The sequence below is a fragment of the Pseudoalteromonas prydzensis genome, from assembly GCF_011050055.1.
In the GTDB taxonomy this organism is placed as follows: domain Bacteria; phylum Pseudomonadota; class Gammaproteobacteria; order Enterobacterales; family Alteromonadaceae; genus Pseudoalteromonas; species Pseudoalteromonas prydzensis_A.
This window is the reverse complement of record NZ_DRGM01000049.1, coordinates 1-94,857: the sequence shown is the minus strand read 5'-3', so window position 1 is coordinate 94,857 and position 94,857 is coordinate 1. Positions and strand designations below refer to the sequence as shown.

94 protein-coding genes, 1 tRNA gene and 1 pseudogene are annotated in these 94,857 nt (G+C 39.0%); 50 read left to right on the top strand and 46 right to left on the bottom strand.

Annotated features, from left to right (window positions below; genetic code table 11):
• Nucleotides 1–342 precede the first annotated feature (342 nt).
• Complete coding sequence (pyrE, locus tag ENH88_RS04785) at nt 343–987, bottom strand: orotate phosphoribosyltransferase (RefSeq protein WP_304180258.1); 645 nt, start codon at nt 985–987, stop codon at nt 343–345.
• A gap of 20 nt (nt 988–1,007) precedes the next feature.
• Nucleotides 1,008–1,721 (bottom strand): ribonuclease PH, encoded by a 714-nt coding sequence (gene rph, locus ENH88_RS04780; protein ID WP_304180256.1) that lies wholly within the window; start codon nt 1,719–1,721, stop codon nt 1,008–1,010.
• A gap of 178 nt (nt 1,722–1,899) precedes the next feature.
• On the opposite strand from rph, the gene ENH88_RS04775 reads away from it, so the two are divergent.
• The 3 genes from ENH88_RS04775 (at nt 1,900) to ENH88_RS23180 (ending at nt 5,642) form a co-directional block, all read left to right on the top strand.
• Entirely contained in the window at nt 1,900–2,760 is an 861-nt protein-coding gene (locus ENH88_RS04775) for a YicC/YloC family endoribonuclease (protein ID WP_304180254.1), read from the top strand.
• A 197-nt stretch (nt 2,761–2,957) separates the two neighbouring features.
• Nucleotides 2,958–4,163, top strand: a complete 1,206-nt coding sequence (locus tag ENH88_RS04770; RefSeq protein ID WP_304180252.1) for a tyrosine-type recombinase/integrase — start codon at nt 2,958–2,960, stop codon at nt 4,161–4,163.
• Between the two features lie 1,290 nt (nt 4,164–5,453).
• Nucleotides 5,454–5,642 carry a TraM recognition domain-containing protein gene (locus ENH88_RS23180; protein ID WP_414704804.1) on the top strand — a complete coding sequence of 63 codons (189 nt, stop codon included), beginning with the start codon at nt 5,454–5,456 and terminating at the stop codon, nt 5,640–5,642.
• 1,123 nt (nt 5,643–6,765) lie between these two features.
• Here ENH88_RS23180 and ENH88_RS04765 read toward each other — a convergent pair.
• Entirely contained in the window at nt 6,766–7,011 is a 246-nt protein-coding gene (locus ENH88_RS04765) for a helix-turn-helix domain-containing protein (protein ID WP_304180249.1), read from the bottom strand.
• A 99-nt stretch (nt 7,012–7,110) separates the two neighbouring features.
• Between ENH88_RS04765 and ENH88_RS04760 the strand changes: the two genes are divergently transcribed.
• The 5 genes from ENH88_RS04760 to ENH88_RS04740 all read left to right on the top strand — a co-directional run bounded on the left by ENH88_RS04760 (nt 7,111) and on the right by ENH88_RS04740 (nt 12,738).
• Nucleotides 7,111–7,578: a hypothetical protein gene (locus ENH88_RS04760; protein ID WP_304180246.1), complete on the top strand. Its 468-nt coding sequence runs from the start codon at nt 7,111–7,113 to the stop codon at nt 7,576–7,578.
• A 452-nt stretch (nt 7,579–8,030) separates the two neighbouring features.
• The gene (locus ENH88_RS04755; protein ID WP_304180243.1) at nt 8,031–8,159 is read left to right on the top strand and encodes a hypothetical protein; all 129 of its coding nucleotides are present in this window, start codon (nt 8,031–8,033) and stop codon (nt 8,157–8,159) included.
• A gap of 471 nt (nt 8,160–8,630) precedes the next feature.
• Entirely contained in the window at nt 8,631–8,831 is a 201-nt protein-coding gene (locus tag ENH88_RS04750) for a hypothetical protein (RefSeq protein ID WP_304180240.1), read from the top strand.
• A 581-nt stretch (nt 8,832–9,412) separates the two neighbouring features.
• Nucleotides 9,413–12,403: a DEAD/DEAH box helicase gene (locus ENH88_RS04745; RefSeq protein WP_304180238.1), complete on the top strand. Its 2,991-nt coding sequence runs from the start codon at nt 9,413–9,415 to the stop codon at nt 12,401–12,403.
• A gap of 164 nt (nt 12,404–12,567) precedes the next feature.
• Nucleotides 12,568–12,738, top strand: coding sequence for a hypothetical protein (locus ENH88_RS04740; protein WP_304180236.1), 171 nt, complete (start codon nt 12,568–12,570; stop codon nt 12,736–12,738).
• 269 nt (nt 12,739–13,007) lie between these two features.
• On the opposite strand, the gene ENH88_RS04735 is transcribed toward ENH88_RS04740, so the two are convergent.
• The gene (locus tag ENH88_RS04735; protein ID WP_304180233.1) at nt 13,008–13,886 is read right to left on the bottom strand and encodes a DUF4145 domain-containing protein; all 879 of its coding nucleotides are present in this window, start codon (nt 13,884–13,886) and stop codon (nt 13,008–13,010) included.
• A gap of 125 nt (nt 13,887–14,011) precedes the next feature.
• On the opposite strand from ENH88_RS04735, the gene ENH88_RS04730 reads away from it, so the two are divergent.
• The 3 genes from ENH88_RS04730 to ENH88_RS04725 all read left to right on the top strand — a co-directional run bounded on the left by ENH88_RS04730 (nt 14,012) and on the right by ENH88_RS04725 (nt 16,705).
• On the top strand, nt 14,012–14,410 hold the full coding sequence (locus tag ENH88_RS04730; protein ID WP_304180231.1) for a phage integrase N-terminal SAM-like domain-containing protein: 399 nt from the start codon (nt 14,012–14,014) through the stop codon (nt 14,408–14,410).
• A 96-nt stretch (nt 14,411–14,506) separates the two neighbouring features.
• On the top strand, nt 14,507–14,767 hold the full coding sequence (locus ENH88_RS23175; RefSeq protein ID WP_414704803.1) for a tyrosine-type recombinase/integrase: 261 nt from the start codon (nt 14,507–14,509) through the stop codon (nt 14,765–14,767).
• Nucleotides 14,768–16,246: 1,479 nt separating this feature from the next.
• Nucleotides 16,247–16,705, top strand: coding sequence for a hypothetical protein (locus ENH88_RS04725; protein ID WP_304180227.1), 459 nt, complete (start codon nt 16,247–16,249; stop codon nt 16,703–16,705).
• A gap of 54 nt (nt 16,706–16,759) precedes the next feature.
• Here the strand turns inward: ENH88_RS04725 and ENH88_RS04720 are convergent, their stop codons facing one another.
• Together ENH88_RS04720 and ENH88_RS04715 are read right to left on the bottom strand one after the other, a co-directional pair.
• The gene (locus ENH88_RS04720; protein ID WP_304180225.1) at nt 16,760–17,332 is read right to left on the bottom strand and encodes a hypothetical protein; all 573 of its coding nucleotides are present in this window, start codon (nt 17,330–17,332) and stop codon (nt 16,760–16,762) included.
• A 639-nt stretch (nt 17,333–17,971) separates the two neighbouring features.
• On the bottom strand, nt 17,972–18,520 hold the full coding sequence (locus ENH88_RS04715; RefSeq protein ID WP_304180222.1) for a hypothetical protein: 549 nt from the start codon (nt 18,518–18,520) through the stop codon (nt 17,972–17,974).
• Nucleotides 18,521–18,937: 417 nt separating this feature from the next.
• Between ENH88_RS04715 and mobC the strand changes: the two genes are divergently transcribed.
• The 5 genes from mobC (at nt 18,938) to ENH88_RS04690 (ending at nt 23,061) form a co-directional block, all read left to right on the top strand.
• Nucleotides 18,938–19,309 (top strand): plasmid mobilization relaxosome protein MobC, encoded by a 372-nt coding sequence (gene mobC / locus ENH88_RS04710; protein ID WP_304180221.1) that lies wholly within the window; start codon nt 18,938–18,940, stop codon nt 19,307–19,309.
• Nucleotides 19,306–20,259 (top strand): hypothetical protein, encoded by a 954-nt coding sequence (locus ENH88_RS04705; RefSeq protein WP_304180219.1) that lies wholly within the window; start codon nt 19,306–19,308, stop codon nt 20,257–20,259. The genes mobC and ENH88_RS04705 overlap by 4 nt, the downstream gene beginning before the upstream one ends.
• An 18-nt stretch (nt 20,260–20,277) precedes the next feature.
• A complete protein-coding gene (locus ENH88_RS04700) occupies nt 20,278–20,613 on the top strand; it encodes a hypothetical protein (protein ID WP_304180216.1) in 336 nt (111 codons plus the stop codon).
• A 2-nt stretch (nt 20,614–20,615) separates the two neighbouring features.
• Complete coding sequence (locus tag ENH88_RS04695; RefSeq protein WP_304180214.1) at nt 20,616–22,076, top strand: type IV secretory system conjugative DNA transfer family protein; 1,461 nt, start codon at nt 20,616–20,618, stop codon at nt 22,074–22,076.
• Between the two features lie 229 nt (nt 22,077–22,305).
• Nucleotides 22,306–23,061: a hypothetical protein gene (locus tag ENH88_RS04690; RefSeq protein ID WP_304180211.1), complete on the top strand. Its 756-nt coding sequence runs from the start codon at nt 22,306–22,308 to the stop codon at nt 23,059–23,061.
• A 51-nt stretch (nt 23,062–23,112) separates the two neighbouring features.
• Here the strand turns inward: ENH88_RS04690 and ENH88_RS04685 are convergent, their stop codons facing one another.
• Nucleotides 23,113–23,943: a hypothetical protein gene (locus ENH88_RS04685; protein WP_304180208.1), complete on the bottom strand. Its 831-nt coding sequence runs from the start codon at nt 23,941–23,943 to the stop codon at nt 23,113–23,115.
• 237 nt (nt 23,944–24,180) lie between these two features.
• On the opposite strand from ENH88_RS04685, the gene ENH88_RS04680 reads away from it, so the two are divergent.
• The 3 genes from ENH88_RS04680 to ENH88_RS04670 are packed head-to-tail and all read left to right on the top strand — an operon-like array spanning nt 24,181 to nt 29,823.
• Nucleotides 24,181–27,957 carry a putative toxin gene (locus tag ENH88_RS04680; RefSeq protein WP_304180205.1) on the top strand — a complete coding sequence of 1,259 codons (3,777 nt, stop codon included), beginning with the start codon at nt 24,181–24,183 and terminating at the stop codon, nt 27,955–27,957.
• A 20-nt stretch (nt 27,958–27,977) separates the two neighbouring features.
• Nucleotides 27,978–28,625, top strand: coding sequence for a hypothetical protein (locus ENH88_RS04675; protein ID WP_304180202.1), 648 nt, complete (start codon nt 27,978–27,980; stop codon nt 28,623–28,625).
• Between the two features lie 52 nt (nt 28,626–28,677).
• A complete protein-coding gene (locus ENH88_RS04670) occupies nt 28,678–29,823 on the top strand; it encodes a carboxypeptidase-like regulatory domain-containing protein (protein ID WP_304180199.1) in 1,146 nt (381 codons plus the stop codon).
• Nucleotides 29,824–29,940: 117 nt separating this feature from the next.
• On the opposite strand, the gene ENH88_RS04665 is transcribed toward ENH88_RS04670, so the two are convergent.
• Nucleotides 29,941–30,345 (bottom strand): hypothetical protein, encoded by a 405-nt coding sequence (locus tag ENH88_RS04665; protein WP_304180198.1) that lies wholly within the window; start codon nt 30,343–30,345, stop codon nt 29,941–29,943.
• Between the two features lie 158 nt (nt 30,346–30,503).
• Between ENH88_RS04665 and ENH88_RS04660 the strand changes: the two genes are divergently transcribed.
• The 6 genes from ENH88_RS04660 to ENH88_RS04635 all read left to right on the top strand — a co-directional run bounded on the left by ENH88_RS04660 (nt 30,504) and on the right by ENH88_RS04635 (nt 36,651).
• On the top strand, nt 30,504–30,926 hold the full coding sequence (locus ENH88_RS04660) for a helix-turn-helix transcriptional regulator (RefSeq protein ID WP_304180197.1): 423 nt from the start codon (nt 30,504–30,506) through the stop codon (nt 30,924–30,926).
• A 279-nt stretch (nt 30,927–31,205) separates the two neighbouring features.
• Nucleotides 31,206–31,826 carry a guanylate kinase gene (gmk, locus tag ENH88_RS04655; RefSeq protein ID WP_304180193.1) on the top strand — a complete coding sequence of 207 codons (621 nt, stop codon included), beginning with the start codon at nt 31,206–31,208 and terminating at the stop codon, nt 31,824–31,826.
• Between the two features lie 118 nt (nt 31,827–31,944).
• Nucleotides 31,945–32,220, top strand: coding sequence for a DNA-directed RNA polymerase subunit omega (rpoZ, locus tag ENH88_RS04650; protein WP_304180191.1), 276 nt, complete (start codon nt 31,945–31,947; stop codon nt 32,218–32,220).
• Nucleotides 32,221–32,348: 128 nt separating this feature from the next.
• On the top strand, nt 32,349–34,454 hold the full coding sequence (spoT, locus tag ENH88_RS04645; protein ID WP_304180189.1) for a bifunctional GTP diphosphokinase/guanosine-3',5'-bis pyrophosphate 3'-pyrophosphohydrolase: 2,106 nt from the start codon (nt 32,349–32,351) through the stop codon (nt 34,452–34,454).
• Nucleotides 34,455–34,466: 12 nt separating this feature from the next.
• Nucleotides 34,467–34,859, top strand: a complete 393-nt coding sequence (locus tag ENH88_RS04640; RefSeq protein WP_304180187.1) for a RidA family protein — start codon at nt 34,467–34,469, stop codon at nt 34,857–34,859.
• Nucleotides 34,860–35,046: 187 nt separating this feature from the next.
• On the top strand, nt 35,047–36,651 hold the full coding sequence (locus ENH88_RS04635; protein WP_304180185.1) for a DUF342 domain-containing protein: 1,605 nt from the start codon (nt 35,047–35,049) through the stop codon (nt 36,649–36,651).
• 50 nt (nt 36,652–36,701) lie between these two features.
• Here ENH88_RS04635 and asnA read toward each other — a convergent pair whose 3' ends face one another.
• Nucleotides 36,702–37,697 carry an aspartate--ammonia ligase gene (gene asnA / locus ENH88_RS04630; RefSeq protein ID WP_304180183.1) on the bottom strand — a complete coding sequence of 332 codons (996 nt, stop codon included), beginning with the start codon at nt 37,695–37,697 and terminating at the stop codon, nt 36,702–36,704.
• A gap of 198 nt (nt 37,698–37,895) precedes the next feature.
• Here asnA and asnC point away from each other — a divergent pair, with 198 nt between their 5' ends.
• The 3 genes from asnC to recG are packed head-to-tail and all read left to right on the top strand — an operon-like array spanning nt 37,896 to nt 41,237.
• Nucleotides 37,896–38,354, top strand: a complete 459-nt coding sequence (asnC, locus tag ENH88_RS04625) for a transcriptional regulator AsnC (protein ID WP_304180180.1) — start codon at nt 37,896–37,898, stop codon at nt 38,352–38,354.
• 54 nt (nt 38,355–38,408) lie between these two features.
• Nucleotides 38,409–39,095: a tRNA (guanosine(18)-2'-O)-methyltransferase TrmH gene (trmH, locus tag ENH88_RS04620; protein WP_304180178.1), complete on the top strand. Its 687-nt coding sequence runs from the start codon at nt 38,409–38,411 to the stop codon at nt 39,093–39,095.
• Between the two features lie 60 nt (nt 39,096–39,155).
• Complete coding sequence (gene recG, locus ENH88_RS04615; RefSeq protein WP_304180175.1) at nt 39,156–41,237, top strand: ATP-dependent DNA helicase RecG; 2,082 nt, start codon at nt 39,156–39,158, stop codon at nt 41,235–41,237.
• Nucleotides 41,238–41,287: 50 nt separating this feature from the next.
• Here the strand turns inward: recG and ENH88_RS04610 are convergent, their stop codons facing one another.
• Nucleotides 41,288–42,205, bottom strand: a complete 918-nt coding sequence (locus ENH88_RS04610; RefSeq protein WP_304180172.1) for a porin — start codon at nt 42,203–42,205, stop codon at nt 41,288–41,290.
• Nucleotides 42,206–42,364: 159 nt separating this feature from the next.
• The gene (locus tag ENH88_RS04605) at nt 42,365–43,240 is read right to left on the bottom strand and encodes a LysR family transcriptional regulator (RefSeq protein ID WP_283710057.1); all 876 of its coding nucleotides are present in this window, start codon (nt 43,238–43,240) and stop codon (nt 42,365–42,367) included.
• Between the two features lie 91 nt (nt 43,241–43,331).
• Here ENH88_RS04605 and ENH88_RS04600 point away from each other — a divergent pair, with 91 nt between their 5' ends.
• A complete protein-coding gene (locus ENH88_RS04600; RefSeq protein ID WP_304180167.1) occupies nt 43,332–43,706 on the top strand; it encodes a DUF413 domain-containing protein in 375 nt (124 codons plus the stop codon).
• 90 nt (nt 43,707–43,796) lie between these two features.
• Nucleotides 43,797–45,032, top strand: a complete 1,236-nt coding sequence (locus tag ENH88_RS04595) for a response regulator (RefSeq protein ID WP_304180164.1) — start codon at nt 43,797–43,799, stop codon at nt 45,030–45,032.
• On the opposite strand, the gene rarD is transcribed toward ENH88_RS04595, so the two are convergent.
• On the bottom strand, nt 45,029–45,952 hold the full coding sequence (gene rarD / locus ENH88_RS04590) for an EamA family transporter RarD (RefSeq protein WP_304180162.1): 924 nt from the start codon (nt 45,950–45,952) through the stop codon (nt 45,029–45,031). The two genes, ENH88_RS04595 and rarD, sit on opposite strands and share 4 nt — an antisense overlap.
• Nucleotides 45,953–46,004: 52 nt before the next feature.
• Entirely contained in the window at nt 46,005–46,460 is a 456-nt protein-coding gene (locus ENH88_RS04585) for a thioesterase family protein (protein ID WP_304180160.1), read from the bottom strand.
• A 111-nt stretch (nt 46,461–46,571) separates the two neighbouring features.
• Here ENH88_RS04585 and recQ point away from each other — a divergent pair, with 111 nt between their 5' ends.
• From recQ to ENH88_RS04565, 4 genes are all read left to right on the top strand, one after another.
• Entirely contained in the window at nt 46,572–48,395 is a 1,824-nt protein-coding gene (gene recQ, locus ENH88_RS04580; protein ID WP_304180156.1) for a DNA helicase RecQ, read from the top strand.
• A 15-nt stretch (nt 48,396–48,410) separates the two neighbouring features.
• Nucleotides 48,411–48,710, top strand: a complete 300-nt coding sequence (locus ENH88_RS04575; protein WP_304180153.1) for a DUF3630 family protein — start codon at nt 48,411–48,413, stop codon at nt 48,708–48,710.
• Nucleotides 48,711–48,774: 64 nt separating this feature from the next.
• Entirely contained in the window at nt 48,775–50,484 is a 1,710-nt protein-coding gene (locus ENH88_RS04570; RefSeq protein WP_304180150.1) for a BamA/TamA family outer membrane protein, read from the top strand.
• A 77-nt stretch (nt 50,485–50,561) separates the two neighbouring features.
• Complete coding sequence (locus tag ENH88_RS04565) at nt 50,562–51,104, top strand: mechanosensitive ion channel domain-containing protein (protein WP_304180270.1); 543 nt, start codon at nt 50,562–50,564, stop codon at nt 51,102–51,104.
• Nucleotides 51,105–51,183: 79 nt separating this feature from the next.
• Here ENH88_RS04565 and ENH88_RS04560 read toward each other — a convergent pair whose 3' ends face one another.
• The 3 genes from ENH88_RS04560 to ENH88_RS04550 are packed head-to-tail and all read right to left on the bottom strand — an operon-like array spanning nt 51,184 to nt 53,573.
• The gene (locus tag ENH88_RS04560; RefSeq protein ID WP_192541110.1) at nt 51,184–52,242 is read right to left on the bottom strand and encodes a succinylglutamate desuccinylase/aspartoacylase family protein; all 1,059 of its coding nucleotides are present in this window, start codon (nt 52,240–52,242) and stop codon (nt 51,184–51,186) included.
• A complete protein-coding gene (gene rimK, locus ENH88_RS04555) occupies nt 52,229–53,134 on the bottom strand; it encodes a 30S ribosomal protein S6--L-glutamate ligase (RefSeq protein ID WP_192541111.1) in 906 nt (301 codons plus the stop codon). Before rimK ends, ENH88_RS04560 begins: the two co-directional genes overlap by 14 nt.
• 10 nt (nt 53,135–53,144) lie before the next feature.
• Nucleotides 53,145–53,573 (bottom strand): ATP-dependent zinc protease, encoded by a 429-nt coding sequence (locus ENH88_RS04550; protein WP_304180143.1) that lies wholly within the window; start codon nt 53,571–53,573, stop codon nt 53,145–53,147.
• A gap of 150 nt (nt 53,574–53,723) precedes the next feature.
• Here ENH88_RS04550 and ENH88_RS04545 point away from each other — a divergent pair, with 150 nt between their 5' ends.
• On the top strand, nt 53,724–54,695 hold the full coding sequence (locus ENH88_RS04545; RefSeq protein WP_304180139.1) for a zinc transporter ZntB: 972 nt from the start codon (nt 53,724–53,726) through the stop codon (nt 54,693–54,695).
• Here ENH88_RS04545 and ENH88_RS04540 read toward each other — a convergent pair whose 3' ends face one another.
• Both ENH88_RS04540 and ENH88_RS04535 read right to left on the bottom strand, forming a co-directional pair.
• Nucleotides 54,696–56,801 (bottom strand): sensor histidine kinase, encoded by a 2,106-nt coding sequence (locus ENH88_RS04540; RefSeq protein WP_304180136.1) that lies wholly within the window; start codon nt 56,799–56,801, stop codon nt 54,696–54,698.
• Between the two features lie 827 nt (nt 56,802–57,628).
• Nucleotides 57,629–57,703: transfer RNA gene (locus ENH88_RS04535), tRNA-Arg, on the bottom strand.
• Between the two features lie 255 nt (nt 57,704–57,958).
• Between ENH88_RS04535 and ENH88_RS04530 the strand changes: the two genes are divergently transcribed.
• Nucleotides 57,959–58,141 (top strand): helix-turn-helix domain-containing protein, encoded by a 183-nt coding sequence (locus ENH88_RS04530; RefSeq protein ID WP_304180132.1) that lies wholly within the window; start codon nt 57,959–57,961, stop codon nt 58,139–58,141.
• On the opposite strand, the gene ENH88_RS04525 is transcribed toward ENH88_RS04530, so the two are convergent.
• Genes ENH88_RS04525 through ENH88_RS04515 form a run of 3 tightly spaced genes read right to left on the bottom strand, consistent with a single transcriptional unit; the run spans nt 58,138 to nt 59,853 of the window.
• The gene (locus tag ENH88_RS04525; protein WP_304180129.1) at nt 58,138–58,944 is read right to left on the bottom strand and encodes a phosphotransferase; all 807 of its coding nucleotides are present in this window, start codon (nt 58,942–58,944) and stop codon (nt 58,138–58,140) included. The two genes, ENH88_RS04530 and ENH88_RS04525, sit on opposite strands and share 4 nt — an antisense overlap.
• A gap of 8 nt (nt 58,945–58,952) precedes the next feature.
• Nucleotides 58,953–59,576: a nicotinamide riboside transporter PnuC gene (gene pnuC / locus ENH88_RS04520; RefSeq protein WP_304180127.1), complete on the bottom strand. Its 624-nt coding sequence runs from the start codon at nt 59,574–59,576 to the stop codon at nt 58,953–58,955.
• A 25-nt stretch (nt 59,577–59,601) separates the two neighbouring features.
• A complete protein-coding gene (locus ENH88_RS04515) occupies nt 59,602–59,853 on the bottom strand; it encodes a hypothetical protein (protein ID WP_304180125.1) in 252 nt (83 codons plus the stop codon).
• A gap of 132 nt (nt 59,854–59,985) precedes the next feature.
• Between ENH88_RS04515 and ENH88_RS04510 the strand changes: the two genes are divergently transcribed.
• The gene (locus tag ENH88_RS04510) at nt 59,986–60,225 is read left to right on the top strand and encodes a DUF2960 domain-containing protein (RefSeq protein ID WP_304180122.1); all 240 of its coding nucleotides are present in this window, start codon (nt 59,986–59,988) and stop codon (nt 60,223–60,225) included.
• Nucleotides 60,226–60,234: 9 nt separating this feature from the next.
• Here ENH88_RS04510 and alr read toward each other — a convergent pair whose 3' ends face one another.
• The 18 genes from alr to ENH88_RS04420 all read right to left on the bottom strand — a co-directional run bounded on the left by alr (nt 60,235) and on the right by ENH88_RS04420 (nt 75,493).
• Nucleotides 60,235–61,314: an alanine racemase gene (gene alr, locus ENH88_RS04505; protein WP_304180119.1), complete on the bottom strand. Its 1,080-nt coding sequence runs from the start codon at nt 61,312–61,314 to the stop codon at nt 60,235–60,237.
• Nucleotides 61,314–62,693, bottom strand: coding sequence for a replicative DNA helicase (dnaB, locus tag ENH88_RS04500; protein ID WP_304180116.1), 1,380 nt, complete (start codon nt 62,691–62,693; stop codon nt 61,314–61,316). Before dnaB ends, alr begins: the two co-directional genes overlap by 1 nt.
• A 100-nt stretch (nt 62,694–62,793) precedes the next feature.
• Nucleotides 62,794–63,735, bottom strand: coding sequence for a DUF4097 family beta strand repeat-containing protein (locus ENH88_RS04495; RefSeq protein ID WP_304180113.1), 942 nt, complete (start codon nt 63,733–63,735; stop codon nt 62,794–62,796).
• An 11-nt stretch (nt 63,736–63,746) separates the two neighbouring features.
• Nucleotides 63,747–64,229, bottom strand: a complete 483-nt coding sequence (locus ENH88_RS04490; RefSeq protein WP_304180110.1) for a hypothetical protein — start codon at nt 64,227–64,229, stop codon at nt 63,747–63,749.
• Nucleotides 64,216–64,767, bottom strand: a complete 552-nt coding sequence (locus ENH88_RS04485) for an RNA polymerase sigma factor (protein WP_304180107.1) — start codon at nt 64,765–64,767, stop codon at nt 64,216–64,218. The genes ENH88_RS04490 and ENH88_RS04485 overlap by 14 nt, the downstream gene beginning before the upstream one ends.
• A 139-nt stretch (nt 64,768–64,906) precedes the next feature.
• Nucleotides 64,907–66,742, bottom strand: a complete 1,836-nt coding sequence (locus tag ENH88_RS04480; protein WP_304180104.1) for a pilus assembly PilX family protein — start codon at nt 66,740–66,742, stop codon at nt 64,907–64,909.
• Nucleotides 66,742–67,266 carry a PilW family protein gene (locus tag ENH88_RS04475; RefSeq protein WP_304180101.1) on the bottom strand — a complete coding sequence of 175 codons (525 nt, stop codon included), beginning with the start codon at nt 67,264–67,266 and terminating at the stop codon, nt 66,742–66,744. Before ENH88_RS04475 ends, ENH88_RS04480 begins: the two co-directional genes overlap by 1 nt.
• Nucleotides 67,266–67,679 (bottom strand): type IV pilus modification PilV family protein, encoded by a 414-nt coding sequence (locus ENH88_RS04470; protein ID WP_304180098.1) that lies wholly within the window; start codon nt 67,677–67,679, stop codon nt 67,266–67,268. Before ENH88_RS04470 ends, ENH88_RS04475 begins: the two co-directional genes overlap by 1 nt.
• Entirely contained in the window at nt 67,679–68,128 is a 450-nt protein-coding gene (locus tag ENH88_RS04465; RefSeq protein WP_304180095.1) for a GspH/FimT family pseudopilin, read from the bottom strand. Before ENH88_RS04465 ends, ENH88_RS04470 begins: the two co-directional genes overlap by 1 nt.
• Before the next feature lie 2 nt (nt 68,129–68,130).
• Nucleotides 68,131–68,568 carry a type IV pilin protein gene (locus ENH88_RS04460; RefSeq protein ID WP_349768643.1) on the bottom strand — a complete coding sequence of 146 codons (438 nt, stop codon included), beginning with the start codon at nt 68,566–68,568 and terminating at the stop codon, nt 68,131–68,133.
• A gap of 273 nt (nt 68,569–68,841) precedes the next feature.
• Complete coding sequence (rplI, locus tag ENH88_RS04455) at nt 68,842–69,294, bottom strand: 50S ribosomal protein L9 (protein WP_011329089.1); 453 nt, start codon at nt 69,292–69,294, stop codon at nt 68,842–68,844.
• Nucleotides 69,295–69,330: 36 nt separating this feature from the next.
• Nucleotides 69,331–69,558 (bottom strand): 30S ribosomal protein S18, encoded by a 228-nt coding sequence (rpsR, locus tag ENH88_RS04450; RefSeq protein ID WP_002962753.1) that lies wholly within the window; start codon nt 69,556–69,558, stop codon nt 69,331–69,333.
• 12 nt (nt 69,559–69,570) lie between these two features.
• A complete protein-coding gene (priB, locus tag ENH88_RS04445) occupies nt 69,571–69,888 on the bottom strand; it encodes a primosomal replication protein N (protein ID WP_145236977.1) in 318 nt (105 codons plus the stop codon).
• 54 nt (nt 69,889–69,942) lie between these two features.
• A complete protein-coding gene (gene rpsF / locus ENH88_RS04440) occupies nt 69,943–70,284 on the bottom strand; it encodes a 30S ribosomal protein S6 (RefSeq protein WP_145236974.1) in 342 nt (113 codons plus the stop codon).
• 136 nt (nt 70,285–70,420) lie between these two features.
• Nucleotides 70,421–71,167, bottom strand: coding sequence for a 23S rRNA (guanosine(2251)-2'-O)-methyltransferase RlmB (rlmB, locus tag ENH88_RS04435; protein ID WP_304179947.1), 747 nt, complete (start codon nt 71,165–71,167; stop codon nt 70,421–70,423).
• Entirely contained in the window at nt 71,164–73,659 is a 2,496-nt protein-coding gene (rnr, locus tag ENH88_RS04430) for a ribonuclease R (protein WP_304179944.1), read from the bottom strand. The genes rlmB and rnr overlap by 4 nt, the downstream gene beginning before the upstream one ends.
• A 119-nt stretch (nt 73,660–73,778) precedes the next feature.
• Nucleotides 73,779–74,393: a response regulator transcription factor gene (locus ENH88_RS04425; protein WP_304179941.1), complete on the bottom strand. Its 615-nt coding sequence runs from the start codon at nt 74,391–74,393 to the stop codon at nt 73,779–73,781.
• A complete protein-coding gene (locus ENH88_RS04420) occupies nt 74,390–75,493 on the bottom strand; it encodes a sensor histidine kinase (protein WP_304179939.1) in 1,104 nt (367 codons plus the stop codon). The genes ENH88_RS04425 and ENH88_RS04420 overlap by 4 nt, the downstream gene beginning before the upstream one ends.
• A gap of 316 nt (nt 75,494–75,809) precedes the next feature.
• Between ENH88_RS04420 and ENH88_RS04415 the strand changes: the two genes are divergently transcribed.
• From ENH88_RS04415 to queG, 4 genes are all read left to right on the top strand, one after another.
• Nucleotides 75,810–76,676, top strand: a complete 867-nt coding sequence (locus tag ENH88_RS04415; RefSeq protein ID WP_304179937.1) for a DMT family transporter — start codon at nt 75,810–75,812, stop codon at nt 76,674–76,676.
• Nucleotides 76,676–77,371 carry a glycerophosphodiester phosphodiesterase gene (locus ENH88_RS04410; protein WP_304180266.1) on the top strand — a complete coding sequence of 232 codons (696 nt, stop codon included), beginning with the start codon at nt 76,676–76,678 and terminating at the stop codon, nt 77,369–77,371. The genes ENH88_RS04415 and ENH88_RS04410 overlap by 1 nt, the downstream gene beginning before the upstream one ends.
• Nucleotides 77,372–77,471: 100 nt before the next feature.
• The gene (locus ENH88_RS04405) at nt 77,472–78,689 is read left to right on the top strand and encodes a methyl-accepting chemotaxis protein (protein WP_304180263.1); all 1,218 of its coding nucleotides are present in this window, start codon (nt 77,472–77,474) and stop codon (nt 78,687–78,689) included.
• Between the two features lie 71 nt (nt 78,690–78,760).
• Nucleotides 78,761–79,894 (top strand): tRNA epoxyqueuosine(34) reductase QueG, encoded by a 1,134-nt coding sequence (gene queG, locus ENH88_RS04400; RefSeq protein ID WP_304179934.1) that lies wholly within the window; start codon nt 78,761–78,763, stop codon nt 79,892–79,894.
• A gap of 38 nt (nt 79,895–79,932) precedes the next feature.
• Here queG and ENH88_RS04395 read toward each other — a convergent pair whose 3' ends face one another.
• The 3 genes from ENH88_RS04395 to ENH88_RS04385 form a co-directional block, all read right to left on the bottom strand.
• Nucleotides 79,933–81,063, bottom strand: coding sequence for a response regulator (locus ENH88_RS04395; RefSeq protein ID WP_304179931.1), 1,131 nt, complete (start codon nt 81,061–81,063; stop codon nt 79,933–79,935).
• 83 nt (nt 81,064–81,146) lie between these two features.
• Entirely contained in the window at nt 81,147–83,105 is a 1,959-nt protein-coding gene (locus ENH88_RS04390; RefSeq protein ID WP_304180260.1) for a hybrid sensor histidine kinase/response regulator, read from the bottom strand.
• Between the two features lie 92 nt (nt 83,106–83,197).
• Nucleotides 83,198–83,686 carry a GNAT family N-acetyltransferase gene (locus ENH88_RS04385; protein WP_304179927.1) on the bottom strand — a complete coding sequence of 163 codons (489 nt, stop codon included), beginning with the start codon at nt 83,684–83,686 and terminating at the stop codon, nt 83,198–83,200.
• Nucleotides 83,687–83,763: 77 nt separating this feature from the next.
• Here ENH88_RS04385 and ENH88_RS04380 point away from each other — a divergent pair, with 77 nt between their 5' ends.
• The 6 genes from ENH88_RS04380 to ENH88_RS04355 all read left to right on the top strand — a co-directional run bounded on the left by ENH88_RS04380 (nt 83,764) and on the right by ENH88_RS04355 (nt 89,383).
• Entirely contained in the window at nt 83,764–84,336 is a 573-nt protein-coding gene (locus tag ENH88_RS04380) for a glutathione peroxidase (protein WP_304179924.1), read from the top strand.
• Between the two features lie 84 nt (nt 84,337–84,420).
• Nucleotides 84,421–84,702 (top strand): peptidylprolyl isomerase, encoded by a 282-nt coding sequence (locus ENH88_RS04375; RefSeq protein WP_304179922.1) that lies wholly within the window; start codon nt 84,421–84,423, stop codon nt 84,700–84,702.
• A 67-nt stretch (nt 84,703–84,769) separates the two neighbouring features.
• On the top strand, nt 84,770–85,348 hold the full coding sequence (locus ENH88_RS04370; protein WP_304179920.1) for a glutathione S-transferase family protein: 579 nt from the start codon (nt 84,770–84,772) through the stop codon (nt 85,346–85,348).
• Nucleotides 85,349–85,365: 17 nt separating this feature from the next.
• On the top strand, nt 85,366–85,716 hold the full coding sequence (locus ENH88_RS04365; RefSeq protein WP_064667874.1) for a DUF2750 domain-containing protein: 351 nt from the start codon (nt 85,366–85,368) through the stop codon (nt 85,714–85,716).
• A gap of 77 nt (nt 85,717–85,793) precedes the next feature.
• Nucleotides 85,794–86,474: a hypothetical protein gene (locus tag ENH88_RS04360; protein ID WP_304179916.1), complete on the top strand. Its 681-nt coding sequence runs from the start codon at nt 85,794–85,796 to the stop codon at nt 86,472–86,474.
• Nucleotides 86,475–86,812: 338 nt separating this feature from the next.
• On the top strand, nt 86,813–89,383 hold the full coding sequence (locus tag ENH88_RS04355) for a M1 family metallopeptidase (protein ID WP_304179914.1): 2,571 nt from the start codon (nt 86,813–86,815) through the stop codon (nt 89,381–89,383).
• 320 nt (nt 89,384–89,703) lie between these two features.
• Here ENH88_RS04355 and ENH88_RS04350 read toward each other — a convergent pair whose 3' ends face one another.
• Both ENH88_RS04350 and ENH88_RS04345 read right to left on the bottom strand, forming a co-directional pair.
• Nucleotides 89,704–90,069 carry a hypothetical protein gene (locus tag ENH88_RS04350; RefSeq protein WP_304179911.1) on the bottom strand — a complete coding sequence of 122 codons (366 nt, stop codon included), beginning with the start codon at nt 90,067–90,069 and terminating at the stop codon, nt 89,704–89,706.
• Between the two features lie 71 nt (nt 90,070–90,140).
• The gene (locus ENH88_RS04345) at nt 90,141–91,010 is read right to left on the bottom strand and encodes a hypothetical protein (RefSeq protein WP_304179908.1); all 870 of its coding nucleotides are present in this window, start codon (nt 91,008–91,010) and stop codon (nt 90,141–90,143) included.
• Between the two features lie 150 nt (nt 91,011–91,160).
• On the opposite strand from ENH88_RS04345, the gene ENH88_RS04340 reads away from it, so the two are divergent.
• From ENH88_RS04340 to yjjG, 3 genes are all read left to right on the top strand, one after another.
• Nucleotides 91,161–92,060, top strand: coding sequence for a phosphoribulokinase (locus ENH88_RS04340; RefSeq protein WP_304179905.1), 900 nt, complete (start codon nt 91,161–91,163; stop codon nt 92,058–92,060).
• 67 nt (nt 92,061–92,127) lie between these two features.
• Nucleotides 92,128–92,673, top strand: coding sequence for an inosine/xanthosine triphosphatase (yjjX, locus tag ENH88_RS04335; protein WP_304179902.1), 546 nt, complete (start codon nt 92,128–92,130; stop codon nt 92,671–92,673).
• Nucleotides 92,673–93,347, top strand: a complete 675-nt coding sequence (yjjG, locus tag ENH88_RS04330; protein WP_304179899.1) for a pyrimidine 5'-nucleotidase — start codon at nt 92,673–92,675, stop codon at nt 93,345–93,347. Before yjjX ends, yjjG begins: the two co-directional genes overlap by 1 nt.
• A 94-nt stretch (nt 93,348–93,441) precedes the next feature.
• Here the strand turns inward: yjjG and lpxC are convergent, their stop codons facing one another.
• Together lpxC and ENH88_RS04320 are read right to left on the bottom strand one after the other, a co-directional pair.
• Nucleotides 93,442–94,353 carry a UDP-3-O-acyl-N-acetylglucosamine deacetylase gene (gene lpxC / locus ENH88_RS04325; protein ID WP_016709470.1) on the bottom strand — a complete coding sequence of 304 codons (912 nt, stop codon included), beginning with the start codon at nt 94,351–94,353 and terminating at the stop codon, nt 93,442–93,444.
• A 104-nt stretch (nt 94,354–94,457) separates the two neighbouring features.
• Nucleotides 94,458–94,857, bottom strand: a pseudogene (locus ENH88_RS04320) (cell division protein FtsZ); the annotation flags it as partial.

The window sequence follows — 94,857 nt, the reverse complement described above, 5'->3', positions numbered from 1 at the left end:
CTAGGGCTGCGCATATTACGCTTTCCTATTTTTTTGTCAACACTTAAATTTAAACTTTCTAAAAAATCTAAACTCAAGTTTTACTCGACTTACTAAGTAGCTGATGCCCCGCTATGCGTTGCGCTCTGCCGTCTCAGTGGGGTCGAATTATAGGGAGTAGAGATTTTTACGCAAGCGTTTTTTAAAGAAAACTTCAAATAAAGTGCTGTTCGTTCAAAATTCAAACCAAACACTACAAAAGAGATACTTTTTTAACTTCACAATAACTTTATGCAGTTATAAAACGCAAAAGCCCGATGAAAATCATCGGGCTTTTGTTGAATAACTTTACGTATACTTAGATTAAGCTATACCATATTGCTCACGATAGGCTTTTACAGATGCAAGATGCTCGTTCATAGACCCTTTCGTTTCAAGGTAGCTAATTAGATCTGCCAGTTTGACTATTGAAACAACTTTAGTGGCAAAGTCACGTTCAACTTCTTGAATAGCCGATAGCTCTGCTTTGCCTCTTTCCTGACGGTCTAAAGCTATTAGTACACCACTTAAATCTGCACCATTTTCAGCAATGATTTCCATAGACTCACGAATTGCTGTTCCAGCAGTGATCACGTCATCTACTAACATGATTTTGCCTTTTAGCTCAGCACCAACTAATGTACCGCCTTCACCATGTGCTTTTTTCTCTTTGCGGTTAAAGCAATAAGGCACATCTTTATTATGATGATCTGCAAGTGCTACTGCGGTAGTTGTTGCAATTGGAATACCTTTATAAGCAGGGCCAAATAAAACATCATATTCAATACCTGCATCTTCAAGGGCTGCCGCATAAAAGCGACCTAAACGAGCAAGGTCACGACCTGTATTAAACAACCCCGCATTAAAGAAGTAAGGGCTAGTACGGCCAGATTTTAAGGTAAACTCACCAAACTTTAGCACCTGTTTTTCTAAGGCGAATTCAATAAACTCGATTTGATAATCTTTCATTACTATAAACCTATTACTTATTAAGCTAATGCTTGTTTTTGCACGTCAATGATTTCACGGATTGAATGCTTGGCAAGCGTGAGTAACTCATCTAGTTCATCAAACGAGAACGGTTCGCCTTCTGCGGTGCCTTGAATTTCGATGATTTTACCGGTTTCAGTTAGAATGACATTCATATCTGTTTCAGCGTCAGAGTCTTCTAAATATTCTAAATCTGTAATTGCTTGGCCTTTATAAACGCCAACAGAAATCGCCGCAATCATAAACTTAAGTGGGTTTGAATTGATCATACCTTTACTGCGCATATGAGTAAGTGCATCGACTAATGCCACACATGCGCCACTGATTGATGCTGTACGGGTACCGCCATCGGCTTGGATAACATCACAATCGATAGTGATGGTATTTTCACCTAACGCTTTTAAGTCAACCGCAGCACGAAGAGCACGTGCGATTAAACGTTGAATTTCCATTGTACGACCGCCTTGCTTGCCACGCGCCGCTTCACGGCCATTTCGAGTATGGGTTGAGCGCGGTAACATACCGTACTCAGCTGTGATCCATCCTTTACCTTGGCCTTTCATAAAACGCGGTACACCTGATTCAACAGTGGCTGTACAAAGTACTTTAGTGTTACCAAACTCAACCAGCACTGAGCCTTCAGCATGCAAAGTGTAGTTACGGGTAAATGTAACCGGTCTAATTTGGTTAGGTGTTCTTTCGCTTGGACGCATTAACGATCCCCTTAATTCATAATTTTACGTATTATAAGTCGATGTGTACTCAGATGCCATGCTGATTTAAACAAAAGCCAATTGTAAAATTCTCAGCAACAAAAATTTCCGCTAGAGCTTAGACAGTGTTACGGTATAATCACGTTAAAATTGTTTAAATAAAACTAGGAAACCATCCATGATCCACAGTATGACTGCTTACGCGCGTCGCGAAATTAAAGGCGATTGGGGCACCGGCACGTGGGAAGTTCGTTCAGTTAACCAACGTTACCTTGAAACCTTTATTCGCGCACCTGAGCAATTTCGTGGCATGGAGCCGGTAATTCGAGAGCGCCTGCGTAAACATTTACAGCGCGGCAAAGTCGAAGTATTTTTAAAATTTGTGGCGAATCCAGCACACGTTGGTGAGCTTTCTATTAATGAAGCATTAGCAGCACAGCTAATTAATAGTGCTAAGTGGGTGCAGCAGCAAAGTAATGGTGACATTAACCCTGTTGATATTTTACGCTGGCCTGGTGTTATGGAAGCTGAAGAACTCGATATGGATAGCGTAAACACGGCGCTTATTGCAGGTTTTGACCAAGTAATTGAAGATTTTAAAGCAGCCCGCGGTGATGAGGGTGCAAACCTTGAAGAAATGATCGCCACTCGCCTTGATACAATTTTAGAGCAAGTAGCCGTTGTAGAAACCCACATGCCAGAAATAACGAAATGGCAGCGTGAAAAGCTCAACCAAAAGTTAGAAGATTTAAAAACCGACATTGATGAATCTCGCCTAGAGCAAGAGCTTATCTACCTTGCACAAAAACAAGATGTGGCAGAGGAGCTCGACCGCTTAAAGTCACACGTAAAAGAAACTAAAAAAATCCTTAAAAAAGGTGGTGCTTGTGGCCGTCGTTTAGATTTCATGATGCAAGAGTTTAACCGCGAAGCGAACACCCTCGCCTCTAAATCAATCAACAGTGATATTACCAATGCAGCGGTTGAGCTTAAAGTATTGATTGAGCAAATGAGAGAGCAGATCCAAAACATCGAATGATGTTTCAGGCTGTTTCAGAATGTTAAAATAACCAATAAAATCTATAGCTTATGGAACTTCATCGTTTCAACTTGTTACCACAATTTGCTCTTAGTTACGTAAATGTGGTGACAGAAATGGTGACAGATTCTTGAAAAATCTGAAAGCTATCCTAAAATAGTAGGAACCTGTCACCACTTCACGGATAAGAGGTTGAAATGACAGCAATAATTACAGTTCAAAAAATTAAGAGCCTTATCAAAGATAAGGCCGTAGGAAAATACGCTATCTCAAATGGCTTATACATTCGTATAAGCGATGAGGGAAGCGCTTTTTTTACGATTCGATACAGTATTTATAAAAAACGCAAAGAAATGACTCTTGGAAAATTCCCTGAGCTCTCCCTTGCTGAGGCTAAATTACAAGCGGCTCAAATTAAAGTTGATATTAAGAATGGAAATATTGACCCTTTAGCTGAAAGAAAACGGCTTGATAAAGAAGTAATCAACACAGTGAATGACCTTGCAGAAGATTGGTTAAAAGACTGTGAAAAACGTTTAAAGCACCCTAATATCCCTAGACGTGTATATACAAAAGATATTGCCCCGTTTGTAGGTGAGCTATCCATACAGCAAGTTACACCACGAGATATTAGAGCCATTATTCAACATATAGCTGAAAGTAGCCGACCCACTATAGCCAATGATGCTTTAATGTATTGCAAGCAACTTTTCCGTCATTCCATTAAACTCGATTTACGTACAACGAATCCAGCCGAAGCTTTTACATTATCTGACGCAGGTGGAGTCGAACAAAGTCGAAGTCGTGCTTTATCACTTGAAGAAATCAAACAAATCTTTTTATGTTTTCGAGAAAACCATAATCAGTTTACACGGGATAATTACCTTGCTACTGCTCTGCTTATTGCACTGGCTGTACGAAAAGGTGAACTTATAGCAGCTAAATGGGAGGAATTTGATTTTCAAGCAGAGCTTTGGCATATCCCCCAAGAAAGAAGTAAAACAGGCCGAGGAATCTCTGTACCATTAAATTCAGTAACAATTGACTGGTTACAAGAATTAAAACTACGAGCATATGGTTCGCAGTACGTTTTCCCTAATAGACGCTTAAGTAAACGCTTTGGGCATATAAGTCCTGACACTTTAAATGCTGCTATTCAAAAACTATTTCGTGAAGAAAAAATGCCTGTAGCCCATTTTACTGTACATGACTTACGAAGAACGTGTCGAAGCTTATTAGCTAAAAATGGAATCGCTGGTCATGTTGCTGAACGTTGTTTAAATCATAAACTCAAAGGTGTGGAAGGGATTTATGATCGTTATGATTATCTTGATGAACGCAAATCAGCACTGACTCAAATAGCCGATATGATAGAGCCACTTATTAATGTAAATATGAGATAAAAATATAGAGCAACTTTCAAATAAACGTATAAATATGGGTAAAACAACTAAAAATTTTAAAATGAACATTTTTTTAGGTAAATTTTACCCCTTTGTATTGCGCATTTTTTATATTTTAGAAAAAAAGTCTAATAATTTAATGTTGAATTAATATCTGCTGAGTATAATTGCTGAGCCTAAGACGTCTGGCAATTATATATTTCTAACTTTTTTTAATGGAAAAAGAAACATTTCTTACGTCTATTTCTATCGACGTATACCAACCAAGTAATGGTCAAAAAACTTGAGAACGTTCGAAAGTTTTTTATGACTTATTGAATTTAAATACGAAACAGATCCAATGAATCATCAAGATGGTTCGCTTGTATGCGAAAGATGGAGGGTCTTTACTTATGTTATAAGTAAAGTTGAAAACATTTTTCTTAAGTAACTCTCATTGTATTGCTGTAAAAATTGTACATAAGCTGCTGAGTTAAAGCGCATTTAAATTTTAATAAAAACGATATGATTCGATTTATTTGAATGATGAATAACTGGTTTTTCCAACGTAAATTATGCAAGAAAATAAGCACTTCTCACAAACAAAGACACATCTATATTTCTTGAAAAACATGAAGTTGAAAAAGTGAACTAATAAAGCAATTAGTTTACTCTGAAATACGATCAGCGAAACCAAAAAATGCCATTGTACTGCTTGATCCACATTGAGATATGTCGAAAGAAATCGCGAGATTTAAAGAGTTTTCAAACAAAAAAATAGCAGATAGATTAGTGTATATAGATCCGTCTTTAAGCTCAAATGCGTACCCGTCAATTAATCCTTTTAGTTTTGTTGATACACATGACGATAGTATTAATCTCATGACGCAAGAAATTATTAAAATATTCAATGTATTGCTCAAGTGAACCACTACTACGAGTCAAATGAACGCAATTTTGTACCCATGTGTCAGCACTCTACTCAGGCGCAGAAATAGCTCACTGATCGATTTAAAACGATTTATGAATGATGATGAAAATTCAGACCTGATAAAGCATGGATTACAGCTAGAGAATCAATTACATCGCAGCTTTTTCTCTCAAAAATTTAAAGCTAAATCACTATCAATCAGCAAACATGCTATAGAAATGAGGCTGCAAGTATTACTCAACGATCCAATACTACAACGATTACTCACTTGAACTGATTCAATCGACCTTGAAAATTTAGTACAACAGAAGAAAATCATCATATTTAGACTGCCACTGTGAGAACTCGGAAGTGATAGCGTGGAAGCCTATTGACGTTTTATTGTTGCCCTACTGCGTGTTATAGCTCTAAAAAGAGCCAATAAAGTACAATCAAAAAGAGTTCCCACTTATCTATTTATTGATGAGTTTCATAATTTTATATCACCAGATCTCGAAAAAGCTTTAACTCAATTACGTAAGTACAAGCTGTATCTTGTTCTGGCGAGTCAATACATAGGACAATGTTGAGATAAATATCTTCAAAAAGCATTACTGTGAGTATGAGTAATTATTGCCTGACAAAATGAGCGAAAAAGCAGAAAGGCCATTGAAGATGAAACAGCAATACCAGCGAGTGAAATAGAAAACTTGAAACATTGAGAATTTTGGATAAAGTCATCAATGGCATTACCGTTTAAAATTAGGGTACCAAGCTTTCTTTTAAATAATGCTCATTCAATGCCTTATACGCTATGGAAACAAATACGTAAGATTCAATTATCAAAATATTATTTTAAAAAAATAATTAACTTTGAGCCAAATAGGCTCACTAAACACATTGATCTTTCAGGTTTATCTCCTAAATATTAACGCATTGAAATCAACTCTAGCTCAGAGCTACGTTTTAGAAGCGTTAGCCATATTCCAATACCTTACATCAAAGCAACTGTGTACTATTTTACCGAATGTAAGTATCTCAACGGTGAATCGTTATTTACGTGCATTAAGGAAGATAGATAAGCCTCTAGTGACAGGTTTACAGTTTGGTTTTATGCCATGAAAGTGACCTCTTGCTCCAGTGTATTGCCTCACACAAAGGTGAGCCAAATGGCTTGCTGAACAATGAAAATATTCACTAGAAAATATAAAACGACCACTCGGGCGAAGTTGTTTCTTTGCTGCTGATTATTACCATCGTATAGCGACTATTGATTTTAAAATATCGTTTATCAAATGGATAAGTAGGCAGTGATATTGATTGAATTTCTTTCATTGTTATTTTGAACGCGAGTGAAGTAATAACTCATCGAGTTGAGTTACCTCTAAATCTAAGGCTTCACTAAGCGCCTGAGATTTACAAATAATTCCTGATGCAATTATTGGCTATAGTTCACCAGAGTGAAGCCAACTTATTCTCTTTGAGCAACATATGGGCAATGATGCCAAAAGAGCACTCAGGCAAATACAGTGGCATTGTTTCTTTTTGTCACTCTGAGTGGTAAACAAAAAATATGGCTCACAGAAAAACAGTTGTATTTATTACGTATTTGAAAATAAGTCGTGTATGGATTCGGTGATTCGTAGACTAGAGCAAGTGAGTTGATTTGCAAAATTTCGACCGCACTTTCGCTTTAAAACAATGCAGGATAGCTTAAGTATCTTGGTTAGCACGTAGCTCTTTGTCTACCAAATCGACTAACTCAGCAGGTGAACACTCCAATACTTTTGCCATATCAAATATGGTTGAAAGTGTCGGCTGAAAAACACCTTGCTCAAGTTTAGAGACATGTGCGCGATCAATATTAGCTTCGAGAGCTAAGCTTTCTTGCGACATCTTCTTTTTACCATTCTTTCGAACATCTCTTAGCACTCGGCCAAAAGCTATTTTTATATCCAATGTTCATTCCAAAGAACTTTTTAAAAGTATTGGAATATTCAATTTTTGTGGTGTAAATTACCACGGGGTAAACCCCTCAAAAATTAATAAGGATGGATTATGAAAAAATTAACATATTTAATAGCGATTCTTTTTGTATGTTTTACTTCGGGTTTTGCATTTTCCGCAGAACAAAAATCAGCCTACGAAATTGATTATGCAAAATTCACTTATAACCAAATATTGACTGATTTTATGTATGATATTGAGCCGAAACTCATTAAGTTTTACGACACATTAGAATTAAGTGACAAAGATAAAGTATGGGCTTTGGAAGGTATTGCACTTGGCTTGGCAAGTAACAATGTATTTAAAAATTTACTTACTGATATTGAGGAAGTTGATCCTGATGCTACGTCAGTTTTCACTCAACTCCCCAAAGATGAATTTTCAAATCTGCATCTCTTAGCTGAGCACTTTCAAATTAAAAAAGACTACAAACAAAAGTACGGTGTTGAATTAACAAAAGAAGAAGGTGAAAAAAGCCTCAGGCTATATAGGGCATTATTCGGTAAAGATTATAAATAATATTAACTATAAATCAGATGGAAAAAATGGGGGAACAGCTTTTACAAGCTGATGTGCAAAAACAAGAACGTTTAAGCATAATCAAATCATTATCTTGAAAACTTGATACACAATTGTGAGATAGTTCATTACATAGTCTATGAGACAAATACATACAGCAAATTAAGGAAAATTTAGCTGAATGAAGTCAAATAGATACAGAAGTAAAAAGCTTTCAAGTACGTTTAGCTTGATTAGAAAAACTTGCAACATTTGAAAAAAATGACTGATATTTGCCTTTTGTTGAATTACTTAAGCACCAAAAGATATCAGCGCTTGACTCATTGTTCCTCACAATAAGTCAAAGTAGGGAATCAGCTTCGTACATAGAGATGAACTGATTCCCTACGAATAAAACATCTATTAGCCTTTTTAATCGAGAGTTTTGAACCGAGCTTTCAGCTGATATTGAAATGAATAAAAAATTTTCTAATGCAGATGAAGCCTGCGTTGAACGATTTGTACAATTGTATGATCAACTTGATCACAATGAGCTTGAAGGTACGCAAACACTAGAACTATTAAACAAGCTCAACGATTGAGATACTTCAGCATACATCGAGCTAAAAGAACTTCTTTTAGAAAACCCTCATGAACTACAAAAGCTATTACTCGCAGCTAAAAAAGCTGATTCACTAAATCCTGAATCTCGTGTTTTCCAAGAATTAACACTCACACTGATCGATATAGATCCTAGTTTTAGTGATAAAATTAGAGCGTTTGAAGAAAAATATTCATCAAGTAAATCGTTAGAAACCAGCTATTTATTATCGCTTTCTGGTAGCAATATCAAAAAGGAGTGAAGTGCCCTATTATCTCGCGGTGAAGAAAATGAAATTATCACGATTGATATGTGACAAAATCCACCTTCTAGAAAAATTTCACTCGATAGTGATTCATACGCGATAGACTCTAATTTCCCTCTCGCAGATTTACACAAGCCTGAACTGGAATATCAAAAAGCCTACATGGATACTATGCCTAAAATAAGAGCTGCATGATTTTTAAAAACTATGGCTGTTCAAGAGCATATCAAAGATCTCTCTGAACATAGAGCTGGACTTAATGAGATAAAATCAACACTAAAATTGTGTTATCAAATTGATGTGTCTTTTATAGAAAATATAGACGATCTCAAAACAAGTAATCTTGATAGCTTGATGCAAAAATTTCAAAATACCCTCGATACAGCAATGGAAAAATACAAAACCTGACTAGATATTGCTATTCAAGCCAACAGAGAGAAAGTAAAAGAGCAAGATAGCAAAAAAAGATGAATCCTTCGTTTTGTTAAGTGAATTGGTTTTGATTTAATTGATAAGCAGATTACTGACTCACTAATCCAAGAAGTAAAAAGTAACTCGTTTGATGTTCAGGGCTTACACTTAGACCCAAACCGTCTTGATATTGCCAATGGAATGTTTGGTGAAAGCCCTAGTGAAGCTGGATGAACAAGATGGAAGCAAAACCTCATTGAGTTTTATAACAAAATGATCAGCTGAAATCCTGATGAACCTTTATCTGTGGAAGCTCATATTTGAATGTGAGGAAAAGCAGAAGATAGAACTCAGATGCAATACTTGTTAAAAAGCCACTGACTGATTAATGAAAGTGGGAGTTTTAATAAGAATAAGGCAAGGAAAAATTTATCAGTAAAAGCAGAATAACTTGATCGAATCTATTACTAATAGCACCAACTTTAAATGTTTAAGGTTTATATGGTTTTAGTAACATTCTGATGATAAATTGACCTAATAATTAATAAAAATTTAATTGGATAACTAGGACATCCCTTATGGCAGATTTACAAGAAAGCAAAATAAAAAATAGCACTATTACATGGCAACCAATTGATACTGAACAAACTACACCTAAAGATATTTACTCTTCTTGGTGTAATTCTAATTTTTTGTTCAAAGAAGAAAATATTGAAAATCAAATTAAGGGACTAAGGTCACCTCAAATTGGAGGTATTTTTGCTGCATTAGGTTATGAACGTTCTGATAGTAAATCTGCCGCAACATTAGTTATGCCTACAGGAACGGGGAAAACTGAAACCATACTCTCTATTGTGGTAGCTGGGCACTTTAAAAAGACACTAGTTATTGTTCCATCGGATGCATTACGTGAACAAACCAAAAATAAGTTTGTTCAACTTGGTCTTTTGCGAGAGTTAGGCTTAATTGGTGACACTGTTGAAAACCCTGTAGTTGCTACAATCAAGCATGGAGTAGATGATCTAGATGATTTAGATAAATTACTAAAAGCAAATGTTATTGTAGCTTCCGCTTCGGCATTGTCTAAATTCACGGATCAATTTTTTTATAAATTAATTGATAATTGTAGTCATCTTATAGTCGACGAAGCTCATCACGTAACAGCAGCAACTTGGGCAAGAATAAAATCAAGCTTTGATAATAAGTCTGTATTTCAATTCACTGCCACACCATTTCGAAGTGATGGTTCAAGGGTTGAAGGGAAAATAATTTTTAACTATCCATTAAAAAAAGCACAAGAAGATGGATATTTTAAACCTATAGAATTTCATCCAGTTAAAGAGTTTATAGAAGAAAATGCAGACAAAGCTATCGCAGACAAAGCCATAGCTCTTTTAAGAGCAGATCTCAATGCAGGTCTAGACCATATACTTATGGCAAGAGCTAATACGATAACAAAGGCTGAAGAAATTTTTGAAATTTATGCTCTAGAAAAAGATTTAAATCCAATCTTAATAAATAGTAAAGTTAAGAAAAAAGCAGAAGTTTTAAAAGATATTATCGATAGAAAGCATAAAGTTATTGTTTGCGTAAACATGTTAGGCGAAGGTTTTGATTTGCCACAATTAAAAATATCAGCCATTCATGTCCCGCATAAAAGTATTAATATAATGCTTCAATTTACAGGTCGTTTTACACGAACAATAGCAGATGTCGGTGACGCTAAATTTATTGCTAATATAGCAAACCCTAATGTCAATGAAAGTCTAGAAGAATTGTATAAAGAAGACTCTGATTGGAACTCCTTAGTAAGCGATATTAGCTCTCGTAAAATTAATGATGAACAGGAGTATCAAGAGTTCAGAGCTAAATTTTCTAATTCGAGTAAATTATTAGATCTAGGTTTAAAGCCTAGCATTAGTACAACGATTTATACAATGCAACATGCGACATGGTCACCTGAAAGATACCAACTATTTGCAACTCATCAAGCTCAAATTTCTGATTATATTCTAAATGATGAAAAAACTATGTTAGTTTTTTCAGTAAAATCATATATACCAGTTGGGTGGACAAGCTCAAAAGAGTTATTTGATGAATCATGGGATTTATATATTGCCTATTATGATCAAGTTAATGATCTGCTATTCATTCATTCATCAGCCAAAGATGGAATGGTAAAGAGGCTTGCTAAGTTAATTGCTAAAAATTCTTTTCAAATAAAAGGAGAGCATGTATTCAGATCTTTGGCTGGCCTTAAAAGATTAAAACTTCAAAATGTTGGATTGAATAAAAACAAGAAAGGCTTACGCTACTCAATGCACACAGGTACTGAAATTAATGAACAAATCCCTGATATAGAGGCAAATAGAGCAATAAAATCAAATGTTTTTGGGAAAGGTTATGAAAACGGTCAATTAGTTAGCTTAGGATGTTCTTATAAAGGGAAGATTTGGGCAATGGATAGCGATTCTCTAGATAAGTGGGTTGCTTGGTGCAATCAAGTTGGTACAAAAGTATTGGATGATACAATTGATACGAATCAAGTTATGAAAACAGCAATGCAAACGGAAGAATTATCTGAATACCCCACGGTTGTACCTCTAACTGTTGAATGGCCAGTAGAATTACTCAGAAAAAATGAAACTAAAGTCACCATTCACTCTATTGGTTGGCAAGAGAATTTAATTCACTGTGAATTATTAATTGCCAAAGAACAAGATGATGATTCGAAAACATTTAATATTGTTTTAAAATCGCAATATGGTGAGATAATCATCACAGCAACTATCGTCTCTCACGGTGAAGTTAACTTTAGTTCCAACGAAAATGTTGAGATTAAATTTGGAGAACAATCATATCAACTTACTGAATTCTTCACCGAGCACCCCCCTACGTTATTTCTATGTGATACGTCTGTTATAGACGGTGGTTTTAGATATTACCCTAATGAAGAATATGCATATAGGTATGACAAAAATAATATAGAGTGTTGGGATTGGACGGGTATTGATATCTCTATTGAGTCACAAACACCTGAAAAAATTACTAACTCAATTCAATATCATACAATTCAAAAGTTAAAAGATAATTATGATTTAGTATTTGATGATGATGGAGCTGGAGAGATTGCAGACATTGTAGCGATAAAAAACATCGATGATAAAGAACTGGTTATTGATCTTTTTCACTGTAAATATTGTTCTAAGAAGAATGGTATAGCAAGTCCAGGTGCAAGAGTTAGTGATGTATATGAAGTCATTGGTCAAGCAGCTAAAAGTATCAAATGGTTTGGTGATAAAGAAAAGTTAATCATACGATTGATGGACAGGGAACGTAAAAGGTTACAACAAGAAAAGCCATCAAGGATAGACAAAGGCCATTACGAAAATTTAGTCCATCTAGCTAAAGTTGCTCGATACTCTTCTTTTAGGCTTGGTGTCGCAATTGTACAGCCAGCTATTTCAAAATCTGTAATATCGGATGATCAGCGTTCTATTATAGGTGCAACAGCTGCTTACATTGATGAAATTAGCGGTGTTAAATTAAGAGTTATTACCAACAACTAGGTGTTTAGATAATCATAAAGTTCAGTAATTATATCGGTTGACCCTGCGAGTCAATAACCGATTTTCCTACGTACCTTGTAAAATAACGGTTCTTTGACTTCTTGCGTCATACCGATGTTTCAAAATCACTTTATTAATTAATTTCTTGAATTATGAGAAATACAGTGAGTGAATTACAAGGTTACTTTTGCCCATTTGGCTCTTTAGATATTCGTGCTGTTTGTAAAATTGGTGACGATCTTGATATGAGTGAAAATGAGTTATTTGATATCATTAATGATTTTCGTGAAAGCATTGGCTCTGAAAGTTGGGACAATATTGATCCTGTATATTGAGTTCTTGACCATGTGATGCAAGAAGCTAGAAGTAAGATATCTGAGGTAACTGGGTATGATTTTGTTAATGACTTTACAGGAGCTTGAACTGAAATATATGTACACGGTAATTTCATGTGTAGTAGCTTTGATTACTCTGAAAATGCAGTTGAAGATCTCAAAGATAATATTTCAATGGATATAGCTGAATTAGTTGAAGATAAATTCTGCAAATATCTATTCGAGCAATTAAATATTTGATATGGGAGTTAATCCCATATCAAATAATACTATTGTGTAGAAACAACATTCTCATCAGTTAACATTTTTTTATCGAATTTATCAGTTAATATTTTCTGATTTAGTTTCATTTCATTGAGTATCTCTTGTTTCTTAAAAATAGTAAGAACCTCTTCAAAAATCCTAAAAGCAGTTAATAAATCATCTTCATCGACACCATCGGAATGCGTGCCTTCATTTCCAACTAATCTTAAAGTATCAAGTAGATCAGCTTCCAAAGGGTAAGTCTTTTTTAACTTTTGAATTTGGTGGGCTAATTTAGCATTGCCACCATTCAGCTCTCTACAAAAATGCTCAATAGCTCTACGTAGTTTATTTGCCGAAGAATTGGTGTCTATATGAAAATAACTAAATGCACCTAGTAACTCTAATTGAATTTTAGTAGGAACAGATGAATCAATTTTGAATAATGGTATTGGAGTCGAAAAGTGTTCAATCTTATAAATAGGCACTAATTGAACTTGATCTTGTCTAGTTTTATTATGAATTTGAGCTAAGCCATTGACTGCGACATTATCACCACAGCTTTGGCAAGACATAAATGCAATAAACTTATGAAACTCATAATTAGGTTGATTAAGTCGAGTGAAAACGAGTCCTGCACCAAGAAGAACCCCTAAGAGTTTATTCTCATCATACATTTCTTTAATGGTATTTTTTTGCTCAGATATTTCCTGACTTAGCTTATTTTTAACTGATTGAAAATGTCGTGAAGGAGCTGATTTCTCATAATTTTTAGATAATGCACGGCTTTGAACGCTGTTTTTATCTATTGTTAATTCTACTTCGTGACAAAACGGGCATGGCAGTTTCGGATATTCATTTAGTTCAACAAAATCACTAATACTTTTCCATAATTGGCTGTTCAATTTAATTCCTTTTTTGAAGTACGAATAAGCTGATTATATTCTAATTATAAGCTTTTAGATAATAATTTTAAGTAACCCATATGCAGATAACAGAGTTGTTAAATTGATTTAAAAAGTACTTTTTAGTGGCTAAAGGAAATAAAGCTAAAAGTTATAAAAGCGTATTGAGTACTCTAAACATACTAATGCATGATCTACCTGATAAAGATGTAAAACAATATACATCAGAGCTACTAGAAAGTTTTTTGATCGCTAGAAGTAAAGATCGCTGTTGGTCAGCAAAAACCTATAGAAATCAGTGGCAAAATCTTAAATCATTTTTTACATGGTGTTCAGCAAAGGGTTACATCAAGAAAAACCCTGTTATTGACATTCCAAGACCGAAATTAGACAAGGCATTACCAAGGTTTATTGAAAATCAAGATGTGAAAAGTATCCTGTTTTCAACAGATTCATATCCGTGGAAATACAAGCTTGAACGCTCTAGAAATATAGCTATCATTTCAACACTATTATTTTCTTGAATCAGGTTGCAAGAATTATTAAATCTTACAATAGCTGATGTAAATTTAGTCGAAAGTGAAATCTATATTAGAAAAGGTAAGTGAGGTAAAGATCGAATTATTCCTATTCATCAAATGCTTCTTTTTAGGTTAAAAGACTATGTTAATACTCGAAAACTATTACTATCACCTTCAAATTGGTTTTTTACCAGTGTGAGATCGCACAAGCAACTAAGTCAAAAAAATATAGCTTACATGTGCGATAAGATTAGAAAGGCTTCAAGAGTTTATTTCTCACCACATATGCTAAGACATACCTTTGCTAGAATGGCCATAGAGGCGGAAGTTAATCTTTTTACAATTAAAGAAGTACTTTGACATTCAAATATTAGTACAACACAAAGGTACTTATCTATTTCATTAAAAACTCTAAAAAAGCAAATTTGTAATGTTGATTTTTTAATTTGACACTAAAGAATTTATCAATAAGATGCTTTCACCCGATGGTCACTGACTATCATTTTGCAAACAACGACTTTATCGTTAATTTTTGGCTAAATAAAGGGAAAAAACAGGCTGTATTTCTACGACTGGTGTTCTCATAACCCGTAGACCACAGGTTCAATTCCTGTCCCCGCAACCATTTAGAAGAACACAAAGCCAAAAAACAACAATAAAAACTAGCAAAAATGAGAGCCAGTGATACTCGGGTATAGCCCGATGACTACTGGCTCTTTATTTTGTTATTTTTTTTGCTATGAAAAATATTGTAGAACTTCATAAAAAATTCCTTGTGTATTCTGAAATATTTTCTGGGTACTCGCCTCGAACTATTAAAAGTTTAAAAAGTGAATTTTGATTGTTATTAAAATATAGACCTATTGAGTATATTGAAGAGTTGAACAAAGAGTTTATCGAAAACTTTATCATTCACTGAAAAATCGATAGGAAATGGGCACCCAAAACCATTAAAAATCATATGTGTTCATTAAGCCTTTTCTTAAAATGGTGTGTAAATGAAAAAATTATTGATGAGAATCCTATACTTTGAATTCCAAAACCTAGGATACCCAAAAGGTCAATGAAATGACTTCCTCAAGACCAAGCATCAAATCTGATCGAATACGCTAGAAATATGCCGACACAATATCAATTTTACAAAGCAAGATGAGTTGCCATTATCTCAACATTTATATATACCGGCATTCGATTTTCAGAATTGAGAATGCTCAAAATGTCGGATATTGACCTTAAAAATAGAACGCTATTTGTACAGCAATGAAAAGGCGCTAAAGACAGGATAATACCAATGCCTATATCATTAATAAGCTCATTAGAAAAATACCTAGAGCATCGAATGAGGCTCAATAGAAAGTGTATTTATTTTTTTACTTCAAGTCAGAGTGATACTGGCATGTGTTACAACTCATTAAGAACGTATATCACAAAATTAAAGCAATATAGCTGAATTTCGTTTTATGCTCATAAATTACGTAGAACCTTTGCCACTTTGATGCTTGAGTGAGGTTGTGATCTATACGCTCTTTCTAAGATGATGTGACACAGTGATATTTCAACGACCGAAAAGTACTTAAGCGCATCAGTAAATCACCTGCATAAGCAGGTAAATAAACATCCGTTGAATTTTTAGTCACGTAATGCCCTTATAATCCAATAGTTTAATACGCCTCATTTAATGAGTAAATTAAATAGCAGAGATAAAAAATACCCCTCAAAAAAGCTATATAACACTATAATTTCTAATTTTTCTATGTAATATTAGTAATTGAGCTTAAAGATTAAGCTCAGGATAATTATTATTATCTTAGGTTATTTACGATCAAAAGGAGTTTTAATATGAAAAGATCTTTACGAATAAATGCCTTTCTATTTGGATGTTTCTCTTTGTCCGCTTTTTCAGCTTTTGCAAACCCTGAAGTTGAATCTAGAATTCAGAGTGCTATCTCTGAATATACAACACAGCAATCTGTTAAAAGCATAGATTACCCTTACCGTTGCAGGGAACTCGAATCTACTGCTTACGAGTTAGTTAATCCAAATGAAATAAAAATTGTAGATAGATTTACGGTGTCTTATGAATGCCGTAATAAACTTCAATCATTTCATGTGGTAAGAAACGATTCAGGCGCAACATATTACGTTTACCTTACCGACTCAAATGGCACAATAGTCAGGACTGGACGTTATGGTGTATCGTCTTATCCAAGCGCCGGAGACTACTTCTGGGTAGTAGAGAACAAAGGTGGTGGAGATGGAAGTGGGCGATTCAAATCGGAAACTCGTCACTTTAGATAAAATTAAGAATTAACGTAAAAATAACGCCATACTGCTGGCGTTATTTTTTATAATTTACACTTTTTTATCCACTAAACTGCTGCCACTTTTTTTCAAAAACTCAATAGCTTCTAACTGTAAATTTTCGATATTAGATTGCGTAAAAATTGTGTCTATCGCTTGTTTAGACTGATTGGCATATATTGGTGAATAACGGTAGGTTTTATTGTCCTGCTTGGATAGCTTTTCAGATTCTTCAGTGTACTCATTTACATACTGCTGCATATCAAGCTTTGCATTAGGAGCTAATTTCCCCGTTGCCATACGTACTTCTAGGGACACTCTAAAATTACTTAAACCTTTAATAGATTCATCATTTCCCCTACCTGTTTCACTCGACAGACGGGTAATATCAGCGATCAAGCTAGTAAACTCTTGAGGTGAAATATTACTAATATCGAGCTCTTTTACTGCAAGTAAAGCGTTAAAGTCACTGCGCTCAGTCTGCATCCCCCCGACAGATGTATCTGATTTGTTTGGAACTAATTCTTCGCTTTTAGAATGGCGATTAACAATAACTTGCCGATTATTTTGCTCTAAGCTTTGGAAGTGAGCTGAGGGGTTTCCTAAACCGCTTTGTATTTTCATAAATATTCCCTATTTAACAATTGGTACCTATTTCATTATCGGCCTCAAACATAAAAAGTTTAATATAAATTAACAAATTTATCCTGAAGCTAGTTTAATTCTTTGAATTACTTGAAGAGCAAAATTATCTTATTCCAGTCAAAACTTCAGCTTTTCCATCACGCAACCGAATATTGTAATTAGAATAGGAAAATGAAGATAAAATCAACATTTCGCCCCAAGAACGCATTCACTGAGAAAGTATAGCCGAATACATTTTTATATCCATGGACGCCGCCCTCATACTTGAAGGGAACAGTTATTTATACGAATAGCACAGGAATATTTTTAGCGAGAATTAGGGCTGCGTGATTCCACGATGGCTTTTGATTATTGTTATACATTATTTACTCCAGCTTGGCAGATTTGTATCTTACATCTAATGTTATAGTATCTTGAACTTTGCTTTTTATTTTCTGTAAGTTCATTTTAACTTTTATTGTAATAGTGATAACAATATAACAAGAAACTCAACCACCTTAGCCTTAATAGCTGACAATCAATCTATTAGGTGATGAAATAGTGAATACAATAAACTTAGAATCAATGCAAAACTAACCCTGTTACATAACAACAGTCTCAGGGCCAGTTTAAAACTGTTTAGAATAAACGTACTATCTTAGATTTGAATAAAAAATCTTCTCCAACAATAAGTGGCTTGTATGTCATTCCGTTCGAACTTAACTTGTTTGCCTGTTCAGCAATTGCAGAGCCAATACCTTCTGGAATGTTGTTTACTTTGGCATATGATGTTGGCAGGCTGAAATCAAGCACTTCCATAGAAGGAAGAGTCAACCAAGCGTGTAAGCTTACTTCTCCTTCAACTCCTGTTTTTAGCATTTCAACGAGAGATTCTTCGGTTTGTTTGAACATAGTTGAGTTTTTAAATTCAACATACCCGATAGTATAAAAAATTGGGCAGTCAAAAAAATCCGTAAATACTTGCTTTAATCTATAGTGTAGAGATAAGCACTGTCCAACGATTTCTTTCTCTGTTAACAGCCCCATTTCTTTTTTAATGACTGTAGCAAGTTCTATTGGATTTGTCTTTTGAAGAAAACTCGAGCTATCACAAGAACCAACATCTGGTACGGTGAGACCAAGCCTAGAACTTCTTTTTACAGCTTCAATAAATTCAGTTTTATACAAATTAATTCTCCTTTTATTAAAACTAATAAATAAGGCTAATTTTTATTTATTCAAGTAGTAAAAAAGAATTCATAATGTAGTTCTCTCTTTTAGTCCAATCAATAGACTCTAGCTTTAGGTTTCAGTCTTGTTCATCAGAGCGTTTACCCATTTGTTCATTTTACATACTCACGCAGTGACGATATCAGTGAAATGAGAAGTGAAATTATAGTGTTCTTGTTAATTTTATGGGTTAAAAATAATGCGAAAGTACATTAATGTGTCTATGCTTTAATACAGTAGTAGCAAGATTGCAAGTTGGTAACCAACTATACCAATTGCTCTCTTGCTAGGGCTAGCCCTAGAACCCATAAGGGGACTCCCCTTACCCCCCAAATCTTTAGATTAACACCTAAACTAATTTGAGGAAGCATACTGTTGGTAAGTGCAAAGAGAAAGCAATATTTAGATGACTATGTTGATCAGCGAAAGCGAATCAACATAAGTCTATCTGCTGATGAGTTTACTAAAGTGAGCTATCTTGCTGATCTCAATCACACCAAACCAACCTCATTTATCGCCCAACTGGTTCAACATCACCTAAATAAATCCCCGTTTATTTCATCCCAACTGCAAAATGAAATAAAAGAAATGAAATATTTACTGCGCAATGTTGCTAATAACATTAATCAAATTGCCCATCGTTCGAACACATTAAAAGTAATGGTTGATGAACGTGATTTATTAATGGAATTAAAAAAGCTTGAAGATGGCATAGCTACCTTTATTACAAAGGAAGCGAATAAATGATTATAAAGTCGATGAGTCGTAAAAGCCGAAGCTTTTCGCAACTCTACCATTACATGAAAAATGGCTCATCACAAAATAGTGAATATGATTTTTTCACTCAAAATATTTATGCACGAAAAGATAAAGATATCGTTGCTGAATTTTCAGCAAATGCTCAAAAAGTACGATCTCGAAAAAATGGCAATTATCTATTTCATGAAATCATTTCTATCACGAAATCATCACAATTAACTCTAGAGCAAGAAAAGCAGCGACTTTTTGATATTGTTCAACGATATGCCCAAAAACGCTGTGAGCATAATCTAGTAACAGGCTATTTGCATGATGAAAAAAGTAACAACGTACATTTTCATTTAATGATCAGTAGTAATGAAATTGACTCATCGAAAAACCAGCGTTTAACCAAATTCGAATTTGATAAAGTTAAAAAAGAAACAGAAAAATACGTCATTGAAACCTACCCAGAACTTGAACAAGATATTCTTTTAAATGCGACTCATGAACAAAAAAAGCAAAAGCAATCAAACAAGGCTGGTGAAGTACAACGCAAAGGTGGGCGACTTGAAAAGAAAGAAAAAGTCACTCAAACACTCCGTGATATTTTTTCACAAAGTCGATCAATGAATGATGTTTTTACTTCTTTAGCTGAGCAGAATATTGAAATGTATAACCGTGGAAATACTATTGGCTTTATAACCAACTTTGATAATAAAAAGTATCGCTTAAAAACACTCGGATTAGAAGAAGCCTTTACTCAAATTGAATCTCTCTCATCACAATCGAAACACAAACAAAAAGATGAAAAACCATCACCTTCATCGAAACAAAGCGATGATAAATCACAGACTAACAATGATGAAGTAGAACGTAGAAAAGCGCAGGTGAATACACAGCGCAGTAATAGAAAAGACAATGACAACAAACAAAACAATAATGATTTTGAACGCTAACTATTTATAGGTGAGTATATGGATATCTTTGGCTTTTTTGATGGCTTATTTAGCTTCTTTTCTGCAAGTCGTGCGGGTCAAGAAGTCAGTGATGATCAGCCTCCTTATATTAAACCAGCTTCATCTCAAAAAGCAGATGAAAAAGCCGAAGTACTTGCTCAGCAAAATGAACAATCAAAACAACGACGAAAATCTCGTTTACATGTAAAACAAAAACAAAATCATGAACTCGCTCAACAAGTCGAACAAAAGCAGCAACAAACCCTTCAACGAAACCAACAAATTGCTAAGCAAAGAAAAAGTCGTGCGCGCTCTAACATAAATAAAAATCACTCTTGCAATAGGGAGCGCTGATTATGTCTAAAATCATCAAAGATACTTTTTCAAGCCTGTTTAGTATTGGAAACTTTATTGCCAAGAAAAAATTACTGGTACAAGAGCAAGGAGCGCGTTTTGCCAATAAAGCTGAACTGACCTCAATGTTCTCAACCAGCAACAAAGGCTTGCTGATTAACGGAAATGATAAACGCTTGTCACTCAAAGATTCATTTGAACATGTAGCCGTGATCGCTAAACCAGGCTCAGGAAAAACAACAGCTTTTATTATCCCAACAATATTAGAACTCGGCTCATCTGATTGCTCTATAGTAGTGAATGACCCCAGTAGTGAAGTCTATCAACTCACCAGTGGTCATTTAGTCTCAAGGGGTTTTCGTATTGTGCGTTTATGCCCCGAAGACTTGCCATCGTCTTCACGTTTTAACCCTTTTGTTGGTTTAGATGCACGACATACCATTGAAATAGAGCAAATATGTGCCTCTATCATTATGTCAAAATATGGCTCAGACAAAGAGCCTATGTGGAACGAAGGCGCAATTTCAATACTCGAAGTTTTAGCTAAATGCCTAGCCTACTCTCAGCCAAATAACCTTAATCTGGTTGAGTTAAACTCTCTGGTTTTACGATTTGGCAGTGATGGAACTAGCCTTGATAATTGGGTAGCTGAAAACTCTATTAACCCATTTGACTCAGATGATCGATCACTTTGGGAGTCTTGGTTAGGGATCACCACTAATAACGAAAAAATGCTCAGTAGCTATGTCACCATTTGTAAAACAGCCCTGAAGCAACTCAATAATCAAAATGTTCGAGAATTAATGCGTACCGATAGCTTAGATTTGAAAAATATTCGAAATCAAAAAGTTATTATCTATTTAAACTTTTCCGAATCTAAACAAGCCTATTATCAGTTCATAATCGACTTATTTTATACACGTTTTTTATCTACTGTGATGGCTCACAAACCGACACCAAACGAACTCGATATTTTTGGATTTCTTGATGAAATGGGAAATTGTTACATTAATGACTTCAATACTAGCATTAATAATGTACGCAAGTACCGTGTTTCGCTCTCACTGGTTTTTCAAGGGATCTCACAACTTGACGACAAATACGGCGAGCAAAAAGCAAAAGCCATTAAAGCAGGTATTGGCAGTTACCTTATTTTTAGAGGAAGCGATTTAGATACCAATACCGAATTTTCAAAGGTGATTGGAGAGCGCACTATTAGCCAGCGTGAAAACTTTACGGATATTCAAACATCCTATGCACACATGCCATTATTAGCACCTGATCAACTCAGAACGATGCAAAGTAATCAAGCAGTGTTTATATCAACTTACAAGCAACCAACCATTATTACCTGTATGAGCTACTTTGAGCATGGACGTTATTTACGGTTCACTAAAAAAGCACCAGCACAAACAAGTAAGACGTCAATCACGCTAGATTTTGATACTACGTTGAGGTTATAGGGATGAATACAGACACACTCATTTTTTTAGGCTTCTTTTGGTTTATCGGACTATTCATCGGCTGGTTTTTTAGAAATGGTATTTCGATAATAGGCATTATCGTGATACTTTTTTTATTACCTATATTGACTCTTATTTCAGATCTTAATTGGTGGCCGTTAACCGCAGCTTTTGTTGTCGGCTTCCTCATTCATACATGGAAACCACTTTACAAAAAGGTGCAACAATTATGACTTCACTCCTTTTTGGTGCGGCTGGTTTTATATTGTTAGGCTATTTAATTGGTAAATTGTATGTGCGATTAAATCCAGTACTTATGTTGATCGGTTTATTCCCACTCTTGGGAGTATGGATAATTGTTTCTGAATTAGAAAACAGAAACTTTGCGACTGTGTTTTTTGTCATTGGTATTATTTTAAATTTCAATCGACCGTTAACATTTATTCGCATGCGGTTGAGTGACGTAATAGGAGCAGTTCGATTACGAAAATTAAGTAGCGCTTATGCCTCAAATATTGAAGAACAAAAACACCAAGCGCAGCGTGAATTATATGAGCAAAAGCGACAAGTGGAAGAAGAATTACGAAATCAGAAATATCAAGCAGAACAAGATATTCAAAGACAAAGACGTGAAGCCGAAGAGGCTATAAAGCGCGAAACTGAAAATCTTCGCAAAGAGCGAGAGCGCTACTCACGTGAACAAAGTAACAATCAAAACCAAGCTAACTCTAAGCAGTCCTCAAGTTCACAATCGAGTAGTAACAACCGACATCTCAATCCATTAGTGTTTGCTGATGCGTGTGAGATCTTAGGCTTAGGTCAAGGGGAAAGTTTAAAGCAGTATAAGGCAGCATACTTGAAGTTAATGAAGCTATATCACTCAGATCGGCTCGCTGGACTGAGTGAAAAATTAAAAAAGCAAGAAGAAGAAAAAGCCAAGGCTTTGAATATGGCTTGGGGGACGGTGAAGAAGGAATTAAAGTAATTTAGCCTTTTCCCCCTTAACAAAATCAGTGTAACTATCATTAATATCCAACTAATGTTTATGTAAATAAGCATCGCCAAACAAAAATTTACCGAAGGTTTCATCGTCTGGATCATTAAGTATAGTTAACCAATAACCTTTTGGAGATTCCAATGTTTCTATTTTCAGCATCATGACGCCAATCCAAGCTTCATTGTTGGCATTTATCAAGATCTTATAAGTAACTGCTGCATTCCCATCCAAATACAATCCCGAGGCTTCAAACTTCCCAATGTATGTTATCGTAGGGGCTTCAATCCTAGAAGTATCTATATCAGCTGTAATGTGTATCTTCTCTTCCTCAACTTTAATTTCAACATTTTTAAAATCATAGTTATATAATGGTAATTGAAAGTCATCTCCTACTTTAGACATAGATAGTGAAATATCAGTACCTTCACCGAAATACATACGACCTTTTTCACTGTTGAGGGTAGTGTTATAGTTTAATAAGTAATATGAAAGGCAGAGCAAAGTTAATAAACAGGTCGCTAAGAAAATAATAATCTTAGTTCTTTTTCCAGCTCCAAAAGCGCTTTTTGTTTGTTCAATCACATTTGTTGAACTTTCAAAAGCATTTTCACTATCTTCAGCTAAGCTAGTTACGTCCTTGTTTTCGTGCCAATCTAAAATTTGTAGTTCAGATACTTCCAAAAATTCAGCCAATTTTTTTACATAGATAGGTTTTATTTTTTGAGTTGATTTTACATTTCTTAGCAGGCTTGAATAGCTAACAAAAAAGTATGTTTTAGACTCTGCGGTTATATTAATATTTTTTTCGTTGCATTTTGCTAAAACTCTCATCCATAACTCTGTAACGCTCTCCAAATTTTCTTTACTCATAAGTTCTCCTACAACTTTAAATATGAGAATACTTTTAGGATGTTCTGATGTCTACTTTTCTCAAAACTTACTTTATGGCAAAGTGCAATTCTTGCATTTCCTCCAATTCTTCCACTTCAATCAAAAATACAAAATAACAATATTTATTAATAACTTATAGTTTGACAATGTAACTCAATTGATCATATTTTATAACTCAAGTGATCATATTGTAAGCTTGATGATATGTTTTAGGTTGTGTCAATCAAGCTGAAAATAATCGTTATAGAAACAATTAATAAATACGGATTTGTGCCTGTGAAAAACTTATTGAAGATTATGTTATCTTTCTTGTTTTACTCTATAGTTTCAATGCTTTCGAGTAGTGCATATGCAACTTTAGTAATTTCTGATAACTCTCTATCTTTGCAGTTTGATAGGTGTAGTAGTCCAGAAGTTAGAGATATGGTTTCCGAAAGCATATTAAACTCAGGTGATGTATCTGTTTATGAAACCACAGAGAATACTGCCCTCTTTAAGTTTAGATACCCTCGAAATGCGATACATGAAAATCTAACAGCTCAATTCATATTATATAACTCGAACCAAAATGAAATAACACGTTCCAGTTCGAAAGCTCTTCATGGTTCAACTGCTGGATTTATATCGAAGCCAGTTGGAAACATTGACGAAGATAAATACTATGTCTTTATTGCAGTCGTTTTAAATACTGATAAAAAGAAGTATTGTACACTTGAGAGCGAAACAGTAACTATTACGAATGAGCTAACTAACTCAAGCCCTTCTTTAATACGATCTGATGTTACTCCTTCTAATATTAGAGTAAATGAAAGTGTAATGTTTCAATCGATCTGGCAAGATCCTGATTCGGATGCCATTTTTGACGTTAAAGCTCGTTATCGTAAAACTGGTACCTCGACTTGGACGGAAGAGATATTAGATGACATAGGAGGTGACGTAGCAACTGGCTATACGTTCAATAAAGCCGTAACTATGACGGCCATTGGTCAGTACGAAGTTGAATTCCAAGCGACTGATAGTAAAAACGGATCAACTCAAGATACAACAGTATATCAAGGTAATGTAAAATTTTTAGTTAAAGAAAGCTCTAACGAACCCCCTGAACATGTATCTTCAAGTTTTTCACCAACAGCAATAAAAGTGGATGAAAATATTACATTTGAAGCTGTTTGGAAAGATCAAGATTCTACAGAGATCATTGATGTAACAGCTTATTATTATGATTCAGTGTTAAATATTTCAGACAGTGTGATATTAGATGATATTGAAGGAGATGTTAAAACAGGTTATACATTTCGAAAAACCGTACCAATCAATGCTAAAGGCACGTATTCCGTAACATTCAGTGCTTCAGACAATGATGGAAATACGACTTCTTTCAGTCGAGGCTTTTCTCCAGATGGTGAACCAACTGAATTTACTGTAATCAGTAATGATAATAATTTACCGAAGCCCGAATTTAAATTTTCTGGTAATGAAATACCTCAAATATTGTTTATTGGTCAGAGCTATGAATATTCATTAAGTTTTACATCAGATCTTACGGATAAAGCTAAATGTTCAGTATTATTTTATGAAGAAGATAATTTGATTCTAGAACAAACTCTTGTGGTAACCAATGGGCAAAAAATTGTTGATACACCACAAGCAAGTCAAGTTAATAGAAACTATAAAATAGTTTGTCAAACGTTCACTGGTAATCTTAATAATCCTACAGAACTTAGTGAAGAATCTGTTTGGGAATTCCAAATCAAACAAGAAGATAATTATAGTCTGAATGTAGGTTCTGAAAACGGCTCAGTTACAGGTGAAGGGATAAATTGTCCGAACGATTGCACCGAGTCATACACTCAGGAAAGTGTAACTAACTCATTAACTGCCGCTCCGAATACAGGCTATAAATTTTCTCAATGGAGTACAAGTGGGCAATGCTCTTATCAAGGTGACTTATTACAATCAAGCATTAATATTACATTAAGTGGCGATTGTACAGTTACAGCAAGCTTCACAACAATTTCAGATTCAGCACCAATATTAACTATTACCCAAAACTTAGAAAGCTGTTTAACTAGAACGGATAAAAAATGTGTGGTGCTTGGGCAAACAGCCACACTGAAATTTGACATATTTGATAATAACAATAATCTATCTATGTTAGATGTAAATTGGGATGGCATTGATTCACCTGAAAAATCACATAATATTTCTGGTGGTAATACAAGTGTTGAAAGTTCATATATATTTACTAATGCAGATATAGCTGATTGTCCTAACAATGAATATTATCGCAACGATGAGGTTTGTTGGAAAAAAGATATAATTGTCACTGCTACAGCTTATGATGCTTCTAATAACCCAAGTAATGTATTTAGCCAAGAATTCATACTTTATGATAATGATGGGTATAATCTTGCCAAAGAAGCGTTAGAAAATGCCAATAAAGAGCTAGAAGATAAAGAGAATTTATTAGAGCAGCAAACATCTCAAGAAATATCATATGCATCTGAAATTGCATCGCTGAGTAACAGTTGCCAACTTAATAAAAAGTTTAATTGGGAAGATAAAAATTCACTACTTGAATATGACCCTTTTAGAGTTATAGATGGTAAACCAGAATATTGTAGAAAAGATAGAGCAACATTAATTTCGTGTGCATCTATTGATAGTCAATGTTCAGCGCTTGCTGGTTTGGGAGCAGGGATAAATTACGAAATTAAAACAACATATGATTATGAAAGTTACGTAGTTAGTGCTGATTGTAAAAATTATCCAGCAAGAGTTGAATCTAGTTACACCATCGATGGTGTAAAAACTGAATACGAGACTAAATTTGTAAATAATCATACTCAAAAAATTGATTATTTAACATCAGTTTCAAATCGTTTGAAAGATGAATTGATTACCCAAGGTAGTGATCGATATGTTGGTAAGTGTAATCTGGATGATTATAAAGAGTGGGGATTATCTGACTGGCAAAAAGCCATTGAAAGTCATCCTGATTTTGAAGAAACAATACAAACTATCTTAAGAAAAACAGATTTTTCGCTTAATCAAGTAGTAAAAATTAGAATAGAGTTTAAGAAAGGGCAAGCAAAAGCATTAATGGACTTTGTAAGTGCATATGCTGAACTTCCATCTGATGTTGCAGCCGTTATAGGAAGTTCTTTAAAGTTTGTACGAGACTCATGGGATGATCCTTCTGGAACTGCGGATAGGTTAGTTGAAAATACAGGGGAATTGAACGAATTTGCTTCACAGCTATACCAAGAGTTTATTGATGCAGTACCTCTCATACCAGCAGCAATATCTCATTGGTCTCTAGAGGATTTAGCTTATACAAATGGATATGCACAAACGCGAATTTCTTTAGAAATCGGTGTTACTTTAGTGTCTGGGGGGTCTGCTCAAGGTGCAAAGTGGGCAGTTAAATACGGTAAAGCTACTAAGTACTCTGATATAAAGTGGATGACCTCGCTTATAAATGCAGTGAATTCATACAAATATGGAGTGAAAGCGAGTAAAAAAGTACTGAATAGCCTTTCTCCTGATTCATCGAATAAATTTAGAGAGACATTCAGACTAGGCACAGACAAAGATAAACAAGAAGCCGCTAATCTTTTCCATAAGGATGTTGGTAACAAAGAATTAGTAGATGAAATTGAAAATAATGTAGGGAAAAGAGCTCAAGCATTAGGTAAAGCTGGTGAAAAAATTGTAGCTGAAAACTATAACATTGGCACTAGAACAACCTTTGAAATCGATGGACGTACTCGCATATCTGATGGCTATATCAAAGGTGAATCCTTGACTGAAGTTAAAAATGTCAAAGAACAAGGGTTAACTTTACAAATTAAAGATAATATTCAGTATGCAAAAGATAAGGGGATTAAATTTAATCTTTATATACGTGAAAGCGCTTACCTAAGTAAACCATTATTAAAAGCTGTTAATACAGGAGATATAAAGATTATCTTCGTTGATATGCCGCACTAAAAAATTATAACTGAAAAATTATGACTGAAAAAATGACGACTGAAAATATTGCAAGATTTGAAGAGATACGACCTTTAATAGTTGATTTAGAAGGTTTGGGGTTATTTGTGAACAAACCGTCTGATCTTGACGTTGTTATTACACAGCACCCAGATGCTCCGATAGAATTCATTAAGCATCTAAAAAAAGATTATTCATCAGAAGCACTTAGATGGATTGCTGAAAGTTTAGCTTACTCAGAAACTCCTGTAGCTAATGAAATGCTTGATATTTTTGAGTCTATAGAGAATGAAAGTGTAAGATGGGAAATTGCTAATACGGTCTTAATATTGAACAAATCAGCTCCAAAAGCTCTAAAAGTAGATACAACAAGGTTGAAGGTTTATTTTGAGAATGAAAAATATCAAAAATCAATCAGCCCTTTTATAGAAATAATTTCTAAACATGAAGGAAAAGAATCCATTTCTTTTCTTTGCTCTTTGTTAGACATGAAATTTGAATCAACAACTTCAGAAAGATCAATTATTTCAGCAACCTTGATTGCTTTAGGTAATTTAAAAGCTTTGGAAACACTAGAGAAGGTTAGGAAGTTTGTATCTCACTCAGATAGTTGGATTAGAGGTAAAGCTAAGTCAGCACTTAAAAAAATTGAAAAGGCTAAAGAGTAGGTAAAATAATTAAATACCTCAAGACATATTTTACGTAAATTAAGGATCAATAATGTTGATATCAAGACAAGTAGTCTCATCGTTCATATTAGTTGGATTATCAGCTCTTTTTGTTGTTGGATGTGGAGGTGGTGGTAAAAAAGAAGATTCTACTATAACCCCAGATGTTCCAGTAGTTATTCAGCCACCGACTCAGTCTTCAGGGGCTATTGAGCTTGGGCCTGTAAAAGGTGCAACTGTTTCAATTCAAGCTTTAGACGGTTATACCTTAGCTACAGCTATCACCGATGATAAAGGATATTTTTCAGTTGATGCTGATAACTTGAAGTCATCAATTGAAAGTTATAATGCAGATTTAAAGTTTGTTAAAGTGGTATCTACAGGTGGAATTGACACTGACCCGAATGACGATGGCATTATTGTAGAAAGTGATCAGATTGAAGTAAAAGGCAACGTATCAGGCATTGTGCCTATAGCAACACTTTATGAAACGAGTAGTTATCGAATTAATTTTATATCTACAGCACTTATGACTATTTTAGAAGATATAACTGAAATTAGTGATGAACAATTGGCATATATTATAAAGAGATTAGGTGTACCTGATATAAATCAAGATGGAAAAATTAATATTGATGATTTAACGGCATATAATATTTATGAAGATAGTTCTCTCGCTGAAACAAGTTTAAGAGAAGGTTTTTTAGAATATATTCATAGTGGCAATAAAGAAACGCAAAAATTATTTATTGAAGAACTTAAATATGAAGTTGGCTTTACCAGACCTTTAGTTACAAAAAATAATGAAAAATATGCTGTAAGCCTCTCTAAAACTCATACGGAAAATACAATTTTTTATGGTATTGCTATTGATCAAAATAATCCAAGCTTTGAACAATACGATGGTGAAGAACTAATATTGAATTATAACACAGCTATTTTTTACCAAGAGTGTTCTGAAAGTTATGGCTGTTATAAATTACAAAAAATATTTTTTTATGAGGATACTTACTATCCAGAGTTTGATTATGACTATGTTAAAGATAACTATAGTGAGTTACAAACTATTATCGTTGATTTAGATAAAAGCAGAGCTAATCATAATGAAGTATCGGAAAATCGAGAGCAAACCGAATTAGACATTCAAGCTTTAAATGATCAAATAAGCTTATTAAAAGCTAAAGTAAATTCAATATAATAACCACCTATATTACAGGGGGAGGTAAACAAGATCTAATGTATTAAAAGACATTAGCTTTAAAGTATTCGCTGTATTAGCTTATGTGCACTAGCTTATGAATGAGCTAGTACAATTTTACTTCTCCATTCCCATATCTCTATCGCGAGAAGTAGAGTTTTTAGCCCGACTTTCACTCATCTCTCTTTTTCTATCTTCAATAATTGATTCTTTAATATCTCTATTATTTTGTTGTTGCCCAGATTCTAATAATTGAAGCTCATCAATAGATAGTATTTTTTGGTCAGACAGACTCATTAACTCTTCTCGTGAAAATGAGCTAATAGCTTTATCAAGTGTATTTTGAGTAATATCCATCGCACTTTGAAGTTCATCTTTATCGCCTAAACAATTCTCCCACCCTTCTTGGTCATAAAAATGAAAGCTTGCCTCAATATTTTGCCAAGCCTTAAAAGCCTCTTGATAGGCTTTTGTTTTTTCTTCAAGAGAATCATCTTTCGGATGATAAAAATGGGCGCTCAAAACAATAATCCATTAATGGAACTTTATACTAATACTGTGCCTGATCGCTTAAAAATGCAATACCCATAATATTGTTTTGATTTTCATATAAAAAACTATTAACTTAAAGTTAAGCAATCGATGTTTAACCTGCTATCAAAAGGATTGGAACATAAGTAATGCAGCAACCATTTAATCAACAAATATGTGATATGGCTGATTCTATGGGCATTTCTTTGTACAGCCGATTTTCTCAAACAGAAGCTTCTCTTTTCCTGCATTGCACATTAGATATATTAACAGACCTTCAAAAACAACATAAAATTGAATACATACAAATAGCGAAAGATACCTCTGAATTCTTTGGCTTTCAGCTTTTAGAGTATCTAGCACAACAAATACAACCAGCCAATGAAGTAAAAGACATAAACACTCCTGATAAAATTATTGATATAAAAGAAGTACAAAAACTAACGAATTTATCACGTACATCTATATGGCGACTGGAACGATCTGGGAGATTTTGCGCTAGAGTCCAACTCACAACAAGTCGAGTCGGTTGGCGCTATAATGAAGTTCAGAAATGGATAAAAAGCTGTTAGAATAGATGAGTTAAAAGTCGAGTGAATTGGTAGCAAGTCAACTTTGAGTAAGTGGTGACAGAAATGGTGACAGATGTACATTTCTAAAAGAAAAAATCACCCTAACATACTATATTTTAAATAGTTATTCATCGCATTACTTAAGCAGATCCAGAATATAGAGTGATCAATAACTCGCTCAACTTGAGCAAAATCACTTAAATAAAGTACAATACGAATATTAAAGGCTTGAGTTACTTGTAACTCAAGCCTATTTATTTTTTAGTAGAGAACAAAGTCATGACGCAAACTCGCGGAAACTTATTTATATTATCAGCGCCTTCAGGTGCAGGTAAATCAAGCCTAATTAGTGCTTTATTAGCAAAGCACACTGATATGAAAGTATCGGTTTCACACACTACTCGCTCGCCTCGTCCTGGTGAAGAGAATGGCGTGCATTATCACTTTGTAACGGTTGATGAGTTTAAGGCTTTAATTGCCAAAGATGATTTTTTTGAATGGGCGCAAGTGTTCGATAATTACTACGGTACATCAAAGCAAGCAATTGAAGATCAGCTTGCAGCTGGTATTGATGTATTTTTAGATATTGATTGGCAAGGTGCACGCCAAGTCCGCGAATTAGTGGCTGATGTTGAGACTATTTTTATTCTACCACCTTCAAAAGCAGAACTTGAATCACGTTTAAATAATCGCGGTCAAGACTCACAAGAAGTCATTGCTGGTCGCATGGCGAAAGCCCAATCTGAAACGTCTCATTACAATGAATATGACTATGTCGTGGTTAACGATGATTTTGCAACTGCGCTGAAGGAAATTGAGACGATCGTATTGGCAAAACGCTTATCGCTACAAAGCCAAGCTATTCGCCATCAAGATTTACTCGTAGACTTACTGCGTTAAATCCTAATTTAGGTTCAGTAAGTATTTTATTTGTTTAAATTAACCACAAGCTATTGGCGAATCTGACTGCGTGCAGTAAACTACGTCTTTGCTTAAAAATTTATTTGGAGTGCTGAAGATGGCTCGCGTAACTGTTGAAGATGCAGTAGATGCAATTGGTAATCGTTTTGACTTAATTTTAGTTGCGGCTCGTCGTGCCCGCCAAATCGCGGTTGGTGGTAAAAAGCCATTAGTTGACCCTGAAAACGATAAACCAACGGTTATTGCTTTACGTGAAATTGAACTTGGTTTAGTAGATAGCTCATCGATGGATCTTATCGATCGTGAAGAGCAACAACACCAAGAAGCAGCTGAAATGGCTGCGGTTGCAGCAATTGTAGGCGGCAACCAATAATCTGACTTTCTGGTCTGATTTAGCCAACGGCGTAGTATTTCTACGCTAGCCGTTGGCAATCCCTTCTTTTCATCGTATATTCTTAACATACCGTTATCTATTTGCTTCACGAGAACATTGGAGTGTGAATGTATCTTTTTGAAGGTCTAAAAAAGAAAATCTCAGAATACTTGCCTGCTGCTGATGTAGAGCTGGTGCAAAAAGCTTACGTGGTAGCCCGAGAGGCCCATGAAGGTCAAACTCGCTCAAGCGGCGAACCTTACATTACTCACCCTGTTGAAGTAAGCCAAATTTTGGCTGGCATGCATTTAGATCATGAAACGTTAATGGCTGCATTAATGCATGATGTGATCGAAGACACTGACTTTAGCCAACAAGATTTAGCCGAAATATTTGGCGATACCGTTGCCGAGTTGGTTGAAGGCGTTAGCAAACTGGATAAACTCAGCTTTAAAGATAAAAAAGAATTCCAAGCTGAAAACTACCGAAAAATGATTATGGCAATGACCCAAGATATTCGGGTTATTTTGATCAAGTTAGCCGATCGTACACATAATATGCGCACGCTGGGTGCACTACGCCCCGATAAACGACGTCGCATAGCACGTGAAACATTAGAGATTTATGCACCCATTGCTAATCGCCTCGGTATTCACGATATCAAGAATGAACTAGAGGATTTAGGCTTTCAAGCTCTCTACCCGATGCGTCATCGCGCTTTAAAATCTGAAGTCGCTAAAGCACGGGGTAATCGCAAAGAAGTCATTTCAAATATCCAAACCGAAATAACAGCACGACTTGAAGAAGCTGGCATCAAAGCCACCGTTTCAGGGCGCGAAAAACACTTATATAGTATTTACAAAAAAATGCTCAATAAAGAGTTACTGTTTAATGAAGTAATGGACATTTACGCATTTAGAATTGCCGTTGATTCAATGGATACCTGCTATCGCGTATTAGGGGTTGCACATAATTTATATAAGCCAATCGAAACGCGCTTTAAAGATTATATCGCAGTGCCGAAAACCAATGGCTACCAGTCGTTACATACCTCACTTGTTGGCCCACATGGCATTCCCGTTGAGATCCAAATTCGTACTCACGATATGGATCACATGGCAGATAAAGGGGTTGCTGCGCATTGGATGTATAAAAAAGCCGGTGATAGCGCAGGCCATACGGCACAACAACGTGCACGTCAATGGATGCAAAGTTTACTAGAGTTGCAACAAAGCGCGGGCTCATCATTTGAGTTTGTTGAAAACGTTAAAACAGAGCTATTCCCTGAAGAGATTTATGTGTTTACCCCTGATGGTCGCATAGTCGAGCTACCTATGGGTGCAACCGCCGTTGATTTTGCATACGCGGTCCATACCGATGTTGGTAATACCTGTGTGGGTGCACGCGTTAACCGTAAACCTCATCCGTTAAGTAAAGCACTCGATACCGGGCAAACCGTTGAAGTCATCACCAGCTCTGGCGCCCACCCAAATGCCACTTGGCTCAACTTTATTGTTACTGGCAAGGCCCGTTTAGGCATTCGTAACTACCTGAAAAGTCAGCATCATGAAGAAGCTTTACTACTTGGTCGTCGCTTACTCGACTCAGCCTTAGGTGAAACTAAATTCGATGACTTACCTGAAGAAAATATCAATCGCGTCTTAGCAGAACATGAGCTTAATACTGTATTAGAGTTATTGGTTGAAATTGGCTGCGGTAATTTAATGAGCATGTTGATCGCGCGTCGCCTATTACAAAATGACAATGATGATTTAGGCGATATGACTAAAAATGCTAAAGCGACCATTATTGGTACTGAAGGTATGCTAGTTAACTATTCTAAATGTTGTCGACCAGTGCCAGGGGATGCTATCACCGCACATATCAGCCAAGGTAAAGGCATCACCGTACACCGCCAAGAATGTAAAAACATTCGCGGCTGGGAAACTGAACGTTCTAAGTACTTGGTTGTAAAATGGGATGATAACCCTGAAAAAGAATATATTGCAGCACTGCGTGTGGAAATCATCAATCACCAAGGCGCGCTCGCAAAACTAACCAATGTAATTGCTACAACCCAAGCAAACATTGTGGAAATTGCCACAGATGAAAAAGAAAGTAATTTATACGTGATAGATTTAGGGATCACCGTGAAAAACCGTGTCCATGTTGCTAATATCATGCGCCGCATTCGTGTTATGCCTGATGTGCAAAAAGTCTATCGTAAAAAATAACAAAGGAAAATCATGAATAAAGCATTTATTTCTACCGATCAAGCACCTGCGGCAATCGGTACTTATAGTCAAGCAGTTAAAGTTGGCACAGCCGTTTACTTATCAGGTCAAATCCCTTTAGTACCTGAAACGATGGCAGTGATCTCTGAAGATTTCGCAGAGCAAACACATCAAGTATTTAAAAATATTAGTGCGGTATGTGAAGAAGCCGGTGGCAACATCCAAGATTTGGTAAAAGTTAATATCTATTTAACTGACTTATCTAATTTTGCCACTGTAAATGAAGTAATGAGCCAATATTTCAAAGCACCCTACCCTGCCCGAGCAGCAATTGGTGTACGTGCACTACCAAAAAACGTGCAAGTTGAAATTGATGGAATTATGGAGTTACCTTCAACAAATTAAGTTCATTATACCCAAATCATATCTAACGGTGATTTGGGTATAGCAATACATCTAAGAATAAAGACTTAGGTGTATTACTCTATCCCAGCCTCATCTTCGATTTTCTTGACACTTATCCAAATCTCTAGCACTCTATCCTTATATAATTATAAAAACCTTTAACTTAAATGTTGCAAAAGGATAATCCGTGTTTAAGCTTGCTCATAACGGTAATGTATTACTCGATGTTATAGAACATTCGCCACCAAGTGCTGCCTTTATTATAGAAGCACTGAAAAAATCGACATTCTGTGAATGCCGGATAGATCATGACGCCATAAACGCTTTTTTTAAAGAACCAAGCAATGAACGTAGTTTAGTGGTAGCAAGTAAGCATGATGCCACCCTAACAGTGACTATCAGTGATGATAAAATGTTAGCGACTGGTGAACTTACAACCGCGCAAGGTGGTAAAGTGTTAGCCCTTGATCAAGCTAAACAACAGCTGATCAAAGCAGGAGTTGCTAGAGGCTACAAACAAGCTTTTCTAGAGCAGCTTCTACAGCAGCAATTTGAATTACCCGCAGGCACATCGGTTAAAGGCATACTCGCGAAAGGTCGCTTACCTGAAAACGGAAAATCATCAATACTACTCTCTCAAGTGCAAACGTTAAAAGAGCGTTTGCATACCCCGAAACTGCGCGAAGATGGTACTGTTGATATGCGCGATTTTGGCAAGTTAGCCAGTGTTGAACCCGGTACACTGTTAATTCGACAGCAACCCGCAACTCCTGGTAAAGAAGGCTTTACCGTAAAAGGTGATGTACTGCCGGCAAAAGCGGGAGAAAGTAGCCCGTTAGTCGCTGGTGAAGGCAGCGAAATATCAAAAACCAATCCTCTAGAATTAATCTCAACCATTGCCGGCGTACCGGTAGAAATTAAAAATGGCATGCGCGTTGATGATATTTTTACTATTGGCGATGTCACAGTTAAAAGCGGCCATATTAATTTTGATGGCAGCGTGATTGTCACTCATAACATTGAGCCGGGCATGAAAGTTACCGCCAAAGGCGATATAACCGTTATGGGCACGGTCGAATCAGGTGAGTTAACAGCGCAAGGCGATATTACAATTAAACAAGGTGTAATTGGCCACCAGCTAGATGATAAAACGCTTTCATGCAAAATTATTAGTAGTGGTAATATTCATCTATCTCACGCGCAATATAGTTACCTAGCTGGTAATAATATTTTTATTGAACGCCAAGCAAGCCATTGTGCCATGAAAGCCACAGGGTTATTACAAATTGGCCAAACAGACAATCCGCAAGGTAAGTTATTTGGTGGCGAAGTCCTCGATGCGGGGATGATCATTGCGGGTGAAATTGGCAATGAGTCTGGTGCAAAAATGTTCATTAATATGGCAGCATCAGGGCAAGCCATAACGGCAGAAACAGATGAGTGTCTAAAAGAGCTCGCTAAAACTGACGAGCAACTCGATACTTTGCAAGCCACCATTGAAAAAGCAGACTTACTCAAGGATGCTGAAAAGAAAAAACTACTGTTAGCAAAAATAGGCGCCACTCAGAATCATTACTGTCAGCAAGCAGAGCAATTAGAAAAGCGCTTATCAAATTTGGAACAAAATTTATATGGCTTGCTGAATAATGCTAATTTAGCGGTCAATAAAAAATTGCATTCTGGGGTCGAAATTCATATTTTCGATAAAGTATTAAAAACTAATCGCAGCTATCCTCCTTGTAACGTAAAACTGCAAGAAGGCAAAATAGAGATTGAATTTAAAACCAGTTGATCACAAGCAGATAGAGACTAACAACTGATAGTCTCTATTTCTCGTCTACGTTATAAAATACCAGCCATTTGCTGTTTTAACTCTGCAGGCCACACGCCAACTTGTACTTGGCCGATATGCGATTTTTGCAATAACAACATAGCCAAACGTGACTGACCAATACCACCGCCGATTGTTTGTGGCAACTCTTTAGCAAGCAATTGTTTGTGCCAATCAAACTCTAAACGCCCTTCATCACCAGTAATTGCTAGCTGGGCCACTAATGCCTCGGGTGATACACGAATACCCATTGACGATATTTCGAATGCATCTTCAAGCACTGGGTTCCATAATAAAATATCGCCATTTAAGCCACTGTACTGCTCGCAGGTTTGGGTTGACCAATCATCGTAGTCAGGCGCACGCACATCATGAATGTTTCCATCAGCCAATGCGCCACCAATGCCAATTAAAAACACCGCGCCATATTCTTGGGTAATTGCTTTTTCGCGCTGTTTGGCGGTAAAGTCAGGATACATTTGACGTAGTTGCTCACTGTGCACAAAGGTAATTTCAGCTGGTAAAAAAGGGCTGATCGCAAATTCATCAGCAACAAATTGCTCGGTTGCTTTTAAGCTCTGATACAAAGCGCGTACTGTTTCTTTTAACTTATCCAGAGAGCGCTCACTGCTGGCACAAATTACTTTTTCCCAATCCCACTGATCAACATACACCGAGTGTATCGGGCTTAATGACTCTTCATCCGGACGCAGTGCTTTCATATGCGTATATAAACCTTCGCCAATAGCGAAGCCATGATCAGCTAATGTTTTTCGCTTCCATTTTGCCAACGAGTGAACCACTTCAAATTGGCTATCAGGAATGGTTTTAACATTTACCGCAACCGCATTTTCAGTGCCACTTAGGTTATCTTGAATACCATCGCCTACTTTAGCCAAAATAGGCGCTTGTACTTCAATTAACCCTAATTGCTGCTCTAATTGCTGTGAAAAATACTGTTTTACTTTACTAATTTGCTGCTGTTGCTGCATAAATTGTGAACTCATAATAATTGGCCTCATTCCCAGTTATTGTTACTTGCTAAAGGTGCATGATTGCGCTGCAGCAACCATGTCGTTAAAGCAATCCTCAACCATTTAGCACTTTAATTCAATAACCAATAACAAAAAGAGCTTTAATATATTAATTTGATTAATTTAATGGTATAAAAAATAAAGATTCAATAATTAAAGCGCTTTATTTATATGGAAAATTATCAAATCGATAATCTCGATAAACAGATCCTGCACGCCTTAATGGATAATGCCCGTACTGCCTACGCAGAATTAGCCAAACGTTTTGCAGTAAGTGCTGGCACTATTCATGTTCGAGTGGAAAAAATGAAACAAGCGGGGATCATTACCGGCACCCAAGTAAGCATTAATGCCAAACAACTGGGCTATGACGTCTGCTGTTTTATTGGCATAAACCTTAATAATGCCCGTGACTACCCACAAACCTTATTACATTTAAAGGAGCTTGAAGAAGTGGTTGAGGCTTATTACACGACAGGTAACTACAGTATTTTTATTAAGGTAATGACGCGTTCAATTGATCATTTACAAGATGTACTGATCAATAAAATTCAAGCAATCGAAGCAATACAATCAACCGAAACGCTAATATCGCTGCAAAACCCAATTAGCCGCTCGGTAATGCCTTAGCTCACTAATTCCCGTATAATAGCGGCAATTTTATGAGTTCAGACAAGGCTAAAAATGGAAACTACTCGCTACCATCGCATAAAGCACGTACTCAATCGCCGTCAAACCGATTTAACCGTGTGCTTAGAAGATGTGCATAAACACCATAACTTGTCTGCCATTGTCCGTAGTGCAGACGCTGTGGGTTGCCATCATGTGCATGCGGTATGGCCGCAAAATCAAAAATGGCTGACTAATAATACCTCGGGTGGCAGTAAAAATTGGATCGCCACTCATCTACATAAAGATATTGATAGTGCGGTGGCGATGATGCGCCAGCACAACCCAAAAGTACAAGTTCTTGCCACTAATTTATGCCCTGATGCCGTTGATTATCGTGACATTGATTATACTCTGCCAACAGCCATTATTGTCGGCCAAGAAAAAACCGGCATATCTCCACAAGCACTTGCCCACGCGGATAAAAATATCATCATTCCGATGCAAGGTATGGCACAGTCACTTAATGTGTCTGTGGCGGCAGCATTAATTTTGTTCGAAGCACAAAATCAACGTCTCAATGCAGGTTTATACCAACGAACCATGCTTGATGAAACAGTCAAACATAAGATGTTATTTGAAGGCTGCCACCCAATCATTGCGCAAAAGTGCAAAGAAAAATCGCTGCCTTACCCAGCCTTAGATGACAACGGCGAGATCATTGCTGATGAAGTATTTTGGCAACGATTAAAACATGCTTGATGACTAAAGCGTTCACACGTAAACTAAAAACCATCTAAAAATGAATGATTTGAGCCTATTTTGTCAAAGCCAACGTTAAGCCGCTACCCAATCACTGATCTCAAAGGCGTTGGCCCAAAAATGGCTGAACGCCTTAAAAAGCTGGGGATCAGCACAGTACAAGATATGCTCTTTCATTTACCTCTGCGTTATGAAGATCGCACCCGAGTTTATAATATCTGTGATTTAGCGGTGCATAGCCATGTTACGATTGAAGCAAGCATAGAAACCAGTCAGATCACTTTTGGTAAACGACGTATGCTGGTGTGCCAAGTGAATGATGGCACAGGGCGCTTAACATTACGCTTTTTTAATTTTACGGCGGCACAAAAAAATAACTTAAGCAGTGGAAAAGTGATCCGCTGTTTTGGTGAAGTACGCCGTGGCAGAGTGGGTTATGAAATGACTCACCCTGAATACAGCCTCAGCGATACACCGAGTGAACAACCAACAGCAACCACGCTAACGCCAGTTTATCCAACAACAGAAGGTTTAAAGCAACTCTCTATTCGGGCTTTAAGTGATCAAGCAATTGAATTACTGAATAAATATCAAGTTGAAGAGCTATTACCAGCGCAATTTCAACATGCCGGTATGGATTTAACTCACGCACTTTTATTACTACATCGTCCAGCCAATGACGTTGATTTAAGTGCCCTTGAGCAAGGCCTGCACCCTGCACAACAACGCCTAGTATTTGAAGAGCTGCTGGCGCAAAACCTCAGCCTATTAAAATTACGCCAACAAGGGCAACAAGTAAAAGCCGTGGCGCTGGATCCAATCAACCAATTAGAAAGTAAATTTTTGGCGCAGCTGCCTTTTGCTCCCACCAACGCGCAAAGTAAAGTGGTTGCAGAAATTAAAAGTGATTTACAACATCCCTACCCGATGATGCGCTTAGTCCAAGGTGATGTGGGCTCAGGTAAAACATTAGTTGCCGCTTTGAGTGCCTTAACGGCTATCGCACAAGGTTATCAGGTCGCGTTAATGGCACCCACAGAGATTTTATCTGAGCAACATGGCATTACTTTCGAAAACTGGTTTCAAACTTTAGGTATTACTACTGCTTGGTTGGGCGGAAAAACCAAAGGGAAAGAGCGCAGCGCAATACTTGAGAAAATAGCCTCTGGTGAAGCGCAAATGATTGTTGGTACTCATGCGTTATTTCAAGAACAAGTAACTTTTAATAACTTAGTGCTTATTATTATTGACGAACAACACCGTTTTGGCGTCCACCAGCGCTTATCGCTACGAGAAAAAGGCCGTTTTGGTGATTGCTATCCACATCAACTGGTGATGACAGCCACACCGATTCCACGCACACTGGCGATGACCGCTTATGCCGATTTAGAAACCTCCGTGATTGATGAGTTGCCACCCGGACGTACCCCAATTAAAACCATTGCACTACCTGATACCCGTCGTGATGAAATTATTGCGCGGGTAAAAACAGCCTGTACCGAGCAAGGCCGCCAAGTTTATTGGGTATGCACCTTAATTGATGAATCGGAAGCATTACAATGTCAAGCAGCAGAAGATAGCGCACTGCAGTTAACTCATGCACTGCCTGAGTTAACTGTAGGGCTAGTTCATGGCCGGATGAAAGCAGCTGAAAAGCAAGCCATTATGAGTGAATTCAAAGCTGGGAACATTCATATATTAGTCGCGACGACAGTCATTGAAGTCGGTGTAGATGTGCCGAATGCCAGTTTGATCATCATTGAGAATCCTGAACGGCTTGGCCTTGCGCAATTACATCAGTTACGTGGCCGAGTTGGCCGCGGTGCAATCGCATCCCATTGTGTGCTTTTATACCACGCCCCCTTGTCTCATACGGCACAAAAACGTTTAGCTGTGCTAAGAGATAGCAATGACGGTTTTGTAATTGCTGAACGCGATTTAGAAATTCGTGGTCCAGGTGAAGTGCTCGGCACTAAACAAACAGGTTTAGCAGAATTTAAAATTGCTGACTTAACCAGAGATAAGCACACACTCAACTTAGTCAGACCTATCGCACTACAAATGCTCCGCCAGTACCCTGAACAAGTAGAACAACTTATCAATCGCTGGCTTGCGGGTAAATCAGTGTATGCACAAGCTTAATAGTAAACAGCCTTACTGTAAGAAGTAAGGCTTTTTCAACAGTCTCAAGACTAAAACTTGTATTCCATGCCAACACCTAAGTAATCTTGATCAACATTGCTGTCCATATCAAAATTAGTATAGAAGGCAAATAACGTGGTGTTTTTGCTCAATGAGTGATCAACACCAGCAGAGATAGCAGACTTTTTATCACCCGCATCAAAATCCATTACTTGGTATTGCACTTTAAATGTATTGCTATCAAGGGTGTAAGCCGCATTAACTAAATAACCATCGGCATCACCGCTACCATCCACTTTTTCTTGGCTTTGGTACATTGCACCTAGTTTAAAATCAGCTACTTTACCTTGCACGGTAGCGCGTACAACATCATAACCATTAACTTCACTGTCGGCAGCAACTGATGCATAAACGTTGCTTTTCTTCAGTCCAGCATCGCCATAAGTAAGTGCTAATGAATAACCGCTATCGCCTTCGCTGTCTTTTTCAGCAACGTAAGTTGCAAGCACTTTAAAGCCACTTAAATCCTTTGATGAATAAGTTAGCGTATCACTCAGGCGGTTTTCACCTTTAAATAAATTTTTGATATCACCTTCAAGGTTATCAAATAAATCTAACTTCCCTTGTGATTGCTTCAAAGCGGTATCATTACGGCCAATCACAAGTTGACCAAACCCACCTTTTAAACCAACGTATTGATTACGTGACGTAATCGTGTCTTTTGAATCATCAGAAACATTAACTTGAAATTCGAACTTATAAATAGCTTCTAAGCCAGCACTGATGTTTTCAGAACCTTTAAAACCAATTCGCGATGCATTACTTTTAATTTCGCTGAATGACCCTTCACCATCATCCGAAGATTGCACGGAGACATTTGCTTTACCATACACATCAACATCAGCAAATGCAGGACACGATAAACCACTTAACACAGCTAGTAATAAGGTCGACTTTGCAAATTTCATATTATTTCCTCAATAAACGCAACAGACTAATTTTTAATTCGCTGCATTTTGCCTGCGATAAATGACATAAATATTACAACTGAAATATTTTTGCCTTATATTATTCATAAAAAGGCATAAAAAAAGACATCAAATAAACATAAAAATGTCACATATAGCTTACTTAGCGCTAAATTCACTGCTTATTGTGGGTGTTAATTCCAGCAATAAATTAACCAACGTCTCAAGCAGGGGTTTTTGTTCATTATCTCTGTGATAAGCGACAAAAATATCCCGAGAAGTATGTTCCACATCAGGTACCCGATGTAGCTCTCCTTTATCTAGATGGCTTTTAGCTAAAACTTCAGGAATAAATGCACTACCTCCACATTGTAGTATCAAATCTAATGCAATGCGCCCTGTGCTGGTACGAAAATAAGGGGGTGTCCGCCCAGTAAATTGTCGCGCATGCCAAAGGGAGAAGGTAGTTCCCCAGTCAACATAGACATATTGATTATCAAAAAAGTTTTCATTTGCTGCGCCTTCAAATGCACTAATAGGAATAATTGGTAAGGTGCAAATGCGTTCAACGACCAACTCATCAACTTTAGGCGGATCAAATAAAATAGCTAAATCTAAAGTACGCTCTAATAATAACCGCGTGCTCTCTTGTTGTGCTTTAACTTCTGCAACCAACGATACGCCAGGCATAGCAGATACTATATTTGTGATACCAAACTGTAAAAAAGCATCCCAAATATTAGGGGTGCCAGCTAAACTCACTTGTTTATGCATATTATCAGCAAGTGCAACATCGACTTTAGCCCGTTGCATTCCTGTTATAATCATTTGCGCATGGGGTAACAAGCGCTCGCCGGGGGCGGTCAATTGGATATTATTGCGTTGGCGGATAAATAAATTAACCCCTAACCCTTGTTCTAGTTGACGAATACGAAAACTCACCGCAGACTGTGTAATATAAAGGTTTTCTGCTGCTTTGCCAAAGTGGCGAGTACGCACTACTTCGACAAAGGTTTTCAATAAATCTATATCCAATTACTTATCCTCACGATAAAAATTTTTTGTTTAATAAATTGCGCAACTTGATCCATACTCCAGCCAGTATATAGGGCATGAGGAAACAGCCATGAGCAACGATATTTCACTACTTCGCCAAGCATTTGTAAGCCAACGTCAGTTTTATGATGACCAGAATTTCCCACGCGGATTCGGCCGCAGCGGTAATTTCACTTTATTAGAAGCTAACATACTTGAACAACACGGCGTGGTACTCAAAGGGTTATACAACAAAACCCTTGAACCACAAAACGAAATTCAAGCACAATTTCTTGCTGTTGTTTCAGGTAGTCAAGAGCCAACTAACGCAATTGAGCGAGCTTGGATAAAATACCTCAAGCTAACGACCTGTAAAACTAAATTTCATACGCTATTTGGGCGCTCTCGGATCTCAAGTCCAACGCCACAGAGTCAAGACTACTATTCGGAGTCAGATAGCCTATAAAAGTAATGGTGCTATTTGCTTTTTCGTGTTTTAACAGTTACAACTTGTATAAGCAATACTATTTGGTCCGGCCAAAAAACAAGGTGTTACGTGACACGGAAAATACTCATCATTGAAGATACGCCAACTATAGCGCGAGTGCAAAAACACATTGCAATTAAAGTTGGCTATGATGCCGATATAGCAGATTCATTAGCGCAAGCGAAAGAGTTGATCAGTAAAAATCGCTACTTTTGCGCTGTTGTAGATTTTATTTTGCCTGATGCTCCGCAAGGTGAAGCAGTTCCCTGCACTATTGCAGCTGAAATCCCCACGATTGTAATGACTGGCAACATCGATTTAAAAACCCGTAATACTGTTGAAAAATATCCTATCATTGATTACATCACTAAAGAGAATAAACAAGCTTATCTATATTTAGAAAAACAATTGCAACGCCTACCTCGCAACGAAAATGTTAAAGTATTGGTGGTTGATGACTCAGTTGCTACTCGACGCCATATTTGTAACTTACTTAAACGCCATAAATATCAAATTTTAGAAGCCAACGATGGTGTTGAAGCACTCGCCATGCTTGAACACACCCCCGATATAGCGGTGATCATTACCGATAACGAAATGCCCAACATGAATGGTGATGAGTTATGTAGTGAGATCCGCCGTTTATACAGCAATGATGAAAAAGCCATCATTGGCATTTCCGGCTCTAATGCAGCTCACCTTTCAGCACGCTTTTTAAAAAATGGCGCCAACGATTATTTACGTAGACCGTTTAACAATGAAGAGTTTTACTGTCGTTTGAGCCAAAACGTTGACATGTTAGAGCAAATTACCACCATTCGCTTGCAAGCCAATACAGACTATTTAACTAAGTTACCCAATCGTCGTTACTTCTTTGAAGAAACAACGAAATCGTTAAAGCAAATGCAGAAAAAACAATTAACACCTTCTTTAGCAATGTTTGATATTGACCACTTTAAATCTATCAACGATAGCTACGGCCATGATGCTGGCGATGAAGTACTCAAAGGATTTGCTAGCTGTTTTGCGAAATATTTTAAAAAGTACTTCGCAGCTCGTTTAGGTGGTGAAGAATTTGTGGTCTATTTTAATGATGTGGATAAAACTGAAGTATTAAAACGCCTTGAAGATTTTCGCCATTTCATTGAGCTTAATAGCCCTGAGCTTAGTCAGCAAAAAATTCAATTTACCTTGTCTATCGGTTACGCACACGAGCCTGTTTATCAAATCGATGAATTATTAAAACAGGCTGATATTAAGCTTTATGAGGCCAAAAAAACGGGCCGTAATAAAGTCAGTGCTTAAACAGGCTTAGTTACTGGTGGGATATTTTCACGCTTGCGCTTTTGTGATTGCCGATACGAATCACAACTAAAAATTGCCAAAGCACTCCAAATACAGGCAAATGTTACTATACGTTCACCGCTGAATACTTCACCATAAAACACCACCGCTAAAATAAACATTAAGCTTGGCCCAATGTACTGAAAAAATCCTAAGGTAGTATATTGCAATCGCTTAGCGGCGCCTATAAAACACAACAAAGGTAACGTCGTAATAACGCCCGCGCTGATCAATAACACATTGGTATACCAATCATTAGCAGAAAAATCGGAGCTTGCTGTAGGCACCATTAACCACCAATAAACTAAAGCAACTGGCAATAATATTAACGCTTCGAGTAACAACCCTGGCAATGATTCAATGGGCAATTTTTTACGTAGTAAGCCATAGATTGCAAATGAGCTTGCCAATGACAAGGCAACAACCGGAAAAGAACCAAAGCTAATCACTTGGATCACCACGCCACACAATGCCAACGCTACCGCTAACGCCTGCCACTTACGAAGCTTTTCTCCTAAAAATAGCATGCCGAGTAACACATTTAATAATGGATTGATGTAATAACCTAGACTCGCATCAAGCATATGATCATTATTTACCGCCCAAATAAACAATCCCCAGTTAAAACCAAGTAAGGTGGCAGTAATCACCAACATGGCAATTAACTTAGGTTGTTTGAAAACATGTTGGACTTTATGCCATTGCTTCAATACAGCAACTATAATGACGATAAATAATACCGACCATACAACTCGGTGCATCAGTATTTCAAACGCCGAAATGTGCTGCAGCAATTTAAAGTATATAGGCGCTAAGCCCCACATAAAAAAAGCCATACAGGCTAAAATAACGCCTTTACGCTGTTCAGGATTAGTTGGCATAAATTTTTTCTGAAATGGATGAAAGACGGCTAGTCTACCTGTCTGCTAGGCTTTATCCAACTAAATAAGTCGCCGTGCCAAAAGCGATTTGAGTACCTTGTTCATTATGTAACTCCATTCGACATACGCATACCTTATTACCTGAGCGAATGAGCTTAGCACTGGCGGTAAATTCAAGCCCTTTACCAGGTCGTAAATAATCGGTTCGTAAGTCGATGGTACCCAATGTTGCCAACTTTTTTTGCACGCTTGGCATATCAAGTTCGCTGAGTTTATCAATCATCGCAGCCGCAGCAAGCATACCGCCGACATTATCTAGTACCGCTGAGATCACCCCGCCATGGAGAATTTTTTGCGCCGGATTACCAATAAAAACATCCTGCCAAGGAAAACTTATTTGCGCTTGCTCAGCATCTAGTGACTTAACTTTAATTTGTAAAAACTGATTAAACGGCATTTGCTCAACAAATACTTTAGCAACTCGATCAATTAAAATGGCTTTATTCATTATTATTATCTGCAAACTTTATAACTGGTAAGACGAGTAAAGCACAACTAAAAAGAAAGTGCGATAAAAAGCACCTATGCAAGGTCGCCTAAAAGCTCTAAAATGAGCGCGATGAATACACCAATCCCCACACCAAGCACCGTTGTGCGCAGTCCCGCCGCTATACTCAAGCAAGTGTTTGGTTATAGCGAGTTTCGTGATGGCCAAGAAACGGTGATCGACGCAGCCCTTAACGGCCAAGACACGCTGGTATTATTACCCACTGGCGGTGGCAAATCCGTTTGCTATCAAGTACCGGCATTGGCTTTGAGTGGCCTGACCGTGGTTATTTCACCGCTGATCTCACTAATGCAAGATCAAGTATCACAACTACAAGCGTTAGGGGTTAAAGCGGCGTATATCAACAACAGCCTTAACCGCGACGAACAACAGCAGATATATCAACAACTGCACAATGGCTTGCTCAAACTACTTTATGTTGCTCCAGAAAAAGTACTACAGCACGAATTTAAAGAGCGCTTAAGCCATCTCAATATTAGTTTATTTGCAATTGACGAAGCTCACTGTGTGTCCCATTGGGGCCATGATTTTCGCCCACATTACTGTCGACTAAGCGAGCTTAAACAGCATTTTCCACATGTGCCGATGATGGCGCTGACTGCCACTGCCGATAAAGCAACCCGCTTTGATATAGTTCAGCAGCTGGGTTTAACCGCCCCCTATATTCATACTGGCAGTTTTGACAGACCCAATATTCGTTACACTATTGAAGAAAAGTTCAAGCCGTTAGCGCAATTACTTCGCTACTTAAAAGAACAACAAAATCAAAGTGGTATCATTTATTGCACCAGCCGTAAACGGGTTGACGAAATAGCAGAAAAAATTGCCGATGCTGGCATGAATGCAGCGGCTTACCATGCCGGTATGAGTAACGAACAACGCCAATTTGTGCAAACAGGCTTTGCCCGCGATGATATTCAAATTGTGGTAGCCACCGTTGCCTTTGGTATGGGGATTAATAAACCCAATGTCCGTTTTGTATTGCATTACGATATTCCCAAAAGTATTGAATCTTACTATCAGGAAACTGGCCGTGCTGGCCGTGATGGGCTTGCAGCTGAAGCAATTATGTATTTTGATCCGGCCGATATTGGCCGTGTTAGGCGCTTTTTTGAAGACATTGAAGATGAACAACGTCGGCGTGTTGAAGAGCAACGTTTTAATGCCATGGCCAGCTTTGCAGAAGCGCAAACTTGTCGCCGGCAGATACTGCTTAACTATTTTAGTGAATACCAGCGCGAACCGTGTGGTAACTGTGATATTTGCTTGAATCCACCAAAAAGCTTTGATGGTACCTTAGTGGCGCAGCAAGCTCTGTCATGCGTGTATCGTGCCGAACAGCGCTTTGGTTTAGGTTACATTGTGGAATTACTGCGTGGGGCCAATACCAGCCGTATTCGTGATAATAATCACCATCAGCTCAGTACCTATGGCATAGGTAAAGATCACAGTAGTGAGTTTTGGCTCAGTATTTTACGTCAGCTCATTCACCAAGGTTTGCTAAGCCAAGATATCACCCAAGGATCTGCGCTGCGCTTAACTGAAGGTGCACGTGCTATTTTTAAAGGCGAGTATAGCTTACAAATGGCCGAGCCACGTCTCCAAGCCAAGCATGTTTACCAAGATAAATTGGCCCAATTTAACTATGATAAAAAGTTGTTTGCCAAACTTCGTGCCCTGCGCAAAGAGCTTGCGGATGCCGATGACGTGCCGCCATATGTGGTATTTAACGATAAAACACTCGCAGAAATGGCGCAGTTAATGCCAACCAATGACAGTGAATTTCTCAAAGTATCTGGGGTTGGTTTTACCAAACTCAACAAATACGGCAGCCCATTTTTACAGGCTATTCGTAACTATTTAGCGTCTTCCTAAGTACAGAGTAACAGCATGACTGAATTTCAATTAGATCCCCGCCATAATGCCATCATTATTAGCCCAAGCGAAATGCCCAATGATGATGACTTTGAGCTATGGGCGCATTTATTTCTACATGCCCCCGAGATCACTATTAGCGAATTTGCCAGCGGTGCAGATCGCCACCAGTGTCGCTTTAGCTACGCGCAACAAAACTTTAATTTAAACTTTGAACACTATAGTAATAGTGTGTGGATTAATGGTGAAGGGGTTGCAGCAGAGCAGTTATTAGCGGTACTTGTACATTATTTTCTTACACAAATGCAACAATGAGGTGGACTTATACAGTAAGTTAGTGTGTAGTAAGCAAAGACTAAGTTCATGTTTAAGGATTTAAATGGCCGTAAGCAGATGTTTTAAATTTTTATTTTTGAGCTGTTCAAGCTACCTGCTCTATGCACCCTATTGCCTCGCGCAATCAGCGGTTCAAACTCAACAAAGCTGTAGTAAACAACAGACTATTACAGCCACTGAAAAAAACCTACACCGCCAACTTGATGGCGAAGAGTTATTACCTGAAAAAACCCCCAATGCTAAAATAGCGACAATCAAACTAAACCAACTTAACGTTTTTAATACTGAACTCGAAGCAGAAAATAACGCGCTATTTCGATTTGCTAATCGCGCACATATGACCACTGAGCCTGATGTTATTAAAAGCATTCTGTTATTTACGCCTGAAGATGCCTATGAGCCAAAAAAATTGGCCGAATCAGAACGCTTATTACGTCGCCAAGCTTACTTATATGATGCCAATATTAGTGCACAAACTAACTGCGACGGTAATATTGATGTCACTGTAGAGACCCGCGACTTATGGACATTACTACCCGAGATCAGCTTTAGTCGTAGTGGCGGCGAAAATAAATCGAGCATCGGCTTTCGCGAATCAAATTTATTTGGCTGGGGGAAACGCCTGTCACTGTCGCGCACAACCGATGCTGAGCGCAATGGTTACTTATTTGTTTATGATGACCCGAATATACTGTCTAGCCGCTACCGTGGCCGCGTCGAGTATTCTGATAACGATGATGGGAAACGCCATTTACTTGAGTTAACTTACCCGTTTTATTCGATTGATACTCCCTATAGTTATGGCTTATTGAGTTTATCTGATCAACGTATTGAATCGCTCTATAAACGCGGCGAAGTATTCAGTAAATTTTCTCAAAAAACCGAATATAACCGTATATTTTTTGGCCATTCCAAACAACTTAGTAATAGCTGGACACAGCGTCTCAGTGTTGGTTATACCCACGAACAACAGAGCTTTTTCAGCACCGCTGACACCTATACACCGCTGGCCGAAAAACGAGAGCTAAGTTACCCCTATATAAGCGGCAACTGGTTTGAAGATCACTTTGTTAAAGTAAGAAATTTCGACAGTATTTATCGTACTGAAGACCTCAACTTAGGTTGGAACCTACAAGCTTTACTCGGTTATTCAAGTGAAGAACTAAGCAATGATGCAAGTCGTGCCGTTTATTCCTTTCATGCAAAAAAAGCCCACTTTAGCGGTAACAATACGCTATGGCGCTTTCAGGCCAGTCTCGATGGTTATTGGAACGAACAGCAAGGCAAAGCAGAGAACCTGTTAGCAAGTAGCCAAGTGCAATATTATTTAAATACCAGTTTAAAGCAATCATGGTATGCCAGAATGCGCCTTGATTATGCAAATAATCTCACCCCAGACAAGCAACTGAGTCTAGGCGGAGAAAATGGTTTACGTGGCTACCCGTTAGACTATCAACAAGGTGACCGCAGCTTTTTAGTTAATTTAGAAAAACGTTACTATTGGGAGTACGACTTGCTGCAACTTTTTAAAGTTGGTGGTGCTGCGTTTTTTGACATCGGTCGCGCTTGGTTCAACGATAAAAATAACGGCGATAATGGCCAAGTGTTGAAAAATATTGGTGTTGGGTTAAGGCTAGCACCAAGTAGAGCTAATGCCGGTACCGTGATCCATTTAGATATTGCCGCTCCCCTTGATAAAGATGATGATGTTGACTCAATCCAATGGCTTGTCACTGTAAAAAATACCTTTTAAAGGTCACGAAAAACGCTAAAATACGGCTCAGATAAAGCTGATTTGGACAGGTTGTGGAACTACTTGATATTCTTAGTATGCAATATAGATGGGTGGTAACATTAGTTGCCTTACTGGCATTTCCATTGCTGTTAAAACTCACCAAAAAATTGCTCGAAAAAACCATCAAAGGTAAGGTCGACATTCATCGTAAATACCGCGCAGAGCTGCTACTAAAAATTATTCTCGCATTTGTGATGCTCTGTTTAGTGCTGGTTTTTTGGGGCATTGAATTACGCGGTTTACTGGTTCTTGGCTCATCCTTGTTTGCCATGCTAGGCGTTGCACTGTTTGCTGCTTGGTCACTGTTAAGCAACCTCACCTCCTTTTTACTGATGTTTATTCAAAATGACTGTCGTGTTGGCTATTGGGTTAGAGTGATTGATGGCGCTAACTTTGTAGAAGGACGTATTGTCGAAATGGGCTTAATGAATGTGGTGCTTGAGCATATTGATGGTCATCGCGTTATTTACCCAAACAACTTGTTTGTTACCCGTCCGGTGATGGTGTTAAGCAATGAGCCAAAACCAACAAAAGTGGCTGCTACTAAACGTATTATTGGCCCCAAAAAGCCATCATAAATGACCACCAGTTCAAGGTAAAAAAAAGCCGCTTAAGAAAGTCTCTTCAGCGGCTTTTTAATCAACCCGTTAAATTAGCTTAATTATTTAAATCAGCTGTTTTTAACTCATCTTCAATATCACTAATTTCATCAATAAAGGTTTCTAACTGCTGCTCAACTAAGCTATTTGCATGCGCAAAATACGCTAAGTGGAACACTGCATCACCTTCATTAACTAACGGCATGGTTTGCTGGCCGATCACGATACCACTGCGTGGTGCTAACAACTCAAGCTCTGAGTCACCTAATGGGCTACTGATATACGCCAATATTTGGCCTTTCATTACCCGCTCACCCAGTGAGACTTGCGCGCGAACAATACCATCAACCTCGGCACGCACCCAACTGGTCGAGCTTGCAATAATCGGTTCAGGTAACTTTTTAGCGCGCTTACCACGGATCATTTTTAAATGTCGCATAACGTAATCAACGCCTTGCATACCTGCTGCAATGGCTATTGGGTCAAAGCGTAATGCTTCACCGGCTTCATAGGTAATAACTGGAATACCAAGGTTAGCAGCTTCACTGCGAAGCGAGCCATTACGTAAAGAGGCATCGATCACCGCCGGCGTACCAAATGCTTTCGCCATCTGTGCCGTTGCTTCATCACTTAAGTTGGCACGTATTTGTGGCAAATTAGTGCGATGAATAGCCCCCGTATGTAAATCAATAATGTGCGTACAGTGAACAGCCACTTGTGAGAAGAACATATGCGCCATACGCCCTGCAAGTGAGCCACGGATAGAGCCCGGAAAACTACGATTCATATCGCGACGATCCGGTAAATAACGTGACTTATGGATAAAACCAAATACGTTAACAATCGGCACAGCAATCAGCGTACCACGCAGCTGGTTAGCATCTATTTTTGCTAATAATTGGCGCACTACTTCTACGCCATTGAGTTCATCACCATGAATCGCTGCGCAGACCATTAATACTGGCCCTGCTTGCACACCATTCACCACTTCGATAGGAATATTTAACGGTGAGTGGGTATACAGCTTTGCAGCTTCCAAAGCCAGGGTTTTACGCTCGCCTACCCCCACCGTTTCACCTAATAAAGTAAACGCACTATTGATTTTAACCTTTGCCACGCGTTGCGGTCCTTTTAGTCGCAGCGGTTTTTTCGATAAATTCGATCACCATGCCTGCAATATCTTTTCCTGTTGCTACTTCAATACCTTCAAGACCTGGTGAAGAGTTAACTTCCATTACCAAAGGTCCGCGAGATGAACGAAGTAAGTCAACCCCAGCGACATTCAAACCCATCGCTTTCGCTGCTGCCACTGCTGTTCTACGTTCTTCTGGCGTGATACGTACTAATGTTGCACTGCCACCGCGGTGTAAATTAGAACGGAACTCACCGTCTTGTGCTTGACGCTTCATCGCAGCAATCACTTTATCACCGAGTACGAAACAGCGGATATCAGCACCGCCTGCTTCTTTAATATATTCTTGTACCATGATATTAGCTTTTAAGCCCATAAAGGCTTCAATAACACTTTCAGCCGCTTTGCGCGTTTCTGCTAACACCACACCAATGCCTTGCGTGCCTTCCAGTAATTTAATTACAACCGGAGCACCACCCACCATTTCAAGTAAGTCTTTTACGTCATCTGGCTTACTAGCAAAACCCGTTACCGGCATGCCTACGCCTTTACGCGACAATAACTGTAATGAACGTAATTTATCTCGCGAACGTGAAATTGCCACTGATTCATTCACAGGAAACACATTCATCATTTCGAATTGGCGTAAAACAGCACAGCCATAAAAAGTAACCGAAGCACCAATACGCGGAATGATAGTGTCAAAGTCTTTTAGATTTTCACCGCGATAGTGGATCTCTGGTTGCTCAGAGTTAATGTTCATATAACAACGCAGCGCATCGATCACTTTCACTTCATGGCCACGCAGCTGGGCAGCTTCGATTAAACGACGTGTTGAATATAAATTTTTATTACGAGATAAAATACCGATTTTCATAGTTAAAACCTTAACTATCTAATAAATGAGATAAAGCCGGATCAACGACTATACGATTTTCCATGGCTGTGCGCCCTAATAACATTCTGAACTTCATGCTTGCTCGGCTCGTTAAAGTCACTTCTATAGGCCAACTTTTATCACCAGCACAGAGCGTTGTTTCAATAAAATACCGTAGCTCTCGTTGCCCGCTTGAGCTCGTTACATACTTCATCTTTTTTACTTTAGCATGACACTGCACTTGAGTGTGTTCGTCTTCTTGCAAAGGCTGGGCAATAAATTTCACCCACTTTTCGCCTTCTAGTTCATATTCTTCAATATTAAGTGCATGGATACATGAGGTACGGGCACCCGTATCAATTTTAGCCTTAATTTGATTAATGCCAAGCTCAGGTAAACTTAACCACTCACGCCAACCAACAATGATCTTTGCCGTCATAAATGTGCCCTTTAATAAAAAACTGTCTTATACGCTACACGGGTAAAAACACCAATGAAATAATTTTATTAATTCGATGAGTCAATTTAATTGACCTAACTCTTTCAATAGTCAACTATATTAACCATACAGCAATTAAGAGAATTTACTATGTTCAATGGTTTACTACACGCACTTAGCCTGGATGAGCAAGGCGGTGCACATACAATTGAAAACAGTGCAGAGCTAAATAATTGGCAACCTGAACAAGGTAAACTCTGGGTGCATTTAGATTATAGTCAAGCTGAAGCGATTGACTGGCTAAAAAACAGCGAGCTACTGACCGATTATGAACTTGCTTCATTAACAGCTGATGAAACACGGCCACGCATAACCCAAGTGACTAACGGCTGTATGCTGTTTTTACGTGGTGTTAATTTAAATCCAGCACAAAGCCCTGAAGACATGGTGTCGATTCGTTTATTTATTAACAAAAACATCGTGATCACCACCCGCAAACGCCGCCTTCTTTCGGTGCAAGATGTACTTGCCTCATTAATAGCAAAAACCGGCCCCTGCAGTATCTCTGAGCTAGTTTGCCAATTAACACACAACCTCACTTCGCGTATGCAAGGCGTTATTGATAACTTAGACGATACCTTGGACGAATTCGAAGATGAAATTGACGAGCCAACTAAACGTTTCGATAACCAAGGCCTGTCGCAATTACGGCGTCAAACCATTGGTTTAAAACGCTATCTAAAACCGCAAAAAGAAGCGCTTAGCACGCTAATGGCGAACCGATATAACTGGTTGGAGGAAAACGATAAAGCAAAATTGAATGAAACCACCCATTTACTGATCCGTTTTATTGAGGAGCTAGACAGCTCAATCGAACGTGCACAGATTATTCAGCAAACCATTACCAATCAGGTTTCTGAGCAACTTAACCAGCGTATGTATGTGATGTCGGTCGTTGCCGCGCTATTTTTACCGCTAGGCTTTTTAACCGGCTTACTCGGTGTCAATGTTGGCGGTATTCCTGGCACTGATAGCCCCTACGCGTTTGGCTTCTTTGTCATTTTTCTAGTCGTGCTGACCGGTGCTATTGGCGTGTACTTTAAAAATAAAAAGTGGCTTTAGTTAGGGCTCTGTGGCTGCACTCATTGGAATTGTAATGATAAAAGTAGTGCCCGCGCCTAATTGGCTTTGGCACTTAATTACACCACCCAGTTTATGAGTCACTAAATTATAAACAATGTGCAAGCCAAGCCCTAGACTTAGCTGTGCGTTATTGGTCGAAAAGAACGGATCAAATACTTGTTTACGTACCGTATCTGGCATGCCCTTGCCATTATCGCTGATAGTCAGCTGCAGGTTTTTCGCATGTTTACTCAGCGTAATGATGACCTCTCCAGCAGTGCTGTTGTCAAAAGCATGAATTAAAGCATTTTCCACTAATTGCTCAATAATTTGCGCCAATGCACCTGGTGAAGCAAAAAAACGAATTTCCTGCTGATATTGACATGTAACTTTATGCGGTGTCCGCTCAATGCGTGCACGAATTGACAATAAAATATTATCGATATACTCACACAGGTTAAACCAACGATTTTCTTGGCTATCATTGTCTACCGCCACCTGCTTAAAAATATTAATAAGATTAGTGGCTTTATGAAGATTTTCACTCAACAGTTCAGCGCTTTGTATTATACGGTCATAGGACTGATTAAACTCATCGCGAGACATATTACCGCTAGTTGCTTTTTCATGAATCGTTTTCGAGGTACTTTCAAGTATCGATGCAGCCGTCACACAGATCCCCAGAGGGGTATTGATCTGATGAGCAACGCCAGCAACTAACCGCCCTAAGGTGGCATGTTTTTCATTTTCAATCAGTTGTTGCTGAGTACGCTTTAGTTGCTCCAATGATCTGGTTACTTGTTTAGTTTTACTCTCAAGTTCAGCTGTTCGCAGTGCTACTTTTCGCTCCAGCACAGCATTTAATTTTTTTACTTGTTGCTGCGACGCGATTAATTTCGCATTAGCCTCTTCAATATCACTAACATAATGTTTTACCTGTAAATACACATCATTCAACGCAACAATAATCGGGGTAAATTCATTGCGCTTGACGTATTCTACTGGCAATAGATTAACTTGCTTATTCTTACCATAGCGAATAGAGCTTTTTATAATATTTAATACCTGATCAAATGGACTAAACAGCGCTTTAAGAATAAAAATCATCAGCAAAATAAAGCCAAGCCCTATGGCACTGCCAGTAATTAAGGTCAAATAAGACACCTTATCAACCTGCTTATTTAAGTCGCTTTTAGGAACCATAGAGCCAAAGATAAAACCATTTTCACTGAGTTGATAAAAAATGTACTCATCCTCCGTAGATAACTGTGCAAACTCAACACGAGTGGCATTATTAAACTGCTGCTCCGCTAGCAAAGTCGCCGCCCAAGGGAAGTCGTTAATAAACTGCGCAACTTGTTGTGGCTCACCGGTAGAGCCTATAATTAACTCAGAATCTTGATGCAGTAAAAAGGGCTGAGCCTGTGCAGAGACTTTCACACTCACCAAAAAATCGCTGAGTGCTTGTAAAGACCAATCAATGGTGGCCATACCTATTGGGGAGCGGTTATCGTCAAGCATCACCGCGTCAATAGTCATCATTAGCGAAAACGACCCCGCATCATCACGATACGGCGCAGTCCAAAAAACAGGCCGATAACTGGCTTGGTCTAAGCCCCAGTTCTGCTTTACCGCTAGCTGATACCAAGCTTGATTTAAATAATCATATTCAGGGGTATTTAGATCCCAAGTAAAATGCAGTTGGTTATTTTCTTTATAAATATATGGACCAAAATAGTGATACTGTTCACTGAGCACCTTTGGTTGATACCAAAGTCCCCCGCCCATAGCTTGCTCAAAGCTCGCAAATTTATGTTCTAATGTGCGTTGTGCCAAATCTTTAATATCTGCCATAGCAGCAGACTTTTGCTGACGTAAGAAATACAACTGCTCTCCATTGATAGCTAAATCAATAGCATGCCCTTGCATTTTTTCAGCTAGGTGATTTATTCGGGAAATAGCACTGTTAAAAACAGCTTGAATTTCATTTTGCTTAAACTCATCTAAAGCTTGTTTGTAGATCAGAGTATTGAACAACTGCAAGGTTGAATAGGCGAGTATCTCGAACAAGATAACAAAAACCAAAATGCGGGTTTTAATGTTCATTATCGCTGCGCAATACGATTGGCTAATAGCGTGCGTTCGTTCAACACGGCTGGTCAACCAAGGTAACTATCAATAGCGGCGTAATAAGCACCACTAGCAACTGAAAAGATGTTCTATTGTGCATAACATTACCTAAAAAAGCTGTTACTTATCAGTATAGTGCTGTTATCAGTTTTATCACCTTTGTTGTTCATTTTATTCTTATTATGAGTAACCGGTGATAGCTACTGTAGTAAATAACCTATTATCGCGTCAGAGTCGCAGCCCACTGGCATAGTAATGACCACGGCTTGTCTTACCCGAGTGATTGAATTATTTTACTAAAAAGATACTCAGAGCTTGGTGTAGGAGCTGTGGTAGTACTAGAGGATTTATTTTGTTTATACTCGTTTGCTTGCAGTGGATATTTTTATTAACCAAACACCCCAGCCAATAAAGATCGCAACCGTGACGAATACCAATCGTGTTAAGTTACTGACCATTTATAGCGACAGAAAAATAGCGTGATAACAAGGCAGAAATTTTACACCTAGTTGTTCTCGGCAATTGCTTCTGCATTGCTCTACCTCTTGCATCCATGTAGTCGTACATGAAAAATTACTAACGCTGTGAGCGCTTTATTTAGCCCGCTAGAATGGTTAAATATTTAAGTCGATTGGTATCATATATGTATCGAGCTAATATTGAGGGTAGCAAATAATTATTTTTAATCACAAAGCAGGATACTTTGAATCACAAAAGCATTTCAAAGATATTTTAATGAGTCACCAGCTGATCGGCGATTATGAAAATGATAATGAACACTATCACCAAGACATTAAAGCAAATGGCGCTCTCGGTAGGGATCGAACCTACAACTCAGCCTCCGGAGGGCCACGTGATATCCATTTCACCACGAGAGCACATTTGTGCCACCACACCAACTCGCGATATCAGTGTTTAGGCGCAGCAATAATAAAGGCATCTGCAACTAAATACCAGCATCTATCGCTTAGATGCTTATTAATTAAGCGAAATAGAATAAATTACTTCACAAGCAAGCAAAAAACAGCTATTAAATTATACTTAATAAAAATTAATAAACATTTTGCAACATATCCATGCCCGTTTAACAACCTATAAGGCGCTTGTAAAAGGTTTAACATGAGGAAGTATTTATGAGTTTAATGTCAACCGAGCAAGTTGCAGAATTTTTAGGTGTTAAAGCTGAGCGTGTAAAACGTTTGGCCAGAGAAAGCTTACTGATTGTAAAAGGTGAAGACGCTAATGGCGAGCCGCAATTTGATGCTGATGAAGTCGCAAAATATAAAGAACTTGCGGCTCGTTTTGGTGGTCTCTAATCACTACTTTTTGAACTAATCAAACTATCTAACTGCGTACGTAATAATGTCACTTTATCTTCGACTGAGCGTGCGCTGTACCAGCAAATACACAAGACTAAAAATACCACTTGATAGCACTCTAGCTTCTTCACGCTGCGATAAAAACGCTGCGTATTAGGTAAGTGTTGTTGATAGTTTGCCAGCAAGCGCTGTTTTTGTTCATCATCGAGTGTAAAACTAACAACCAAGGCGGCTAAGTCAAAGTAGACGTCATTGCTCTTCGCGTATTCAAAATCAATTAAAAACATGCCTTGCGAGTTTACTATGATGTTTTCTTTCACCAAGTCATTATGACAAAAACCTTCATCACGAGGAAATAAGGCTATTTGCTGCAATGCGTTAGTCACACTTGCTTGGTAATACTGATATAGGCGAGTCTGTTGATAAAAAGCTAACTCATCGCTTATGTCCATTGCTACTGTCTGCACATGATAACCATGCAAAGCCACTAATTTTTGTAGTAGTTCAGTAGTGTATTCACCTTGTGCAATATCCCCTTCTAGATAGTCAAAAATCGCCAGCTTGTTCACTTCATCAGTCCACAGTGGTTTGGGGCATACCTGCTGTTGTGCAAATACAGTTTGCGCTGCTAAGCCCTGCACAGGCCAATGCTCACGATAGCACTTTAATAAAAAAGCCTGCTGTGCAGTGCGCACTAAAAAGTTATCGTTACTTAAACCGCTAACTAGCCGCTCAGTACTCAATACCTTGAGTTGCGAGTTAAAAGCGGCAAAAATGCCGCTAATTTCTTTACCTGTCATGCTACTTCTTATAATTGCGCCAAAGGCTTAGCTTGATTTTGCTCGTATTCTTCATACCAGGTTTTAAACCCCCATGCAGCCATTATGGTGTAGAAAATAAACAGCGCAAGTGTTGGGTAGTAGCCTTTTTCGTAATATAAGTACATAGAAGCCGCATCAATAACAATCCAATACAACCAGTTCTCAAGCACTTTTTTCGCCACTAAATACGTAGTGACTACCGCAAAGCAAGTCGTAAAACTATCTAAATAGGCGAACTCGGCATGCGTGTAATTTGTCATAATATAGCCAAATATCACCGCAACAATTGAAGTCAGTGAAATAATGGCGAAATGCTGCTTCAAACGCCATGAAGTGATCACTAAGCCATGTTGCTCAGCACTACCTTTGCGCCAGATAACCCAGCCATACACCGCCATATACATATAATAAAAATGCAATAACGACTCCATGAGTAAAGCGCCGTTCCAATACATGATGGTATAAATTAAGGTGCTAAAAAATGCCGCAGGCCAACACCAAAGGCTCTCTTTGATTGCTAGTAGTAAATACGCCATCGACAACGCTACAGCGAGATACTCCCAGTGCGACATTGCCGTGAACCCTGCGAGAGTTTCAGTAATAAATTCCATAATTGATCCACTAAGGCTTTAGCTGCTATTGGGGAGAGAGATCACCATTGAGGAACTTACAAACAAAAATAGCTTTGCCAAACTCTTCGTATGAACGCTTAATTTCAGTGCTAAGCACCGACATAACTAAATCGTAATCACCAAAGATTTGTGTTGATAAGGTGTTGGTAATCACTTTTAAATCATCGTAAGTATTTAAACGGTCAATAAACCCCTTAATAAATGGAATGTAATCTTGGTGCAGTGGGTACTTACTGATCTCAACAGATAATTTCATGATGTTCCTTAGCATTGGCTACAAAATAGGTCGTCATTGTAACTTGAGCTAAGCCACAAGTCATTCAAAGGTAGAGCAGATGCCGAAGAAGGTGTAAAATCAATGTAATTTCATTTTACCTTTAGGTTCATTATGCCACGCCGGATTACTTACAAATATAAAAACCAACCACGCGAAATAAACTTCGCTAAAGATAAATACCACGATATGTACCAAGCCATAGCGGCGGCTGAGGGCATTGATCTTACAAATTATTTAAAAATGGTGCAGCAAATTGAAATGACCTCTAAAGGCTCTGCATCGGTGCGTAATTTTCGTGATGAAGAATTTGCTCGCATGGGCTTTAGCGATGTATATTTTATTAAAGAGTAATGCTTGGCATTACTCTAAATACTCATAGCTTACCCGTGGGGTAATATTACAGACTAACTCGTAAGGGATTGTCGTGGCACATTGGGCAATTTCTTCAACGGGTAATTCTGGGCCCCACATCACCACCTCATCGCCTACTTTGATGCCATCAGCATTTGCACCAATATCAACACTGATCATATCCATAGAGATGTTGCCAGCAATACCATAACGTTTACCAGCAATCACCACCGGTGTGCCATGTTTAGCATGGCGCGGATAGCCATCACCATAACCCATGGCAACCACTGCAAGTTTAGTCGGCTGAGCGCTTTGCCAACAGCCGCCATAACCAACGCCTTGCGCAGCATCCACATCGCGAATAGCAATCACCTTTGTGGTTAAGCGCATCACAGGTTTTAAGTTGTGCTGCTCCCCCGTGCAATTCAGCATAGGTGAAACACCATACAGCATTAATCCTGGGCGTACCCAATCACCATGCCCCGCAGGCCACGCTATTATACCAGCCGAATTTGCTAAACAATGTGCTTGTTGTTTGCCTTGTACTAATGAATCAAACAAGCTAATTTGCTCAGCTGTTTTGGTATCACTAATATCATCGGCACTGGAAAAGTGCGTCATTAAATTGATCGTATCTTTAGCGTTATTGGTCGCTTGTAAGCGCTGATAAAAATCATTCAGCTGCGTTGGTGCAACCCCTAAACGATGCATACCGGTATTGATTTTCAGCCAGCAACTGATTGGTTCATCGAGCTTTGCATTTTCAAGTGCGCTGAGCTGGTTCTCATCATGGATAATGGTTTGAAAGTTATTGGCTAATAAAATCGGCAAATCATCTTGATGGAAAAAACCTTCCAGTAACACAATAGGCTTGGTCAGCCCGCCCGCACGCAGTGCTAAAGCTTCGTCAATTCGTGCCACAGCAAATGCGTCGGCATCATTAAGGTGCTGCGCTATTTTCACTAACCCATGGCCATAGGCATTGGCTTTTAATACCGCCATGACTTTGCTGTTAGGCGCAAACTGCCGCACTTGCGCTAAATTATGGGCAAGTGCCTGTAAGTTAATTTCGGCTATGGCTAAACGCATTAGTAATCATCGTCTATCGCTGGACCTGCGTAATTATCAAAACGCGAGAACTGACCTTGGAAGGTTAAACGTACTTTACCAATTGGGCCGTTACGTTGTTTACCTATGATGATTTCAGCCACGCCTTTTTCGGTGCTGTCTTCGTTATACACTTCATCACGGTAGATAAACATGATCAAATCGGCATCCTGCTCAATAGAGCCTGATTCACGTAAGTCAGAGTTAATTGGCCGTTTATCGGCACGTTGCTCTAGGGTACGGTTTAGCTGCGACAGTGCAACCACCGGGCATTGTAGCTCTTTTGCTAATGACTTAAGTGAGCGCGAGATTTCAGCAATCTCTAAAGTACGGTTATCAGAGAGGCTAGGAACACGCATCAGCTGCAAGTAATCGACCATGATCATACTAATACCACCGTGATCCCGCGCAATACGACGGGCACGAGAGCGCACATCGGTAGGTGTTAGGCCTGATGCATCATCAACATACATCTTACCTTTTTCCATTAATAAGCCCATGGTTGATGATAATCGCGCCCAATCGTCATCATCTAATTGACCGGTGCGCACTTTGGTCTGGTTGATTCGACCAAGGGAAGCCAACATCCTCATCATAATTTGCTCCGAGGGCATCTCTAATGAGTAAATTAACACCGGCTTATCTTGAGTCATCGCTGCGTGTTCAGCTAAGTTCATCGCAAATGTGGTTTTACCCATCGACGGACGGGCGGCCACAATGATTAAATCTGATGGCTGCAAACCTGTGGTCATTTTATCTAGATCGGCATAACCGGTACTTACCCCCGTCACACCATCTTGTGGTGACTGGTAGAGCTCTTCGATTTTATCAACGGTTTTTTCTAGGATGCTGTGTAAGCTTTGCGGGCCATCATTACTTTTGGTGCGCTGCTCAGCAATTTTAAACACTTTACTTTCTGCAAAGTCGAGTAAATCGTGACTGGTGCGCCCTTCAGGATTGAAACCTGCTTCGGCGATTTCATTAGCAACGCCAATCATTTCACGTACCACGGCACGTTCGCGCACGATATTCGCATAGGCGTCGATATTCGCCGCACTTGGCGTATTTTTAGCAATTTCAGCTAAATAAGCAAAACCACCAATGCCACTGAGTAAATTCTTTTTCTCTAAGCTCTCTGAGATGGTGATCAAATCAATTGGATCACCTATTTCAGCAAGCTCGACCATGGCCTCAAAAATTAGCTTGTGGGTACGGGTATAGAAATCTTGCGAAACTACCAACTCAGCAACACGGTCAAAAGCTTGATTATCAAGCATTAAGCCACCTAAAACAGATTGCTCTGCTTCAATGGAATGAGGAGGAACTTTAAGAGTGTCGACTTGTTTATCTGGTTTAGCCATAACTTCGCAATACTAACAATGAATGGCCTCTATTCTATCGACTTGGCTAAGCCGTGCAAAGAGCAAAGCAGGATTTCTTTTCCTACTTTGCTACGGGAGATTAGTTTTTCTTACGTAATTCAATGCGCCCGCTGATAGTATCGATTTCAATATCGGCATCACCACCGTTAACCGCAAACTCTAAATCACTTGATGGACCGTACTTGGCTTTTTTGGCCTTATCATTACTCAGCTCATTAATGATTTTGCCATTGGCATGGGCTTCAATTTCAAAGCGCGCAGACACGTTAGCAGGGAAATAAAAATCGGCATCACCACTAACTGATTCATAAGTAATTTGCGCGCCCTTTAATAACTCATTGATATGAATTTCACTTTCACCATTTACTGTGCTAATACGTAGGCTTTTTAATGCCACAAAAGCAAAGTCGATATCGCCATTAACGTTTTCTAAGCGAACTTCTTGTGCTGCTGTTTTGGATTTAATATCGCCATTGACGGCAGTAAAGCGCAGCGTGCCCTGTGAATCTTTGTCATTAATTTCGCCGTTAACGGTTTCATAGCGTATATCACCTTTTAAGTCTATCGCACTGACATCACCATTAACGGTATCAACACTAATATTGCCACTGATACTTTGTAAATTGATATCGCCATTAACAACATCAATATCAGCACCAGCGTTTAAATTTTTAACACTGATAGTGGCGTTAACACCGGTAAATTCAAGTTCGCTGCTATTTGGCATATAAATAACTAACTGAGAACCATCGCCACGATTCCAACCATTATTGTTACGCGGCATTTTAACAACAAATTCAATGCGGCCGCCTTGATCCTCTAAACGGTAACCTTGTGCTTTATCATCAAGCTCACCGGTGATCTGTAATTGTGGCTTATCCCAGCCCTCAATACGTACATCACCACGTTGGTTATCGATAAAAATGCGCTTATTAACTGGCACCTCAATTTGTTCATTAATTTTTTCACCTGCGGTGGCTAAAAACGGCAATAAAGTCAGTGCTAATAATAATGTTTTCATGGTTGATACTCCTAAATTTGTTGCCACTTCGGTGCATGCACCTTATTGATTAAGTCTAATTGTTGCTGATAAACCTGTGCGAGCATTTTTAACAGCGCTGGATTTTCAGGTTCATTTTCCAGTGCTTGCTTGATTGCCCGCTCAGCATCTTCTAATTCAACCAATTGCTGTTGCCAGTTATCGGTCAGCGCGGGCTGATTTTGATATTGCACTAATAAAGTTTGTTTTTGCTGGGTAAAATAGTCACTCATCACCACACTGGTTGCAGGCTCAGCAGCTGAAAATAACAACTGCACTGTTAATAAAGCGGCAACTGAACATGCAGCCACGCCAGCTAGTTTGGGCCATAGTACAGTTTTAACTTGTGGCTGCGGCGCATGTGTTAACGCTTTTTCTATACCTGGCCATAAATCTTTTTGTGGCGTAATTTCTGAGCCAGTGTTGTTAATGGACTCAGCTAAAAAGGTTTCAAAATCTGGCTTATTCATTTTCATACCACTCTTTTAATAACTGACGGGCGCGATGAAATTGCGACTTACTAGAACCCACTGCCATTCCTAACATAGTGGCAATTTCTTCATGGCGATAACCTTCAATGGCGTGCAACACAAACACCATACGCGCTCGCTCTGGGAGCCTAAGTACTAACTTATCCAGTCCATTGAGTCCTTGGCAATCTGTTGCGCTTTGTTCATCCATACCGCTTTGCTCGAAGCTCACTACTTTTTGCAACCAATTCTTATGTTTACGTAAATAGCTAATCGCAATATTACTGGTGACACTGTGCAGCCAAGTTGAAAACTGTGACTGCCCTTCAAAGCTGGCGATTTTATGCCACAGCTGCACAAACACTTCTTGAGTTGCATCTTCGGCATGTTCGCGATCTGCGAGTAACCGTAAGCACAAACCATAGACCCGCTTTACATGTAATTCATAAAGTGCCGCATAGGCATTTTGATCACCGCTTTTTACACGCGTAATAAGTGCATCTTCGCTTAACTGTGTAAAAGCCTGTTTTGCATCTATCAACATCTCAGATGTTGTCCCTTTATGATTATTATTTTGAATTTAGTGTATTAGACGTAAGGAAGGATCGAAAAGGTTTAAATGAAATAAAATTCTTTTTTACAAAAAACGGCTAACTGCAGAGTTAGCCGTTATTAGAGGGGAATTAGATTGTCGGTTTTATTGGTTCTTCAACAGGCTCTGCTGTTAGTGGTGTTGGAGCTTTATATGACCAGCCAAGAAAAACCAGTTTACTTGTAGTGGTACTACTACCGCCATTACTAACATTTGATAGATTTAAATCATGATGAATGCCACCTCGTCCAGAGGCTGTTACTGTCTTTCCTCGAATAGAGCCGCTAAAGCCACCATTAGCCACAATACTAACATCCGTTTTAGGAGCATAAATTGCAGCATATAAATCAGAATCAGCGCTAATATCTATGCCATTAGCTTCTGAAAAACCAGAGTAAATACTAAAAACGGGTTTACCGGTATCAGTTAAACCATGCTTCATAGTGATAGCACCAGCAGCTGCATTCATAGTTACTTTTCCAGCAATATAAAGCGTTAAACTACTGCCAGGTGCAATATCTATAAAAGAATCGCCAGTCATTTTAAAGTTACCATTTACGATTAGCGTAACATCACCACCGGTTACTTTTAAGATGCCATTATTTAAAGTAAAGCCACCAGATTTAAGTACTTTTTGGTCGATTTTCTCGTTAATTGTAGCCAGTTGATAATTCAGCGTTGCCGGTGGCTCACCTAACCAATTTTCCCATACATAAGCCCCTTGGTTCTCTATTTTAGATTGACCAATTTCAGGGGTTAACTCATAAATCACTCGAGTTTCGGGCTGGCCAACAACTAAGGTTGTGGTACTGTGTTTAACTAAAATATCTTCAGCTGCAGGGTCGGTTAGATCATTTACAACACTTTCAATATCAATAGGATCGCATTGCACTTTACTGGCTTCAAAGTTATCAGGATCTTGAAAAGCTACCAACTCGACATGTGGCGATTCATTATAGCGAGTATCAGAATATAGAATACCATCTTGCTCTAAGTGTGCAGCTAATCCTGCCGGCGCTTTTAATGTATTGCCGTACATGACATCGAGTCCATCATTATTTTTATTTACGAGGACTGTGCTTGCACTATTATTTGGAAAAATTAAATCGTTATTAGCACGAATAACACCCAGTATCTTACCTTGTTTCCATATTACATCACCACCTGATAATACATCGCCGCCGACAGCTGTATCAAGTGGGAAACCTTCAGGTAAAAGAGGATCGGTTGATACTGTAAAATTCGAATCTATCTCAATACTATTATTTGCTTTTAAACTACCCACAATAGGAGACGAGCCTGAAAAAATAATACTTCCAGTAGCATGAACACTGCCCCAAATAGTTGAAGCACCAGATAACGTCACGTCTTTATCTTTATAAATAGTGCCTATTACAGCAGCGGCTTCGGCATTATCGGGATCGTAATCGCCTAGGCTTGAGTCATAACTATCAATGCGACCACTGGCACTGAGTGACACCCCTTCACAACCCACGATTGCATTTTCAAAAACAGAGCCACCTTTACCTGGCGTAAAACCAAACCGTGCCACTAAATTACTTTGTGCATCGCCATTATAACGCTCACCAATGCTAGAGATTTCAAGCTCTCCAGCGGCATTTTTAGCGATACTTGCATTATAAGTAGCATCATCGCCAATCAAACCAATACCAGAGATATTACCTGTTGCAGCAATTAAGCCATCGATATCTAAGCTTTTATCATCTAATAAAGCTTGCTGTAGTAATTTAGCTTCTTCAAAAACACCTTTTTCAGCCAATAATCGGCTATTCATTTTCTTTTGAAAATTACCGCTCATACGCTCTTGAACAATATTTTCACGCAATGAATTAAGCACCACAATACTCGCCATACTAGTGAGGATAAGTACTGTAACAAGTGTAAAACCGCATTGTTTTTTAGCCATTACACACCACCAAAAGCATTGTTTAAAATCACATTAGATACAGCAATATCAATGGCAATCGTGTTACCAAATTGCGCAGGTAAGTTTTCTGGGCCAACATTAATAGTGACAATGTTGTTATCAATTGCAAAACTCAACTGGGCGACTCCCGTCAATAACCGCTCTGCTGGAGCGGCTCCTATCGCACACATTAAATTAGAGCCAGCTAAGCTATAAACCTCTGTAATAGCAGCGGCTGAGACGCTGCCATTGCAGCTAATAACCCCAGCTGGCTGAGAAATAGTTATTGTTGAACCATCTGCGGCAAGCACTGGTACTGTTGGAGTTTGCTTTATACTACGATTAAACACTTTGCTGGTATAGCGGATCACTTCTTGCGCATTTTCCAGCTCTTTACTAACAGTAATAGTGCCTTTAATAGCAGAGTATGACAGGCTAACGCCAGCTAGTAGGAATGAACCAGCGGCTAGAGCCACCATCAGTTCTACTAGGGTATAACCTCGTATGCGTGATAAAACGCTCATCAGATACAGCCAACGGGTAGTTCGGGGTAACTAGCATTTAAGGTAATTTGATTTTCTAATTGAGCAGGGTCTTGTTGCTTGATCCGCTCATCAGCCCATGAAACGGTGATTTGCATATCATGTCCATATGTTGCAGGTAAGCTCAGTTGATAATCATCTAGTTGTGGGCCTAAAAAAGCACGAAAATTGGCTTCGGTAAATAATGCCGGATTTGTTGTTTGTAATTCACACAAGCGAGGCCAAATACGCTCTAAGGTATTTTGCCCTTGCACCAGCGATACAGTGTAATTAAAACTGTTAGTGGCATATTGGAGTGATTTGAGTTGTGCTGCTGCCAACCCTAATAAAGCAATACCGGCAATAACCACCGACAGCATCACCTCTAATAATGAAAAACCACTTTGTTTAATCATTATGCACACGCCACTGACTGTTCAGCCAACCAATTTTGGCCGCTTTTTAAAATGCACAAGTAATAATCTACCGTTTTATCATTGTCATCTTTGACCAATATTTCGCTCGCAGCCGAGATTTCACCACTTGACCAGACAGTTCGATCGACTAACCCAACGGTTACGCCTTGGTGTTGGATCACAAATTCTTTTAATACCGTATCAACCCCATCAACAGCTGCTTTTACCTGCCATTTATCGCCACTTACCACTAATTTAACATCACGGTCACGTTTTACCGCCTCACTACGCGCATATTTATAAACACTGTTCAGTTGATTGGCAGTAGTCACCACGCGATCTTGCATGATTTGCTGGCTAAATGATGGAAACGCTAATACTGCCATGATCGCTACAATCCCAACCACGATCATTAGCTCTACTAATGTGAAACCTGCTGTTCGAGTCATTGTTATTCCCAGCAATTATTAGCGTCAGCTAATTGTGTACCATCATGCTTAATCACTAAAGCACCGCAACGATCTCCCACTTGGGCAGAGCCTAGTTTTGGAGTTGCCGTTAATGTAAATGCACGACTTTTAAAATTAGCATCCGCTGCAGCGCCGCTAACGCGGTTTAGCGCTTTATAAGTAAAAGTATAAAAATCTATATTTGTTGCCGTGTCAAAAGCGTTTGGATAACCACCATTACGCGAATAAATCCGCTCTAAGACTGCACCATGTTGCAACATTACTTGTTGAATATCGGCACGGCGACTGCGCTCCATATGCTCAATATATGAAGGCATAACAACGCTATATAAAATGCCTAGAATAGCGACTACGATTAATAGCTCGATTAATGTGAAACCTGCAGCAAGCTTCGCATTTTTCATCATCTGTTGTTTCAATTTTTACATCCTTAACACTATGCCCAGTGCACAAACAATATACAGTGACAACGCTGTCATTGTCAACAATCTGTAACCTAATTACAATGTCGCTACATTCTAATAGGTATAAATAATTAGTTTTTATTTTAAATCAAACAATACCAAATAAAAAACCTAAAAAAGGGACTTTAATCAATATTTATGCGGAAAATGACTGTTAGTGATATGGGTGAGAGTAATAAACAAAAAAGCCGCACTTTTCAGCACGGCTTTTTTCGCTTAATTAAAAAATTAAGCTTCAGCGATCACGATTACTTTGATAGTAGCCGTTACTTCTGAATGAACTGCGATTGATACGTCAAATTCGCCAGTCTCACGGATAGTACCTAGAGGTAAACGAACTTCTGACTTAGCAACTTCAACACCAACAGCTGAGATAGCGTCAGCGATGTCGCGAGTACCGATAGAACCGAATAACTTACCTTCGTCACCGGCTTTAGATACTAATGTAACTTCAGCTAATGCTTCTAACTTATCGGCGCGTGCTTGTGCAGCAACAAGCTGGTCAGCGATTTTCGCTTCAAGCTCAGCACGACGTGCGTCAAAAGTTTCAATGTTAGCTTTAGTTGCAGGAACTGCCTTACCTTGTGGGAAAAGGAAGTTACGTGCGAAGCCAGATTTAACTACAACCTGGTCACCTAGGCCACCTAGGTTAGCGATCTTATCTAGTAGAATAACTTGCATGTTTCTACACCTTTTAAAAACGTGTTAATCCGCTGCTTACTTATGTAAGTCAGTGTATGGAAGAAGGGCTAAGTAGCGAGCACGCTTGATAGCAGTTGCTAGCTGGCGCTGGTATTTAGCGCTAGTACCTGTAATACGGCTAGGTACGATTTTGCCACTTTCTGTAACATAGTTTCTAAGAGTAGCTAGATCTTTATAATCGATTTGTTGTACGCCTTCCGCTTTAAAGCGGCAGAACTTACGACGTCTGAAATAACGTGCCATGAGATAAATTCCTCAAATAATTCTTTCTATATGCTGAGCATGCAAAACCAATTGGCTAAGGCCGTTACGACCTTCGTGACGATTTAAAAAACCGCTCACTTGCAATGCCTGCCCAACGTGCAAATGTTGAGTCTGTTGTTGCATTTGCTTGCCACTGGCAACCACTTGAAGCCTGACATAACTATTACGGTTAAGGTCTGCTTCAACTTGCATTGATTTATGTTCTACAACAAAAATACAATGCGGGATACCAGCAGGGCTTTGGCTAAACTTAGGTGTTTTACAAACAACCCCAGAAATAACCAGCTGATTCATAAAAGGACTGACCATATGGTTTACCTTAAAATTCTCGCTGATCAAACGCCATGCTTGGACTCAAAACAATTAAGCAGCTGGTGCTTCTTTCTTCTCTTCTCTTACAAGAGGAGATGCTTCAGTTACAGCGTCTTTAGTACGCATAACTAAGTTACGAAGCACTGCATCGTTGTAGCGGAAAGTAGTTTCTAGCTCGCTGATTACTTCAGTAGGTGCTTCAACGTTCATAAGAACATAATGAGCTTTATGAAGCTTGTTGATTGGGTATGCCAATTGACGGCGGCCCCAGTCTTCAAGACGGTGGATAACACCACCAGCTTCAGTGATAGAACCAGTATAACGTTCGATCATACCAGAAACTTGCTCACTCTGATCTGGGTGAACCATGAATACGATTTCGTAATGACGCATGGATATTCCTTACGGTTAATAGAGCCTTCTACCGTTTCAGCCGGTCGGTTTAAGGCAAGGAATTAATATTAATTAGGCCGAAATGAGCGCGCATTTTACGCTTAGTCGGAAAATTAAGCAAGTAGGTTTTTAGCTTTTATGGCTGTGTCGCATTTCGCTGACGCAGCACTTCAAACAAACAAATGCCTGTTGCTACAGATACGTTTAAGCTTGAAACGGTGCCGGCCATGGGAATTTTAACTAACACATCGCAATGCTCGCGCGTTAAGCGACGCATACCTTCACCTTCGGCGCCCATAACAATCGCCATAGGGCCAGTTAGATTGGCATCAAATACATGCACATTGGTTTCACCCGCAGTGCCAACCACCCATACTCCAGCGTCTTTCATTTCACGCAAAGTACGAGCGAGGTTAGTTACTTGAATAAGCGGTACTGTTTCAGCGGCGCCACAGGCCACTTTGCGTGCTGTGCCATTTAATTTAGCTGACTTATCTTTTGGCACAATGATCGCGTGTACGCCAGCGGCATCGGCACTACGCAAACAGGCACCTAAGTTATGTGGATCTGTTATGCCATCGAGAACCAGTAAAAATGGCGTTTCTTCACGAGCAATGATTGCATCTAAATCTTTTTCATTGAAAGTCGGTGCTGCGATAACGTTAGCAATAATGCCTTGGTGCTGTTCACCCTTTGATTTGTTATCAAGGGCTTTACGTTGCATAAATTGTACAGAAATACCAAATTTACGCGCTTCTTCAATGATTGGAGACAAGCGTTTGTCGTCACGTCCTTTTAGGGCATAAATCTCAATAAAACGCTCCGGCTCACTTGCGAAAATTGCTTCAACAGAGTGAAAGCCAAAAATTAATTCATTACTCACGTATCACTTGCTCCTGAACTCTTACTTTTACGGGCATTTTTGCCGGATCTTTTCGGCTTTTTAACGGCCTTTTTTTTCGGTTTTTTTGCTGTTGTGGTAGTGGTTGCTGCAGCTGATTTCCCTGCTGGCTTCTTTTTACCTCTACTAGCACTGCTTTTTTTTGGCTTTGCTTTGCTTTGTTCAGTGCGACCTTTATGCTCAGCAGCTACTGTTTCATCAGCTTTTTTACCTGGTATTTTGCCGCGTTTTAACTGCGAACGAACGCTTGCTGGGGCATGGCCTTTCGCATCACTACGGCGACGAGCATATCTATCTTGTGCTGCATTGCCATCTATCGTTAAGTTAATACGCCGCTCATCTAAGCTTACCGATGCCACCTGAACCGTTACTTTATCGCCTAAACGATACACTTTATGAGAATGCTCGCCAATTAAGCAATGTTTAGTGCCATCGTATTGGAAGTATTCATCGCCTAAATTAGTCACGTGGATCAGACCATCAATTTGTAAATCAGCTAAGCGAATAAACAAACCAAAGTTGGTAACCGATGAGATCACCCCGTCAAATTCGTCGCCCACATGATCTTGCATATATTCGCACTTAAGCCAATCGGCTACTTCGCGAGTTGCATCATCGGCACGACGCTCCGTATTTGAACACTGCTCACCTAACTGGGCAACTTCTTCGTCGCTATATACATAAGCACCGGATGTCACCATGCCCTGCGCTTTTAAAATGCCTTTAATGGCACGGTGCACCACTAAATCAGGGTAACGACGAATAGGCGAGGTAAAGTGTGCGTATTCACCCAACGATAAACCAAAGTGACCAATATTCTCCGCTTGATACACTGCCTGTTTCATCGAACGCAGTAACATAGTTTGAATAAGCTCAGCATCGGGACGATCGCCAAGTTTAGCTAATACGTGAGTAATTTCTTTCGGCGTTGGCTCGTCACTGAGTGTTGATTCAATACCCAGCTCGGAAAGGAACTGCCTAAAGTTCCCCAGCTTTTCACTATCAGGTTCTGCGTGAACACGGTAAAGTGCGCTGGCTTCATGTTTTTCAAGCATTTTGGCCGCAGATACATTAGCCAAAATCATACATTCTTCGATCAGCTTATGCGCATCGTTACGCAGCACAGGCACAATAGACTCAATTTTACGTTGGGCGTTAAATACAAAGCGTGTTTCAAGGGTTTCAAATTCTATCGCACCACGCTCTTGGCGTGCAGCCTTTAATGCCATGTACATTTGCTGTAAATCAGTTAAATGTGGCACAACCGCCGCGTACTCGGTACGAAGCTTTTCATCGTTTTGTAAAATAGCGTTTACTTTGGTGTAAGTTAACCGCGCATGTGAATTCATCACCGCTTCGTAAAAACGATAACCCGACAGTTTACCTTCAGCCGATACCAACATTTCCGCGACCATACATAAACGGTCAACTTTTGGATTTAGTGAGCATAACCCGTTGGACAATACTTTTGGCAGCATAGGAATAACTTGCTCAGGGAAATACACTGAGTTACCACGCTCGATTGCCTCGGCATTAAGTGGCGTATTCATTGCAACGTAATGCGATACATCGGCAATCGCCACCCATAAGCGCCAGCCACCCGATTCAACAGGCTCACAATATACGGCATCATCAAAATCGCGGGCGTCTTCGCCATCAATCGTAACCAATGGTAAATCACGTAAATCAACTCGGTTTTGCTTGTCGGCTTCTTCAACAAACTCACCTAAATGTGCAACCTGCTTTTCAACCGCTTCAGGCCAGACATGGGGAATATCGTGATTACGCAGCGCGACTTCAATTTCCATACCCGGCGCTAAATGCTCACCCAATACATCAATCACTTTGCCCACTGCATTCATATTGCGATTCGGGTTTTGAGTGATTTGCACTTGCACCATTTGATTATGGCGAGCGCCATTTTCACTGCCTGGTAAAATGATAATATCTTGCGTAATGCGCGGATCTTCCGCCACCACCACAGCAATACCATGTTCAACAAAATAGCGGCCAACAATCGGCGCGCGTTCGCCAGACAACACTTTAATAATACGTGCGTCACACTTGCCGCCAGAGCCGCGTTTGCTGCCTTTAGCGAGCACAATGTCACCATGCAGTACCATACTCATTTGATGCTTGGCAATAAACCAGTCTTTACTTTCGCCTTCGACTTCTAAAAAGCCAAACCCATCACGGTGACCAATTACTTTACCTTTAACAAGCCCAGCTTCATCAATTAAGGCGTAGCATTTGAATTTATTAAAGAACAGTTGACCGTCGCGCTCCATGGCACGTAAGCGACGCTTGAAAGCAATTTGGCGTTCATCATCGCTTACTGCTAATTCCTCACATAATTGATGGAAGTTAGCTGGCTTGGCGCGCTCTTTTAGGTGAGTAAGTATAAACTCACGACTTGGGACAGGGTTTTCGTACTTTTCTTGTTCTCGACTGAGATTAGGATCTTGGTTTGACATTCACTATCTTGTTAGTTGGTTATGACGTTATTTTAACCCATAACCAATCAATGAGACAGGCAAAAGCTATGAAACTTTTAAGAAAGCGTATTTAGATGAGCTAAATTAACTGAAAAAGTCTATAACCAGCCTTTTTGTTTAGCTATACGCGCCGCGTCCACTCGGTTACAGGCATTGAGTTTAGCAATCGCATCGGATAAATAATTACGTACCGTGCCTTCGCTTAAATATAACTTGGCGGCAATATCGGCTGTTTTCAACCCTTCGCCTGCGAGTTGCAATGCTTTTCGTTCTTTATCTGTCAGTGGATCAACATCATCTAATGCGTTAATAGCAAGCTCAGGATCAATGACCTTTTGTCCGTGCATTACTTTTTTAAGCGCACTAATTAATTCATCACTTGGGGCTTCTTTTAAAATAAAGCCCTTCACACCAGCATTTAAAGAGCGCCGAATATAACCCGCACGCGAAAAGGTGGTCATAATAACTATTTTTATCGCAGGGTATTTTGATGCAATTTGCTCACTGAGTTCGATGCCGTTCATGCTAGGCATTTCGATATCAGTTAAAATAATATCAGGCAGTGAGTTGCTATCGAGCATATTTATGGCTGTTAATGCATCTTGTCCGTTACTTGCTTGGTCAATTACTTCAATATTAAAATCTAGACTTAATAATGCTGCGATTGCGTCGCGTACAAGTGCCTGATCTTCTACTAAATACACCTTGATCATTGTAAATCCCTCGCTGTTAAAGGCAGCATTACAGTTAAACTAAAGTTATTCTCACAGGAAAATGTAGCCTTTCCGTCTAGCTGCTCTACGCGCTCTTTAATGCCATTTAAACCATTTCCAGGTTTTATTGAGCTGCATGGTGAATTATCAATCACATTGATTATTAATTGCTGCTGATTTTGCGTTATGCTAACTATACATGTCTTGGTGCTGCTATGGCGTAGTAAGTTAGTAACAGCTTCCTTAATGATAAGACCTGCTATGCCTTCTACTTTCGCAGGTAACGCAGTTAATTTCACGTTAAAATCAGCCTCAAAACCGTGTTCAATTAGCCTTTGTTTTAATTGGGAAATTTGACTAGTAAGGTTGAGCTGTTTTAAATCACTGACAGCACTTCTCACATCACTTAATAGCTGCCTTGCAAGTTCGGCCACTTGGTCTATTTCGCTATTTGCTTGGCTGTAGCGTTGTGCATGATTAAGTTTACTTGCCAGCTCTGCTTTTAATGCTATTGATGATAATGAATGCCCTAAAATATCATGTAGATCGCGGGCAATACGCTCCCGTTCAGCAATGGCTGCTATTTGCTCTAATTGCTTTGCGCTTTGTTGTTCACGGCTTTTATGTATTTGCTCCCTTTTTGCAGCTATGCCATAGCTAAATAAAGCGGCACATAAAATTAAAGCGACGGCTAAAAAATACTCAAGCTTTGCCAATCCACTTATATACGCGCTACTTAAAACCGCTAATATTATTGCTAAAGCGGCATAAACTCGCTGTTCTTTGTTGTAGCTAAAACCTGCAACATAGGCTGCAAAACCAAATAAGGTCGGGGTACCAGACGTAAAGAACGTAGCGCTAAAACAAATTATAAGCAGGCCCACAAAGAGCGTCGTTACCTTTGTGCTGTCACAGTTTATTGCTTTGATATACAAAAGGACAAAAGCACAATAAAAAACTAAAGACATGGTAACTTGTTTAGCCGTAAAATTTTCAAAATCAATAATTAACGGCAATAAATAAAAGCCTGTAAAAATTAAATGTCCATATTTCCAAAACCCTTTATCTATTTGCTTAGCAACCGTGTGAAGTGAACTCATACTAAGATCCTTGGCATATCGTTTTATTTATAGTTATGTTTTGACTAAATAACACAAAAACACATAAGAGCATAAAGTAACCAGTGCAACTCATATGCACGCTATATATTTCAAAAAACTCACTGATATCTAGACTTATTGAAATTAAAGCATTCATAATTACCTCCATTTGAATACGGTAACTATGCCAGCCCCTAAACAAAATAAGAGTGTAAAATGTCATCAACTTCACTGACATTTGTCATCTTTTAAAAAATTTCACCTTATAGTAAATAAGCCAGTGATAAGATAGTAAAAAATAGGAGTTCGAGTTTACATGCACCCTCAGCAGCAAAGTTTAATTTATCTACACATCGCCGTATTACTGTTTGGTGGCACTGCGTTGTTTGCCAAGCTAATTAACTTAAATGCGCTAGATATAACAGTATATCGAGCCGCTATTGCCGGTATAGCTATTTTGTTTTTGCTGTTATGGCAAAACAAAGCCATTAAACTCAATAGCACTAAAGATTACCTGATTGCATTATTTTTAGGCGCTACAGTAGGCATACACTGGGTAACCTATTTTGCTGGTATGCAAATGGCGGGAATTGCTATTGGTATGATTGCATTTTTTACCTATCCGGTGATCACCGTTTTCATTGAACCCTTTTTTAATGGTAACAAACCTAAAGTAAACGATTTGCTCAGTGCGTGCGTAGTAATAACCGGCATTTATTTGCTGATCCCAACTGCGGATATCGGCAATGATGTCACTTTAGGTGTGCTCACAGGTGTTATTTCAGCGTTTTTTTTCGCATTTAGAAATATTATCCATAAACGCTATTTTAGCCAATATGGCGGGCCACAAACCATGTTTTATCAAACTATGGTGGCAAGTATTGTATTATGTGCTTTTATAGAAGTACCAGTAATTAATGTATCTACTCGCGATATCGGGCTGTTACTGATTGCTGGGGTAATATTTACAGCAACCCCACATTCTTTATTTGCGGCTAGTTTACAATATTTATCAGCATCAACAGCGGGACTTATTTCTTGTTTACAGCCTTTGTATGGCACATTTTTAGCTTTTTTGCTGTTGCATGAACAACCTTCACTACTGACTCTACTTGGCGGTGCTATGGTGATCAGTGCAGCATTTTATGAAACATGGTCAGTTACTCGGAAACACACATTATGATAAAAGTTTTTGCTCATCGCGGCGCCAGTGGCACTTACCCTGAGAACACCCAAAGTGCGATTACAGCTGCTGTAGATATAGAAGTTGATGGTATTGAAGTCGATGTCCAAAGTTGTTTAGATGATTACATGATCATCCACGATAGCTGGCTAGATCGCACCACCAGTGGCCGTGGTAAAGTAACCAAACTCACCCGAGAGCAAATCCAATGTTTTGATGCAGGTAATAACGAGCGTGTCCCGACCTTACAACAAACCATTGATTGGGTTAACAATAAAACATTATTAAACCTCGAGTTGAAACACACTTTTGCACTGGATAAATTTGTTGAGCTGATTGAAGCAAATATTGCAGCTAAAAAACTGTCACGCGACAATCTTTTAGTCTCTTCGTTTGATCACCATCAACTCATGTGGTTAAAACAACAGTTACCATGGCTAAAAATTGGTGCCTTAACAGCCTCTATTCCTATCAACTATGCCGAATTTGCCCAGCGCTTACAGGCGTTTAGTGTTCATGTTGATAAAAACTTTATTAATCATCAATTTGTCGCTGATGCTAAGCAACGCGGTTTAGATATTTATGCATACACCGTTGATAAACAAGAAGATATAGAACTGATTCTTAATTATGGTATAGACGGTATTTTTACTAACTATCCATGCAATACGAAAATGATTTTAAACTCACTTTAAATCAGCTGCACTTGCTACCGCAGTTCGTCCTATATTCTTGAATTAAATTGAATTTGAACGATACTGAGTAAAACTGATGCAACAGCCAAGCGGGCGATTAATGAGTGAGTATATGCGTATTTATAACTTTATTGAACAAAGCTTCTTTTTTACTTTAACTCGAAAAATCATTGGTAACCTAAGCTTTGTTTTTGCTTTTCAAGCTATTACTTTAATTTGGTTGTATAAAAGTCTGGTCTCGCAAAATGCCGATACCCAACTATTTTGGTTACTAACGGCAATTATAATTGCAGGCTTTGCCTTCACTGTTTTTTATATGCGTTTTTTAATTGTTCGCCCAGTTACGGCAATGCGCGATACTTTGGCGCAAATTAACAGTCAAGATGCCAACTTAGTAGCTAAACTCCCGCACTTTACCTATGATGAGTTTCGTGAAATTAGCCAGCAATACAATACCTTTACTGCTCACCTCAGCCAATTACTCGCGACAACCTATCAAAGCGCACAAGCCAGTGCACAGAGTAACAATCAAGTGACTGTATCAATGCAACAAACGGCGCAATTAAGCGAGCAACAAATCGATTTTAGCCAAACGATTACCGCTGCAAGTAATCAAATAACCGATAGTTTGCAAAGCATCGTTACCAACACCGATAGTGTTCATCAAGTAAATAGTGAACATGTAAACTTTGTAACTCATGCTGCGCAAGAGCTGACCGAACTCGTTGGCCAAGTTAAATCAATTAGCCAAGTGTTAAGCCATTTTTCTGAAACAATTTCGGGTTTAAAACGAAACAGCGACAATATTCGTAGCATCCTAAAAATGGTGGAAGAGTTTTCAGATCAAACGAATTTACTGGCACTCAACGCAGCCATAGAAGCCGCTCGTGCGGGTGAAGCTGGTCGCGGTTTTGCGGTTGTGGCAGATGAAGTGAGAACTTTATCGGTTAAAGTGAGCGATGCAACGCGTCAGATCAGCGATTTCATCAACCAAATGGATTCTTTGGTCAACCAAACCAATAAAGAATCAGAACAACTTGTGAGTTATGCACATAATGCAGAAACCACCATCAGCAATACATCCCATGGCTTTACTGAGCGATTAATTGAGTTTGAACACAATCAACAACAATTACAACAAATTGCCAGTGCTGTACATTTACTCGAACAAACACAAAACCAAACTCATCAATCGGTTGAGCAGATTGTTGAATTAGGCTCACAAGCTAAGTCACAAATCGATATCGCGCTGGCAGATTGCCAGCAATCACAGCAATTGAGCAAACAAACTCAACAACAGTTAAAGCGTTTTGTTTAACCTACCAAGCGTGATATTAATAGGCCAATGTGTTAAATTACGCAGCTATTTTTTAACCATGATGTGCCCGTGTGACTAGCCTATCCCCTGATTACCAACAACTTGCTTTAGATATAAAAAAGTGGGGCCTAGAGCTTGGCTTTAGTGAAGTCGGGATTACTGACATTGACTTGAGTAAGCATGAAGCTCAACTGCAACGCTGGCTTGATTTAGGCTACCATGGTGAGATGGATTACATGGCCGCTCATGGCATGAAGCGCGCCCGTCCCGCTGAGTTGGTGCCCGGTACTGTTCGCGTTATTTCGGTTAAAATGAATTACCTTCCCCCCGATGCAAGCTTTGCTAAAACCCTTAAAAATACCGATAAAGCGTATATTAGCCGCTATGCGCTTGGCCGCGATTACCACAAATTAATGCGTAATCGGATTAAACAGCTTGGTCAAAAAATTGAGCAACATGTTGATCAATTAGGGTTTCGGCCTTTTGTTGATTCTGCTCCCGTGCTTGAGCGACAACTAGCTGAAAAAGCGGGGCTTGGGTGGCAAGGAAAACACAGTTTATTGATCAATAAAGAAGCTGGCTCTTGGTTCTTTTTAGGTGAGCTATTTGTAGATATTCCACTGCCCATTGATAAACCGAATGAATTTGAAGGTTGCGGTAAATGCGTTGCTTGCATCACGTTATGCCCCACCGGTGCCATTGTAGCGCCATATGTGGTTGATGCTCGTAAATGTATCTCTTATTTAACGATTGAGCTGCAAGGCCCTATCCCTGAACAATACCGGCCATTACTGGGAAATCGTATTTATGGTTGTGATGACTGCCAACTAGTTTGCCCGTGGAACCGCTTCGGACAGATCACCGATGAAGCAGACTTTCACCCGCGCAAACAATTAAAAGATAAAGACTTACTGGAATTATTTAGTTGGGATGAAGCGACCTTTTTAAAAAATACCGAAGGCAGTCCAATTCGCCGCATTGGTCATCAGCGTTGGCGTCGTAATATTGCAGTGGGCTTAGGTAATGCACAGTTTAATCAAGCAATTGTTGATGCACTCACCACTACTCGGGATGACTCCACTGCGCTGGTAAAAGAACATATCGATTGGGCGCTTGAACAGCAGCAATCAAAACAACAGAAGTTATTACGAAAAACCGCGCGCTTAATACGTATCGTAGAAAAAGGCTTACCAAGAGATGCGTAAATGCACATCTCTTGATCATCTACATTGTGGTATCAGTGTTATTTTTTCAACAAAGTAGATAAGTCTTGCTCAATTTCATGAAAAGCTGCTTTTACGCCCTTAACAGACTCTTCACGAGCAACTGAGTTTTGAATGGTTTGATCTACTTTCTGATAAATAAAAACCTCCTGATCTTCATCTAATCCCATTGAAGGGATCCTATCTTCCAGCTCTTCTTGTAAACGCTTAAATACCGCTTCATTACTCTTACGATTTTCATTCAGTAGCTCGATTAAGCCATGAAATTTACCATTGATCATAGTAATCGCATCATTTAGCTTTGTTTGTTGCAACTCTAAAGCGGCACGCGTCATAATTGCCCGTAGCTGTTGCTCTGTAACACTAACAATAAAGCAGACATGATCACGGATCCGCCCATGTTTGTCAGGGTCGTGATCTGGCATATTTAAAATCAATAAACTAATCAATTCGTAGTTAACTAAGATTCTGTGGGAGAATTCATGTAAGCGGCCCTTGTGTTTAAGCATATCAAACAACTCAATTACAATTGGCGAGCACGGACCATTTAAAGTAAAGTGTTCGGGAGCATCTAAATTGGCCCTAAACTCAACATTACTTTGCAAATCAAACGATTTTAAACAATGGACTAAGGCCTCACCAAGCGCTTTAGTGTTGTTAATCATACCTATCTTTTCAATATAATTAACTATTTGCCCCATTTCACTGCTGTTTGCCATGGCATTAAATGCTGTGGATGTTGCATCTTCAACTTGCTGTTCTAGCGATTCTTTTTCAATCAAAACTTGATTAAGAATCTTCAATTTTGACTTTAATTCATCGTGGCCAAACGGTTTAACAATGTAATCTTCAGCACCGACTGCATATCCTTCCATACGCTCTTCAACAGTGCCTCTGGCTGATACGAACATGACGATAATATGAGCCGTACTGGGATTTGCTTTGAGTTTTCTACAGACTTCATAGCCGTTCATTTGTGGCATACTCACGTCGAGTAAAATAACTTGCGGTGCAAAGTCTTCCACTGCGCTCAGGCACTCGGGGCCACTGTTTACCATCTTTAATTCAAAATCAAGCTCAAGCAATATCTCTTCTATAATTTCTAAATTAAAGGGTTCGTCATCAACCACTAAGATTTTCTTTAAAGGCATAATTGTCATCCATTTCTTAATTAACATTAGTAGTTTAGTCGTAAAAAAAGCACTTACCAATACGAATAAGTAATTTCTTTTTCTTAACCAAAACTTTTTCCTTCTAAAGGAAAATTGATACGAATAGTAGTGCCTCCCAAGCTGTTGTTATGAGCAGAAATTTCCCCATCATGTAATGCTACAAATTCACGACATAATGCTAAACCAAGACCAGTTCCACCGGCACCGTTATTAGTTTTGCTGCTTTGTACAAACTTTGTAAACACATGTTCAAGTTCATCATCAGGTATACCTATACCACTATCTATTACTTCAATAATTGCCTGCTCTTGCTGATTAGTTAAAACCACTTCAATGCAACTATGTGGTTCACTAAATTTCAACGCATTGCCTAGTATATTACGTAATAACTGATTTATTTGTTCTTCATCACAGTCAATAATGAGCGGGGATTTTGGTGGCAAAAACCGTATATTAATCTCTTTTTCCATCGCAGTACCTGAAACATCGTCAATACTGGTTTTAATAATATTATTAAGATTATGCGGGCGTGGATTAAAAGGAAATTTACCCACGTCCAATTTCGATAAGTCGAGTAAATTATTAAGTAATGAGAGTAACCGTTCGCCACTGCATTCGATACGTGACAAATATTTTTGTAATTTTTCGACCGCAATTTCACCTTTGCTAAGCTTATCTAAACCAAAACGGGCAAAACTTAAGATTGAATGCATGGGGGTACGTAATTCATGAGACATATTGGCAAGAAACTCTGACTTACTATGGTTTGCCGCTTCAGCAACATTTTTAGCATGCTCTAATTGCGAGGTACGCGCTCTTACTTGCTCTTCAAGCATATCTTTTGCCTCAAGTAAGAGATCTTCTTTATGCTTGAGGTGAGTAACATTTTTAAAAATCACGGCTAGGGCAATTTCACCGTGGTGATCTATCTCATTAAACGAGCCAACTAAAGGTATGCCATCGCCCCCTTCCATAGGCAGATACACGTCACAACTAAATTGACGATTTTGATTTAAAGTTGCTACTTTTTCCTTAATTTTTGCAGCGGATGTTCCATCTAACAACGTAAAAATAGAGCAAACTTGTAGCTCTTTTGCTGATAATCTGAAAAGTTTAGAGCAAGCATCGTTTGCTTCAATGACTTCGCCATTTCGCTCAAATAACATAATGGCGTCTGGGGTATGCTTATAAATAACCCGTAACAAACTATCTTTCTCGATGAGTGCATCAACTGTATCTTGTAAGCGCTCAACTAACTCAATGTTATGACGTTTTAGTAGCTCAGTTTGCCAAAGCTTATGCACTGATTGCAGTAGCATATTTTCATTAATTGGTTTAACCAGTACATCTTCGACTCCCTGACGGATCGCTTCAATCATAGACACTTGATTCGGCTTTGAGGTAAATAGTAAGCAACGGCATTGCGGATAGTGTGCTTTGAGTGTGACAAATACTTCGATACCAGAGCCATCAGGCAAACTAAAATCACTCAATAACAGATCAATATTATGCCCTTGCGCTTGGCTAACCGCAGAGCGAATACTATTCGCGGTGATGGTTTTGATATGAGCACCTAACAAACTGTTGGCTATTTTTTCAAGCCGCTCTGGAATATGATCAACCAGTAATACCGTTGGTAATTGCAAAACGCTATCAGAGCCAAGCTCTAAAACACTCTCCAATAAGGTGCTGATTTCTTTATTTGCGAAGAAGGGATAAATTACAATAGCATTTGGTACAAGCCGATTAAGCTCACTAAATGAAGAAAGTTGTTCGCTGTTTTCAACTTTAGGCGCAAGCAGCAAAACGTGTTCTGAGCTAACCTCTGCGACTAATAAACTTGCAATAGCCACTGGCACACCATGTGCAACAGCCACTAAATCATAGGAACTAAACGCAGTGCGTTCTTTTAATATTGAAAAATGAATTAATTCAACTTCACAGCCAATTAATTCTAGCAATACTTTTATCCGCATAGCTAAAACACTACTGCTATCAACAATCAATATTTTCCGCACTATTTAGACCACACTTTCATCCACTTAACCAGATAAAAGCGTAGTCTAAGTTTTCTGCATTCACATAATCAAAAAGATTATTTTCGTAGTGTCACTTATCCTAAATGCTTACCTAATATAGTTAAACTGTAATGATTACCATCCATAATAGCCACGTTAGGCAACTCTCCCCATTGTTGATACGCAAATGCTTCAAACAATTTAATACTGGGGATGTTGTGACTAAATATAAATGCGAGTAACACTTTAATATTTAATTGCTGAGCTTGTTTTTGTGCAAATTCGAGTAAATACTTACCTAGCCCTTGCCCTTGCGCACTGCTAGTAATATAAATACTGATCTCAACGGTGCCATCGTAAGCTGGGCGACCATAAAACGATTTATAACTCAGCCATGCGACGACTTTAGCATCTTGCTCATACACATAAATAGGGCGCAGTGGGGTATGACTATCAAACCAACTTTGTTTTTGTGCTACTGTCACTTCTTCGGTGTCAGCAGTGACCATTCTGCTGGCGATGGTTTCATTATAAATTGCAACGATGGCCGGTAAGTCGTTACTAGTCGCTAATCGAGTTATCATTAAATTTTTTTGTGGTTATTGATCAGTTAAGTAGATAATAACGTATCTGCTATAGCAACCACCAGCTAGGAATCGCTATGTTTAAAAAATTATTACTCTGTACCGCATTATTTAGTAGCAGCAGCTATGTTCACGCTGAAACCAGTCCACTGGCTGCTGAAGCCGCAGCGCAGTGCGATGACTTCACCAATGTCAGTATGCGTAAATTACGCTCTAAAGAGAGCATTAATCTATGCCAGTTTAAGAACAAACCGTTATTAATCGTTAACACCGCCAGCAACTGTGGCTTTACCCCACAATTTGAAGGATTAGAGGCGTTGTATCAAAAATACCAAGATCAAGGCTTAGTGATCTTAGGGTTTCCATCGGATGATTTCTTTCAAGAAGAAGACGATGAAAAAGACACCGCGAAAGTGTGCTTTATCAATTATGGTGTAACGTTCCCAATGTTTGCTACCAGCGAAGTACGCGGTAGCGATGCGAACCCTATTTTTCAGCATTTAAATGCCCAAACCAGTTCACCTAATTGGAACTTTTACAAATACCTAGTCTCTGCAGATCGTAAACAGGTAACTCGTTTTAACAGCAAAGCCAAACCAGATTCAGACGCTATCGTGAAAGCCGTTGAACAAGCTCTTTCAGATATTTAAATTAATACTGGTACAAGACGTTAGTATTAGACTAGAATAACTAAAGGTTTGATTAAAAAAACACCACTTTAAACGGGAGATTTTATGACAGTGGCAAGTGCAAGACACATACTAGTAGACAGCGAAGCGCAGTGTTTAGATTTGAAAAGCAAGATTGAACAAGGTGAAGACTTTGCAGAATTAGCAAAAGTACATTCTAACTGCCCATCAGGTCAGGATGGTGGCGCGCTAGGTGAATTTGGCCCAGGTATGATGGTTCCTGAATTTGATAAAGTGGTCTTTTCTGCACCGCTTAATCAAGTACAAGGCCCAGTACAGACTCAATTTGGTTACCACCTACTTGAAGTCACCAGCCGTTCAGAATAATGTTAGTTTTCAACTAATTTGAATAAAGCCGCCTCTGCGGCTTTATTTTTATTTTAAAGGTACACACATGCAACTATTAGGCTCAACAACCTCGCCATTTGTACGCCGCATTCGGATTTGGGCACTATTAAATCACTGCGAGCTTGAGTTTATCAATCTCGATATTTTCGCTGCACACGATCGTCAATTAATGATAAAAAACAACCCAGCGCGAAAAGTCCCAGTGTTGATCTGCAAACAGCACACACTTGCTGACTCGAATAACATCATCCGTTTTTTACTCGAGCTGTATAATCACCCTCGCCTTAGTTGGCAACAAGAACACTTGCTTAGCACGATTAATGGCTGCAATGATTCCCTTGTTGAGCTGTTGTTATGTCAACGCTCAGGGTTTGACACCACGCAAGATAAATTATTTTTTAATTTACAAAATGAACGTATTGCTGAAACATTAAGCTATTTAAATAACCATTTAGCGGATGCAGAATTTAAAAGCTGTGAATACCTGTGCATCAGTTTATACTGCTTACTTGATTGGATTTGCTTTCGCGAGTTAACAGATCTCACAGCACACACCGAGCTAATGGAGTTTTATCATTCATTTGCTCAACAACAAGCAGTGCAGCAAACCGATCCGCGTAATTAACATTTAAGGGTAAACATATGAGTGATATCGAAATAGAATCAGAACTAGTAAGTTTTGTTGAAAAAGTACGTCTAAGTGAGAAACTATGGGCGCTAGGTGCCGAAGATGGCGGTTTTGTGGTATGTGATTCTAACCAATTTGAAAACACCGATGTCCTCCTATTGTGGGAAAGTGAAGCCTCTGCAAAAGCTCAGTGTAAAGAAGAATGGGCTGATTACAGTCCGCTTGAAATCACCTTAGATGAATTTTTAGATGACTGGGTTGAAGACCTAAAAGAAGATGATGCACTGGTTGGCCTAAATTGGAATGACGACCAAGTCTGTGTTGAAATCGAACCCGTTGGATTAGCACGCGCGTTGAGCGAATAAGCATTATTTAACATTGCTTTACTGCGCTGGTTTATTTGCTATAAACTAGCGCACATCTTTACTTTCAGAGTATAACGTTGAAATCCCATCTTGGTCGCCGCCCTTTTTCCGCTATGGAATTACATACGCTTTACCATGGCTATATATATGGTGATCAACGTCTCCCTCGTGAACAAGCAAAACATTGGCACTTTTGGCTACCATTAATCGCTTACTACAGCGGTGCCTACAGTGACGAAATTGGTCATTTGCAACTGACTGACATTGTCGAACGCCAACAGATATTTTGCTTTCACTTTCATACTCACGGTAAAATAAAGGCCCGTATCGTGCCGATTCATCAAGCCCTGTTTGATGCCGGTTTTAATGACTATATCGCCTTAGTTAAACAACAAAATCACACTCGTCTATTATTTGACTTACCGGCAAAATCAGGTCGTTACAGTGAAAAAGTGCGCATTTGGTTCTCTGGTGAAGGAGAACGTGCCGGGTACTTACAAAAGTGTGATATCCCCAGTATCGATCAACTTGGTATGAAAACGGCGGTCAGTAGCTTACGGCTCAACTTTGAGCAGCAAATTCGCATTTACGCCATGCAAGCAAATAATAAAGATGCCTTTAATTATTTGCTTGGCTTTAATGAATACGAGCAGCACGAGTTTACCGATGTAACACAGCTAAACCAGATTACCCAACAGCTTCGGGTGGTTAACCCACAGCTGCACTGGCAGCGTTTTGTGCAACGTCACGCAGTTTGACAAACTTTGTTACTAACTTGCTCATTATACCAATCGACTTAAATATTTAACCATTCTAGCGCGCTAAATAAAGCGCTAACTGCGTTAGTAATTTTTCATGTACGACTGCATGGATGCAAGAGGTAGAGCAATGCAGGAGCAATTGCCGAGAACAACTACATGTCAAAATTTCTGCCTTGTTATCACTGTATTTTTCTGTCGCTATAAATGGTCAGTAACTTAACACGATTGGTATTACTCATAGATAAAAAAACTGATAGGATGGAAAAGACGCTGCCAAAGCACTATTTTTTGAGGCTTTGGTACATAACTTCTAACAAAAAAAATCCAGGTGCCCTATGTTTATTAAAAGCCTACTGACTCTGAGTGTGGCGGTTGCCGTCAGTTCAGTCCATGCCAATGAGTTTGTTCTCGAAAAACTCGCCAAACCAAGCTCACAACACGTATCTTTAACCCTCGATCCCGCTCAAGATACTTTCTCAGGTATGACCGAAATAGCCCTCGAAGTGCTAAAACCAACTCACTATATCGAGCTTAACGGTGTTGATTATGCAGCACAAATGGCAAAACTACTGGGGAATGAAAACTGTGATTTAAGCACTGAAATGCTGAAAACTGGCAAAGTTAAGTTCAGTTGTGATGAACAAATTCAACCTGGAAAATACACCCTCAAAATCGATTTTACCGCGCCTTATAACCGCCAAAGTGTTGGCTTATATAAAACCTTAGATCAAGGTGTGCCGTATTTATTCACTCAGTTTGAAATGAGCGATGCCCGCCGTGCCTTCCCGGTATTCGATGAGCCAAGCTATAAAATTCCATTTCAACTAACAATTACAGCACCTAGTTCGCAAAAAGTGTATGCCAATACCCCTGAACTAAAAACCACTGAAAATGGCGAGATGACCACCCACTATTTTGATAAAACACCGCCTATTCCCTCGTATTTAGTGGCGATGGCCGTGGGCCCGTTTGAAGAGCGTGAAGTCAAAGGTATGCCTATTCCAGGGCGTGTGATCACCCCACAGGGTAAAATTCATTTAGGCGCATATGCCGAGCAAGCAATGCCAAAAGTATTGGCTGCCCTTGAAGATTATTTTGGTATTCCCTACGTATATAAAAAGCTAGATTCAGTCGCCGTGCCAGAGTTTCCATTTGGCGCGATGGAAAATGCCGGCTTAGTGACCTACCGTGAAGATATTTTGCTGCTTGATTTAGCCACCGCGACTCGCAGTAAAAAACAACGCAATGTGTCGATTATTGCTCACGAACTTGCTCACCAATGGTACGGTAACTTAGTCACCATGAAATGGTGGAATGACTTATGGCTAAATGAAGCGTTTGCAAGCTGGATGGCGGCTAAAATCACAGCCCAGCTTAACCCTGAGTTTGAATCGCATTTAGACCTGCCGCAAAATAACGTGATGGCGTTAGACGCCCGTTTAAGCACAAAGCCAATTCGTAAACCAATCAAAACCGAAGCCGATATTATGGATGGCCTAGGCTTAGCTTATAGCAAAGGCAGTTCTGTACTTGCGATGGTTGAAAACTGGATTGGCGAAGACGCTTTCCAACAAGGTATTCGTGCGTATTTAAAAGAGTTCTCTTATAAAAATGCTGAAGCTGCCGACTTATGGCAGGCACTCGGTAAAGCATCAAACAAAGATGTGGCTGGGGTTTTAAAATCGTTCATCGAACAGTCATCATTTCCGCTTGTTAAAGTAACTCAGCAAGGTAACACACTTACTATTAATCAAAGCCGCTTTACTAACGCGGGTGTTGATGCCCCTGCGCAACTTTGGAATGTACCGGTAGCAATTAAATACGGTGCGGGCGACAAAGTTAAAACGGCTAATGTGCTATTAACTAAAGCCAATCAAACTATTGAACTTGAATTTGAACCTGAGTGGATTTATCCAGATCAAGGCGCTTTAGGTTATTACCGCTGGGTGATGGATGAGCAACAATTTGCTGCATTAATTGATAATGCCGCCGAGTCACTCACCGTACGTGAACGTTTAGCGTTACTCTCTGCCGCTGATGCATTATTGGATGCAGGTGTTATTTCAGCTGCCCATTTAATGCAAACACTTGAAGTTTTTGTAAGCGACAAACACCCACGCGTTGCTAACACTGCGTTGGGTTATTTAGCCGCACAAAAACGTACTTTTGAAGATGAAAGCAACCAAGAGCTGTGGCCTGAATTTATTCGTAATAGCATCATGCCTGCAGCAAAACAATATGGTTTAACTGCAAAAGTGGATGAAGATGCGGCAATCTCGCAATTACGTACGCAAGTAGTGGCACGTTTAGGGTTTGATGGTGAAGACAAAAGCGTTATAAACACCGCCAAAGCACAAGCCCGTGTTTACTTAAACAATCCTGAAAAAGTTGATCTATACCTAGCATCAACCTACTTAAACTTAGCGGCATTTCATGGTGATAAAAACCTACTCGATGCCTATATAAATACCTTTAAAACCACCAAAGATCCGCAAGTGCGCACAAAAATGCTCGCTGCGATGAGTTACTTTGGCACACCTGAGCTACAAACTAAGGTATTAAATTACAGCTTAACTGACGATGTTACTGCATCAGATATGCGGACTATTATGTCAGGACAGATGTATAGCAAACCTCGTGAAAGCTTATTTATCAATTGGGTATATGAAAATTACGATAAAGTAGCGGCCAATTTGCCACCTTTCTTTGTACCTAATCTGCCTAACTTTACCACTTCAGCTTGTAGCGCCAGCAGCTTAGCAAAAACACAGAGCTTCTTTATGAGCAAAATTGCTGATGAGCCAGGTTATGCACGCACCTTAAGCAAACTTGAAGAAAGCGTAAAAAATTGTATTGCACTTAAAGAACGTGAACTAGCGTCTGTTAATAGTTTCTTAAAACGTTAATTTATACCCAAACCATCTCAAGATGCAGAATTCAGCGTTTCACAGGTGCTTAATATCAAGGCGTTACTTTGCAAGAATGGCAGTCCCTTTTAAGAAGGAACAACGATGAGAGTAAGTGCCTGTGAAACGCCCAAGGGGTTGGTTTAAAAGCGATTTATACTGCGTTATTGATTTTAACAAGGGAATCACCATTCTTTGCAATCAATGCCTTGCCTAAATCGCTTTTAATTCCAACTGAAACTCGCATCTTGAGGTGGCTTGGGTATATATCTACAAAAACGGCAAGCCAGTGGCTTGCCGTTTTTTATCAACAGCGTTATTTATCCATTGATAATCTTTACCAGCTGAGAAATAAACTCTTTTGCTCCTTCAACACTGGTCATTTTAAAGCCGATACCATAATGAATTGGGTTAATACTTTTAAATATACGGGTTGGAAAGCGGGTCATTTCACTACTATGAAAAAAACCAGCTATACGGCTAACACCCTCAATTTTATTAAAATCATCACTAAAAACCTCCAGCGCAGGGCGAAGTACTAACTTAGCTTGACCCCCTTCTATATGCAGATAAATAGCTTCTTTTGATTTAGGTAACATATATTCAGTGATATTTTTAATTTTAAAATTGCTACGGCACTCTAATGCTATTAGTTGCTCGTTGATTTGCTCTGGACTAGCTGACATGGTTATCCTTGTTTCTCATTAGGCTTTTAGCTGTACCCAACAGTACAGCTAAAAGCTTGAAAAGTCTTATTTTATATAGCACATACAAAAGCGAGCTGTTCGTTTAAATAGCTCATACGGGTAATATTACTATCGCAGTAAGGCGTTAAATCAAGCCACAGCGAAACTTGTTCAGGATTAGTTAGCTGACGTTGGTAAACACGATTATCTACAGCATAAATAACCGTATTAGTATCTTTAAATGCGTAATCTTGTACATGCTGCGGTAAACGAAACAAATCAGTAACTGTATTCTTTTGCGGATCATAACTGGCTAACCAGTGCTGTTGTGCTTTGTTATAACTAAATGTATAGGCAGCTAATGCATGATTATATGTCAACGTACGGCCAATATGCTCAGCAACCACTTTCGGCTTCGCTGCAGCAACCTGAGTATATTGTAAGGTATGCGGTTCGCCTAAAATAAACATCACCATATCGTCTTTGGCCCCCCAAGCATGATAACCAACCGGTTCTATCCACTCAAAAATACGACTTGGTGTTACGTTATGAGCAAACGGGTACTGCCATAACTTCTGCTTACCGTCAGCCTCAACCACGATTGCTGAAAGAGCCTCGCCATTAGGTGTTAAAGTAGGAGAATATTCACTGACAGCTGTATTGGTTAAATTAACGACTTGCTGATTGCTAAAATCATAAAAAGCCAGATCGGTTTGGCTTTGCCCATCGGTTTGCACTTCTTTAGTAAAATAAATACCACTTTGAGTAAGTAACGGTTGGTTATTATAAACATCATTATTAGTTATACGACTTACTTGTAAACCATATTCCGTGTTAAGTTTGGCAAGCAAAATTTCGCTCTTTGGCATTGCAGCCAAAGCCGTATGAGGGATAGTAACAAGGGTGACAACTAAGCTTAACCATGGTGAAATCAATTTCATATCATTCTCTAATTATTTTTATCGGGCATATTTATCTGGCATATAATAGCGCTATTTCATGGTTATACCCAAATCTGTTACCAATATGTCACTTGACCTACCCCCTTACTACACCTTATAACTACAGAGCTACTTAAAACGAGAACAATTATGTCAGCTAAACATCCTATTATTGCGATCACTGGTTCATCTGGTGCAGGTACTACCACCACGACAAGTGCTATTAAGCATATATTTCGTAGTCTTAATATTGAGGCCGCATTTATAGAAGGCGACAGCTTTCATCGCTATACTCGCCCTGAGATGGATAAAAAAGTTCGCGAAGCACAACAAGAAGGTAAGCACATAAGTTACTTTGGTCGTGAAGCGAATGACTTTGGCGCGCTTGAAAGCTTATTTAGCACTTATGGCGATACCGGCGCAGGTAAATTACGTCGTTATTTGCATACTTTTGATGAAGCCGTACCATACAATCAATTACCCGGTACCTTTACGCCGTGGCAAGAATTAGAAGCAAGTACTGATATTTTATTCTACGAAGGACTGCATGGCGGCGTTGTCGATGAAAATCATGATGTAGCAAAACATGTCGACTTACTGATTGGCATGGTGCCAATTATCAATCTTGAGTGGATCCAAAAACTAATCCGCGACACCTCTGAACGCGGTCATTCTCGTGAAGCCGTAATGGGCTCAATTGTCCGTAGTATGGATGATTACATTAATCACATTACGCCACAGTTCTCACGCACGCATATAAACTTTCAACGTGTACCAACCGTTGATACCTCCAACCCATTTAGCGCAAAAGATATTCCATCCCTTGACGAGAGCTTTGTGGTTATTCGTTTTCGTGGCATAGATGACGTCGATTTTCCGTATTACCTCCGTATGATTGAAGGCAGCTTTATGTCGCGCATCAACACCTTAGTGGTACCAGGCGGAAAAATGGGACTCGCCATGGAGTTAGTATTAACGCCTCTAATCAAAGATATTATCCTTAAAAAGCGCGCGCTTGCCGAATTAGCTCCTGTTGATTTACCTATTTAAGAAATACCCTTGCTGAAATACATAGCTTATGTAAACTGCTGACTTCATCATAAAAGGAGATGTCAGCATGACCGAGACATTACGCATTCTCGTCGGTTCCAAAAATCCGGTAAAAATAAATGCTGCCCGCAGCATTTTCTCTCTCTATTACCCTGCTATGACAATTGATTGCCAAGGGGTTGATGCCCCTTCACAAGTACCTGATCAACCAATCGGTGAAGATGAAACCCGTATTGGCGCAGAAAATCGCGTGTTACATTGTCAACAGCATCACCAAGCAGATTTTTACGTGGCAATGGAGGGCGGTGCTGAGCAGTTTAGTTATGGCCCTGCAACCTTTGCATTTGTGGTGATTGCCAACAACCACCAGCGCGCAATTGGTCGCAGCAGTAACCTGCCTTTACCACCAAGTCTGTATAACGCGTTATTACAAGGTAAAGAGCTTGGAGATGTGATGGATAGTGCATTTAATACCAGCAACATCAAACAGCAAGGCGGAGCAATAGGCTTATTAACCAATCATCATGCTACCCGCGAAAGTACCTACACCCAAGCACTAACACTTGCAATGGCGCCTTTTTTGCACCCTGCACTTTATGCTAAGGAAGTTTAATGAAGTATACTCATGTATTATTTGACGCCGATGAAACCTTATTCAGCTTCAACGCCTTTGCAGGCTTAAAAAGAATGTTCTCCAATTACGCAGTGGACTTTACAGACAGTGATTACCAGCATTACCAAGTAACCAATAAATCACTGTGGCTTGCCTATCAAGACAATAAAATAACAGCATCGCATTTACAAATAGCACGCTTTAGTGAGTGGGCAGCTAAACTAGACGTGTCCGCTCAAAAACTCAATGATGATTTTTTAACAGCAATGGCTGAGATCTGCCAACCCTTACCAGGCGCTGTAGAGCTACTCACTAAACTTAAACCTCACGCTAAGCTTGGTATCATTACCAATGGCTTTACGCAGTTACAAGCCCGTCGCTTAGCGCACACGGGGTTAAAAGATATGTTTGATTGGCTGGTCATCTCAGAGCAAGTAGGTATCGCAAAGCCTGCACTGGAAATTTTTCAGCATACGTTTGATTTGATGGGTAACCCTGACAAGGCGCAGATTTTAATGGTCGGCGATACTGCCAGCAGCGATATACTCGGTGCGCAAAATGCAGGGATTGATAGCTGTTGGCTACAACACCCTAACGTAGAGTTACCTGATGGCATTACACCAACCTACCAAGTGACTGAGCTGGTACAGTTACAACAGCTGTTAGAATTGTAGCAAGGTTTAAAGTTAACAACTAAACCGCAATATTTAAGCAAAAAAAATGACGCTAGCTAGCGTCATTTTTTATAACTGTTATAAGCGGTTGCGATTAAGCTGTAGCTACCTCTAGGCCCGGTGCTGGCATTGTAACTGGGGTATCAAATGTAGCCCATTCCCATGCAGACTCAGTTGCCATAATTTTACGAAGTAACTTGTTGTTTAAGTCATGACCCGACTTATAGGCAGTAATTTTGCCTAAAATGTTATGACCTGTCATAAACATGTCACCAACACAGTCTAGAATCTTATGCTTAACAAACTCATCGCTATAACGCAGGCCATTCGGATTAAGTACTTTAAACTCATCCAATACCACGGCGTTATCCATGCTGCCACCTAAAGCTAGGTTGTTCGCATGCATATATTCAATGTCTTTCATAAAACCGAAAGTACGTGCGCGGCTAATTTCTTCAGTGAAGCTTTGTGCCGTGATATCTAAACCAATACGCTGACGGCTTTCATTAATTGCCGGGTGGTCAAAAGCAATTTCAAAGTCGATATGGAAACCATCATAGGGTTCGATCTCGGCCCATTTATCGCCTTCTTCAATACGTACTTTTTCTTTAATACGAATAAAGCGCTTCGCCGCATTTTGCTCTGCAATGCCGCCTTTTTGTAACAAATATATAAATGGTAATGCACTACCATCCATAATTGGCACTTCTGAGCTATCTAATTCAACGATCAGATTATCAATACCCATTGCCGCTACCGCCGCAATAAGGTGCTCAGTCGTAGATAAGCGAACGCCATCTTTGTTAGTTAAACAGGTACACAATTGCGTATCACCAACGGCTTCAGGCGTTGTTTCAAAATCAACAACCGGATCAAGGTCGACACGACGAAATACAATCCCAGTATTTGCGCTCGCAGGTCGGAGAGTTATTGTGACCTTCTCACCTTTATGAAGTCCAATTCCTATGGCTTTGACTATTTCTGCAATCGTACGCTGTTTAATCATAGCTTCGCTCACTTATAGTTACAGTTAGACTACCGATTGTATCACATATACGACCAGCTGCCAAATTCGATTACTTTTCAAGCAAAATAATTTTATTTATTTGCTTAATCAGCCTGTTTTCTTAAAAACGCAGGGATGTCGAAATAATCGCCACCTTCTGATTTATCAGACTTTTTACTGCTTTCGCTGGTTTTTGATAAACCACTATTACTTTGCGTTGTGATGCTTGACTCATGTTTTTCAACACTTGGTGCCGCGGTTACTTCTTCACTGCTACCTTGGCTGGCAAAACTTGGCACATACATGCTGCTTGCTTGACCTGCAGAACCGCTTACATCAGAACCCGATGCTTTTTTAAAGCCGTTATCAACAATGCCAAATTGCGGACGACGATCGCCACCTAAACCAGTAGCAACAACCGTTACACGTAATTCATCAGTCATTTCAGGGTCAATCACCGCACCCACAACTACAGTCGCGTTTTCTGATGCTAATGCTTTAACG

Coding starts and splice junctions, on each gene's coding strand:
- gmk (WP_304180193.1), top strand. CDS start 31,206: ATGACGCAAACTCGCGGAAACTTATTTATATTATCAGCGCCTTCAGGT.
- ENH88_RS04490 (WP_304180110.1), bottom strand. CDS start 64,229: ATGAAAATGAATAAGCCAGATTTTGAAACCTTTTTAGCTGAGTCCATT.
- ENH88_RS04355 (WP_304179914.1), top strand. CDS start 86,813: ATGTTTATTAAAAGCCTACTGACTCTGAGTGTGGCGGTTGCCGTCAGT.
- ENH88_RS04395 (WP_304179931.1), bottom strand. CDS start 81,063: ATGCCTTTAAAGAAAATCTTAGTGGTTGATGACGAACCCTTTAATTTA.
- ENH88_RS04760 (WP_304180246.1), top strand. CDS start 7,111: ATGAAAAAATTAACATATTTAATAGCGATTCTTTTTGTATGTTTTACT.
- rpoZ (WP_304180191.1), top strand. CDS start 31,945: ATGGCTCGCGTAACTGTTGAAGATGCAGTAGATGCAATTGGTAATCGT.
- rimK (WP_192541111.1), bottom strand. CDS start 53,134: ATGAAAATCGGTATTTTATCTCGTAATAAAAATTTATATTCAACACGT.
- ENH88_RS04525 (WP_304180129.1), bottom strand. CDS start 58,944: ATGACAGGTAAAGAAATTAGCGGCATTTTTGCCGCTTTTAACTCGCAA.
- asnC (WP_304180180.1), top strand. CDS start 37,896: ATGGAAAATTATCAAATCGATAATCTCGATAAACAGATCCTGCACGCC.
- ENH88_RS04375 (WP_304179922.1), top strand. CDS start 84,421: ATGACAGTGGCAAGTGCAAGACACATACTAGTAGACAGCGAAGCGCAG.
- priB (WP_145236977.1), bottom strand. CDS start 69,888: ATGGTCAGTCCTTTTATGAATCAGCTGGTTATTTCTGGGGTTGTTTGT.
- ENH88_RS04700 (WP_304180216.1), top strand. CDS start 20,278: ATGGATATCTTTGGCTTTTTTGATGGCTTATTTAGCTTCTTTTCTGCA.
- ENH88_RS04660 (WP_304180197.1), top strand. CDS start 30,504: ATGCAGCAACCATTTAATCAACAAATATGTGATATGGCTGATTCTATG.
- ENH88_RS04675 (WP_304180202.1), top strand. CDS start 27,978: ATGACTGAAAAAATGACGACTGAAAATATTGCAAGATTTGAAGAGATA.
- ENH88_RS04370 (WP_304179920.1), top strand. CDS start 84,770: ATGCAACTATTAGGCTCAACAACCTCGCCATTTGTACGCCGCATTCGG.
- ENH88_RS04770 (WP_304180252.1), top strand. CDS start 2,958: ATGACAGCAATAATTACAGTTCAAAAAATTAAGAGCCTTATCAAAGAT.
- ENH88_RS04415 (WP_304179937.1), top strand. CDS start 75,810: ATGCACCCTCAGCAGCAAAGTTTAATTTATCTACACATCGCCGTATTA.
- rarD (WP_304180162.1), bottom strand. CDS start 45,952: ATGCCAACTAATCCTGAACAGCGTAAAGGCGTTATTTTAGCCTGTATG.
- ENH88_RS04695 (WP_304180214.1), top strand. CDS start 20,616: ATGTCTAAAATCATCAAAGATACTTTTTCAAGCCTGTTTAGTATTGGA.
- ENH88_RS04745 (WP_304180238.1), top strand. CDS start 9,413: ATGGCAGATTTACAAGAAAGCAAAATAAAAAATAGCACTATTACATGG.
- ENH88_RS04775 (WP_304180254.1), top strand. CDS start 1,900: ATGATCCACAGTATGACTGCTTACGCGCGTCGCGAAATTAAAGGCGAT.
- ENH88_RS04510 (WP_304180122.1), top strand. CDS start 59,986: ATGCCACGCCGGATTACTTACAAATATAAAAACCAACCACGCGAAATA.
- alr (WP_304180119.1), bottom strand. CDS start 61,314: ATGCGTTTAGCCATAGCCGAAATTAACTTACAGGCACTTGCCCATAAT.
- ENH88_RS04475 (WP_304180101.1), bottom strand. CDS start 67,266: ATGAGCGTTTTATCACGCATACGAGGTTATACCCTAGTAGAACTGATG.
- ENH88_RS04350 (WP_304179911.1), bottom strand. CDS start 90,069: ATGTCAGCTAGTCCAGAGCAAATCAACGAGCAACTAATAGCATTAGAG.
- ENH88_RS04465 (WP_304180095.1), bottom strand. CDS start 68,128: ATGACTCGAACAGCAGGTTTCACATTAGTAGAGCTAATGATCGTGGTT.
- ENH88_RS04755 (WP_304180243.1), top strand. CDS start 8,031: ATGAATAAAAAATTTTCTAATGCAGATGAAGCCTGCGTTGAACGATTT.
- ENH88_RS04670 (WP_304180199.1), top strand. CDS start 28,678: ATGTTGATATCAAGACAAGTAGTCTCATCGTTCATATTAGTTGGATTA.
- yjjX (WP_304179902.1), top strand. CDS start 92,128: ATGACCGAGACATTACGCATTCTCGTCGGTTCCAAAAATCCGGTAAAA.
- ENH88_RS04485 (WP_304180107.1), bottom strand. CDS start 64,767: ATGTTGATAGATGCAAAACAGGCTTTTACACAGTTAAGCGAAGATGCA.
- ENH88_RS04480 (WP_304180104.1), bottom strand. CDS start 66,742: ATGGCTAAAAAACAATGCGGTTTTACACTTGTTACAGTACTTATCCTC.
- spoT (WP_304180189.1), top strand. CDS start 32,349: ATGTATCTTTTTGAAGGTCTAAAAAAGAAAATCTCAGAATACTTGCCT.
- yjjG (WP_304179899.1), top strand. CDS start 92,673: ATGAAGTATACTCATGTATTATTTGACGCCGATGAAACCTTATTCAGC.
- ENH88_RS04540 (WP_304180136.1), bottom strand. CDS start 56,801: ATGAACATTAAAACCCGCATTTTGGTTTTTGTTATCTTGTTCGAGATA.
- rpsF (WP_145236974.1), bottom strand. CDS start 70,284: ATGCGTCATTACGAAATCGTATTCATGGTTCACCCAGATCAGAGTGAG.
- ENH88_RS04495 (WP_304180113.1), bottom strand. CDS start 63,735: ATGAAAACATTATTATTAGCACTGACTTTATTGCCGTTTTTAGCCACC.
- ENH88_RS04425 (WP_304179941.1), bottom strand. CDS start 74,393: ATGATCAAGGTGTATTTAGTAGAAGATCAGGCACTTGTACGCGACGCA.
- recQ (WP_304180156.1), top strand. CDS start 46,572: ATGAATACACCAATCCCCACACCAAGCACCGTTGTGCGCAGTCCCGCC.
- ENH88_RS04530 (WP_304180132.1), top strand. CDS start 57,959: ATGAGTTTAATGTCAACCGAGCAAGTTGCAGAATTTTTAGGTGTTAAA.
- pnuC (WP_304180127.1), bottom strand. CDS start 59,576: ATGGAATTTATTACTGAAACTCTCGCAGGGTTCACGGCAATGTCGCAC.
- ENH88_RS04690 (WP_304180211.1), top strand. CDS start 22,306: ATGACTTCACTCCTTTTTGGTGCGGCTGGTTTTATATTGTTAGGCTAT.
- ENH88_RS04340 (WP_304179905.1), top strand. CDS start 91,161: ATGTCAGCTAAACATCCTATTATTGCGATCACTGGTTCATCTGGTGCA.
- trmH (WP_304180178.1), top strand. CDS start 38,409: ATGGAAACTACTCGCTACCATCGCATAAAGCACGTACTCAATCGCCGT.
- pyrE (WP_304180258.1), bottom strand. CDS start 987: ATGAAAGATTATCAAATCGAGTTTATTGAATTCGCCTTAGAAAAACAG.
- ENH88_RS04750 (WP_304180240.1), top strand. CDS start 8,631: ATGGCTGTTCAAGAGCATATCAAAGATCTCTCTGAACATAGAGCTGGA.
- ENH88_RS04365 (WP_064667874.1), top strand. CDS start 85,366: ATGAGTGATATCGAAATAGAATCAGAACTAGTAAGTTTTGTTGAAAAA.
- ENH88_RS04345 (WP_304179908.1), bottom strand. CDS start 91,010: ATGAAATTGATTTCACCATGGTTAAGCTTAGTTGTCACCCTTGTTACT.
- ENH88_RS04725 (WP_304180227.1), top strand. CDS start 16,247: ATGAAAAGATCTTTACGAATAAATGCCTTTCTATTTGGATGTTTCTCT.
- ENH88_RS04720 (WP_304180225.1), bottom strand. CDS start 17,332: ATGAAAATACAAAGCGGTTTAGGAAACCCCTCAGCTCACTTCCAAAGC.
- ENH88_RS04640 (WP_304180187.1), top strand. CDS start 34,467: ATGAATAAAGCATTTATTTCTACCGATCAAGCACCTGCGGCAATCGGT.
- dnaB (WP_304180116.1), bottom strand. CDS start 62,693: ATGGCTAAACCAGATAAACAAGTCGACACTCTTAAAGTTCCTCCTCAT.
- ENH88_RS04380 (WP_304179924.1), top strand. CDS start 83,764: ATGTTTAAAAAATTATTACTCTGTACCGCATTATTTAGTAGCAGCAGC.
- rpsR (WP_002962753.1), bottom strand. CDS start 69,558: ATGGCACGTTATTTCAGACGTCGTAAGTTCTGCCGCTTTAAAGCGGAA.
- ENH88_RS04515 (WP_304180125.1), bottom strand. CDS start 59,853: ATGAAATTATCTGTTGAGATCAGTAAGTACCCACTGCACCAAGATTAC.
- ENH88_RS04385 (WP_304179927.1), bottom strand. CDS start 83,686: ATGATAACTCGATTAGCGACTAGTAACGACTTACCGGCCATCGTTGCA.
- ENH88_RS04420 (WP_304179939.1), bottom strand. CDS start 75,493: ATGAGTTCACTTCACACGGTTGCTAAGCAAATAGATAAAGGGTTTTGG.
- ENH88_RS04585 (WP_304180160.1), bottom strand. CDS start 46,460: ATGAATAAAGCCATTTTAATTGATCGAGTTGCTAAAGTATTTGTTGAG.
- ENH88_RS04405 (WP_304180263.1), top strand. CDS start 77,472: ATGAGTGAGTATATGCGTATTTATAACTTTATTGAACAAAGCTTCTTT.
- lpxC (WP_016709470.1), bottom strand. CDS start 94,353: ATGATTAAACAGCGTACGATTGCAGAAATAGTCAAAGCCATAGGAATT.
- rplI (WP_011329089.1), bottom strand. CDS start 69,294: ATGCAAGTTATTCTACTAGATAAGATCGCTAACCTAGGTGGCCTAGGT.
- rnr (WP_304179944.1), bottom strand. CDS start 73,659: ATGTCAAACCAAGATCCTAATCTCAGTCGAGAACAAGAAAAGTACGAA.
- rph (WP_304180256.1), bottom strand. CDS start 1,721: ATGCGTCCAAGCGAAAGAACACCTAACCAAATTAGACCGGTTACATTT.
- asnA (WP_304180183.1), bottom strand. CDS start 37,697: ATGAGTTCACAATTTATGCAGCAACAGCAGCAAATTAGTAAAGTAAAA.
- ENH88_RS04685 (WP_304180208.1), bottom strand. CDS start 23,943: ATGAGTAAAGAAAATTTGGAGAGCGTTACAGAGTTATGGATGAGAGTT.
- ENH88_RS04470 (WP_304180098.1), bottom strand. CDS start 67,679: ATGATTAAACAAAGTGGTTTTTCATTATTAGAGGTGATGCTGTCGGTG.
- ENH88_RS04570 (WP_304180150.1), top strand. CDS start 48,775: ATGGCCGTAAGCAGATGTTTTAAATTTTTATTTTTGAGCTGTTCAAGC.
- ENH88_RS04550 (WP_304180143.1), bottom strand. CDS start 53,573: ATGACGGCAAAGATCATTGTTGGTTGGCGTGAGTGGTTAAGTTTACCT.
- ENH88_RS04545 (WP_304180139.1), top strand. CDS start 53,724: ATGTTCAATGGTTTACTACACGCACTTAGCCTGGATGAGCAAGGCGGT.
- ENH88_RS04565 (WP_304180270.1), top strand. CDS start 50,562: ATGCAATATAGATGGGTGGTAACATTAGTTGCCTTACTGGCATTTCCA.
- ENH88_RS04600 (WP_304180167.1), top strand. CDS start 43,332: ATGAGCAACGATATTTCACTACTTCGCCAAGCATTTGTAAGCCAACGT.
- ENH88_RS04705 (WP_304180219.1), top strand. CDS start 19,306: ATGATTATAAAGTCGATGAGTCGTAAAAGCCGAAGCTTTTCGCAACTC.
- ENH88_RS04575 (WP_304180153.1), top strand. CDS start 48,411: ATGACTGAATTTCAATTAGATCCCCGCCATAATGCCATCATTATTAGC.
- ENH88_RS04610 (WP_304180172.1), bottom strand. CDS start 42,205: ATGAAATTTGCAAAGTCGACCTTATTACTAGCTGTGTTAAGTGGTTTA.